This window comes from Mycobacterium sp. NGS40, from assembly GCF_059812735.1.
Genome location: NZ_JCALDG010000004.1, coordinates 1 through 111,327, shown reverse-complemented (window position 1 = coordinate 111,327; position 111,327 = coordinate 1). Strand labels below are relative to the sequence as shown.

Sequence of the window (111,327 nt, the reverse complement as noted above, 5' to 3'; positions counted from 1 at the left end):
GGACGTGGTTGCCACCGACGGTGCCGAGTTCTTCCGGGCCGTCGAGTTACGCCCGGATGCGGTGCCCGAGTTCGTCGGCGGGGTTTTCGATCTCGCCCAGCGCCGGCCCGAACACATCCGGATGATCACCTGGGCACAAATGGAAGGTTTCATGCTCGACAATCCTGAGGTGGACGGCGTACATCCGCCCGAGAAGGCCATCGCCGCCCTGCGGCAAGCGCAGGCCGACGGACACGTCGACCCGGTGTGGGAACCCGAACAGCTCATCGTCCTGTTGTTCGCTATTGGCTTGAGCTGGGCGCACTTTCCGGATCCCGCAGCCGCTACGACGGATCCGGACGTCATCGCCGGGCGCCGCGCCGCCGCCGTCGAAGCGGCCGCCCGCGTCGTCGAACCCAGATAGCGAGTAGATTTCCCTCCCGATGGGATGCTGCGATTTTCCCGCTGTGGCCGACGGCTGCGATTCGGCCTTCACCGTCGACTCTTCCCGCATCACGTTCGGACGCGGCTGTCTCGCGGAGTTGGGCGAGCGGGCCGGGGCGCTGGGCATGCGGCGGGTGGCGCTCTTCTCCGATGCGAGCGTGGCCGGCCTGCCCATCTTCGCCACGGCGCGCGACTCGCTGGTCGCGGCCGGCGTGGACGTGATCACCTACACCGACGTACACGTGGAACCGACGGACGCATCCTTCGCCGAGGCGACCTGTTTCGCCCAGGAGGCCAGGCCCGACGGTTATGTCTCGCTCGGTGGTGGTTCGGTCATCGACACGTGCAAGGCCGCCAACCTCTACGCCACCTACCCCGCGGACTTCCTGGCTTACGTCAACGCCCCGATAGGCGAAGCAACGCCGGTACCCGGACCGCTCAAGCCGCACATCGCCTGCCCCACCACCGCCGGCACCGGCAGCGAGGTCACCGGCATCGCGATCTTCGATCTGCTGTCGCTCACGGTCAAGACCGGAATCGCCTCCCCCGCGTTGCGGCCCACCGAGGCGCTCGTCGACCCCGATTGCACGGCCAGCCTGCCCGCCGGAGTCGTCGCCGCGGCGGGCCTCGACGTGCTGTCGCACGCCTTGGAGTCCTACACCGCGCGTCCCTACGTGCACCGGCCCGCCCCCCCGCGGCCCAGCCTGCGGCCGATGAGTCAGGGCGCCAATCCTTGGAGCGACCTGGGCTGCAGCGAGGCGTTACGAGTGCTGGGCGCCAATTTGGAGCCGGCGGTTCGAGACGCCTCGGACAGCGCGGCGCGTGAGCAGATGATGTGGGCCGCGACGCTGGCAGGGATCGCCTTCGGCAACGCGGGCGTGCACGCGCCGCACGGCATGGCCTACGCGGTTGCCGGGCTGGTGCGTGACTTCCACCCCCCGGGCTACCCGGACGACGCGCCGCTGGTGCCGCACGGCATGTCCGTGATCGTCAACGCGCCCGCGGTATTTCGGTTCACCGCACCGGCCAGCCCGCGACGGCACATCGAGGCGGCCCGGCTGCTGGGCGCCGACACCCGAGACGCCGGAGCCGACGACGCGGGTGAGGTGCTCGCGACCGAACTCATCCGCATCATGCGCGCGGTCGGCATGCCCAACGGGCTTGGTGGGGTGGGCTACACGCCCGCCGACATCACCGCCCTCACTGAAGGCGCCTTCCCGCAGCAGCGCCTGCTGCAGAACGCGCCGCGCGAGATGAGCAAGCCGGTTCTGGCCGATTTATTCGGCTCCGCGATGCGCTACTGGTAGCCGCTCTTACGCGCTGACGAGCTCCGGATGGAACTTGATTGCCATGCGCCGCATGCCGTCACGCCAGTCGACCGTCGCGGCGCCGACGAGCTCGCGCATCCGGCTGGCGTCGGTGGGGTTGCCGCGCAGCGCCTGCTCGCTCTCCTCGAACACCGGCTCCTTGCCGACCAGTGACCCGAGGTAGGCGCACCACTCCTGCAGGCTGACGTTCTGTTCACCGCACCAGTTGAGGGTGGTGGCCGGCACCGATGCCACCTCGAACAGCTTCGGGATGGTGGCGATTATGTCGTCCTCGTGGATCGGGGTGTAACGGGCCGGATCGCCGGCCGGGACCGGAATCGGGATGCCGGCCAGCATCATCTCCATGTGATAGAACGGCCACCCGCCGTTGTCGCCATAGGGGACGTTGAGGCGGGCGATCGTCGTGGGGACATTCAGGGCGCGCGCCATCGTCCGGGCGACGACCTCGCCCGCGATTTTCGAGATGGAATAGGTGGGGAATAACGGCTTGTGGTTGTCACCCAACGCGGCGTCCTCGGTCCGGACTTCGTCGTCCGGTGGGTCGTACACAGCCCCAGATGAGCAGTGCACGAAAGCTTTTGCGCTACGGCAATGCGCCATCAGAAGCCCGACGGATTCGGCGTTGGCGGCCAGATCCGTGTCCCAGTGGCCACTCTTGGCCACCGCGAGATTCAGGACGTAGTCGAAGTCATCTGGCAGACCGGCGAAGTCGCCGGCGGCCAGATTGACCGTCTGGCACCGCACGCCCGCCTTCTCGAGATCCTCGCGGACCGCGGGATTGGTGAACCGGGCGATGCCCCATACTTCGTTGTCGGCTGCCAGCGCCTTGGCGACGGGGGTGGCAACTTGTCCGGTCGGACCGGTGATCAGGATCTTTGAGCCGCGCATGCGCTGATGGTAAGCGACGCTCGCCGGGCCGCGACCATCGGCGTAACGTCGCGCTCGTCATGGCAGATTCGGTGCGGTTCGTCGACGCGAATGGGCTCAGATTCGCCTGTCTCGAGGAGGGCTCAGGCCCCCTCGTGCTGATGCTGCACGGTTTCCCCGACACCGCGCATTCGTGGGACCAGCTGCGCCCGGCGATCGCGGCGAAGGGCTATCGCGCGGTGAGTCCGTTCATGCGTGGCTATGACCCCAGCGGGATCCCGGACCGCGACCCCGATCAAGAGACCCTGGCCCGCGATCCGCTGGCATTGATCGAAGCGCTCGGGGCGCGCGACGCCGTCGTGATCGGCCACGATTGGGGAGCCTGCGCTGCCTACGGTGCGGCCGCGCTCGGCCCGGATCGCGTGAAAAAGCTTTTCGCGATCGGCATTCCACATCCGGGCGCGCTCAAACCGACGCTTCGGAAAGCCTGGGGCGTCCGCCATTTCGTGGCCTATAAGCTGCCGGGGGCACCGAACCGCTTCGCGCGCAACGACTTCGCCGCGCTACCCGCCATTTACCGGCGATGGTCTCCCACCTGGAGCCCGGATCCGAGCGAATTCGAGGCCGTGCGCGCCGGCTTCGCGAATCCGGCGAGTCTCAATGCCGCGTTCGGCTACTACCGAAAGCTCTCCCCCATTCCGAGCCCGTCGCTGAAGGCGCGGATCAAGGTGCCGACGGTTGTCTTTGCCGGACTGGATGATCCGGTCGCCGAGCCCTCGGATTATCGGGGGTGCCGCCCGGATGTTCGAGGCCGCTACGTCGTCGAGGAGGTTCCCGGCGGGCATTTCATGCACCGAGAACATCCCGAGGAATTCACCGAGCGGTTGTTGACACACCTTTGACCGGATCGCCCTTCGTTGTGTCGGCGAGAATTTGTGCCTTTGGCGGCCGTTCGCCTCGGTAGAATCAATGCAATCCGCCACGGTGCCGGGCGCACACACACCTAGGAGCACGACGCACATGACATCCATGTCGCACGATCCGGCCGTTGCCATCATCGGCGGGCAGTTGACGGCGATGGGCGCCAGCGCCTTGGCTTCCGGAGCCGCCACGGCACCGATGGTGACCGCACTGGTGCCCGCGGGCGCCGAGGAAGTCTCGATGCAGGCCGCGATGGCGTTTGCCGCCGAGGCCAGCAAGACGTTGGCCGCTCACGCCGCCGCCCACCAAGAGATTTCACGGACCGGCGCGGCGCTGGTGAACATCACCCGGATGTATGCCCAGACCGACGCGACCGCCGCGGGTGCCCTACAGACCAACGCGGCGCGCACCACCGCCGTCGAATTCCAAAGCGCCGGCGCGCCCATGTCGAGGTCGTTGGCCAGTCCGGCTCCGGCCACCCGGCTGCTGCGCGCCGAAACTGTGCCCGGCGCGGCCGGGACGCCGGCCCGCACACCGGCATTGGCGAACCTGGTCGAAGGCGCGGCGGTCGCGCCGACCCCCGCGGCCGGCGCGGCCTCGATGCCTACCACGATGAGTGCGGCATCAACACTGCTCAGCGCCGGCAGCGCGCCGCTGAGCACCCTCAGTTCGCTCGGCTCGTCGCTGGGGTCGGTCGGCCAGGGCGGCCTGGGCGGCGCTACCGCCGGCGGTGCATCGACCGGCGGAGCGGCCGCGAGTGCGGCCGGGGCGAGTGGCGCCGCCGCGGGTGGGACCGGGCCGGCACTGGCGTCGTCGTTGACGAACGACGACGGCACCCCGGAGTCCAAAGACGCCGACGGCAAGCAGACGGGTGAGCAGCTGCTCTGAGGCGCCGCCCCTCAGAGCCCCGGCTGATCCTCGATGATGCCCAGCCAGATCTGGGCGGCGTCGATGGCCACCTTCTCGCTGATAAAGGCGTGTTGAGTGCCGGTATAGATGTCGCGGAACGCGCGCTCGAGGCGAGTGCCCTCGCGGATCGAGCTGGTCCCCGCGACGAGGTGGGCCCATTCGGCACACGCTCGGGCCGTATCGGTGGCGTAGACGGCGGCCACCCGCATATCGGCGCGCAACGCCGGGGTGAGGTCGTCGCCCGCGGCCACCGCGGCCTCGGCGGCGGTGAAGGCGTCGAGCACCAGAAGGCGCGCCGCGCGCCAGGCAGCGCGATGGTGCGCCAGGCCCTTCTGGAAGGTGGGGCGGCTGGCCAGAGACGCCATGTCGCTCATCCGGAATTTGGTGGCGGCAAGTTCCTGCACGTCGTCGAGCATGCTCTTGGCCACGCCCAGCGCCCACGATGCGTGGCCGGCGGCGGTGACCGGCATCAGGCCCATCCGGGTGGCCGGCGACGTCCCGCGGTGCGGCCGCCGGGCGAAGAGCTCGAAGGTGCGGCCGGCCGGCACGAACACGTCGGTAACGCTGTAGTCGTAGGACCCTGTTCCCTTGAGCCCCTGGACATGCCACCCGTCGTTGAAGCTGACCTGGTTTCGTGGCAGCACGGCGACGTGCATCTCGGGCAGGCCTTCGCTGATCCAACGCATCTCGCCGTTGTCCAGCGGCATAAATCCGGCCGCCACGTACTCGGAATGGCCGATGCCGGAACCGAAGCTCCACGAGCCGCTGAGCTGATAGCCGCCGTCGACGACGATCCCCTGCCCGTTGGGAAAGAACTGGCCGCCCATCGTCACGCGGTTGTCGTGGGCGGTGAACACCTCGGCGAAGCCCTCGTCGGGCAGATAGGCCGCCGCGGCGAACGACGACGGCAGGTTGGCGATGCCAATCCACCCGAATGAGCCGTCCTGCCAAGCCATTTCGATCCAGGTATCGATCATCTCGGTAAACGACGGCTCGAGGCCCCCGGCCACCTCGGGGTTAAACGACGACATCAGCCCGCTGGCCCACATCTGGTCCACGATCGGAGTCGAAAGAGTGCGGATTCGCTCGGACTCGGCGGCTTGCTCGGCCACCAGGTCGCGCATGCCGCGAGCCAGCGAAACCACGCGGTCGCTCGTATCGGCTAACGACGTCATCGGCGCTCTCCTGTCGATCCCGGGAACTGATACCGGTGACCGTACCAATTACTCAAAGTGTCTAGCCATCGAAATCGCGTGTTACTGGCGCCGTTAGCGTTTCAGCTAAGCCCGGGGCCCGGGACGGGGTCGACATTGCGCGCGGTCAGGGGGTTGCCGCACACGTCGCAGGCGAGGCTGACGTGCGCCTCGCCCGGGCAGTCGCGATGGCGGAAGTGCACGGGCGGGCCGTCCGGGGCCATGTACCGATCGCCCCAGTCGCGCAGCGCCATCAACACCGGATAGACATCGTGGCCTTTCGGGGTGAGCCGGTACTCCTCGTAATTGCCGTCGCCGGACTTCGTCTTGGCCAAGATCTCGTGCTCGACGAGACGGTCGAGCCGGTCCTGCAGCCTGCTCCGCGAAATACCCAGAGCCGCCTGGAAAGCGTTGAAGCGACGGACCCCGTTGAAGGCTGTCTTGAGGACCAGCAATGTCCACCGATCTCCCAAAACCACCAGCGGCCTGGTGATCGAGCAGGGGAAATCGGCGAGTTCCTCGTAGCGCATGGCACTGATGTTACCCGCGGTGGTTTCAAAAAGAGACCACTCCTGCTAGCGTTTGGTCTCGAATTGAGACTGATCCTCGGGAGGGCGTGTGACCACCGCACTGGAAGATTGGCGGCACGGCGGGCAGACGGTGGTGATGACGCTGCGCGGTGCGCCGCGAAGGGTTTTCGTCCGTCGGGTCGGCCAGGGCACGCCGTTGGTTCTGCTGCATGGGTTTCCCGCGTCGTCGTTCGAATGGTCGGCCATCGAGCCGGCGTTGGCACGACACCACGAGGTGATCAGTTTCGACTTTCTCGGCTACGGCGCGAGCGACAAGCCGCTCGGGCACCGCTACAGCGTGTTCGAACAGGCCGACCTGGCCGAGGCGGTCATCGCCGCATACGCCCCGTCCGCGCCGACGGTGGTCGCCTACGACTACGGCGCGATCGTGGCAACCGAGCTGCTCGCCCGCCGGGACGAAGGGGGCGCCGACATCAAGCGCTGCATCCTTCTCAACGCCGGCCTGTTCGCCGATCGATACCGGCCACGAATCGCGCAGCGCGCCAGCTTGATTCCCGTGGTGGGCGCACTGCTGGCACGTTTGTTCACCGAGTCGCTGTTTGTTCGCACCTGGGGTGAGGTGTTCTCCCCCGCACATCCGCTTGACCGCGAGCGCGCCGTGCTGCACTATCGCGCGTTCCGGGAAAACGATCCCGGACGCGATATTCAGCGAAAGCTGTTGCGTTACATACCAGAACGTGCCGCCAATAAGGTTCGCTTCGAAAGCGCACTCACCCGCACCACCATTCCACTGTCGTTCCTTTGGGGCATGTGTGATCCGGTGTCCGGCGCCGCGATCGCCGAGGAGCTTCGCAGCCGCATGCCGGCGGCCGATCTGATCGAGTACGACGACGCCGGACACTGCCCTCACATCGAGATCCCCGAGACAGTCGCCGCCGACATCCTGGTGCGGAGCACAGATTAGCGACCGCCCTACTGTGGGCTGGTGCGCTGGATCGTCGACGGTATGAACGTCATCGGCGCTCGCCCCGACGGTTGGTGGCGGGATCGTGACGGTGCGATGGCCGCTTTGGTAGACAGATTGGACAGCTGGGCCCGCGCACGAGGAGACACGGTGACGGTGGTGTTTGAGCGGCCGCCTTCGACGGCCATCACATCGACGGCGATCGAGATCGCGCATGCGCCCAAAGCGGCCGCGAACTCGGCCGACGACGAGATCGTCCGACTGGTTCACGCCGACTCCAGACCGGACGAGATCCGGGTCGTCACGTCCGATCGGGCGCTGACCGACCGGGTGCGAAGCCTCGGCGCGTCCGTCTTCGGCGCGCAACGCTTCCGCGAGCTCGTCGATCCGCGGGACCGATGACCGCCGGCCGGGCCGAGCCCGCGACCAACCGAGTCTGCGAACTCGCACGAATCGACATCCCGATCATCCAGGCGCCGATGACCTACATCGCCGGCGCCCAGCTCGCCGCCGCGGTATCCAACGCGGGCGGGCTGGGAATCATCGAGACCACCTCCGATCAGGGGCGGGCCGACATTGCGCGGGTGCACACCCTCACCCGCGGCTCGGTGGGCGCAAACATCGCACTGCTGTTCAACCGTGACCTGACGGTTGTCGACCTGCTCGTCGCCAACGGCATTCGGTTCGTCACCACCTCGGCCGGGAGTCCCAAGCTGTTCACCGAGCGGCTGCACGACGCGGGCATCACCGTGTTCCACGTGGTGGGCACGCTGGAAGCGGCCAAGAAAGCCGTCGACGCCGGCGTGGACGGCCTCGTTGTCGAGGGAGTCGAGGGCGGCGGGTTCAAGAACCGGTTCGGGGCGTCGACGATGGTGCTGCTGCCCTTGGTGGCCGCGCACGTCGATGTCCCGATCGTGGCCGCCGGCGGAATCTGCGACGCCCGATCGATGGCCGCGGCGTTCGTGCTCGGCGCCGAAGCCGTCCAGATGGGCACGCGGTTGCTGGCCTCGGCGGATTCGCCGGTACACGGCAATCTCAAACAAGCCGTCGTGGCGGCCGACGAGACCGGCACCGTGCTGCTGCCGCTCGACGGCAAACGAATGATGCGTGTGATCCGCACTCCGGCCGCCGAAAAGCTGGATGCCTCAGCTTCTTTGGAAGAAGGCGGCGCGGCGTTGCAACGCGTGCAGCGACTGTATTTCGAGGGCGACATGGACGCCAGTGTCGCCAACACCGGTCAGGTCGCCGGCCGGATCGACGACCTGCCACCGGCCGCTGAGATCATCACGCAAATGTGGACCGGATGCCGCGAGGTGCTGACCGCCACCGCCGATCGGCTGCGGCCCTAGCTCGGGTGGGTGTTGACAGCGAAGTCGACCTGCTCGCCGTTGACCTTGGTGATCTTCATGTCGGCGGTGTACTCCTTGCCCTCCGGGCCGGTGAAGTGACAGTCGAACTGGACGCCGACTTTGGCCTCTACACCGTCCGGGCAGTGCACGTCGGCGGGATGAAAGCCGGTCTGCTTGGAGACGACGTCGACCACCGATTGCGCTGCGCCATCGGGTTTGACGGTCGACTTGCTGCTACACCCGGCCAGCGGCACCGCAATCGCGCTGACGAGCACGGCCGCGGACGCGGCTTGGACGAAACGCATCATTGCGCGGTTACTCCTCTGGGTGCCGAGTTTGTGTGCCGAGCCCGAGGCTAACGCGACGGGAATCGACAGGCTAACACGCATCGGTGTCGACACCACTGCTCAGAAGCGGCGAAAGTTCGTCACCGCAACGAATATCCGCAGTACCGGGCAACCCGGAATGCGACCCGAGGCTAGGCGCCCAGCGCTGCCAGCGCGGCGTCGTAGTCCGGCTCCTCGGCGATCTCCGGCACCAGCTGCGCGTAGGCGACATTGCCGTCAGCGCCGATCACCACGACGGCCCGGCCCAACAGGCCGGCCATCGGACCGTCGGCGATCGTGATGCCGTAGTCCTCGCCGAAGCTGTCGCGGAATGCCGAGGCCGTGGTGACGTTCTCGATGCCCTCTGCGCCGCAGAACCGCTTCTGCGCGAACGGCAGGTCCTTGGACACGTTCACCACGGTCGCACCGCCGCCCGCGGCACGCTCGTTGAACTTCCGCACGCTGGTCGCGCACACCGGGGTGTCCACCGACGGAAAGATGTTCAGCAGCACGGACTTACCGCTGAACTGGTCGCTGCTCACGGCGCTCAGGTCGGCGCCGGTCAAGTTGAAGGCCGGGGCTTTGGATCCGACGGCGGGAAGCTCGCCGACAGTGTTGATCGCGTTTCCTCGCAGGGTTATCTGTGCCATGGTCACAGTCTGCCAAGGCCGCTCGGGCGGGGTTGGGTCAGGTCCGATGTCCTAATTCGTGGGGTACTAGGCCTAGACGACATACCTCGGTTCGGCCAACACTGAAGCCATGGTTCGCAAGGTCGTTATCGTCGGCTTTCCGGGTGTGCAGGCACTCGACGTCGTCGGACCCTACGACGTGTTCACCGGCGCGGCGCTGCTGACCGACGGCGGATACGACGTCGTCTTGGCCTCGGTGCGCGGCCGGCCGATCACCACCGGAACCGGCCTCGCGTTCGTCGGTGCCCCGCTGCCCGACCCGGACGACCAGATCGACACGGTCGTGCTGCCCGGCGGCGGTGGCGTCGATGCCGCTCGGCAAGACGCGGACCTGGTGGCCTGGATCAGAGCCGCCGCGGGCAGCGCCCGCCGCGTCGTCACCGTCTGCACAGGCGCCTTCCTCGCCGCCGAGGCCGGGCTGCTGGACGGCTGCCGCGCCACCACCCACTGGGCCTTCGCCGACCGGCTGGCCAGTGAGTTCCCCGCCGTCGTGGTCGACCCCGACCCGATCTTCGTCCGGAGCTCCGAGGTGGTGTGGACGGCCGCGGGTGTAGCCGCGGGTATCGACCTCGCGCTGTCCCTGGTCGAGGATGACCACGGAACCGAGACCGCGCAGACCGTTGCCCGCTGGATGGTGCTGTATCTGCGCCGCCCCGGCGGGCAGACCCAATTCGCGGCGCCGGTATGGGTGCCGCGGGCCAAACGCGTCTGCATCCGCGAGGTGCAGGAGGCCATCGAGGCGCAGCCGGGAGCCGCGCACAGCATCGGCGATCTGGCTCGCCGGGCGACGATGAGCCCGCGGCACTTCACCCGGGTGTTCACCGATGAGGTCGGCGAGGCGCCGGGCCACTACGTCGAACGGGTCCGCACCGAAGCCGCGCGCCGACAGTTGGAAGAAACCGACGACACCGTCGTGGCGATTGCGGCCCGGTGCGGCTTCGGCACCGCAGAAACCATGCGGCGCAACTTTATTCGTCGTATCGGTGTTTCGCCGGACCAGTACCGCAAGACATTCGCGTAATCAGAAAGGACCGCATCGATGACTCAGATCGCCTTCGTGGCTTACCCCGGATTCACCGCGCTGGACATGATCGGCCCGTATGAGGTGCTGCGCAATCTGCCGGGCGCCCAGGTGCGCTTCGTCTGGCACGAATCCGGGCCGATCACCGCGGACTCCGGCGTACTGGTCATCGGTGCCACGCATTCGCTGGCCGAAACGCCCTGGCCCGACGTCATTGTCGTGCCCGGTGGCCCGTCGACTCCGGTGCACGCCCGCGACGAAGTGCTGCTGGACTGGCTGCGCGCGGCACATCAAACCGCGAGCTGGACGGCGTCGGTGTGCTCGGGCTCGGTGATCCTGGCCGCGGCCGGCCTGCTCGAGGGCCGGCGAGCGACATCGCATTGGCTGGCGATCCCGATGCTGAAGGGATTCGGCGCGATCCCGGTCGGCGACGAGCGGGTGGTGCGCCAGGACAACGTCATCACCAGTGCCGGCGTGTCCGCGGGACTCGACCTCGCGTTCTGGCTGGCCGGCGAGATCGGGGGCGAGGGCCGCGCCAGGGCGATCCAGCTCGCGATCGAATACGACCCGCAGCCACCGTTCGACTCCGGTCACCTGTCGAAGGCGTCGCCAACCACGAAAGCCGCTGCCACCGCGCTGCTTTCGAAGGACAGCGCCAAGCCGGCCAACCTCAAGGCGACGACGATGATCGCCTGGGATCAGGCGCTGTCGGCGGTCCGGTCACGCCGGCGCAAGCGACAGCGCGACCTCGCCGCGATTTCCCCGAAGGCCTAGTGCGCGTTGGGTTGCAAGAACTCGGTTGACGCGAACTGCCCGCCCGCTTCCATCCAGGCCGCGACGACACCCGGCGCATCGCGGTTGGGGTTGTAGATGTCTTCCTCGCTGGAGAACAGGCCGTTGCCGGCGTAGACCAGTCGCGTCCAGTTCGGGAACCAGAACGGTTCCCCGTCCGGGTCGGTCGGGTGGTCGAGCAGATTCTTGATCATAATGACGACGGCGTCATTGTCCTCGTCGTAAGCGATCCAGTCGCTGGGAAAGCGCATGTGCGGGAACGGCGCCATCACGGCGACAATCCATTCCCTGACCGCCTCGCGGCCGTGAAAGACGCCGTAGTGGTGTTCGATGTAGACAACGTCCTCAGTGAACAAATCCGCAAAAGGCGCCCAGTCGCCGGACGCGCTGCACCCTTCCGCCACGGTTGTGTAGTGCTCGACGGCTTGCTCGATTTCGGCCCTGCTGAAGTTGCCCATAGCGGACACACTAGAACGGGTTCTGGTTTTACGTGGCTCGTCTGAATAGGGATATCGAATGAGCGTGTTGGAGTTGTTTGATTTGCGCGGCAGGACGGCTCTGGTGACCGGGGCGTCCACCGGTATCGGCAAAAAGGTGGCCGAGGCCTACCTGCAGGCCGGTGCGCAAGTCGCCATTGCGGCACGGCATACCGACGTCTTGGAGACGGTCGCCGGCGAGCTCGCTGCGGCCGGCGACACGGTCGTGCCGATCACCTGTGACGTGACCCGGCCCGATCAGGTGAACCGAATGGTCGACCAGGTGGTCGCGGAGTTGGGCGGCATCGACATCGCCGTCTGCAATGCCGGGATCATCAATCTGAAAGCGATGCTGGACATGTCGCCGGAGGAGTTCCAGGCCATCCAGGATACGAATGTGAACGGTGTATTCCTCACCGCGCAGGCGGCGGCGCGCGCGATGGTCAGCCAGGGCCGTGGCGGCGCCATCATCAACACCGCCTCGATGTCGGGCCACATCATCAACATCCCGCAGCAAGCGGGCCACTACTGCACCTCCAAGGCCGCGGTCATCCACCTGACCAAAGCGATGGCCGTCGAGCTCGCGCCGCACAACATCCGGGTGAACAGCGTCAGCCCGGGCTACATCCTCACCGAGCTCGTCGAACCGATGGCGGAGTATCACCGGCTGTGGGAGCCCAAGATTCCGCTCGGCCGCATCGGCCGGCCGGAGGAACTAGTCGGCCTCTACGTCTACCTGGCCAGCGACGCGTCCAGCTACATGACCGGTTCGGACGTCGTGATCGATGGCGGCTACACGATCCCCTGAGACCTCGTCACCGAACGACGCAGGGACGGCCGAAGCGGGTTCGTACACCTGATGAGTACAGGCCGCGCAATCGGTCGCCGGCGCGCGGCACCGCACTGGCGTCGACCAGTTCGTCGCTGCACTCCAGGATTTGCGCCGCGCGCAGCGGCCACGGTCCGTGCTCGTTGGGCACCCACCAGGTCCGGCCGGCGCGGCGGGTGTGTGCGCCCCAACGGGCGGTGAGCCAGACCTCCAGCGGCGTGGGCTCCACCTCGTCACCGACGGCGACGGTCAGTCGGCTGCGCAGGCCGCGGCGCGGCCACCGCCGCACGCTGTCATAGGTGAGGTGGTTGCCGGCGCGGGTCAACCGCATCCTGGCCCAGGTGTAAGGGACGCCGAGGCCGATCCGGGTGACGGGAACGACGGCCAGTCGAGCGGTTTCCAGCGACCGGAACAGGACGCCGTGGCGACCGGCGTCGTCGATCGAATAGAGCCGGACGTTGGTCTCGGCGAAGCTGCCAAAGTACGGAAGCGGCAGGGCGACACCGACTTTGGTACTCGTCATCATGAACGGGACCAACGCCACATAGGTCAACCCGTCGGCGAATACGTCGGGACGCGTCCCCGGTGGATACAGGCGTGCGACGCTGTCGGGTTTGACCGGCCAGTGCACGAACGTCAGATCGCTCCACTGCTGGTCGAACATGACCGGGCCGGGCAGCGGCGGTGGGTTGACCGGGTAACCGGCCAGCGCGTCGTCGGGCTGCCCGGTTGCGGTCACTTCATCATCGTGACACGCCCGCGGGTCAACGCATCAGGATCCGATCCATTGGCGCGCTTCGTCCGGCTGTCCCGCGGGAAAATGCCGGATCTCGGCTGACACAAAATGCGAGGCCAGACGCTCGGCGACATCCCCCAGGTGCGAATCGGTCACCACCGCAACTTTTTTGACGTGCCGATGATGATCCCGAACGAAGCGGAAGTGGGTGACCATCGACCCAAAACTGTCCCAACCCGGGAACGACGCCGCGTTGACAATCAGGCCGGCCAGGTCGCCATGGGCCTCGATCAGGGGGTCAACGGCTTGCGCCAGGTCGACGAAATCTTGCTTGTCGAGCGCGGCCTTCGGTCGCACCTCCAAGATGGAATTCTCTTTGTCCAGATCGTATTCGATCATGCCCGGCTCCTCGATGATCGTGATGTTGGTCGCCGACGATGGCGATGCCGTCATGATGCCGGCCACCGACAGTTGCCGATAAGGGCCCAAAGGCATCACGCTGCCCCTAGAAAGGCCCTATCTCTCAATCTCACCGGAGATTCCGCGCTCGATGCTGGCCTGTGTGGTGGCGGGCAACACGATCAGCCCGTCGAGTTCTTTGCGGGCCGACTCGTAGGCGCTTTGCCGCTCCTGCGGCGCGGCGGCAGCGTCTGAGGCCATCCGCAGCAGGCGCTGGGCGCGTGTGATGCGTTGTTGTTCGTCGCGGGAGAAGTCGTTGCGGCGTCTGCGTATTGCCTCGGCCTCGGCGACGTTGAACGCGGTCACGTAATCCTCGACGGCGACTTGATAGCGCGCGGCGGATTCGCGGTCATCGAGCAGATCCTCGGCCTTGACGGGCCGCAACAGGTCCGCACGCAGCTTGGCCTTGTGAAAAGCGACGGTCAGCGGATCGCGCAGATCCGTCATCAGCGGGAAGTCGAGCAGCTTGGCGACGTCGAGTTCGTACTCCAGCCATCGGGTGTCGGTGCGGTGGTGCTCGTCGAGGATGCGTCGCAGCGATCGCCACTGCGCGGCTTGACTGTTGGCGGTGGGTTCGGGCGGCGGCGCCGTCGGCTCAAGCGCTTCGGGGGCTCGCCGCTTGTTCGCGCCGAAGGCGCGTACCGCGCCCACGGCCAGGCCTACCAGCGGCAGCAGCAGAATGAGGAACTCCGCCAGCCGGATGATCAGACCCATACGGCCAGGATGCCACCACCGGACCGGCGCGGCGGGGACTCCGGCGTCGGCTCTCGGCGTGGCCAGCTACAGAATCCCGAAGCCGTGCAGGGCTTTGATCCCGAACCAGACTCCGAACACCAACCCGACCACGATCATGATGGGCCGGTCGTTGTGTTGAAGCCAGGCCAGCGTCCGGTCCAACACGGGGCGTGACCGTCCCGGGAAGATCGCCGCCAGGCCGACGATGAGCAGGTTGCCGATCGCGGCAAGCGCGACGAACAGGATGTACGAAACGACGTGAGCCGCCCGGCTCAATTCGGCATTGCCGATGACGCTGATCGCGGCCAGGGTGAAGACCCACGCTTTTATCGAGACTGTCACGATCGCTGCCCCGATGAGGAACGCTTGTGTGGGCGATGCCGATGTCAGCATGGTCATCCATTTCGGTGAAGGCGCGTCGGGATCGTCGGCACCAAAGATCGCTCGCGCCATAGTGACCAGGAAAAGCACCGCCACCACCAAAAGGACGGTCGAGACAATCCAGTGGTGGGCGTGATTCGATCCCGCGTCGCGCTTCCCCCAATGCAGGATCGTGCCGAAGATCAGCCCTTGCAGCAGCCGGGTACTGACATGCCCTCCTACCCAGGCTCCGGCAGCCCGGGCGCGGGAAGGGGTGCCCAGCAGCATGATTGTGATGATGAGTTCGATCGGCTCGAAAGCGCTTCCGGCAATCAGCGGAAGAAGACTGCTCCACATGTCGGTCACCGGCGCAGGATAACGAGCGGTCTTAGCGGTACGGCTACTGTGCGCCCAGCGCGGCACGCATTTCCGCCTCCGCGATCGCCTCGGCCAGGTCGGCGGGGTGCGGGCGCACGGTTACGTCGACCCGGTGGATACCGCCGGTGAACTGGAAGCCGTGCCCGTACGGCGCGACCGGTGAGCCGGTGTCGGTGCCCACATCCAGCGTCTCGCCACTCATCGAGAAACGAAACGGCACGGTTTGCTCGACCCGGCCGCCGGCCACCGTGGTCTCGTTGACGAGCAGCGACACCGATGCTCCTCTGCCGAACCCGCCGCCGTCGTAGTCGAAGGAAAGTCCCAGCGTGACTGGACCTTCCGGCAACGGAGCCTGCGCGGCGACCGTCGTCAGCGCATGACCCAGATAGTTGTAGGCGAACTGCGGAATGCCGTCCCGCAGGTACAGCGTCCACCCGCCCATCGCCCCGCCGAGACTGATCACCACCCCGCGCGCGCCGCCCGGCGGGATCTGCAACTGCGCGCGCAGTTCGAACGACGTGCTGGTGTAGCTCAGCGTCGCTGTTTCGGGAATACGCACCTGACCGGCGTAGTACGTGACGGACGTACGATCCGCGAGCAGGCTGGGCCGGTTGGCGGGCAGCGCGCGGGTCAGTGTCGCGTCGTTCAGCGGGTAGACGTCGTATTTGCGCGCTTCGGAGTCGAACACGGCTTTGAGTTCGCTGAGCTTCTCCGGGTATTGCGCGGCCAGGTCGACACCTTGGCTGAAGTCTTCGGTGAGGTCGTAGAGCTCCCAGCGTTCGCCGTCACCAAACTCTCGCTGGCGCTGGGTACGAATCCAAGGAAGCCGCCCATGGAAGCACGACGCGATCCAACCGTGGTGGTACACAGCACGATTGCCGAAGATCTCGAAATACTGCGTAGTGCGCCGGCTTGCCGCGGCGGCGTCGTCGAACGAGTACCGCATGCTGACACCCTCTATCGGCTTCTGCTCGACGCCGTTGACGCGCGTGGGCATGTCGATGCCGGCGGCGTCCAGGATGGTGGGGACGATGTCGATCACGTGATGGAACTGGCTGCGCTGCTCCCCCGCCGCGCTGATCCCTCGTGGCCAGGAGATGGCGAGCCCGTTGCGGGTCCCGCCGAAGTGTGATGCCACTTGCTTCATCCACTGAAACGGCGCGTCGAGCGCCCAGGCCCAGCCGACGTTGTAGTGGTTTTCGCAACGGGGCGTGCCGAAGTCGGCCAGGTGCTGCAGCAGCCATTCGGGGTCTTCGGGCAGGCCGTTCTGGAATGCCGGCGAGCTCCACGCGCCGTGCAACGTCCCCTCCGCCGACGCGCCATTGTCGCCGCACACGTAGATGAATAACGTGTTCTCCCACTGGCCTAACTCGTCGATAGCGTCGACCAGCCGGCCGACTTGGGCATCGGTGTGCGCCAGGAAGCCGGCATAGACCTCCATCAGGCGCCGGGCCACCGGCTTGTACCGGTCGTCATAGTCCGCCCAGGCCGGTATCTGCTCGGGCCGCGGTGTCAGTTTCGCGGTCGCCGGAACGATGCCCATCTCGACCTGGCGGGCAAAAATGCTTTCCCGCAGCGCATCCCAGCCGTCGTCGAATTGGCCCGCGAATCTTTGCGACCATTCCGGCCATACCTGGTGAGGGCTGTGCGTGGCACCAGGCGCGAAGTAGACGAAGAACGGCTTAGACGGGGCGGAGCTGCTCTGTAGCCGGATCCAGTCGATCGCCTTCGCCGCAAGGTCCTCGGTCAGGTGGTAATCGGCACGGCCGAGGTAGGGCTCGACGGGCGTGGTCTGGTCGTAGAGGGCCGGCTCATATTGAGACGTATCACCGCCGAGAAAGCCGTAGAAGCGTTCAAATCCGAGTCCGGTGGGCCAGCGGTCGAACGGACCGGCTGGGCCGGTCTCCCATGTCGGCGTGAAATGCGCCTTACCGAACAGTGCGGTGCCGTAGCCGTTCATCCGCAGAATTTGCGCGATTGTGGCCGTGCTCAGCGGGATTACGCTGTCGTAGCCGGGAAACCCGTAGGCGATCTCGCAGATGGTGCCCATGTGCGCGCTGTGATGGTTTCGACCGGTCAACAGCGCTGCGCGGGTCGGTGAGCATAGGGCGGTGGTGTGAAATTGGTTGTACCGCAACCCGGTATTGGCGACACGATCAAGCGATGGCGTCGGAATCGGGCCGCCGAATGTGGATGCGGCGCCAAATCCGACGTCGTCGAGCAGCACCACGACGACGTTCGGAGCGCCGGGCGGTGGATAGGCGATCGATGGCCGGACGGCGGTGGATTCCGCTATCGATGGATTGACGATTCCGGCGAATTCGTCTTCCACCCGCGGTAGGTCGACCATCGTGCCTCCCTGACTCGCGCCTCGCCGGCGATCATCGAAGTGAGTGAGTTATCGGTCGGGCGAATTGACCGTAATGGGATGCGGGGGCGACCACAATTCCGATGGCAGAATTCACCGGAATTCGGCCCAGTCGTTAACGCCAGCCCCCACCGAGGTATTGAGCGCGGCAGGCCAGGCGTGCCAGCTTCCCACTGGTTGTGCGGGGAATGGCACCGGCCGGCAACAAGCGCACGTCGGAAACGGTCAGGCCATGGCGGTGCGATACCGCGGCCTTGATCGCCTCGATCGCCGGCTGCGGATCGTCGCGGCTGGTGCCCGCCGCGCGCTCGGCGATGATCACCACGCCACCGTCGTCCGGCAGCGCGAAAGCCGTCACGTAGCCGCGTCGCACCATCGGCGACGCCTCGGCGGTGGTGGCCTCGATGTCCTGCGGGTAGTGATTGCGGCCGCCGACGACAACCAGGTCCGCGATGCGGCCGGCGACGTAGAGCTCGCCGTCCAAATACACGGCCAAGTCGCCGGTCCGCAGCCACGAGCGCTCGGCCGCCGACCCTTCGGCGCGGCTGCCCTCGGCCAGCCGCGACCGCAGGTGCGCGTGGAAAGTCCGCTCGGTTTCTTCGGGGCGCCGCCAATAGCCCCGGCCGATATTGTCGCCCTGCAACCAGACTTCGCCGACCATGCCGTCGGGCAATTCGTCGGCGGTGTCGGGGTCGACGATCACCGCCCGCAGGCTACGAGCGGGCCGACCGCACGAAACGTGCGCCACCGCACCCGGCGCGTCCGCGCCGACCTGCACCGCGCGACCCGCGCCCAGCTGTTCACGGTCGAGGTAGACCACCTTCGCCTCGGCGCTCGGCTCGATCGTGGAGATCAACAGCGTCGCCTCCGCGATGCCATACGACGGCTTGAATGCGGTGCGCGGCAACCCGTACGGCGCGAACGTCTTGTTGAACGTCGCGATCGCCTCGATGCTGACCGGTTCGGAGCCGATGATCAACACGACATTGCTCAGATCGATGTCGTCGCCGGCCGCCGGCAGGCCGCGCTGTGCCGTCCACTCGTAGGCGAAGTTGGGTGCGGCGGTGACCACGTTGCCCTCCCTCGACCCCGCGGACAACGCCTGGATCCACCGCTGCGGCCGGCGCACGAACGCGGTCGGCGACATCAGCGTGGAATGCCCGCCGTACACCGCGGGAAAGCCGATCATCGACAGCCCCATGTCGTGGTACAGCGGCAGCCAGCTCACCCCGTGGGTGTTCCGGTTCAGCAGATCGATCGACAGAATCATTTGGGTCAGATTGGTGCCCACGGCCCGGTGGGTGATCTCGACGCCGACCGGCGGCCGGGTCGAACCCGAGGTGTACTGCAAGTGGGAAACCCGGTCGATGTCCAGCTCGACGGGCACGAACGACTCCCGCGCCGAGTCGGGGATCTGATCGATGACGACGACCTGCGGCTGGCGCAGCTGGGCGCATTCGGCCAGGAAGTCTTCGACTGCGTTTTTCGCCGCGGAGGTCGTCAACACCGCGGTCGGCTCGGAATCGCGCAGTGCCGTCTCCAGGCGCTCGGCGTGGCCCGGCAGCTCGGGCGCGAACAACGGCACCGTGATGGTGCCCGCCTTGACCGCGGCGTAGAAGCCGGCGACGTAGTCGAGGCCCTGCGGCGCCAGAATCGCCACCCGGTCGCCGTCGCCCGCGAACTGCTGGATGCTTCCGGCGATGGCCTCCAATCGGACACCCAGTTGGGCCCAGGTCACTTCGAGGGTGTGGCCTTGCGCGCGGGCATGGTCCAGGTAGCGGTACGCGATGGAATCGCCGACATTTCGGACGTTGCGCTCGATCAGAGAAATCAACGTGGTTCCCGGCGGCAACGAGATCTCGCCGTTGGCGTCCAGGCAATCCTCTATTCGTAGCAGGCCTTTTGGAGCCACGGAGTCCTGTCGGGAACCGTCATCCATACCCGCAGTCTAGGTGGGCCGCGATACCGCGCTTCGGATCCGGCCGTCGGCTAGAGTCCGAGTCGACACCGCCGCGGGGGCCTTGAGGAGCAACCGTGGACTCTCCCGATCAGCACCCCGAAACGCGCGACGACGCACTGGCCCGAGTGCTGGCTTATCGCGCTCGGTGGCGGGCCAAGGCGATGCCGGTTCGGGTGAGCCTTGCCGTGCTGGGCGGCGTGCTGCTCGTCGCGTCCATTCCGCTGATCGTGTTACTCCCCGAAGTCGGGATCCCCGGGCTGCTGGTCGCGTTCCGCTTGCTCGCGGTCGAAGCGCTGTGGGCCGCGCGTGCCTATGCGTGGACGGATTGGCGCTTTTCCCAACTGCAGCACTGGTTCCATCGCCAGTCCCGCGGTGTCCGCGCCGTCATCGTCGTGAGCTTGATTCTGCTGGCGGTGGCAATCGTCGTTGTCTTTGTCTACGAGTTCATTTAAGGCCACGCGGCGGCAACCAATCTAAGCGTTTCCACTATTCAACAAGCGCACGACGCGGGCGCAGCAGCGCGGTTAAGGGCGGGCCGATGACGACCACGAAAGAACAACATGTCGGGCGTCGCGGCCTCATGCAGCGACTCACGATGCTGTGCGTCCGCTATGTCGAACGCTTGATGCCGGACCCGTATTTGTTCGCCGTCATTCTGACGCTGATCGTGGTCGGACTTGTCGCGCTGCTCGTCCGGGGTGCGACGCCCACCGGGGTGCTCAAAGCGTGGTACGGCGGAGTGTGGGGCGCGCAGAACATCTTCACCTTCGCGTTCCAAATGGTGCTGATTCTGGTCACGGGTTACACACTGGCCGAGGCGCCCGTCGTGAAACGGGCCATCATCGCACTGGCCAGTAAACCGAAGACACAGGTGCAGGGAGCCTTGCTGTGCTTCGGTGTCAGTAGCCTCTTCTCGCTGTTGAACTGGGGACTGGGCCTGGTGGCAGGTGCATTGGTCGCGCGACAGGTCGCAAAGCGGCTCCCCAACGTGCATTTCGGCTACCTGATCGCGACCGGGTTTATGGGCTACCTGGTTTGGACGCAGGGCTTGTCATCATCGATCGCGTTGGCCAACACCGATACGACCAGCCCCATCAACGTGATTCACAAGATGACCGGACTGATCGTGCCGCTGAAGTTGACGATCTTTCAGCCCTACAGCTGGGTCGCCGTCATCGCGATGGTCGCGCTGGTCGCCGTCACGATCTGGCGGATGGAACCCGATGAAAGTCTCGAACCCGACCCGGCGGTGTTCGACGAAGAGCCGGTACCGGACCCGCCGCAGGGTCCACCGACGTTCGCCGAGCGGCTGGAGAGCCTCTGGATTCTCAATGTCCTCGTATTCGCTTCTGGCATAATGTATTTCGTGTTGAGCGGTTTCGCGCTGAACATCTCGTCGATGATCATGTTGTTCACCGTCACCAGTGCGTTGCTGCATGGCACGCCGATCCGCTTTATTCGCGCATTTTCCGGCGCCGCGAAAGTGTCCGGCCCATTACTGCTGCAATACCCCCTCTACGGCGGAATCGCCGGCCTGCTGGGCTATTTGCCGGTGGGATCCGGTCGCGCGCTGCAGACGGTGCTCGCCGAGGCCCTGGTGCGCGGCGCCGATCAGTACACGCTACCGTTCTTGACATTCATTGGCTCCGTTATTATTTCGCTGTTCGTCCCGTCGGGCGGCGGGCACTGGGCGGTGCAGGGGCCGATCGCGGTGGGCTCGGCGCTGGCCATCGGCCAGCACTCGCCGGCATACCTGGGACTGATCTCGATGTCGGTCGCCGTCGGCGAGGGTGTCGCCAACATGATTCAGCCGTTCTGGCTATTGCCGGTGCTGGCGATCGCGAAGCTCAACGTGCGTCAGGTGATGGGCTTTACGGTGATCGCGTTTCTGATCGGTTTCGCGGTGGCCGGTGCCGCGGTCCTGATCGCGCCGCACGTCTTGTGAAGCCCACGCGTCTTTCACCGACCGCGCGGGTGGCCGCCGCGTATCGAACGATCGCCGAGGCCGACCGGCCCGAGGTCTGGATCACGCTGCGCGATCAGGCCGACGTGCACAACGATGCCGTGGCCGTCGAACACCGCCTCGCCGCGGGCGAGCCGTTGCCCCTGGCGGGGCTGATGGTCGCCGTCAAGGACAACATCGACGTGGCGGGTCTACCGACCACCGCGGGATGCCGCGAGTTCTCCTACCTGCCGGCGACCACCGCGGTCGCCATCGAACGACTCCACGAAGCCGGGGCCGTCGTGCTCGGTAAGACGAATCTCGACCAATTCGGTTGCGGGTTGGCGGGTACCCGCAGTCCCTATGGCGCCGTGCGTAATTCGGGTCATCCCGACCTGGTCTCGGGCGGGTCGAGTTCCGGTTCTGCCGTCGCCGTGGCGTTAGGCATCGCCGATATCGGCATCGGCACCGACACGGCCGGGTCGGTTCGAGTCCCCGCCGCGCTCAACGGCCTGGTCGGCATCAAACCCACCCTCGGGATCATCCCCACCCATGGGGTTGTCCCGGCTTGCGTGAGCTACGACGCCGTCTGCGTGCTGGCGGCCGACCTCGCCCTGGCCGGGACAGCGGTGGCCGTAATGGCCGGACCCGACCCGCGAGACCCGCGCAGCCGCCCGTGGCCCGCCGACGTTCGCCTCGGGGCGCCGGATGCCCCGCGCCTGGCGATCCCGGAAGCCGCGAACCTGACCGCGCTGCGCCCCGGCTACCGCGAGGCGTTCGCGCAGTCGGTGCGTCGTGCGATCGACGCCGGATGCAGCGTCGCGCCCGTCGACATCTCCCTCCTGCTGGATGCCGCGTTGCTGCTCTATGACGGCGCGATCGTCGCCGAACGCTACGCGGCGGTCGGCGAATTCCTCGACACCGCACCAGCGAGCGCGGATCCCGTTGTCGTGTCAATCATTACCTCGGCGCGCGAAGTCACCGGCCCCGCGTTCGCCGCCGACCTGGACGCGTTGGTGCGTGCGCGGGCCGATGCCGCTTGCCTGCTCGACGGCTTCGACGCACTGCTGCTGCCCACCACCACCGAACATCCCACGCTGATCGAGGTGAGCGCTGATCCCGTCGGGATCAGCCGTCGCATGGGCACCTATACCAATTTCTGCAATCTGCTCGACATGGCCGCGGTCACCGTGCCCGTCGCGCCGACTCCTGCGGGCACTCCGTTCGGCGTGACGATCGTGGTCCCCTCCTTCAATGACCAGATCGCTGCCGACATCGGCGCCCGATTGACCGGCACCCTGTCGGAACTGTTGGTGCGCAGCGGCGTCGAGCTGGCGGTATTCGGAGCGCCACTGTACCGCCGGCTCCGGCGACTCGGCGCCCGGTTCGTCGAACACCTCCGGACACCTGAGGGCCGGACTGGTGAATTGTTCCGGATCTCCGAGGCCGGCCTGGGTAGGTTGGCTGCGGCCCTGCCCGCGTCGATGGCCTTGACCAATCTCGAGCTCGAGGACGGCCGCACGGTCACCGGTGTGACCGCTGAGGCTGGCGAAAGACGTTGGTAGCGAGCTACATCCAGAGTTTCGCCAACGAGTCGGTCAGGGCTTCCGGGATCTGGTCGTCGGTGTTGCAGCTGACGGCGATGGCTGTCTGCCGGTCCTTGCTGACGCGGAATGCGGTGACGAAGCCGGGCGACGCGCCGTCGTGGTCGAGCGTGCCGTCGGCCTTGATGTAGATCCCGGCGCCGTAGTGCACGGGGATGCCGGGCCCGATCTCCACCGCCCCCGCCAGCTGCGCCTGCAGCAGCTTGGGCCCACCCACGCGACCGGTGCGGTAATTGTCGCCCCACTGCACCAGCTGGCTGGGTGAGGCTTCGACCGCCCCGTCGCCGATCTGCTCCCACGCCGAAGTGGTCATCCGGTATCCGTCGCTGCCGCCGGCGTAGGAGACGGCCTTGTGCGGAACTTTCCCGACGGGATCCATCACCATCCCCAGGCCGAGCGGACGGAAGATTTCCGTGCTGAGGAACTGCGGCAGCGGCTGCCCCGACACCCGGTGGACGATCTCGCCGAGCAACAAATAGTTGGAGTCGGAGTACCGGAATTGGCTGCCCGGCTGGTAATTCAGCTTCGGCACCCTCGCCACCGCCTGCAGCGCTTGTTCCTGCGTGGTCCGGTCACCGACCGCGAACCCCTGCTTTGCCAGCAGCCCTTCGTATTCGGGGATGCCGCTGGTTTGGTGGATCAATTGGGTGATCGTGACGGTGCTGGCCCAGCTCGGGAATTCCGGCAGGTGCTGGGCGAGTGTGTCGTCGAGGGCCAGCTTTCCCGCATCGGCGAGTAACAGGGCGGCGGTGGCGGTGAACTGCTTGGACACCGAGCCGACGTCGAACACGGTGTCGGGTGTGATCTTGTCGCCGGTCGCGGTGTCGGCGAGGCCGCGCACTCCGGTCCACACGACGGTGCCACTGGAACCCACGGCGGCCGAGCAGCCGGGCGCTGTGGCGTTGACCGCGTCGTCGAGCACCCGCTGACTGTTGGCCTTGATCAGCGGGTTGTCCTTCGAGTTGACGGTGGCGCTGCTGGTAGACGTGGGCGCTTTCGACGCGGGGGTGACCGTCTCCTTGTCGCAGCTGCACAGCGATAACACGACCGCGCACAACACCAGCGTCACTCGGGTGTGCCGACGGGGTTGCCGCGCTACACCGCGACCACCCGGAACCCGCACACGGTGAGTATGCACGTGAGGCGGCCGGTGTGTGCCGGATTGCGCCGGCCTTGACACCCGCGTCGCCCCAGGTCCGCACCGCGGGGCCGGGTCTACCGCGGTGGCGGTAGGGTACGCGGCTATGTCAGGTCGCAAATTTTCGTTCGAGGTCAATCGGACCTGTAGTGCGCCTGCCGCAACCGTGTTCCGGCTGCTGGCGGACGGGGCCGATTGGTCGAGCTGGGCCAAGCCGGTCGTGCTGCGCTCGAGTTGGGCGCGCCAAGGTGATCCGGCGCCGGGTGGGGTCGGCGCGATTCGTCAGGTCGGGGTGCCTCCGATCCTGGCGCGTGAGGAGATTGTCGAGTACGAGCAGGATCGCCGGCAGGTCTACAAGCTGGTGGGGCCGTCGCCGGCAAAGGATTACCGGGGCGAGGTGGTGCTGACGCCCAACGCGGACGGCGGAACCGACATCCGCTGGTCGGGATCGTTCGTCGAGAGGATTCGCGGAACCGGGCCGGCGACGCGCGCGGCCCTGGGCGGCGCGGTCAAGCTTCTTGCGGATCGCCTTGTGAAGGCGGCCGAGCGCTGACCTGACGGTGCAGGCTAGGGGTTGTTGGCCTGTTGCTCGGTCAGCTGCGCCTGCTGCATGTCTTGCTCGAACTGCTGTTGGGCCGCTTCGTTTTGTTGCTCGGCTTGCTGCTCGGACAACAACAACTGCTGCTGGGCCAGTTGCTGCTGTAGTTGCGCCTGGTCGTCGTTGTCGTCGGCGGTGACGCGCACGTGGCCGAATGTGCCGTAGCCGGCCGGCACGTGCGCCGCGTCGACGAATGCCAGCATCGCGATGCCCGCGACCCCGGCGAAGACGACTCGCGTGATCTGGTGGTGCCCAGGGGTGCTCATGCTCCAGGTATGTGCCGCGTTGTTAGCTCTGCGCTGGGAAGCGGCTGGTGCCGCATTATGAAATCCCGCGCTGTCAGCTGCGCCGACGTTTGTCGGCCCGTTCCGCAACTATTAAGCTGGCCTAAGTGATTGACGTCGTCATCGCCGGTGGCGGTCCCAACGGGTTGATGCTGGCCGGCGAACTGGCATTGAACGGGATCCGTCCGGTGGTGCTGGACCCGATGCCCGGCCCCAACCCCATGCGGCGCGCCAACGGCGTTATCGGGCAAGGGGTTCGGATCCTCGACCATCGCGGCCTCTACGGCGCCCTCGCGGGAACCTCGGACCCGCCCCGGCTCAACCCTCGCCCGATGTTCGCGGCCTTCCCGTTGGATCTCACGTCGATGACCGACTCGCAGGTCTTCCTGCTGCCTGTCCAGCAACCCAAGTTGGTTCAGGCGCTTGCCGATCGGGCCCACCAGCACGACGTCGACCTTCGGTGGGGTCACGCGCTGACCGGTTTCGACCAGGACGCCGCCGATGTCACGGTGGACGTCGCCGGGCCCGGCGGCACCTATCAGCTGCGCACCAAGTACCTGGTCGGCGCCGACGGCGGCACCAGCATGACGCGCAAGCTGGCCGGCATCGATTTCCCCGGGATGTCGTCGTATGACCTCGTCGCCCGGATGGGATTCGACGTACTGCCGCCCGCGGACTGGATCGACCCGGTCAGCGGCGGGCTGGACATCCCCGGGTTCGGGCGGGTCCCGCCGCTGCAGTTCCATCGAGCCGATCACGGTGTGTTCGCCTACGGCGCGCTCGGTGGCCGCGCGGCGATGATCGTCTTCGAGCTGGACAGAGCGGCCCGCGAGGAACCCGTGGACGACGCCGACAACCAACCGCCGATGAGCCTGGCCGAACTGGAGGCCAGCGCCAAGCGGGTGCTGGGTGCCGACGTGCCGCTGCGGGCCGTGTCGCCTGAGACGGCGCCGGATCTGCGCAGGTTCTGTGGGATCAACTCCAGAATCGCGTCACGGTATCGGGCGGGACGGGTGATCCTGGTCGGCGACGCCGCGCACGTCCACTCCCCGATGGGCGGCCCGGGGCTCAACCTGGGCCTGCAGGATGCGGTGAATCTCGGCTGGAAGCTCGCGGCGGTCCTGCGTGGGCGCGTCGAGCCCGAATTGCTGACGACCTACGAAGCCGAGCGCCGGCCCGCGGCCGAGCGCGTCATCATGCACAGCCGCGCGCAGCTGGCACTCGTGCGGCCCGGGCCCGAGGTCACCGCCCTGCGGCAACTGTTTTCCGAACTGCTCACCGATTCCGACATCGCCCGCCGCCTGAGCAACCTGATATCCGGGGCCGAAAACCGTTACAGCACAGACCCGGACGCGCATCCGCTGACCGGACACTGGGTGCCCGAGTTCGGTGTGACGGACGGCGGCGAGACGAGACGCGTGGCGGAGCTGGCCCGCACCGGACTCCCCCTGCTGATCGATCTCACCGAGGCCGGCTGCGTGGCCACCGCGGTCACCGACGCCGCCGACCAGCTCACCGTCGCCGTCGGACGGCCCGATGGCGAGGTGCCGGCCACCGCACTACTGGTGCGCCCCGACGGCTACGTGGCGTGGGCATCGTCGGCGGCGTCGCCCGATGTCTCCGAGCTTCGCCGGGCGCTCGCGCGCTGGTTCGGGCTGGGCGCGACTACGCCTTCGAGTTGAGCTCGTCCTGGTACTTCTTGGTCATGTGCTCGACGGCCTGGTTCTGCGACTCCGCCAGCCCTTCGCGCGCTTCGCTGGCCCGCGCGGCCGCATCCAGCGTCGGCTGTGCCTGACCCTGGAAGTGCGGCATCACCTCGGCGGCGAACAATTCGGCCGACCGTTTGGTGGCCGCCGGGTTGGCCCACTCGTGGCCCATCTGCAACATGCAGCCGAAGCCGCCGGACTGGTCCCACATCCGCTGCACCTGCGCCCGAGCCCGCTCCGGGGTGCCGATCACGCCCGCCCCGTTCTCGTTGATGACGTCGATCATCTCGTCGATCTGCTCGCCTGGCATGGTCATCTGCGGGAACGCGGCCACTTTCTGGAAGTACCGGAACCACGGCTCGAGGCCGAACTTCACGTCCTCGCGCGCCTGCTTGTCGGTTTCGGCAACATGGAACGGCCCGACCAGGCTCCAGTTCCGGCGATCGACCTCGGTGCCGAACACCGCGGCGCGTTCTTCGACGATGTCCCAGTGATATTGCAGCGCGTTGAAGCCCTCGATGGTCAGCGTCGCACCGATGGACAGCAGGCCGATGCCGTGCCGGCCGGCCAGCCGTGCGCCGGTCGGGGAAGCGACCGCGGCCACCGCCAGTGGCACCCCACCGTCGGAGTACGGGGCAAGCTGCAGCTTGGCGTTGTGGAGTTCATGCGTGGGGGTCTTGGCGCTCACCGTCTCCCCCCGCAGCAGCCGGACCACGATGTCGAGGTTGGTGTCCAACAACTCCCGGGTGTCGGTCGGGGTCAGCCCGATCATCGACGAATCGCTGGGCAGCGAGCCGGGGCCCACCCCGCCGATCACTCGGCCATGGGTGAGGTGGTCCAGCATCATCAGCCGGTCGGCGACCCACAGCGGGTTGTGATACGAGAGCGAGATGACCCCGGTACACAGCTTGATCCGCTTGGTTCGTTCCGCGGCGGCGGCGATGAAGATCTCCGGCGACGCGATGATTTCGCTGCCGGCCGAGTGATGTTCGCCGATCCACGCTTCATCGAAGCCCAGGGCGTCGAGGTGCTGGACGAACGCGAGGTCGCGCTGGATGGCCAATGTCGGGTTGGTGCCCGCGCGGTGGAACGGCGCGATGAAGTATCCGAACCTGAGCTTCGCCATCGAAGGTCTCCTTGCTGACGCGTTGCGGAGAACCATAACTCAGGCCGGCGAGCCTCAAAATAGCTCAGCGGCGCGACGGCGTGGATTGTCTCAACCGCCGCGTGTTCGGGTTGCTCAGCCGAGGGGGCCAGATCGACACGGCCCCCTCGGCTACCCCGAGCAAGTCCTAGTGAGGCAGGGCGCGATCAGGTGCCGCCGCAGATGTTGCCGACGCAACCGCCGCCACCACCGGGTCCGCCGCCGCCGCCACCGACGCCGGGGATGCTGCCGCTACCGCCGCCGGGCCCGCCACCACCGGTGGGACCGCCGGGAATGCTGCCGCCTCCCCCGCCCGGTCCGCCACCGCCGGTCGGGCCACCGGGCACGGTGCCACCGCCGCCGCCCGGCCCGCCGGTGCCGCTCGGGCTGCCGGTATCCGGGGCGGTCGACGGCGCGACGCTGGACGTCGTCGTGGTCGTCGTCGTTGTGGTGCTATTAGGCGCTTTGTTGCCGCCTCCGCCGCAGCCAACCGTCAAAACGAGCATGGCCGCGCCGCCGAACAGCGCGACCGCGGTCCGAGCTTCCGTTCTCATCAGACTCCTCCCGACATTCAGGCAAACTCACTCCTTCGTACCCGTTGGTGCCGGTCGCAAACCGCGCGACGAGGAGCAGACATGCCGATGGCCCATCTCGTAGTCGAGATGGGCCGCCGGTTGCTTGATGCGGGTTGGCGCCTATCCGCAGTTGAGGCCCGAGATGCAGGCGACGAGAACGGCCTTATGCACTTTGCCGGGGGCGGCGGCGGCGACCTGCTGGCTCGCCGGCGCGGCGCTGGACGAAGCGTGGGTCACCGGGGCGGGCGCGGCTGCGGCCAGGCTGGGCCCGACGCCGCCGACTCCGACGACGAGAGCGAGTGCGCTCGCCGCACCGAAGGTGGTGATCGTCATCTTGGTTGAAGACTTCATCGAAGTGTCCTTTCGCCGTTCTAGGTCTGCTGCACGTCTGTTCAATAGATAATGTACACCTATGCAACTATTGCAGGAAGCGAAAGTAGCCATTGTGATCGCTTTCACGTTTGGGGCGGGTAGCGGCGTTACGCGTGCGTTGTGCGACAGCACAATGACGGCCTCGTCCGCCAGGACACGAACCATCGCGCGGTGTAACCGCGGCATCACGAAATGCCAAGCCCACCAAGCAATTTCGCGAACAGGTTGGCGGTGACGACTAGTCTTCCTTGGTGATCAACTTGCGCAGCGCCACCCGATCCTGCTTGAGCAGCTCGGCGATGCGCGGCTTGTTCACCTCGGCGACGATGATCTCGCCGACCTCGGGGTAGACCTGGCTGAAGATCCCGTGGGACTTCATCTTCTCGGTCTGGTACAGGTTGTCTTCGGTCGGCGTCACGTAGTAGACCGCATCGGCCTTGAAGCGATGCACCAACCAAAGGTGGATCAGCGTCATCAGCCGCTTCTGGCGCAGCTTCTCGCTGAAGGTGTTCTGGTCGCGCACCTGAAGGATGCTGCGGCCGTGCCGGTCCTTGATCGGGTCGACGACGACGTTGGCCAGCTGCTCTTGCGGGTCAGAGCCCTCGCCGACGATCCCGAGCTCCAGCACATCCGAGCCGGCGCGGCGCGGCCGCAGCGTGACCCGAAGTTTCTCGCCCAGCTGGTAGTGCTCGCTCCACAGCGCCAGCCACTCCTCCAGCAGCTTCTTGGGCACCTCGGTCTGCACCAGATGCTGATGCTGGGTCGATCCCTTGCCCATCGCCTTGGTGGTCGCGGTGCGCCCCGATGATGCGGCCAGCGCGGCGTCGCTACGCGGACCGCCGACCAGTGTCTGCGGCGTCCGGTAGGGCGACTCGACCAGACGCATCTTGCGCTGCAGCCGGGCCAGGGCCAGCATGCCGTCCTGGCGCAGGTTGGTGGCGAACTCCTCGGCGGCGACGCCATCGATCTGATGCCCGCCGTAGGTGATGAAGTTGAAGACGAAGCCCATCTTGCCCAGCTCCACCGGGAACTGCTTCATCTCTTCGTCGGTCATGCCGGTGGTGTCCCAGTTGAACGACGGCGAGAGGTTGTAAGCCAGCATCTGGTCGGGGAACTCGGCGTGAATCGCGTCGGCGAATTGCTTGGCGTCGGCCAGGTCCGCGGTCTTGGTCTCCATCCAGAGGATGTCGGCGAACGGCGCCGCCGCGAGCGATTTGGCGATCGCGTACGGAATGCCGCCGCGCACTTGGTAGTAACCCTCGGGCGTCCTGGCCAGCTCGGGGCTCCAGTCCGGCGCGGCACCCAGCTCTCGGGCCTTTTCGCGAGCCGCGTAATGCGACGCCCGAGCGGCGAACTTGCGCCACTCGTCGGAGCTCATGGTCGCCGGTTCGTCGTGCTCGCGTTCGCCGAATGCCAGCACTTCCGCCACGGCATCGGCGTAGGTCATCAGCCCGGCGTCGTCCTCCCACGCCGCGACGAACCGCGACTCGACCTGGTCGAAGAGGTCGTCGATCGAGTGTTGACCGTCCTGCCGCCACTGCGTGACCGCATCGGAGACCAGGCCCAGGATGCCCTGACGCTCGAGCCACGCGTTGGCGATGCCGTACTCGCCGTCGGCGAGCGCGTAGAGAAGATGACCGTTGAGCTCCTTGACGCCCAGCTCGTAGAAGCGCCGCATCAGCGCCAGGAAACAGGCCTTGTACGACGGAATGTCCAAGTTGGTCGCGCCGAGCAGGAACGCTTGGTCGCGCTCATCGGAGTTGCTGTCGATAAGGTTGGCCGCCTCGGCGTCGGTCCGCGCGACGATGATGCCCGGCACCCGCATGATGTCGAGCTGGAAGCGGGCGGCGTTGAGGCGCTTGATCTGTTCGTCGGACGGCACCAAAACCTTGCCGCCCTGGTGACCGCACTTCTTGGTGCCCGGACGCTGGTCCTCGATGTGGTAGCCGGGCACGCCGGCTTCCACGAAGCGGCGGATCAGGTTGCGCACATGCGGGTCACCGCCGTGACCGGTGTCGGCGTCGGCGATGATGAACGGCCGGTAGTCGTACTCCTTGGCCGCCGCGCGCTGCTGATCGCTCATGTGCAGCCGCTGGTACTGCTGGTTTCGGTCCGCGGTCAGCAACGCGCGCACCAGCACCGCCGCATCCTCGGGCACCTGGCTCAGCGGGTAGCTCGCCAGGTCCGGACCCGGGTCTTCGGTGGTGGACCCCTTGGCGGAGGTAGCCCAGCCGCCGAGGTAGATCCCCTCGATGCCCATTCGCTTCATGCTCACGGCCTGCCCGGGTGAGTACGGGCCGAAGGTGGTGATGCTCTTCTTGGCCGCGAAAAGCTCGCGCAGGCGGGGATAGAAGGCCGCCGCGGCTTCCCGCGCGACGGTGTAGTCGGTCGGTATCGTGCCGCGTTGCTCTACTACTTGGCGGGCCGTATAGAGGCGTATCTTCCCGGCGAACCGTGGATCGTCGAAGTATCGCTGCACGGCGGCGACGTCTTCGTCGAACGGGGCGGGGACCTCAGTGTCCGCGTCGATGATGGCCATGGTTTTACGCTCCCCTTCCAGCACGAGTCCGCTGAACGTGAGTCTATCCCTGGTCCTGGGATTTCCATCATGGGTAATTCGCCGATTGCCGAGCCGGGCCAAAACTGTTGTCACACGGCGTACTCCGGATGGCTGCGCAGCGTGTCGCTGGTGCTGTGGTAACTCTAAAGGATTGTGGCGCAATGCTTTTGGGTAGGGACCGCGCCGTGGCGGTTCCTCGGACCCCTGTTCGGCCACCCCACTCAGCAAACTGCACAGACGGATAGACGAAACGACGACCCGCCGCGCCAGCAAACTACGAGTAAGGTCGGTTCGGTGCAGACGGAATTGCGGTACGAGCGTTGGTATGTGCTGTTATCCACGCCGCTGGGACTCGGGCCCAGCACGAGTGAGGTGCGCGTCGTTGACGGGACTCTCCACGTCAAGATGGGGTGGGCGTTCGAGGCCCACATCCCGATCGCGTCGATCACCCACGCCGAAGCCTCCGATGAGCGGACGTTCACCGCGGGCGTGCACTACTCGAATGGCCGCTGGCTGGTCAACGGCTCGGGCAAAGGATTGGTGGCATTGACGATAGAGCCGCCGGTACAGGCGAAAGTGCCGCTCAGGTCGGCCGCGCTGCGTTCGCTGGTGCTCAGCGTGACCGATCCGGACGCACTCATCGCCGCATGTACGGTAGCGACCGCCTAACCCGAACATTGCTGCAGCCAAGCTCGTTGGCGGCGGATGAACTCCGCGTCGACTACCTTTCCGTGGCCGGGGACGTAGATGGTTTCTCGCCCACCGATCGCCCGCAGTCGATCGAGCGTTGCGGGCCAGGCCGCCAGATCGGAGTCGGCATCGATGAACGGGTCGGCAGACTCTTCGACGAGGTCACCGGTGAACATCACGACGCGGTGATCGTGCTCGTCCAACCCGGGGACCACCACGATCAGGTCCGATGTGGTATGGCCACGCCCCGGGTGGGTGATTCTCACATCGCGGTCGCCGAGGTCGATAACGGCGTCGTAGAGGCCGTGCTGGGGCACCCGCAGCGCCGCGAGTGCCCGGTCGATCTCGGCGGCGTCCGCACCGTAACTGAGGGCGTGAGCGCGAATCTGGTCATGGGCTGACGCGAGGTAATCGACAACGTCGGGCGCGCAGTAGATCTCGGCGTCGCTGAAATACGAGGAACCCAGTACATGGTCGAAATGCTTGTGCGTCAACACAATATGGGTCACCGGGCCTCCGGTCAGCTGCCGGACGTCCTCTTCGATCGCGGCGGCCTCGGTCATCGTGGTTCCGCTGTCGATCAGTAATGCGCCAGCGCGCCCGCGCACTAAGCCCACGGTGACGTCGCAGAACGGAAGCCGACAGCGGTGCACGCTGGTGGTCAGTCGTTCCCAGGTGAATCGCATAACAGCAATTTAACGGGCGAACGGGCGGTTGACGTGTCGGGAATTTCGAACATATGGTGCCGGGCGTGGGAACTCCGGACCGCGTTTTTCTCGCTCTGGCGAATCCGGTGCGACGCGAGCTTCTGGAAATTTTGACGCGGCAGCAACTTTGCGTGGGGGAACTGTGCCGCGCGACGCGGGCCTGGTCGCCGACGAGCCGCGGGTGCCCTGAGTCGACGCGTTTGGGCAGCCGCGGCGCCGGGTTATCTTCCGAGGATGGCTGTCTCCGATTCGCGCGAACTCGTCATCGAGGCGACTCCCGACGAGATCATGGACGTGCTCTTCGACATCGAATCCTTGCCCGAGTGGTCGTCGGCTCATCAGAAAGTCGACGTTCTGGAGCGCGATGACCAGGGTCATCCGCTCCGGTCCCGGCAGGTCGTCAAGATCGTGGGAATCACCGAAGAACAGGAGCTCGCCTACACCGTGCACGACGACGGGGTGAGCTGGACGCTGGTCAGTGCCAAACAGCAACGGGCGCAGGATGCCCGCTATACGCTCACCCCCGACGGCGATTCCACCAGGGTCCGGTTCGACTTGACCGTGGATCTCACCGTACCGGTGCCCGGATTCCTGATCAGGAAGGGAACCAAGGGTCTGATGGACACCGCGACCAAGGGGCTCCGCGAGCGAGTGATCGAAGTCAAAAAGGGCGGGTAGCCAGACGACTATCTTCTGGGGCCGCAGTTGGCGACACTGTTCGGTATGGGTCGCACTGCTGCTCGGCGCGTTGGCTTCGCCATCGGCGCACTGGCATTGACGCTCGCGGCGGCCGGCAATGCCGGCACCGGCGTCGTGACGGCGGCGCCGGACGCGCCATTGACGATCAGCAGTCCGGCCTTCGCCAATGGCGCGCCGATACCGGCGCAATACACCTGCAAAGGGGCCGACGTCGCGCCGCCGTTGACGTGGTCGGCGCCGCTGGGGGCGGCACTGGTGGTCGATGATCCGGATGCGGTCAACGGGGTGTACATCCACTGGGTCGTGACCGGGATACCGTTCGGATCCGCCAGCACCTCGGCCGGTCAGACTCCCGGCGGCGGGAGCACACTGCCGAATACGGCCGGCCAGTCCGCCTATAAGGGACCCTGTCCGCCCGCCGGCACCGGAACCCATCACTACCGCTTCACGCTCTACCAGCTTCCGAACGACTACCAGCTCCCCGGTGGACTGGCCGGTGCGCGCGCCGCGCAGACCATCGCCGGGGCCGCCACCGCGCAGGCGCAGCTGATCGGAACGTTCGGGGGCTGATCGGCTACCGGTCGTCCAGAATCTGATAAGCCGCGTTGTAGCCGGGCGTGAACGTAATGCCTGGGCCGCCATGGCATCCCGCGCCGCCCAGGTACAGGCCATCGATCGGGATCGGCATGTCTAGAAAGCCCTTCGGGCCGGGCCGGTTGGGTCCCATCAAATCCGGGTGCAACAGGCCGTGACAGAAGTCGCCGGCGGGGGCACCGAACATCGTGTTCATGTGATACGGCGCGAACGTGATATGACGGATCAGGATGTCGGAGAAGTTCGGCGCGAATTTCGTGATTTTGTCGATAACGCGCTGTGCCATTTCGTTTTTCAGGTGGCCGTGCTGGTCGCGGTCGACTTCGACCGGGAACGCGTAGGCGTATGCGCTGGCCGCGTGTTTGCCCGGTGGCGCCATCGCGGGATCGTGCACCGACGGGATTTGCATGCCCATCGACGGGTTGTCTGGAACGAGGCCGCGCCGGCACATCTCCCACTGCTCCTGTTGGGTTTCCGGTGAGCCGAAGATCCCCACCGACTGCTGCATGCCCTCCTCGTTGAGGAACTCATACGGTGGTGCGAACTCGGGCAGCCCGTCAAGTGCGAAATGAAGCTGCACGAATGAGGCGCGGTGGTCGCGTCCGGACACACGTGAGACCAACTCCGCCGGAACATGTTCGGGTGCAATCAGTTCGGTGAGCGTCACGTCGGGCGACAGATTGGACACCACGATCGGCGCCGAAATCGTCGAGCCGTCGCGCAGTCGGACACCGGTTGTCTTGCCGTTCTCGACGAGGATCTCTTCGACCCTGGTGCGGAAGCGGATCTCTCCGCCATGGGAGACGAAAAGCTCGCGCAGGTGTTCGGTGAGCGCGCCGATACCACCCTTGAGTTTGGTCATCATCGCGGTGCTGTCGTCGGGGACCGCCAGCGCGAATGCCAGGCACGCGGCGCTGCCCGGTGTGTAAGGGCCGCGGTAGGTGGAGTTAACCGCCAGAAACGCCAGCATTCCGCGCATCACCGCGTGCTTGTCCTTGTCCGGCAGGTAACGGTCGATCACGTCCATCGCCGAGCCGAACAGCATCTCGTGAATCGCCCGGCGTTCGGCGACATTGGTTGCGCAGTCGTACATTTCGTCGATCGTCTTGGGCTGCTGGCACACATCGAAGCGGCCGAGCGCCCGTGCGGGCGCCTGACTCCAGCCGATCAGCTCGGCCATACCCATGACGGCTTCCATGCCGTGCTTCTCGTTCAAGTGACCCATCAGCTGCATCGGGTCGCGGTAGAAGACCATCGGCTCTTCGCCGTTTTCGCCGATGTTGATCGACATCACTTCGGGTTCTATCGCGGGCAGCGTGTCGAGCCCGAGGTCCTTGGTGAGCTGGCTCGCCGTCGGGAACTGCACCGAGCCCGCGATCTCGTAGCGGAAGCCGTCGATCAATTCAACCGTCGCCGCCATGCCGCCGGCGTAGGTATTGGCTTCCAGGCACACGGTTCGCAGGCCGGCGCGCTGCAGGATCGCCGCGGCGGTCAGCCCGTTGTGCCCGGCGCCGACCACGATCGCGTCGTATTTCGTCGTGCTCATGGTCTCGGCCCTGCCTTCCGTCGGTGGTGTGCGCGTGACAAGAATATGTCAGTACTGACATAATTGGAAGATGTCAGTTCTGACACAAATGGTGCGATACGATCGGCCCGACATGACCGCTCCGATGAATCGCCACGAGCAGCGCCGCCGCTCGACACACGAGGCGCTGCGCCAAGCCGCGCTAAAGAGCTTCGCCCGCAAAGGCTTTGCGAACGTGACGGTCACGGAGTTGGCGGCCGAGGCCGGCGTTACCGAACGCACCTTTTTCCGGCACTTCCCGACCAAGGAGTCGGTGCTGTTCCAGGACTACGAGTCGCAGCTGGAATGGCTGGCCGAGGCGCTTGCGCAACGGCCGGCCTCCGAGTCGCTGTTCGACGCGGTGCTGGCCAGTGTCGCGGCCTTCCCGCACGACCTCGAAGTGGTCCGGCAGGCCGCGACGGCGCGCGCCGAGTTGATCTCCGCCGAACGGATCGCCGGCCACTTGCGGGTCGTGCAGTCCTCGTTCGCCGCCGTGCTGACGGATTTCGTCAGCAAGCGGAATGCGGACGCGCCCGACATCGAACTGGCTGCCGAGGTCGCGGGTTCGGCCCTGGCGGCGGCTCTCGTTGTGGCAGTGGAGTATTGGGGTCGCAACGGCTGTACCGGCGACCTCGGCGAGCTGGTGGCGGCCAGTATCGATGTGGTCCGCTCCGGTCTGGCGTCGCTCGACTGATCCGCCGTTGGCGTTCGCGACGAGAGCCGCAGCGCGATCCGGGAGCGACTCGCCGAGTTCAGGTAGCGCAAGCAGCGGCACTGGCCACCGCGGCCTCCACGAAGCGACGTAGCTCGGCATTGCGGGCACGCGGCAGGAAAGCCAGGGCGACCGGGCTCTGCGGTGCCCCCCGCAGCGGGATGAACCGGACGCCGGGATGAATGTTGCGCCGGACGGCGACGTCCGGGATCACTCCGATGCCTCGATCGGCGGCAACAGATTCGATCCACTCGTCGAAATTCGATGTCTGGACCACAGTCTGCGGGCCCTGGCCCGCCGGCCACGACCAGGGTCCGGTGGTGCCGCTGGCGACGTTGACGACCAGCGGCCATTGCGGGACGTCGGCCCAGTCCAGCGCCGGCTGCTGTGCCAGGCGGGAACGCACCGAACACACCGCCACCCGTGCCTCGTCGAACAGGTGCACGACCCGCACGGCGGTCGAGGTCACCTGGCCGCGCACCACCGCGACGTTCACTTTCCCCTGCTGGACGGCGGCCAGCGCATCGTCGGTGCGGATCAAACTGACCGTCGTTACGTTGGCCCGCTCAAATCGGGCAACGGTGTCTTGGGCCCACGGGTCGGGCAACAGCCAACTGAATCCGAGACGAATACTGGCCTGCCGCCGCACGGCATCCACGCCGCGTTCGAGTTCGGACAGCACCCGTTCGACGTGCTCGAAGAACGTCCTTCCGGCGTCAGTCATCTCGACGTGGCGGGAGCTGCGATCGAGCAGGGTGACGCCGAGCGCGTCTTCCAATTGTTGAATAGTGCGGCTCAGCGCGGGTTGGGTGATCGTGAGCGCCTCGGATGCCTGCGTGAAGGACTGCAATCGCGCCACCGCGTCGAACGCGCGCAGGTGTCGCAACTCCACTCGGCCGCTGTCCAGCACGCCCATGCCTGACAAGCATAGATGTCGTGCGACAGGCATTTCACTCCTGTTTGCGGTGGCCCTAACGTCGTACTCGAGACGAATGGATCAGAGGAGAGATAATGCCGTTGTTGTACATCGACCTGATCGAAGGGCGCACCCCCTCGGAGGTCCAGGCGTTGCTGGACGCCGCGCATGATGCCGTCATCGGAGCGTTTGCGGTCCCGCCCGGTGACCGCTACCAGGTGGTGCGCACCCATCCCGCGCACGAGATCGTGGCCTGGGACACCGGTCTGGGCATCGACCGCTCGGCGCGGCTGGTGATCGTGCACGTGGTCAGTCGCCAGCGCACCCGCGCCATGAAGGAACGGTTCTACGAGTTGCTGGCGGCCAACCTCGCCGAGCGGTGTGGCGTCGATCCGGCCGATCTGATCGTATCGATCACCGAAAATAGCGACGAGGACTGGTCTTTCGGCCACGGTCGGGCGCAGTTCCTCACCGGGGAACTTCAATGAACACTCGGCTGACTGAGCTGTTCGGCATCGAACACCCGATCATCTCGGCGCCGATGGCCATGGCGTCCGGCGGCCGGCTCGCCGCGGCGGTGACGGCGGCCGGCGGGCTCGGCCTGATCGGCGGTGGGTACGGCAACACCGACTGGCTCCGGCGCGAGTTCGACGAGGCCGGCGCCGCGTTGGTCGGGTGTGGGTTCATCACCTGGAGCCTGGCGCGGGCGCCCGAGCTGCTCGACGAAGCCCTGGAACGGCAACCCGCCGCAATCATGTTGTCATTCGGCGACTTTGGGCCGTTCGCCGAGCGCATCCGCGAGGCGGGCGTTCCGTTGATGGCCCAGGTGCAGAACCTCGAACACGCCCGGCAGGCTCTGGACAGTGGCGCCGATGTCGTCGTCGCGCAGGGCGGTGAGGCCGGCGGCCACGGCATGACCGTCCGGTCCACCTTCACGTTGGTGCCCGATGTCGTCGACCTCGTCGGCGCGCGCTCTCCCGCAACACTGGTCGTGGCCGCCGGTGGTATCGCCGACGGCCGTGGGCTGGCTGCGGCATTGGCGCTGGGCGCCGACGGCGCGCTGGTCGGCACCCGATTGTGGGCCAGCGCCGAGGCGTTGGTGTCACCTCGGGCTCACCAGCGGGTGGTGGCGGCCAGTGGCGACGATACCTTTCGGACGCGGGTGTACGACGTTGTGCGACAGCTTGATTGGCCCGCCGACTACAATGCGCGAGCGCTGGGCAACCGATTCCTGGACACCTGGCACGGAAACGAGGACCAGCTGGCGGTTGCCCTTCCCGAAGCAGTGGAGGCCTTCGAGAAGGCCTCGGCCACAGAGGATTTCGATGCCGCCGCCATACTCGTCGGCGAGGCGATCGGACTCGTCCGCGATATTCGGCCAGCCGGCGACATCGTAGCCGACATGGCGCGTGACGCCGCCCGGATTCTGGGCCGGGAGGCCTAGTACAACGGCGACCAGTCCGACGTCCGCAGCAACCGGCTCTCCCACTGATCGCGATACTTGAGCGCTTCGAACATGTAGCTGCCGGGCCCGCGGTACTCGGGTGGTACCTCTTTGGTCAGCAGATGCACGAGCGCCGCGTAGTTGTTGGAGTCGTCGATCTTCTGCCACAGCACGGCTTCTCGTCGCTGATAGCTTCCGTGCGCGACTTGGAAACAGGCCTGGATGTCCAGGATGCGCATGCGTGCCGGAGCCTGCGACAGCGGCCGGTAGTAGATGTCATTCCAGGAACGGATGTAGTCGTCGAGCGGCGCGTACGGCCAGCCGGTGTCTTCCATGAAGAGGCTGAGCGGGTGAGTTCCAGCATCGGTGGGCACGGCCGAAAGATCGACCGACTGCAACGGCGACCACTCCACCGGCAACAGCAGCTTGCCCGTCACCTCGTGGCGCAGGTTGTCCAGTTCGCGCATCCACGGCTGCAGATCGCCGTGCTGGACGCGCCGCGCCAGCCTCTCCCAGGCGGCACCGTCGGCGATGCCCGTGATCGTGACGACGGTGTAGGAAGGCCCGGTGCCGTGTGCGTGGTTGGTGTACCAGAGCAGGCGGGCATTGTCGTCGTTGGCCAGCGTGGGCATCCAGCCCTCGCGATAAGCAGCCTCGAATTCGTCTTCCCGGGTGCCCACCACTTTGTGGGTCTCATGCAGAAACAGCACCTGGACTCCTAGGTGTCATCGGCGATCAGCGTGGCGAGCTGATCGCGGTTGACCTTGCCGGTTGCGCTGTACGGGATGTTCTCCACGATCGCCAATCGCTCGGGGAACTTGAAGTGTGCGATCAATCCGCGACAGTGTGCGCGCAACTCGTCGAGGGTCACCGGGGCGCACACCACGACGGCCGCACCGACACGTTGCCCCAACTCGTCGTCGGCAATCCCGGCGACCGCGGCGTCTTCGACTGCCGGGTGTGAGCGCAATGCTTCCTCGACCTCGACCGGTCCGAATTTCTCTCCCCCGCGATTGATCGTGTCCTTCAGTCGACCGCTAGGGAAGATGTAACCGTCGGCGTCTTGGCTGGCGAGGTCGCCGGTGCGCAGCCAGCCCTCGGTGACGTTCTGAGCGCAGTTCACCCACAACTCGCCGACCGCGCCGGCCTCGACGTCGTTACCCGTATCGGGGTCTACTACGCGCACTTCGACTCCGGGTAAGGCGCGGCCGACCGACCCGGCGCGCGCCGGGTCGCGGTGATCGTCGGGCAGCAAAGTCGTGTAAGCGCCCAGAGTTTCGGTCTGGCCGAATACGTTGGCCAGCGCCACGTGCGGCAGCGCCGCCATCGCCCGGCGCACCAGACTCAGCGGCGCGGCGGCGGCTCCGTAGGCAAGGGCGATCAGCGACGACAGATCCGTGTTCGGAAAGTCGGGATGGTCGATGATCCGCTGCAGCATCGTCGGCACCATGAACGTTGTGCTGACGCGGTGCTCGGCCACCAGGCGTAGCCATTCGCCGGCGTCGAAACGCGTTTGCACGACCGCGGTGTTGCCCGAATACAGGCTGCCGAGCAGGCCCAGCGCGCCGCCGACGTGGAATAGCGGGACGCTCAGCATGCTCACCAAGGGTTTCGCGCCAGCCCGGAAGGGGCGCGACATCCCAGTGATGCGGCGGGCGAGTTGCTGGCCGCTGATGCTGACGGTTTTCGGGAGTCCCGTTGTGCCGCTGGTGAATAGGATCAACGCGTCACGGTCGTCGGCATCGCCGGCGACCGCATCGTCGGCGGGTTCGGGCCGGCCCAGCAGATCGGTCAGTGTCAATGCCGTGGGGACACCGGCTTCCCGGACCCGCTCGACGTAGTCCTTCCCCGCGACAGCCACGTCGGCGCAGGCGGCATCCTTGTGCAATCCCCGCAATTCCGGCGGCGTCAGTGCGGGATTCATCAGCGCGGGTGCGGCGCCGATGCGTGCCGCGCCGAGCAATGCGGCGATCGACAGCAGGCTGGCCCCGTCGACGACGGCGACGCGCTGTCCGGGCGTGACGCCGTGGGCGGCCAGACTCGACGCGCACTGCCTTACTGCCGTTGCAAGCTCGCCGTAACTGACGGTGTGCCCGCCGACGATCAGGGCGGCCCGGGCGTGATCCCCGCTGGCGGCGGCGTCGTGGATCGTCCCGAAGTTCATACGCGGCTTAGTACAGGGGTGACCACTCGGAGGTGCGCAGCAACCGGCTGGTCCACTGGTCGCGCAGGTCCAGGGCGTCGTACATCCAGGTGCCCGGCGCGCGGTACTCGGCGGGGATGTGGCTGCGGAGCAGGTCAAGCAGCGCGTCGGGACGGCTGATGCGCTGCATCAGGATGACCTCGCGTCGAACATGGCTGCCGAGGGCGGGCTGGAATGCCGCATGCATCGTCAGCATGGAGGACGGCTCCTGGAGGCTCCTGGCGTACACCTCGCCGCAGCGGACGATGTACTCCTCGAACTTGTCCTCGTAGGGCCACATGGTGTCTTCCATGTAGAGAGTCATCTCGTGCTCTCGCCCGTCGACCGGCACCTCGTTGAATTCGATGTCCAGCAGCGGTGACCAGGGCAGCGGCATCAGCAACTTTGCGACGACCTCGTGGCGGAGCTCGTCGAGCCCGCGCATCCAGTCCTGAAGGTCGCCCTTCTGCACTCGCAGCGTCAGCTTCTCCCACGCCGCGCCGTCGCGGACGGCGGTCACCGTTACGACCGTGTACGCGGGGCCGCTGCCGTGCGCCTGGTTGGCGTACCAAAGCAACCGGGCATCGTCGCCGCGCCCGAGCATCGGCATCCAGCCGTCACGGAAGGCGGCTTCGAACTCGTCCTCTTTACGGCCGCGGACCGTGTGCAGCTCGTGCATGAACAGCACGCACAAACCTCCCATTCGCGGCGGTCGGCTCAACGCCGCTCAACGGACGGTAACTCCGGCAGATTGCCACGTCCAGGCCGGGTTAGTCGTATGCACAATTGCGCCCAGTCGCCCGACCTAGACAGCCGAGTTGAGAATCTGGTTTGCTCAACTCGGTACCGTCCTTACCGGGCAGGAGTTCTCCTATGGCAAGGCTCGACGTACCGGAGGGCCCGGGTGGCGAAGCCGCCATGATCTGGACGCTGCGGCCACAGCTCGGCGGCATGGTCGAACGGATGATCCGCGGCGCCTATCAGCAGAGCATCCTGCCGGCCGACGAGCGCGAGTTGGCGAGAATGCGGATCGCGCAGATCAACGATTGCGTGGCGTGCTCGGGTTTTCGCGCGCAGTCGGTGCTCGACGCCGGTGTGGCACCCGAGTTGTACGACAACGTCGCCGCATACGCCGGCTACCCCGGCTATACGCCACGCCAACGCCTCGCCATCGAGTTCGCGGAGCGGTTCGCCAACGACCATGCGTCGATGGATGACGCGTTCTTCCAACGACTTCGGGAATCGTTCTCCGACGAGGAGATCCTGGATCTCACGCTGTGCGTCGCGGTATTTCTGGGCCTGGGTCGTTCCCTGACAGTGCTGGGCGTCGACCAGTCGTGCGCCATCGACCTCTGACAAAACCGGAAGGAACCAATGGACATCGCCACCGTCGACGAATTGCTGAGCACCACGCGGTCGGTTCGTAAGCGTCTCGACCTGACCCGGCCGGTCGGTCGCGAGGTGATTCTGGAGTGCATCCGGCTGGCGATGCAGGCGCCGACGGCCAGCAACACACAGGACTGGCGCTGGCTGGTGGTGACCGACGCGGACAAGCGCGCGGCGATCGCCGAGATCTACCGCAGCATCGGGTCGCAGTATCTGGCGTACGCGGTCGACAACGCGACCGACCCGCAGACCCAGCGGGTGTATCAGAGCGCGATGAGTCTGACCGACACGCTGGGACATGTTCCGGTGCACGTCATCCCCTGTCTGAACCAGCGCATCGACACGGCGGAGCCGGGCATCGCCGCGGCGGCCTGGGCTTCGATCATCCCGGCCGGCTGGAGCTTTCTGCTGGCGCTTCGCTCGCGCGGGCTGGGCTCGGTGTGGACGACGATGCATCTGTTCAAGGAGAAAGAAGTGGCCGAGCTGCTCGGCATTCCGCCGACCGTCACGCAGGCCGCGCTGTTCCCTGTCGCCTACACGATCGGCACCGACTTCCGCCCGGCCACGCGGCCGCCGGCGGAGACCATCACGTTCTGGGACGCCTGGGGAGATAGCTGATGCAGTCCTACACCGTGCGATTCCACGTCGACGCGCCGCCGAAAAAGGTGTGGCGGGTGCTGCATCCCCCGGTGCCACCGAACGCGCCGCGCCCGCGAGTGCTCAAGTGGCCGACCGGCAGCATGGAAATCCTGAACGAGGGCAACGAGGCCGGTGAGGGCCTGGTCCGCACCTGTGTCTTCCCGGTCCCCCGGTACCTGCTGTCGGGCGGCAGGGCGCGGTCGTGGGAGACGGTGACCGAAGCCGAGCTGAACAAGCTGTCGCGCTACATCGCCGTCGGCGCGCCGCTGTGGTCGCGCGCCGAGGGATATCACCAGCTCGAGGAGCAGCCCGACGGCACTACCGTGCTGACGTTTCACGAGACATATCACGCCTACAACCCGGTGCTGCGCTTCTTTCTCGAGCGCCCGGTGCACGCCAGGATTTCGCGGGACAACCTCGACACCTACCAGCACGCGCTCGGCTACGCCGGCAAGGTCCGACGGCTGCCCTAACCGTTCGACGCGCTCCGCCGATCTCACAGAGATGTGAATTAGGTTCTTGACCCCGGTACCCTCGATCTCTATGGGTGGAGTACCTACCGCAGCACGGTTGGCTGCGGCGAGTCTGATGGTCGCGGGCTGGGCCGCCGCGTCCACCGTGGCGGCCAGCGCCGACCCGGACGACACACGTGGTCCGGCGCCGGGGCCGGCACCGGGGCAATCAGCGTCGCCATCACCGGCATCACCCGCGGCGTCGCCGTCGGCGTCACCCTCGCCCGCACCGCCCGGGGGCGCACCGAAGACGGTCATGGACAAAGACGGCCTGTACGCGGTGGGTACCGACATCGTGCCGGGCATCTACAGCAGCGGTGGCCCGGTCGGCAACGGCACTTGCTACTGGAAGCGGACCGCCAACCCGGACGGCGCCCTGATCGATAACTCGCTCACCAAGAAGCCGCAGGTGGTCAAGATCGAGCCGACGGACAAGGCGTTCAAGACGGATGGCTGTCAGCCCTGGCAGTTGACGCCGGACGCTCCCGCGCCCGCCGACGTCCCCGGGCCGGTTGCGGGGGCCCAACTGCAGGGCACCCTGGGCACGCTCAATGGGCTGCTGGGGCCGAACGGAATGCGCGTTCCCGGCACCTGACCGTGGCCAGTCCCGAATAGATTGTCGTCGTTGGTGCGGGAGTCAGCGGACTGACGTCGGCCCTGTGCCTGGCCGAAGCCGGGTGGCCGGTGCGGGTGTGGAGCGCCGCACCGCCCGAGCGGACAACATCGGTAGTGGCCGGTGCGGTCTGGGCCCCGCCCCGACCGGCCGAACGCGCCGCCGAGACAATCGCGTGGATCCGGCATTCGCTGGAAGTTTTTCGCGAACTGGCCGCCGATCCCGACTCCGGGGTGCAGCTTTCGCCGGCGCTGGCTGTCGGCGAATTGACCGCGACCGAATCGATGTCGTCGGCGGCGCAGTTGATTCCCGCGTTGCGGCCGGCCCATCCAACCGATCTGCCCGAGGGGTTCCGGGTCGGGTTTCGCGCGACCCTGCCGATGATCGACATGCCGCACTACCTCGGCTACCTCACGCACCGCCTTGCCGCGGCCGGCTGCGAGATCGAGGAACACCCGGTGCGGTCACTGGCCGAGGCCGCCGATGCAGCGCCGATCGTGATCAACTGCTCCGGTCTCGGCGCCCGTGCACTGGTGGGCGACGACACGGTCCGGCCACTGTTCGGCCAGCATGTCATCCTCGCCAATCCTGGTCTGCGACAACTATTTCTAGAGATCAACAACGGCCCGGAATGGGTGTGCTACTTCCCGCACCCACAACGCGTGGTGTGTGGCGGGATCAGCATCCCGGACCGTTGGGACACCACCGCCGAACCCGACATCACCGAACGCATCCTGGCGCGCTGTCGCCGGATCGAGCCGAGGCTGGGCGAGGCCGAGGTGCTGGAGACGATTACCGGGCTACGGCCCGATCGTCCCTCGGTGCGGCTCGAAGCCGAGCCACTCGGAAAGGCGCGCTGCATCCACAACTACGGACACGGTGGCAATGGCGTGACGTTGTCCTGGGGTTGCGCGCGCGATGTAGTGCGGCTGGTCAGTCCTGATCGCTGACCGGCACCAGCGCTGTCTCCACCGACGCGTACGTCGGCAGCAACGGGTGCAGTCCGCAGGCGGCGATGGTTCGGGCCACGATGGGCTGGCTGGTAACGAGTCGCAATGCGACGCCGCGACTGCGGCACTCGGCTGCCTCGTGTGCCAGCGCGGCATAACCGCATGAGCCCATGAAATCGAGGTCGCACACGTCGATGACGAACGGACCGGGCGCGACGGTTTCGGCGGCCCCGCGGCTCAGCACGTTCTGCCACGCGGTCTCGTTGCTGGCATCGATGTCGCCGCCGACATGGACGACTACTGACGAACCGGTGCGCCTGGTAACCGTGCGCAAGCCGCTTGGCGCGTAGCCACGGTACGACCCGTTGTGGGGCCGCGCTATGCCGATCGAGGCAGTGTCCATCTCTGCGACATCCCGTCGTCGTGGGCAGTATCGGGCGACGCCGTCCGTCTCCCGAAAAGGCCGGCAGGGCTGGCGTCAAACCGACCCCCGCCGGTTTTCGCGTCGTTGCTGAGCATATGTGCAATTGAGATTTGCCGAGTGCATTTGCGCAAATCGACCGGGTTTACTCGCCGGGCTACGGCCGAAGGTCACTGAAAGCCTTACCATTTCAGAAACGGTAGCCAACGACGAACCGAAACGGTGGAAAACCCGTGAGCATCGATTACGCGCTTCACGCTCACATCGCCACCATTACGATCAACCGCCCCGACACGCGCAACTCGCTGGATATGGAACATTTCCGCGATTTGGCTCAGGCGTGGGCCGACTTCCGTGACGACGACGGCGCCTGGGTTGCTGTGGTCACCGGCGTAGGGCCGGATTTCTGCACCGGAGCAGATCTGAAGAAATTCATTCCCGAACTGACCGGCGACCTTCCCAAGCCTGACTGCTGGGACGCACTCGACGCCATCCACGCCGTGTTGCATCGTTTCCCGGTGTATAAGCCGATCATCGCGGCGGTGAACGGAACGTGTGTCGCGGGTGGCTTTGAAATGTTGGGCTGCACCGACATCCGCGTCGCGGTGCCCGAAGCGCGGTTCGCCTTGATGGAACCCAAGCGCGGCCTTTTCGCTGGCGGCGGCAGCACGGTGCGGCTGCCGCGCCAGATCCCCTACGCCCTGGCGATGGAGCTGCTGCTGACCGCCGACATGGTGGACGCGCCGCGCGCCCTGGCCATGGGGCTGCTGAACCAGGTCGTGCCGGGCGAGCGGCTGATGGACACCGCCTATGACTACGCGCAGCGCATCGCCGCCAACGCGCCGCTCGCGGTCTATGCGACCAAACGGTCTGCGGTTGAAGGGCTGACGCTCGATCTCGAAGCGGCCTACGACAACGAGACTCGGCACAGCGACCGGGTTTTCGCGACCGAGGACGCCAAGGAAGGGCCGCGTGCCTTCACCGAGAAGCGACCGCCGCGGTGGCAGGCGCGCTGAGAGATCAGCCGCGGGTGCGTCGGTCGACGTCGCCGACCACCAGCGACAGCAACCAGCTCACGATCGACAACAGGATCGCGGCCCAGATCGCCGTCCACCAGAAGTGGTCGATCGCCAGTCCCCAGTGCGTGGTGTGTTCGGTGATCCACGCCGTGAGCCAGAGCATCAACGCGTTGACGACGATGTGGAACAGTCCCAGGGTCACGATGTACAGCGGGATGGACAGGAACGTAACGATCGGCTTGATGAACGCGTTGACCAGCCCGAAGACCACGGCCACGACGAAGATGATGCCGATGCGTTCCAGCGGCGTCTTGCCGCCGACGAAGCTCAGCCCGTGAACGAAGTGGGTGACGATCCACATGGCAAAACCCGTCAAGGCGGCGCGAAGCAGAAAGGAGCCCATGCCGCAAGATCCTGCCATCCGAATTGAATGCCCGGCAGGGCCATTCGGCCCATGCCGCTACGCGGTCAGATTCAGTTGAGCGCGTAAAAGCGTTGCGCGTTGCGGCTGGCGATCTTCTCGCGCGCCTGCTCGCTGATGTCCGCGCGGGTGCGCAGGTGCTTGGTGCTCTCCGGCCACTCGCCGTCCCAGTGCGGGTAGTCGCTGGCGAACATGATGAAGTCGGCGCCCAGCACGTCGATCACGCCGGGCAGGATCGGTTCCTCCGGCTCACACGTCACGAAGATGTTGCCCGCAGCCAGATATTCGTGCGGGTCGCGCCGCCAGCCGCGTTCGACCCAGTCGCCTCGCTTCGCGTAGTGCTCGTGCAGGCGGTCCATGAAGAACGGAACCCAGCCGGCGCCCGCTTCCAGGAAGGCAACCCGCAAGGCGGGGTGGCGCTCGAAGACGCCGCCGGAAACCATCGCCGTCATCGCCGTCATCTGGTCGAACGGAAAGCTGATGCAGTGCACCTGGATGTAATTGGTGAAGCGGTCCACGCCAATCTTCGGCAGATGAATTCCGGGGGCGCCGTGAATGCCCAGCGGCATCTCGAGTTCCACCGCGGCGGCGTAGAACGCGTCGAGATCGGGATGATCCAGGTTGCGGGTCTTCAGCGCCGGCGGGACCAGAGTCGCCACCAGGCCGAGTTCCTTGGCCTCGTTCATGACGTCGACGGCCGGCTGTCCGTGCTCGATCGGGGTCACGGCCACGCCGCGCAACCGGCCGCCCGACGAGGCGCAGTAATCCGCGATCCACTGGTTGTAGAGCCGCGCGAATCCCGCAGCGAATTCCGGGTCTTCGAGGCTGGGCGCGCAGAGTCCCAGGCTCGGGTACAGGACCATCGTGTCGATGTGGTCGCGGTCGGCGTCGCCCAGCACGCCGTCGGGTGACGAGCAGTTGATGTTGGGCGACTTGCTGATTCCGTGTTCGGGCGGACAGCCGGCACCCGGGCCGCGATCCTCCGGATAGTTTCGGCCTTCGATCATCAGCCGGAGGCGTCGGTCGGTGCTGGGCTTGACGTGATCGGGCCACCGCTTGATCGCTTCGATCGCCAGCGAGGAATTCTCGGCGACATGTCCATCGGCATCGATGATTCGCATATTCCCGGAACTTACTCCGGCGCCGTGGATGGTCAAACGGCTCGCGGTGCGCCACGATGCTTCACGTGACAACTCAACGGATCAACGCCGATCAGCGAAATTCGTTCATTGCCGCGATGCTGGGCTGGACGATGGACGCCTTCGATTACTTCATCGTCGTGTTCGTCTATGCCGACATCGCAAAGACTTTCCACCACAGCAAGGCCGAGGTCGCCTTCATCACGACGGCGACTCTGGCCATGCGCCCGGTGGGTGCCTTGTTGTTCGGGCTGTGGGCCGACCGGGTCGGCCGGCGCACGCCGCTGATGGTGGACGTGATCTTCTACTCCGTCGTCGGTTTCCTTTGCGCATTCGCGCCCAACTTCACCGTCCTGGTCATCCTGCGGCTGTTGTACGGCCTTGGCATGGGCGGTGAATGGGGGCTGGGCGCGGCCCTGGCCATGGAGAAGGTTCCCGTCGAGAGGCGCGGCTTTTTCTCCGGCCTGCTGCAGGAGGGTTACGCCTTCGGCTACCTACTGGCCAGCATCGGATCGCTGGTGGTGATGGACTGGTTGGGGCTGTCGTGGCGTTGGCTGTTCGGTCTGTCGATCATCCCGGCGTTGATCAGCCTGATCATCCGCTACCGGGTGCAAGAGTCCGAGGTGTGGGAAGCCGCCCAGGATCAGATGAAACTGACCAACACCAAAGTCACCGACGTGCTGCGCGACGGAAAGATCGTCCGCCGGTTCTTCTATCTGGTGGCGCTGATGACGGCCTTCAACTGGATGAGCCACGGCACGCAGGACGTCTACCCGACGTTCTTGGGTTCGACGGCCAACCACGGCGCCGGCCTGGACAGCGTGACGGTGAAATGGATCGTGGTGGTGTACAACATCGGTGCCATCCTCGGCGGTCTGTTCTTCGGCTCGATGTCACAACGGTTCAGCCGCCGCTACACCGTGATCTTCTGCGCGATCCTGGGGTTGCCGATCGTGCCGCTGTTCGCGTTCTCCCGCACCGCGGCGATGCTGTGTCTCGGTTCGTTTTTGATGCAGGTCTGCGTGCAAGGCGCGTGGGGTGTGATCCCGGCACACCTGACCGAGTTGTCGCCGGATGCCATCCGCGGCCTCTACCCCGGGGTGACGTACCAGCTGGGCAATCTGCTGGCCGCGTTCAACCTGCCGATCCAGGAACGACTGGCCGAGACGCACGGCTATCCGTTCGCGCTGGCCGCCACGATTGTGCCGGTGCTATGTGTCGTGGCGTTCCTGACGTTTATCGGTAAGGACGCGACCGGACTTCGCTTCGGTACCGCCGAAACCGCTTTTCTGCCAACGGAAGCCAAATGATCTAAAGGGGCGCTTGCTCGCTGAGCGCGCGTCGCAGCATGTGCATCGCAACCGTAGCCGAGCGTTCGCGGACATCGGAACGGTTGCCGGGCAGTCGCAGTGTCCGGGTGACAATCTGGTCCGCGGCGCCGGGGGCGCCAAGTCGAACGGTGAAACAGACCGTGCCCACCGGCTTCTCCGGTGTGCCCCCGCCGGGGCCGGCGATGCCGGTGATCGCGACGGCGGTATCGGCGCCGAAACGGCGTAACGCGCCGGCGGCCATCGCCTCGGCCACCGGCTCCGACACCGCGCCGTGTGCGTCGATCAGTGCCGCATCCACGCCGAGTAGCTGCACCTTCGCGTCGTTGGAGTAGCTCACCACGCCGCCCATCACGTAGTCCGACGATCCGGGCCGGTCGGTCAGCCGAGCGGCCACCAGCCCCGCGGTGCAGGATTCCGCGGTGGCTATCCGGCGCCCGGCCAGAAGCCGCGCGACCACATCGTCGACGTGTGATCCGTCTTCGGAGTACAGCTGCTGACCGTGCCGGGCACGCAGCAACTTTGTCAGTTGGGCGTAGACCTGCGCCGCGTCGGGCTCGTACCGGGTGACCATTTCGATCTCGCCCCGCCGCAGACAGGTGGTGATCTCCAGCGCGTCGAATCCGGCGACGGAATTCTGCGCATCACGCAGTGTTTCGGCCAGCCCCGACTCGGGCAGCCCGAACATCCGGATGGTGTCCTGGCGGTAGATCGTGCGGCCGGCGATCGCGTCGCGCGCCGCCGGGGTCTCGATGGCCGTGTGCCACATCGGCTGAAGCTCACGCGGAGGGCCGGGAAGCACGATCACCGTGGGCTTTCCGGGCACCACGACGCCCGGGGCGGTGCCCACCGGGTCGAGCACCTGAGCACCGGCGGGAACCATGGCCTGTTTGCGGTTGGCCGCGCGCACCGCGTCGAAGCTTTCCGAATCAAAGTGCGCCATAAGCTTTTTGAGAATGTTGGCGATCTTGTCTTCGACAACTTGATCGAGCAGCAGCTCGCGTTCACAGAACCGTGCCACCACCTCGACCGTCATGTCGTCAGCCGTCGGGCCCAGTCCCCCGCTGGTGACTATCAGGTCCACGCCCTGTTCGGCCATGAAGCGCAGTTGTGCCTCGATATCGGAGGGACGATCGCCGCAGATGGTGATGTGGGCCAGCTCCACGCCCAATTCGAGCAGCCGGTCGGCGATCCACGGGCCGTTTCGGTCCTGGACGCGTCCGGTGAGGACTTCGGTTCCAGTGACGACGATGCCTGCGCGTGCGCTCACCGGCATGAGCCTACTGGCGCGGGAACGCGGTAATGGCGCCGAGTGTGCATCGCGTCAGCCCTCGGCGAGGTAGCGCTCGACCGTCGCGACTTTCCGGGTCATCGCGTCCGCGACGCCGGCGCGCATGTCCACCTTGATCACCGTGCTGACCCTGGGGGCGCGAGCGGCCACGGCCTCGACGGCGCGCTGCACGACCGCCATCACTTCCTCCCAGGTATCGCCCTCGATCACGGTGAACATCGAATCGGTCTTGTTGGGCAACCCGGAGTCGCGCACCACCCGCACCGCTTCGGCGACGATCTCGCCCACGCCCTCGCCGACGCCGAGCGGGGTGACCGAGAACGCGACAAGGACAGACACCCGTCGAGCCTACCCATCGCGCCTGGCAGCATCGAACCATGCGGGTTCTGGTGCAACGGGTCTCGTCGGCAGCGGTGGCCGTCGACGGCCGGGTGGTCGGTGCCATCCGGCCCGAAGGTCAGGGCCTGCTGGCATTCGTCGGCGTCACACACACCGACGATGCCGACAAGGCGCGCCGTCTTGCCGAGAAGCTGTGGAACCTCCGCATTCTCGCCGACGAACGTTCGGCGGCCGACATCGATGCCCCGATCCTGGTGGTCAGCCAATTCACGCTTTATGCCGACACCGCGAAGGGCCGCCGGCCGTCCTGGAACGCGGCGGCTCCCGGGGCGATCGCCGAGCCACTGGTCGCGGTGTTCGCGGAGGAGTTGCGCGGCTTGGGCGCCCGCGTCGAAACCGGCGTGTTCGGAGCGAATATGCACGTCGAATTGGTCAACGAGGGGCCAGTAACGGTGTTTCTTGAACTCTGAAGACGCCCTCGCAGGTACCGTGGATCTCGGTTGATCCACATAGGAGGGGCGATCGTGAGCACTGCGCCTGAATCTGGGCCCGCATTCGGCTCGCTCCGTTCCGATGACGACCAATGGGACATCGTCAGCAGCGTGGGCTACACCGCTCTCCTGGTGGCGGGATGGCGCGCTGTGCACACCCTGAGCGCACAACCGCTGGTCCGCGACGAATACGCGAAGCTATTCGTCGAGGCCTCGCAGGACCCGTATTTGGCCGGTGCGCTTGCCAATCCGGGAAGTACCGACGACGAGACCGCGTTTCCGCGTCTCTACGGTGTGCAAACGCGGTTTTTCGATGACTTCTTCAGCTCCGCGGCCGACGCGGGCATCCGGCAAGCGGTGATCGTCGCCGCCGGATTGGACTCCCGCGCGTATCGCCTCCAATGGCCTTCCGGAACAAGCATTTTCGAAGTCGACCTGCCAAAAGTCCTGGAATTCAAGGCTCGTGTGCTGAGCGAGCACGGCGCGGTGCCCAAGGCGTCGCGGGTTGAAGTCGCAGCCGACTTGCGCACCGACTGGTCCAGGCCACTGGAAGCGGCCGGCTTCGACACCGAAAGGCCGAGCGCGTGGTCGGTCGAGGGGATATTGCCCTACCTGACCGACGAAGCCCAGAACACCCTGTTCACCCGGATCAGCGGACTCAGCGCACCCGGCAGCCGAATCGCCATCGGCGCACTGGGATCGCGACTGGACCACGATCAGCTCGAAGCGCTGGAAACCAACCACCCCGGGGTCAACCTGTCCGGCGATGTGGACTTCTCCGCCCTGACGTATGAGCCCCAGGGCGAACCGGCCGAATGGCTGGCCGCACACGGCTGGAGCGTCGAGCCCGTCCGCAACACCCTGGACCTACAGGCCGGCTACGGGATGACGCCCCCCGCCGTCGACGTGAAGATCGACAGTTTCATGCATTCGCAGTACATAACGGCTACCAGGTGACGGATGGAGTCGACGTGGTGACTATGACGATGCTCTCGCCCGCCGACGCCATTGCCGAGATCGCGGCCAGTGCACCAGGACCGCGAGTCGGCGCCTTCTTCGATCTCGACGGCACCCTGGTGGACGGCTTCACGGCCGCGGTTCATGTCGGCGACCGGATCCGGCGCCGGCAGGTCGGGCTCGGCGAGCTGGTCGGCGTATTCGATGCCGCCCTGCGCTATCGATTCGGCCGCCTGGAATTCGAGCGCCTCATCGTCCGGGCCGCGGGATATCTGCGAGGCGAATCACTGCTCGAGCTCGATGAGCTGGGCGAGCGGTTGTTCGTCGAACGTGTTGCCTCACGCCTGTATTCGCACATGCACGACATCGTGCACGCGCATCAGCAGCGCGGGCATACCGTGGTGCTGAGTTCCTCGGCGCTGTCGATCCAGGCGCTGCCGGTCGCGCGTTTTCTCGGCATCTCCAACGTGCAGTGCAACCGTTTCGAGCTGGACGCGCTCGGACGCCTCACCGGCGGAATCGTCAGACCGATCGTCTGGGGAACGACGAAAGCGGCCGCGGTGCAACAGTTCTGCACCGAAAACGATGTCGCGGTGCAACACAGCTACTTCTATGCCGACGGCGACGAGGACGCCGCGTCGATGTCGGTGGTCGGCTATCCGCGACCGGTGAATCCTCGCTCGGGCCTGGCCGCCGCGGCGGCAGCGCACGGCTGGCCGGTGATGTGCCTCGCCTCGGTGCGGCGCCGGCCGATGCGGACGCTGCGGTACCTGACGAACCACGTCCGCCGCGAATCCTAGGGTTTCAGCAGAATCTTCACGTCGTCACCGGATCGCGACTCCGCGGTCGCGTAGCCCTTGGCGGCTTCGTCCAAAGGCATCGATGTGGTGAAGATGCCGTCGACGTCGAGTCGGCCCGATTGCAGCAGCGGTATCAACTCCGGCCAGGTGCGCTGGACCGGCGCCGTGGTGAATCGGAGGCTGGTGCTGCGAATCAGGCAGCCCAAGGCGTTGAGCGGGAACGGATTCATATCGTGCACACCGACAACCGAGACGGTGCCCCCGGGCCGGACGAGGTTGATCGCGTCTGTCAGAGAGGAATCCGTGGCGACGGCGTCGATCACCGCGTCGGCGCCCCGTCCGCCGGTGGCCGTCATGATCGCCTCGAGCGCCGGCGCTTTGAGCGGCGTCGCACCCCACCCCGCCGCGCGGTTCAAGCGGCCATCGACCATATCGATTGCGAAAACCGTTGCAGCACCCTGAAAAAACGCACTGCGCAGCGCGCACAAACCAACAGCGCCCAATCCGACGACCGCGACGGCGCCGCCGAACGGAATGTCGGCACGCTGCGCCGCCGCCCAGCCGGTGGCCAGGTTGTCGGTGAGCAGCAGAGCCTGTTCGGTGCTGATGCCGTCGGGCATCTTCAGCAACTGGAAATCGGCGGCCGGCACGGCCAGCAGATCGGCTTGCGCACCACCGAGCAGGCCCCCGCCGAAGATCTGAAAACCGGAGTAGCACAAGACCGGATCGCGGGTCGCGCACCCCGGGCACTTTCCGCAGCCGGTGACCGACGACACCATGACTTGATCTCCGGCTCGGACAGTGCGCACCTCGGGCCCGACTTCCACCACGGTGCCGACCGCCTCGTGGCCCAGCGCGACCGGGTCGGGCATCGGAAAGTCGGCCTCGTAGAAATGCAGGTCGGATCCGCAGATGCCGGCGGCGGTGACCTCGACAACCGCTCCGTCGGGGCCCGGAAGGACAGGATCGGGACGGGTGTCGACCCGGATGTTGCGGGGGCCGTCGACGACTACCGTGCGCATAGTGCTGTGCTCACTTTCCTGGTCGGATTAGGAACTGCGTTGTCGCACAACAAATTGAGACCAGTCGGGCTCGCGTACCGCGGTCCAGTATTCGTTGAGGCGCCACGGGCTGACCGTGTGGATTTCGCCGTCGGCGTTCTTGAAGTAGGAGTGTTTGACCGCGGGATGGGACCACACCATTTTCTTGATCTGGGTCTGCGTCCGTCGGTGCCAGTCGGTCGCGGCTTCGGCCCTGGGTTCCATCGAGTGCACGTCGACGTCGGCCAGTCGCGCGAGACACTGGTCGATGTAGCGCATCTGCAGTTCGGACTGGAAGATCAGGCTGCCGCCGTGGGCGAGGTGGGTGCCGGGTCCGTAGATGATGAAGAAGTTGGGGAAATCGGGAACTGTGATGCCCAGGTAGGCGTACGGGCGGCTCCCCCACATCTGGTGTAAGTCAATTCCGTTGCGGCCGGTCACTTTCAGCGGCCACAACACGTCGGTGTGCCGGAACCCGGTGGCGTAGACGATGATGTCGACTTCGTGCTCGACACCATCTTCGGTGACGACGCCGCGGGGTGTGATCTTCTGGATCGCGGTGCGCACCAGTTCGACGTTGTCGCGCTGCAAGGTCTGCAGCCAGCTGCCGTTGTCTTGTAGCGTGCGTTTGCCGCAGGCGGGATAGTCGGGCATCACCTTGGCCAACAGTTCTTGGGAGTCTGGGCCGTCGCCGACCTGGCTGGTGATCCACTGCGAGAACATCATCGCCGCGGCGGCGTTGATGTCGCTGACGGCATCCTCGCCCGCGTAGTTCGGGTCGCCTTCGGCGGCGTCGAGGCCCTTGTCCGAGCCGGGCCACAGGACGAGGAAGCGGTACCACCGTCCGTAGAACGGCAGGTTCGTCATCGCCCAGCGCACGCCGTCGCCGACTTCGTCGTGGTACATCGCGTTCGGGAACATCCACTGCGCGGTCCGCTGGAACACGGTGAGGTGCCCGACGTCCCCGGCGACCGCAGGTGCGATCTGAAAGCCGCTGGCGCCGGCCCCGATCAAGGCAACCCGCTTGCCGCGGAGATCGACTGAGTGATCCCAGGCCGCGGAGTGAAAAGACGGTCCCGCAAAGCTTTCGGCCCCGTCGAACTCGGGGATCTGCGGCCGGTTCAGCTGGCCGACCGCGGTGATGAGGGCCCGGGCGCGCAGGGTCTCGGTTTCGCCGTCGACACCGCGCAGCGACACTGTCCACGCGCCGGCGTCGTCGTTCCACTCGGCCGCGACGACCTCGGTGTTCCACCGGACATGCTCATTCAGGTCGTGCTTGGCCATGACCTTGGTGAAGTAGTGCTGCAGCTCGTGCTGCTCGGCGAAGAAGTGCGTCCAGTCGTTGTTGGGTTCGAAGCTGTAGCAATAGAAGTGATTCGCCACGTCCACGCGAGCTCCGGGATAGCTGTTCTCCCACCATGTTCCGCCGGGGCCGGCGTTCTTCTCCACGATGGTGAAGGCAATGTTGGCTTGTTGAAGACGCACGCCGGCCAAGATGCCGGATTCGCCGCACCCGATGACCAGGACCGGGAGGTCGGCGCCTCGCCCGGCCGGTAGTGGCGCCGGGCGGCGAGGGTCGGTGCCGTCAAGGTCGAGTTCCTCGGCGACCAGGGATTGGTAGTCGTCGGGAACATGTTCGCAGGCGGCCCAGTCCATCATCTCCCGGATGAGTTCCGGGCTCAGTGGCTCCGGCTCGGGGCACCCGCGGTCGCGGTATTCGCTGATGACGGTCAGCGCCTCGGCGCGGGCACGGGCTTTGTCCTCCTCCGACATGAACCCCTGCACCTCGTTGAGGAAGATGCCCATCTGCTTGTAGTCGCGGATGAAGCGGGGGTCGCCGGTGATGTGGACGAGCGACAACAGCAGCGTGGGAACGCTGACGTCCTCCAAAGCCGCCGCGATTTCCGGCGTTGACGTGGTGAAAGGGCGGCCGGAGTAGGGGCTTCGCATCGAGCCGTTCCTTTCGGTGGAGCCGGGGATCCTATTACGCTACTCTGCGTTTCGTAATTGGCAGCACTACGGTACCCGCTGGCGGCGGAGCGGATCAAGGGTCGGCACCGCGTCGTCCGCGGATGGCAAATTTTGGTGGGTGTGACCCTTGTTAATATTTGCTTCGTGACTGCCAGAGATGGCTGGCCAGTGCGCCGCGGACAGCGCGGCGGCGCTCCCGTTTCGTCGCGACAGGTAGGAACGGATTTGAAGCGCAACCGATTTGGCGCCGCGCTCAGTGTCGCGGTCACCAGTGCACTGCTGTTATCCGGATGCGGCGCCGACAACAATGCCGCGGGGAACTCCACGACGCCGACCTCGCCGGTGAAGGTGAATTGCGGCGGCAAGGCGAAGCTGAAAGCCAGTGGATCGACGGCACAGGCCAACGCGATGACGCGGTTCATCAAGGCGTTCGAACAGGCGTGCCCCGGCCAGACCCTGGACTACACCGCGAACGGCTCGGGTGCCGGGATCAGTGAATTCACGGGCAACCAAACCGATTTCGGTGGCTCGGACTCACCGCTGGCAGGCAATGAGTACGCGGCGGCCCAGGACCGTTGCGGTTCGCCGGCCTGGGACCTGCCGGTGGTATTCGGGCCGATCGCGATCACCTTCAACGTCAAGGGCACCGCATCGCTGAACCTCGATGCCCAGACGGCCGCGAAGATCTTCAAGGGAGCGATCACCACGTGGAACGATCCCGCGATCCAGGCGCTCAATAAGGGCGTGACGCTGCCCGCCGAACCGATTCGGGTCGTGTTCCGCAGCGATATGTCCGGGACCACGGACAACTTCCAGAAGTACCTCGACGCGGCGTCGGGGGGCGTGTGGGGCAAAGGCGCCGGCAAGGCGTTCAACGGCGGTGTCGGGGAGGGCGCCAAAGGCAACGACGGCACCTCGTCGGCGGTCAAGGCCACCGAAGGGGCGATCACCTATAACGAGTGGTCGTTCGCCGAGGCGAAGAACCTGAACATGGCGAAGATCGTCACTGCGGCCGGTCCGGACCCGGTATCGATCAGCGCCGACTCGGTGAGCAAGACGATCGCGGGTGCGGCCGTCATCGGCCGGGACAACGACATGGTGCTCGACACCGTGTCGTTCTATAACCCCACCCAGTCCGGCGCCTATCCGATCGTGATGGCGACCTATGAGATCGTCTGCTCGAAGTATGCGGATCCGCAGGTCGGTACCGCCGTGCGCGCATTCTTGGAGAGCGCTCTCGGGGCCGGCCAGGAAGGCCTGGCGGACAACGGATACATACCGATTCCCACCGAATGGAAGTCCTGGTTGTTGGCTTCGGTCAACGCGGTCGCCTGACGTAGTAGTGAAACCTGTTCCAATCGGCGGATGGCCGCTATATTCGGGCGAACCGGAGGTGGATGAGTGTGGCTGCATTGCTCACCGCCTGCAGCGGCTTCCTCTTCGCCGTGTTGTGGATGGACCTGATGTTCGATGTCCAGGTTCTGGTGCATCGGTCGGCCGGCGAGGAATTGCCCGAGCCGGTGCTCGCGTCCATCGCGACGTATTACCACCGCGCGACCACCGCGTCGCGCCCGATGAGCCGGCTGATCGCGCTGGTGATGCTGATTTTGTTGGGCGCGTTCGGGTTTCAGGCAACGCTGGGTCGCGATCCCGCCTGGCTACTGGTGCTGTCGGCCGGGCTGGCCGGCATCCCGACGATGCTGGCACTGACGCAGACGGTTCCTGACGCGATTCGGCTCGGGCAGCGCACCGACAGCGTGGCCGAGCAGAGCCGGCTGGCCCGGTCGGTCTGCCGCGATCACCTGGTCTGCGCGGGGTGCATGCTCGCGTTCCTGCTCCTGTGGGTGGCCCGCGCCCTGGTCATCTGACCGCTTTCGGCGACACGTCGTAGTCGTGGCGCGCTAGTAAGGGGCCCCTGGCCACGTCATGGACGCGGGTATTAAACTAGAACACGTTCCAATTCGGCCAGCATCCCAGGAGTTGTAATGCACACCCCTATTTGCGACGAGCTCGGTATCGAGTTCCCGATCTTCGCCTTCACGCACTGTCGCGATGTCGTGGTGGCGGTCAGCAAGGCCGGGGGCTTCGGCGTGCTCGGCGCGGTGGGCTTCACGCCCGAGCAGCTGGAGATCGAGCTCAACTGGATTGACGAGAACATCGGCGACCACCCGTACGGCGTCGACATCGTGATCCCGAACAAGTACGAGGGCATGGACTCGAACCTGTCCGCCGAAGAACTGACCAAACAGCTTCAGGCGATGGTTCCGCAGGAGCACCTGGACTTCGGTAAGAAGATCCTCGCCGACCACGGCGTGCCGGTCGAGGACAGCGACGGCGACACCTTGCAGCTGCTCGGGTGGACCGAGGCAACGGCCACGCCGCAGGTCGAGGTGGCACTCAAGCACCCGAAGGTGAAGATGATCGCCAATGCGCTGGGCACCCCGCCGGCCGACATGATCAAGCACATCCACGAGGCCGGGCTCAAGGTGGCCGCGCTGTGTGGCTCCCCCTCGCAGGCGCGCAAGCACGCCGATGCCGGCGTCGACATCATCATCGCCCAGGGCGGCGAGGCCGGCGGACACTGCGGCGAGGTCGGCTCGATCGTGCTGTGGCCGCAGGTCGTCAAGGAGGTGGCCCCGGTCCCCGTTCTCGGCGCCGGCGGCATCGGCAGCGGCCAGCAGATCGCCGCGGCCCTGGCGCTGGGCTGCCAGGGCGCGTGGACCGGCTCGCAATGGCTGATGGTCGAGGAATCCTCGAACACGCCGGTGCAGCAGGCGGCCTACGTCAGGGCCGGCAGCCGCGACACCGTGCGCAGCCGCTCGTTCACCGGCAAGCCGGCCCGGATGCTGCGCAACGACTGGACCGAGGCGTGGGAGAAGCCGGACAACCCCAAGCCGCTCGGAATGCCGCTGCAGTACATGGTTTCCGGCATGGCCGTGCGCGCCACGAACCGCTACCCCAACGAATCCGTCGACGTGGCCTTCAACCCCGTCGGTCAGGTGGTCGGGCAGTTCAGCAAGGTGGAGAAGACGTCGACCGTCATCGAGCGCTGGGTGCAGGAATACCTGGAGGCGACCAACAAGCTCGACGAGCTCAATGAGGCCGCCAGCGTCTGATCGAGGCCAGTCTTCGGCTAATCCTCGCCTACGTCGTACTTGCCGCCGGTGAAGACTTCCTTGGTTCGCTCGACCGCGTGAGTCGCGATGTCGATCGAATTCTCGACGATGCCGCTGACCCCGCCCTTGAGGTCGCCGCGGATAATGTCGCCGGCGTTTTCGACGATGTCCGAAGCCTTTTCGACGGCATTGGTCGCGATGTCCTTGACCGCGTCCACGGCGTCTCTGGGGTTGACCGCCACCGGAGTCTCCTATCGTTGCGGGACTTGAAAGGAACTTTGGTACGACTCTAGAGGGTCGGTAATTGACCAGCGAGCGCACGAAGCGCAGCCACCGGGGAATTGGGCTCCGCGTCGGCCGACGTTTCGGCCGTGTCGGTTATCCCGAAGGCGGGAAGAACCCGGCCCCGGTGAACCAACCCTCCTGCCAGCCTTGAGCGCCCAGGCACAACATCGGCAGTCCGCGATCGGACTGTGCCGCGCTCTGCGGGCCGGGGCACTTCGCGCCGGCCTGCTGGACTCCGTACAGCGGATAGGAAATCACCCAGTAGCCGGTGGTCGCGGCGGGGAACTGGTTGGGCGGCGGGAAGTGGCACGCTTCGGCCTGGCCACTGGGCCCGCGTCCGAAAATGAAGCGCTCGTAGTTGTCGCACGGCGCGCCCAGCGAGGCCTGATAGTTCATGTTCGGGACGTCGCCTTCGTAACCGGCCGCCGCGCAGGGCGCGACGCTGATGGCCCCACCCGTGATCGCAGCGACGGCGAGTACCTCGCGAATCATGCGCCTCCCACCCTTCCGTTCCCGTCACCCGGCCCTCGGTGCGCCGGTGACCTGGACAAAAGCATATCGATTGTGTCGCGGGCCACAAGGGTTGGCTGACCGACCGTCCATCGGCCAACCCGCCACCGGTGTCCCGGCTGGGCCGGGCAGAGGTTGGCCGACGTCGTCACCCCTCATCGCCGCTGAACATGTTGCAATTTGGCCGGTCGATGTTGCGTCAATCCTTCCCAACGGTGGTGTTGCAGTGGTTTATTTGGCACAAGACATACGACTAGAAGACTTCGTATCGAGGAGTGGGCCTTGTCAACTAACGAGACGACCACCAAGCCGATCCCGAATTTGCCTCCGGGCTTCGATTTCACCGATCCGGACATCCACGCCGAGCGATTGCCGGTGGAGGAATTGGCCGAGCTGCGACGCACCGTGCCGATCTGGTGGAACGAACAGCCCAGCGGTTGCGGCGGGTTCGACGACGGCGGCTTCTGGGTGGTCTCCAAGCACAAGGACGTCAAAGAGATTTCGTTGCGCAGCGATGTGTTCTCCAGCCTGGAGAACACCGCCCTGCCCCGCTACCGCGAGGGCACGGTCCGCGAGCAGCGCGAGACGGGCAAGTACGTGTTGCTCAACATGGACGCCCCGCAGCACACCCACCTTCGCAAAATCATCTCCCGCGGCTTTACGCCCCGCGCCGTCGAACGGCTGCGGGAGGACCTGAACGCGCGCGCCCGGCAGATCGTTGCGAACGCGGCCGCCGAAGGCTCCGGCGATTTCGTCGAGCAGGTGTCGTGCGAGCTTCCGCTGCAGGCCATCGCCGGGCTGATGGGCGTGCCCCAGGAGGAACGCATGAAGCTGTTCCACTGGTCCAACCAGATGGTCGGCGACCAGGACCCCGAATTCGCCCGCAACGATGCGATGGGCGCCTCGGTCGAACTGATCACCTACGCGATGCAGATGGCCGCGGACCGGGCGCAAAACCCCGGCGACGACATCGTCACCAAGCTGGTCCAGGCCGACGTCGACGGCCACAAGCTCTCCGACGACGAGTTCGGCTTCTTCGTCATCCTGCTGGCGGTAGCCGGCAACGAGACGACCAGAAACTCCATCACCCAGGGCATGATGGCCTTCACCGATTTCCCCGACCAATGGGAGTTGTACAAGCGGGAACGCCCCGCCACCACGGCCGACGAGATCGTCCGATGGGCCACCCCGGTCACGTCATTCCAGCGCACCGCCCTCGAGGACTACGAGCTGTCCGGAGTGCAGATCAAGAAGGGCCAACGGGTGGTAATGGTCTACCGCTCGGCCAACTTCGACGAGGACGTCTTCGAGGACCCGTTCACCTTCAACATCCTGCGCAACCCGAACCCGCACGTGGGATTCGGCGGGACCGGCGCCCACTACTGCATCGGCGCGAACCTGGCGCGCATGACCATCGACCTGATGTTCAACGCGATCGCCGACGCCATGCCCGACATCAAGTCCGCCGGCAAGCCGCAGCGGTTGCGATCGGGCTGGCTCAACGGCATCAAGCACTGGCAGGTGGACTACGGGTCCGGGGAATGTCCTGTCGCCCATTGAGGCACCAATTCGACCGGGGGTAACGCATGCCGACACATCACGCCGTCCAGATGCAGTCCCCTGGCGGGTCTTTGGAGCTGACCGAAGTTGAGACGAAACCGCCCGGCCGTGACGAAGTACGGCTGACCGTCACGGCCTGCGGTGTGTGCGGGACCGACCGCGCATTCGCCAACGGCGGCTTTCCGAACATGACGTGGCCGCTGACGTTGGGGCATGAAATCGCCGGAACCATAGCCGAACTCGGCGATGAGGTCGAGGGCTTCGCGGTTGGTGATCGCGTCGCCGTCGGCTGGTTCGGCGGAAACTGCAACCGCTGCGATCCCTGTCGCAGGGGCATTTTCATCCACTGCGCCAACATGAAGGTTCCGAGCTGGCAGTATCCCGGCGGCTATGCGCAGTCCGTGACGGTACCGGCCAATGCGCTGGCCCGCGTCCCGGCCGAGCTGTCGCATGTGGAAGCGGCACCGATGGGCTGTGCCGGCGTGACGACCTACAACGCGTTGCGCCACACCAAGGCGCTGCCGGGTGACCGGGTCGCGATTCTCGGTGTCGGTGGGCTCGGCCATCTCGGCGTGCAGTTCTCCCGGGCGATGGGCTTCGAGACCATCGCGATCGCGCGCGGCGCCGGCAAGGAAGCCGATGCCCGGAAACTGGGTGCCCACCATTACATCGATTCCACCAGTGGTGACGTCGCCCGCGCGCTGCAGGACTTGGGTGGCGCGACGGTCGTGCTGGGCACGGCGGGAAACTCCGCCGCCATGGCCGACACGGTTGGCGGGCTGGCGCCCCGGGGCGAATTGATCACCATCGGCGTGACCACCGACCCGCTGCCGATCAGCCCGGTACAGCTGATCACGCCGGGTGTGAGCATCGTCGGCCACCCGTCGGGCACCGCGAAAGATGTCGAAGACACAATGCATTTCGCCGTGCTGTCAGGCGTGCGGGCCTGGATCGAGGAGTTGCCGCTGGCCCAGGCCGCCGAGGGCTACGCGGCGATGGAGCAAGGACGGGCGCACTACCGCACCGTTTTGACCATGTGAATACAGTCGGTTTGTGACCGACTTATGGACGCTTGACGCCGCTGACGGCGAACTGCAGCTTCGTACCGGGGTCAAGGGCCGGGCCGCGCGGATGGGCCATCGCCTCACGATCGAGATGACGCGCTGGCGGGCGACGGTGCGATGGACCGGGGCCGATCCGGTTGCGGCCGAGCTTGTGGTCGAGACGGACTCGTTCGAGGTGATCGGCAGCCGCGGTGGCGTCAAGGGCCTCTCGGGTCCCGAGAAGGCGCTGGTGCGGTCGAACGCGTTGAGCTCGCTGGGTGCCGATCGCTTCCCCGAAATCCGCTTCGGTGCCGACGTCATCGAACAAAGCGAGCGTGGCTACCTCCTCACCGGCACGCTTGAGATTCGCGGGAACCGGCACGAGCACGTAATCGATTTGCACACTGAGGATCTCGGCGAATCCTGGAGAATCTCCGCCGAGTCCACGGTGCGTCAGTCCGACTTCGGCATCAAGCCGTACTCGCTGCTGATGGGCTCGGTACAGGTTGCCGACGAGGTGACGCTGACTTTCACCGCGGTTCACGCCAAGGACGATTGAGCTCCACTGGCGGTACCCATCGGCGCGTGTATCCTCGATGAGGATTAGTTACCGCCGCTAAGTATCTATTACCTTGTCTCGCTGAAAGGGATCAAAATGCCTCGTACAGAAAACGATTCGTGGGACCTCGCGACCAGCGTCGGGGCGACAGCCACCATGGTGGCCGCCGGCCGGGCCGTCGCCACCAGGGCCGGCAAGCCGCTGATGAACGACCCTTTCGCCGAGCCCCTGGTGCGGGCCGTGGGAATCGAATTCCTCGCGCGCTGGGCCAACGGGGAGATCGACGCGGCCGACATCGACGTCGCCGACGAGGCGTGGGGTTTGCAGCGGATGGCCGACCTGATGGGTGTCCGGACCCCGTACTTCGACGCGTTTTTCCGGGACGCGATGGACGCGGGCATCCGCCAGGCCGTCATCCTCGCGTCGGGACTGGATGCGCGGGCCTACCGACTGTCTTGGCCGGCCGGGGCCACGGTGTTCGAGATCGATCAGCCCGAGGTGATGCAGTTCAAAGACTCCACGCTGGCGGGTTTGGACGTGCGGCCGACGGTCGAACTGCGAGTGGTACCGATCGATCTGCGGCACGATTGGCCAACGGCGTTGCGCGATAAGGGCTTTGACGCTGACCAGCCCAGTGCTTGGATCGCCGAGGGGCTGCTTGCGTTCCTGCCGCCGGATGCGCAGGATCGCTTGCTGGACAACATCACCGATCTCAGCACACCCGGAAGCCGGCTTGCTGCCGAGATTTTCGGTAACCGGCCGGACGAAAACGGTGAGCCGGCGCCGGACATGGTCGCCATCGCCGGCGAGCGTTGGCGTGCGCACGGATTCGATGTGGAACTCGCCGACTTGCGCTACGACGTTGAGCGCAACGACGTCGCCGCATACCTGAATCGCCACGGCTGGCAGACGGAATCCAAGACGCTCAATGAACTGTTCGCGGCCAACGGCCTAGCCGAAATACCGGCGACCGCTGGAAGTTTGGCCGACGGGACTTACTATTGCACCGCGATTCGGCAGCGCTAGGGCCTTACGGCTGCGACGGCGCGGACGGCATCGCCGGATCGCCGGTGTCGCCGGGGATGTGTTCGAGCACCCTGGTCAGGTACGGCTGCGGGCCATTCGGGTCGGGCTGTTGCTCGGCCGGGGCGCCCTCGTCCAGTGGGCCGGGGTTTGAAACCGGTTCGCCGGCGGCAGCCGGGCGCGGCGCGGGGGGTTCCGCGGCCGGCGGCGCCACCGCGGGGGGCGTGACGGCTTCGGCAACCGGTGGCGTCTGCCCGTGCACGACATGCTTGCCCGCCGCGCGGGTGGCGTCGGGAGCAAGCTGAATGCCCACGGCCACCGCCAGGGATGAGACGAAAGTGACGGCGCCGGCGGCCAGCGCGGTCACCGCGCCGGCATAGGACAAGTGCCCGGGCCGGCGCGGTGGCGCGGCCGGCGTGGGTTCGCTGATCTGTGGGATCAGTTGCTCGTCGGTGAACTCGGTGCTTCGAGCCGCGGCCAGCGCCGCGCCGCGTGCGACTGTCACCTGCGCCATGGTCTGCGCGAACACCGGTACCGGCAAAGCCTTTTCGAGCTGCCAGGAGAATCCGTCGATGTCGCTGTCCGCGCCGACGACGACTACGGCGCCCGGGCGCCAGCCGCTGCGGTCGAACATCCCGGTCAGCCAGGAGCGCAGCCCGTCGAAGCCGCCGGTGATGTGCTTGACGACGGTTTGGGTGTCGCCGTCATGGGTGTCGACCATGACGACCGTCGCCCATTCGTGTTCGAGCACGCAGACCGCGGTCTGCTCGTAGCCGATGACGGGCGCGATCGCCCGGGCCAGGGTCTCGACCGCCTCGAGCAGCCGAACCGGCACCACGTTGTCGAATCCGGCGTCGGTCAACGCCTCCAGCAGCAGTGCGGCCTGGGCGGCCGCCTCATCGGTCCAGGTCACCCCGACGACGCGCAGATGGTGATCGCTCGAGCTGGCCTGCGCGTCGACCCGCAAGACCTCTTGTGCCACCTGCTCCGCGGTACCCACGGCGGCGACGCCGTCCTCGGCCTGACACACCGATTCCTGGTGGTCCAGGATGGTGCCGTCTGCGCCGTGCCCCTCAGCGAGCACCCACCCGAAGGTGGTCGGCGTCAGTGATAGCCCTAGTACCGTGTCCAAAATTTGCACCTCAATCGTCCCGGACTCCGCGGCCCCTGCCGAACCGTCACGCGCCATCACGTCCGCGGTGCGGTGATTCGTAGGGCCGGAACGGACCGGCTTAGCGTTCGGTCTCCATCGGCTTGCTCCGAGAGAGCCTACGCGGTCGGAAAGGGTTCGGCTGCACCGATCTCAGATCCCGGGAAAACTCGCGCGGATCCGACATCGACGACGGAATCGACCTAATTGCCGACCGCGTCAAGTGGCCCGGCGCCGGCTCACCGCGGCGGTCCCCCGTCGTACCACGTGTCATTGCGACTAACCGGCCGGCCGATTGGCGGGAGCCGCGGGGCGTGTCGAAAACGATGGACCGCCACCAATTGACAGCGTTTGTAGCCCGTGTTGTCGCACTCCGCTCCCCTGGCGCCTCGCCGTTGCCACGGGCCCGCTACCTGGCGGTTTGTCGGGCCAGGGCGCCGAATGAGGGCGTAAAACCGGGTGAAAGCTATCGCGATCAGTTATCGCACCGGGACTATTTTTCGCGGCAGCCGAAACAAAACCGGGATGACAACGCGTCCCAATCGACATTTCAGCTATTTACACGGTAAATTCTGCCGAGGGCACCACGCGACGACATACGACCGACAAGGGGCACAGGTATGACAGACGTGAGCGAGAAGATCCGGGCCTGGGGGCGCCGGCTTTTGGTCGGTGTGGCAGCGGCAGTGACGCTGCCGGGTCTGATCGGTCTTGCCGGAGGCGGAGCCACCGCGAGTGCATTCTCGCGACCTGGTCTGCCCGTCGAATACCTGCAGGTGCCGTCGGCAGGAATGGGCCGCAGCATCAAGGTCCAATTCCAGAGTGGCGGCGACGGGTCGCCCGCGGTGTACCTGCTTGACGGGTTGCGCGCCCAGGACGACTACAACGGCTGGGACATCAACACCCCCGCGTTCGAGTGGTACTACAAGTCGGGCCTGTCCGTCGTGATGCCGGTCGGTGGCCAGTCCAGCTTCTACACCGACTGGTACCGCCCCGCGTGCGGGAAGGCCGGCTGCTCGACCTACAAGTGGGAGACGTTCCTGACCAGCGAGCTGCCCGGATACCTGTCGTCGCAGAAGGGCGTCAAGGCGAATGGCAGCGCCGCGGTGGGCATCTCGATGGCCGGGGCTTCGGCCATGAACCTGGCGATCTACCACCCCGCTCAGTTCGTCTACGCCGGTTCGCTGTCCGGCTACCTCAGCCCCTCGACCGGGCAGAGCTGGATCGGCCTGGCGATGGGTGACGCCGGCGGTTACAAGAAGGAAGACATGTGGGGCCCGGATAACGACCCGGCATGGCAACGCAACGACCCGTTGGTCAACGTCGGCCAACTCGTCGCCAACAACACCCGCCTCTGGGTGTACTGCGGCAACGGAACTCCGAACGAACTGGGCGGCGCCAACCTCCCGGCCACGTTCCTCGAGAGCAACTTCATGATCGGCGTCAACAAGAAGTTCCAAGACGCCTACAACGCCGCGGGCGGCCACAACGCCGTGTTCAACTTCCCCAACTACGGAACCCACAGCTGGGAATACTGGGGCGCGCAGCTGAACGCGATGAAGGGTGACCTGCAGACCACCTTGGGCGCCACCCCCGGCGGCGGCGGATAAACCCTATCGTCGGATGTCACTACTGCGCTTGACGGCAATCGTCAGGCGCAGTAGTGCGTTAAAGGCTCTGCTGGCCGCGCTGCCGGCCGCGACGCTGCTGGCTACCCAGGCGCGAGCCGACACCAGCGCGCTGACTGAGCTGGTCGATGCGGCCGCGCAGCGTTTGCAGGTCGCCGAGGCCGTGGCTGCCTACAAATGGAATGCGCACGTTGCCGTCGAAGATCCGGACCGCGTCCAGCAGCAACTCGCCAAACTCAGCGCCGATGCCGCCGGTGAACACATTGATCCGAGCTACGTCAGCCGGGTGTTCGGGGACCAGATCAACGCCACCGAGGCGATCGAGCACACCCGCTTCGCGGAGTGGAAGCTCAACCCGGCAAATGCGCCCGCCGGTGCGCCCGACCTGTCCGTGTCACGGTCGACGATCGACGGCCTCAACCAGACGATGCTGAACCAGATGGTGATCCACTGGGACCTGCTCCACTCGCCGTCCTGCGTCCCGCAACTCGACGCCGCGCGGGCCGCCGTGACCCGCGCGCGGCTGTTAGACAGGCTCTACCAGCAGGCCCTGGCTCTGGCGACTCAGTCTTATTGCACTTAGCCATTCGACCTGCGACAAGCCGCCGTCGGCGGGTGACGTATCGATTTCATTGCCATAGAAATGCCATAAAATTCTTATCTCGTGAATCAATCAAAACGGTAACGCTTTCTACACACGTGCCGAATTGCTTGACATGAGAAACTTGGGGAAGCCTCTCGTGAAGTACGCCGTTGTCGGCGGATTCATCGCGGCGACGCTAGGTCCGGCGACCGCCGAGGCCGGCGCGGCGCCCACGCCCAACTGGGACGCGATCGCGCAGTGCGAGTCCGGCGGCAACTGGCACGCCAACACCGGAAACGGTGCCTACGGCGGGCTGCAATTCAAGCCTGCCACCTGGGCCAGTTATGGCGGCGTCGGCAATCCTGCCGCGGCCTCTCGTGAGCAGCAAATCGCAGTTGCCAACCGGCTTTTCGCCGACCAGGGCGTGGAGCCCTGGCCGAAGTGCGGTGCCAACTCGGGCTTGCCGATCGGGTGGTACTCGCACCCCGCGCAGGGCATCAAGGAAATCATCAACGGTCTCATCCAGGCGGCCGTCCCGCACTGATGATCAATTCGGGCGCGGCCTAGGTTCACGCCCAGCCATGTGTTTGGATCGGGCCATGGAAGGTTCGGCGACAGTACATATGGCGGCACCGGCGGACAAGATCTGGAACTTGATTTCCGATGTCCGTAACACCGGGAAGTTCTCGCCGGAGGTCTTTGAAGCCGAGTGGCTGGGTGATGCCACCGGCCCGGCCCTCGGCGCCGAATTCCGCGGCCATGTCAAAAGAAATGAAATCGGCCCGGTTTATTGGACTGTCTGCAAAGTAACCGCGTGCGAGCCTGGCCGTGAATTCGGCTTCGCGGTCTATCTCGGCGACAAGCCGGTCAACAACTGGCACTACCGCCTGGCGCCATCGGGCAACGGCACCGACGTGACCGAATCGTTCCGGCTCAGCCCCGCGCCGTGGCTGGGGATCTACTGGTTGTTCGGCGGCTTTCTGCGTAAACGCCGCAATGTCCGCGATATGACCAAGACGCTGAACCGCATCAAAGATGTGGTCGAGGCGGGCTAAGTGAAATCCGTCTTCATCACCGGCGCGGGCAGTGGGATGGGCCGTGAAGGAGTCAGGCTCTTCCACGCCAACGGATGGCGGGTCGGTGCGGTCGACCGCAACGCCGACGGCCTGACCGGGCTCCTCGGCGAGCTCGGCGACGAGCGTTTGTGGAGTCGCACCGTCGACGTCACGGTCAAGGCCGATCTGGACAGCGCCTTGGCCGACTTCTGCGCCGGCAATGCCGGCGGCGGGCTGGACATGATGTGGAACAACGCCGGAATCGGTGAGTCCGGCTGGTTCGAAGACGTGCCCTACGAGGCCACGATGCGCGTCGTCGAGGTGAACTACAAGGCCGTGCTGACCGGCGCCTACGGGGCACTGCCCTATCTGAAGAAGATTCCCGGCAGCCTGATGTTCTCGACGTCTTCGTCGTCGGCCACCTACGGGATGCCGCGCATCGCGGTCTATTCGTCGACCAAGCACGCGGTCAAGGGACTGACCGAAGCGCTGAGCGTGGAATGGCAGCGCCACGGGGTGCGTGTCGCCGACGTGCTGCCCGGTTTGATCGACACCGCCATCCTGACCACGACGCCCAACCATTCCGCCGACGGCGGTGCCCCGATGACCGGTGAGCAGTTGCGCGCCACCGCGCCGAAGAAGGGCTTGATGCGGTTGATGCCGGCGACCAGCGTGGCCGAAGCTGCGTGGGAGGCTTACCACAACCCCAAGCGGCTGCATTGGTATGTGCCGAGGAGCATTCGGATGATCGACCTGCTCAAGGGCCTGAGCCCCGAGTTCGTCCGACGCCGCATCGCCAAATCGTTGCCCGGGCTGATGCCGAAGCCGCAGTAGAGGAGCTGGAATGGCGCAATACAGGTGGATCGTGGCCGCAGTTGTGCTGGCCGCCGGCCTCGCGGGCTGCGCGGAGCCCCAGACCACACCGCGTGCCGCCGCGCATCTGAGCATCAACGGGGCCGCCCACGGGGCGCGTCCGCCGGCGTGCACGCAGCTGCAGTCCTACCGAACCATCACCATTCCCGACCGCGACGGCCAGGTCGAAGCCGTGGTGCTGCTCAGTGCCGATCGGGCCATCCCGCAATGGGTGAAGATCCGCAACGTCGATGGATTTACCGGCAGCTTCTGGCAGGGCGGCGTGGGTGATGCGCACGTCGACGTGACGAACAGGGCGTACACCATCACCGGCAGCGCCTACGGCATCAGCACCAGCAACCCCGACAAGGTCATCACCACGGACTTCAAGATCACCGCGGAGTGCTGAGAAATCGGGCCTACGCTTTTGCACACACCACCTGTCTGCCCCGGGGAGGCGCCGTGAAGGAGTGGTTGCACTGGCTGGCGATGCACGGGTTCATTCGCGGCGTCGCGTCCCTCGGGCTTCGTCGCGGTGACATGCAGGCCAGGCTGATCGCGGACCCGACCGTTGCCGCCGACCCGGTGCCGTTCTGCGACGAACTGCATGCGATGGGCCCGCTGGTCCGCAGCCGCGTGGGCTATCTGGCCGTCGACCACGAGGTCATCCACGGTCTGCTGCGATCCGACGACTTCCGGGTCCTGGTGCTGGGATCGAATCTGCCGGCACCGGTGCGGTGGCTGGAGCGCCGTGCCCGCGACGATCTGCTGCATCCGCTGCGCGCCCCGTCGCTGCTGGCCACCGAGCCGCCGGAGCACACCCGCTATCGCAAGACCGTGTCCGCGGTGTTCACGTCGCGGGCGGTTGCCGCGCTGCGCGACCGGGTGGAGGCAACGGCCGCCAGCCTATTGGACGAGCTGGCCAACGAGTCCGGCGTGGTCGACGTTGTGGGGCGGTACTGCTCGCGACTTCCGGTCGCCATCATCAGCGACATCCTGGGTGTGCCCGAACAAGATCGGCCGCGCGTCCTGCAGTTCGGCGAACTGGCCGCTCCGAGTCTGGACGTCGGATTGCCGTGGCGCCAATACCGCACGGTGCAGCAAGGGATCGCCGGATTCAACGCGTGGCTCGTCGACCATCTGCAGCAGCTGCGGCGCTCGCCCGGCGACGACTTGATGAGCCAGCTGATTCAGACCGCCGAAAGTGGCGCGCCCGAAACACGGCTGGACGAAACCGAACTCACCGCGATTGCCGCGCTGGTGTTGGCCGCGGGCTTCGAAACCACGGTTAACCTGCTGGGCAACGGGATTCGGATGCTGCTCGACACACCCGAGCATCTGGAGACGTTGCGTGAGCGTCCCGAGTTATGGCCCAACGCCGTCGAAGAGATACTGCGCCTGGACTCACCGGTGCAACTCACCGTGCGCAGGGCCGTCAACGATGTCGAGCTGGTGGGCAGGCCGGTCAACCGCGGCGACGTGGTGTTGCTTTATCTGGCTGCCGCGAACCGGGATCCCGCCGTGTTCCCCGATCCGCATCGGTTCGACATCGAACGCTCCAATGCGGGTAGGCATCTCGCGTTCTCCGGAGGCCGGCACTTCTGCCTGGGTGCCGCTCTCGCCCGTGCCGAGGGCGAGGTGGGACTTCGGGCCTTTTTCGATCGCTTCCCCGAGGTGCGTGCGGCTGGTGCCGGGACCCGCCGGGACACCCGGGTGCTGCGGGGTTGGTCGAATCTGCCGGTGGCGCTCGGGCGGGCGCGGTCGATGGCTCCCGTCGACGCCTAGGGAGCCAGGTAGCGGTTCAGCCAGTCCAGCAGGCGCTGCCAGGCGTCCGCCGCGGCAGTGGCGTTGTAGCGGGGACCGGCGTCGTTGAAGAACGCATGGTCGGCGCCGGCTTCCACCACCAGCTCGTTGACCAGCCCGAACCGGTCGAGCGCGGCCTTGGCCGCCGCTTGCGAGCCGGTGACCCGGGTGTCCAGGGCACCGTAAATCCCCAGCACTGCCGCCTTGGCTCCGGTGAAGTCGGGTTGGGGCGGCAACGGCCCGTAGAACGGCACGGCGGCAGAGACGCCCAACGCGCCGGCGGACAGCAGTTGCCACACCAGTCCCCCACCGAAGCAGAAACCCACCACCCCGACCTTGCGCCCGGGTGCCCGAAGTTTCACTTCGGCGACACCTGAGTTCATGTCGTGAATGAACTGCTCCGGCGCGATCACACTGAGCGCCGCGGTCGCCTCGGCCGGATCCCGGAACGCGTCGGTCCCACTTTTCTCGGAGAGCAGGTCGATGGCCAGCGCCGAATACCCCGCCCCGGCCAGCCGGCCGGCAACCGATCGCACCCAGTCGTTGAGTCCCTTGTTCTCGTGGATGACCAGCACGGCGCCCCTGGCATCGGCGGCCTGCGCCCAAGCGCCCTGCAACCGACCTGTTGACCCGGCCCACGAAATCGGCGATGTGGGCAATGCCTTCGCCATGCCGGGCGGTTGTGCTGGGCCAGTTGAGCTTTCGGGTGCCGGCGCGGGCTTCGGAGTCTCGGCCTGTTCCGCGGCCACGGAGCAGGCGACCAGCAGTGCAGCCGCCGCCGCGGTCCCCAACCCGAGCAGCGACAGCCGCCGGATGGCCTCGCGTCTGGTCAGCAGCCCGTCGAGGTGGTCGGTGGCGATCTCGTCGGCGATATAGCGCTGCAGCGGGTTCACCTTCGCGAGTATTCGCCTGCGGCATCGTGGTTGACACCCACGCGGCGAGCGAGTTTATTTGCCGCTATGACAGAAGTTTCTATGATCGCGGTCGAGGATGTAGTACTGGGGCTGTGGCGGGCGCTTTCGCGGCGCGACTGGGATGCGGTCAAGACGTTCTTGGCGGACGACTGCCTCTACGTCGACATGCCCGTTCCCGCGGTGTCGGCACGCGGGCCCGAAGACACCGTGAAACGCCTCAAAATCGGACTCGAGCACTTGGCGGGTTACGAGAACCACGACGGCGTGCTGCTCTCCAACGGCACCGACGTCATGTATGAACACTCCGAAACCTGGACGTTCGGTTCGGGGGAACAAGGCGTGCTGAGATTCGTCACGGTACATAAGGTCGTCGACGGCAAGATCACGGTCTGGAAAGACTATTGGGACATGAACAGCCTGGTCAGCTTCGCGCCTCCGAACCACTTCGAGGCGCTGGCGAATGCCGATACGTCCTGGGTTTTCGATGCTACGGGTTTGATCTGATCCATTTTTCATACGTCCGTGGATGAATAACGGGGCTAGTGGTTACCCGTGAGTATCGTCTAGCGTGACGTAGCAGATCTCGGTTATGATCTGCACCGGCCGAATCGGTCTGAATGCGGTGGTGGGCGCCTTCAAGCCAGCTATTTGTTTTCGGAGTCGGGAGCGGCCATTTTCTGTGCCTCCTGACGCCGCGACCCGGCTTGGCCAAAGCCGGTTGATACCTGGATGAATGGAGTGCAATGTCGCGCATAACCAGCAGAGTCGGTGTCGCCATGATCCTGGGCTTCACGGCCGTAACGGCTTCCGGATGTTCGCCGGTCCTATCGCTTTTCTCCTTCTGATGCCCTGACACGCGAGGAATCTTCGGCGCTCGGGACCTGATAAGAACGTCGATTCGCTCGCACAATGGCCGGTGCTCGGCGGTGATCAGCCGCCGCCGCCGCGGGGTGCGGTGAAGCCGCTATTTGGCGACTCCACATGTTTGCTGAAGACGGTGTCTCAGCGTGTTCGCTGAGACGCATCTGTTCCGTTCAGCGAAAGCCGCCGTTACTCGCGGATACCTGGCTTTGCCACCCAACCTCGGCTACCGTGGACACCGGTCCGGTCTGAATGTGGCGGTGGGCGCCTTCATGCCAGCTATTAATTATGGCGACGTCGGGAATCGGCTTGCTTGCGCCTCCTGACACCATCCAAACCCGGCTCCCTTTGAGGCGGGTGAGATCTCGACGAACGGAGTACCTCATGTCTCGCTTAGCTAGCAAAGTCAGTGTCGCTTTAATCCTCGGCCTTACCGCCGTTACGGCGTCCGGATGCACTCCAACCTTTTCGCTGTTCTCTTTTTGAGTTCTGGAAGACTTCTGGGTCTCGACTGAGCTTTCGGTGGGTTTGATCTGAGCTGAAGCTGCTTCATTTGCCGACTGTAACTGCATAAAACTGCACTGCAAGGCGTTTTTTGTCGAGGCCCGGCATCCGGGCATCGTTCGGCCTCGCCGACGCGAGGACATTAATTGTTGGTAAAGCTGGCATGTCTGGTCGATCTCGGGTTAGTATCGGCACCGACCGAGTCGGGTCTGAATGCGATGGTGGGCGCCTTCATGCCAGCTAATTGTTGTTCGGAGTCGGGAGCGGTCGTTTTTTGCGACTCCTGACGCCATACGGCCGGCTCTCAATAGAGCCGGGCGCTAACCGGGACGAATCGAGTGCGTTATGTCGCGTGTGACCAGCAAAATCAGTGTTGCCGTAATCCTTGGCTTTACCGCTGTTGCGGCGAGCGGCTGCACGCCGGTCTTGTCGCTCATCAACATCTCGATGTAAGGCCGCGTAGGTTGTCGCGCTACGCGCCTCTCACGCGTCGGTGAGCACTCCCTCAAGCCGTTTGCTACGGTTCAGCGCCAGGCCCGGCATGACGCCCTCGGGTAGGCATCATGTGTGTCCGCACGGTGTGGGTGTTCGTTAACGAATCCGCTTAATGCAGTCGCTGCGCGCCACGTGCAGGGCTGATCGCCTGTGAGCGTCTGTCCGGGCCGGGGATGATCCGCGGCCCGGACAGACGGTGCGCTGTGCGCCCGCGGGCTGCCCTCAGATGGAAGACGAGGGGTTTCCATCTACCCCGTTTCCGAATGCACTTCTTCGGGATGGGCACCGGGCTGAACCGGGATCCAAACAGTGTCCATGGGTACACACCGCATGGTGATCTGGAACGCTTCAATTACTTCGCGACGGGGAGGAGGACCAGATGCCGCGTTTTGAAACTGAAATGGAAACCTGCCCTCATTGCCGGCGGGCAGCCGAGGCGACGGTTGAGTACATCCGGGACAGCGACGGCAAGGTCATCCGCAGACGGGTGCGCGACATTAACTGCCGATACGGCGACTGTCCGGGCAGTGAAGTGCCGCCGCACTGGGGCTAGCCGTCCTTGCTCGCCGTGAAACGGTCCAGCGACCGTGCGCGGTCGCGTCGCGGCGGCCCGGAGTAGCCCGCCCCAGCCGGGAATTGGGCCCTTGCGGTCGCGGACACGCGGTGCAGCCGGCCCGACATCTTGTCGCGCCCTGACCGCATCCCTTTGTGCCAGTCCATTTCCCGGTGATCTTGATTTGAAAAGCATTGTGCCGCAATGAATTTCGAAGCGACATACCGTATCCCTGGGACCCGGCTCAGAATCGTACCGATTGAATGCAAGAGGCGAAAAAACTTTGCGGCGATTTCGGGAAAATACTCGTGATCAAGCTCTTTCGCGTCGTATTGTACGTGTGTCTCGGGCAACAGAACGGCTCTCTGGAAACAGATTGTCCTTAGACGAACGGGGGTAACACCATGTCACGTCTCAGCAGTAAATTTGTCGTCGCCTTGATCCTCGGCTTTACCGCGCTTACGGCATCAGGGTGCACGATCCCGCTCACCATTGACCCAGGCGGCTCTGGCCTGGTCTTCACGCCGTAGTAAGGCGCTTATTAGTCGCGGGGTGACTCCGCGATAATCCCTGTGCCAGCAGGGATTATCGCGGAACCCTCGCTTTGGCCAGCTGCGCCCAGCCAACGTGTGCTGTGTGGGGCGGCTTTTTGGCGGGATGAATTCAGCGCAGAAGATATTCCGGATACATACTCGCCCAACGCGATTAAGCGTCTGAGCCGGTGTGCGGGACAAGTGTGTTCGTTGGCGCGTGGATGCGAATTCGTCCCCGCCCACGACGTGAATAGACGCCGAGAGCTCAGTAGCACGGTGGTGCAAACACTTTCGGCTTAAGGTTTATCGGCGACCGAATCGATCGCTCGTTAGCCTGGAATGCAGGTGAATTCGTGGTTCGGACAAACATCGCGCAAGATCGTGCCGGCGCCGCTAAGGGTGTGTTTTCCAGCAAGCCAACGAGTTTCGCGCCGACGGTGCCCTTCGTCCACTGGGCGAAACGTATAACAGACCCGCGAAAAGCCGTTGCTATGACGCTAATTCGTGCAGCACGCAGAGCCGGACCGGGTCGCGCTTGCCTTTGACCTTCACCCAGCCATGCCGGCTGACCCGGGCAGCCGTACCGAGCACTGCCGAGGTGCTTGGGCCGACCACCACCTGACCCGGCTCGGCCAGGTTCTGCAGCCGCGCAGCCAGATTCATCGTGTCCCCGATCGCGGTGAAGCTGCGCATCTGCTCCGCGCCGATGTTGCCCACCAGTGCCGGCCCGGTGTTGATGCCAACCCGAAAACGCGGCCAGTCGGCATGCCCGCCCGCAGCCTCCTCGACGACGGAATGCAGTGCGAGTGCAGCACCCGCGGCGCGTACCGCGTGATCCGCCTGCCTGGCCGGAGCGCCCCAGATTGCCATCACCGCGTCGCCGACGAACTGCAGGACGGTGCCACCCGCCTCGAGAATCACCGGAACGACCGCGCCGTAGTAGGTATTCAGCATGGTCACCACCTGATCCGGAGAGGTGGCTTCCGCGAACGGGGTGAAGCCATGCAGATCGGCCATCATCACCGTCACCTCGGTGATAGCGCCGCCCAGCCCAGCTTGCTCCGGGTCGGCGAGCAGCGCGGTCGCGACCGCCGGTGACATATAGCTGCGGAACAGGCCGTCCAGGTGGTGGTAGAGCCGGGCGTTCTCCAGTGCGATGGAGGATTGAGTGGCGAACGAGCGCAGCAGCGCGACATCGGCGTCATCGAAGGAGCCGTCGGGTCGATACGCCTCGATCACGCCGGCGATCTGGCCCTTGACCATCAGCGGGAGCTGCAGCGGGTCGTCGGAGGTCGCGTCGTCACCGAAGTCGATCTCGCCGTCGCGAACGATGCCCAGACGAAACCGGTCACCGGGGAAGGCGTCCGCGATAGCCGCCATCACCCGGCCGAGCAGCGCGTCCTCGTCCTGGATGACGCTGGACTCCCGACCCAGTGCGATCAGGGTGCCCAGCTTGCGGACGCGCTCGCGCTCGGTGCCGAGCGCCTGCGCGCCCCGCTCGAGGACGGCGACCTGTTGCTCGGACAGCTCGAACCGGTCCGCGAGCCGTGCTGCGGCGGCGCCCGGTGCCACCTGGTCGCCACGCTCGCGGCGCTGCAGCACGTCGACCATCTCCTCCAGCGCCACGGCGTAATCGCGCCGCAGATCGGCGATGGTCTGCTGGGTGGCCAGCGCATCGAACAGCCCCCGGACCGAGCCTTCGCGGCGGAATTGCACCCGGGCGCTGTAGGCGATGAAGCAGAAGGCCAGAGTCATGAGCACGTGCCACAGCCACCATGAGGCGTGCCAGCTCATCCCGAGTGCCAACGCCACCGACGCCTCGGCCAGCAGCACGAAGGCACTGAGCACCGACATGACGACGACGGCGGGGCGTCGCCGATAGATCGGGAAGTAGGCCAACGCCGCGGCCGCGAACAGCACGCCCCCGGCCAGTGCCCCGGCCTGCTCGATGCCTTCCAGCTGCGGTTGATCCGGCAGCCGGTCCAGCGTGCCGCCCACGATCAGCACCGCGCAGGCCGCCATCAGCAACCAGACCAGTGCCGTCAAACGCCGGCGCCATGACCAGAGGCGGGCATTACGGGCCGGCGTGAAATTCACCGACGAGGCCAGCGCGATCACGCCGGCCAAGACGAGACCCATCCGGGTCGGCAACATGAACTCCGCGTCGGACGTGTCCATCAGCACCCCGGGCGTGAACAGCGCATGCACCCCGAAAAAGCCGGCGGTCGTCGTAAACACCAATGACACCAGCCAGAGACGGGCGTCATCCCGGGTGCGCGCCTCCCGGCCGATCAGGACACCCAACGCGACGCATACCAGCGCTGTCGACAGGACGAGCACGAAGTGCGCCATCCGGTTGTCCCATTCCAGGTCGACGCTGGGTATGCCGAGCAGTAACCACAACGCCAGCATCGGAAGAGACATGTGGATCAGCCAATTCGCGGTGCGGACCCGGGATCCGGGGCGTGCGCTACCGCTTGTCGTCCTCGGCCGGCCGTGCCAGCCAATCCGCCGGCTCCTGGCCCGCATCGAAAAGCCACCCCCCCTCGCTGGATTGCCTCGAGACCAGCCGCCTGGTTCGATTCCAGCAAACGGGGCGTTGTGCCCGGAAATTCCCACTGATCGGCGATCGCGATGACAACGCGCGCTGTCGACCTCAGACGAATCGACTAGGACTCAGCGAGTTGCTTGAGGCACCTGAGTGTGTCGGACAGCGTGCGCCCCACCTGACGCACCGCGATTCGGTCGGCGATGTAGCCCAGGATTCCACCCGGGGCTTGATACGACAGCCGGAAAGTCACTTTCGTTTGGCCGGCGGCCCCGTCTCGCAGCCGGATGCGCCCCCGCAGCGTGACGCCGGTGATACCAACCCATGCCAGGTCGCGCCGCTCGTCGAATTCGACCACCTCGATCAGGCCGCCAACCGGCACCGACCCGATCTTCCAGTGGACGGTATACCGGGCACCCACGCCGGCCGCCCGCTCGTTCGCCGCTTCCCACCGTTCGAGGTTCGTCATGAACGTCGGGTAGCAGCCCGGGTCACTGACGATTTTCCACACGGACTGGCGGTCCGCCTGGATAACGCATCGGCGTTCGACGCGCATCAGCCGATCACCGGCAGACGACGTTTGGCGGCCAGCCGGTCGACGGCGCCCTGCAGGCTGGCGATGACCTTGTCATGCACCGCTTCGTCGGCGCCGTCGACGTCGATCGGTTCCTGCACCTCGATCGCGATCTTGGTGGGCAGCGGTATGTGGCCCGCCAGGTCGCCGATGTTCAACCCCCAGGGCAACGCCAGTGATATCGGAATGCTCTTGAGCCGCAGCAACTTATCCGCCATCAGAGCTTTGGCCAGCCACTGCCCGCGGTTGAGGAACAGCGCGCTCTCCTGTCCCCCGACGGCGGCGACGGGGACGATCGGCACGCCTGCCTCCCGGGCCAGCCTGACGTATCCCATTCGGCCACCGAAGTCGACCTTGTGGCGCTCCCACGACGGCCGGAACACTTCATAGTCTCCGCCGGGGTACACCAGTAGCGCCGCGCCGGAATCCAGTGCCAGACGGGCATTTTCGGGATTGGCGGCGACGGTGCCGAACTTACGCAACCAGCCCAGCGGCGGTGCTGAGACGACGAGATTGTGAGCCAGCTGGTAGAACGGCCGCTCGACGCCGAAGTACGAACAGAACGCGAGCGTGAAGACGAAGGTGTCGGGGGGCACGTTGCCGCCGCTGTGGTTACCGACCATCAACACCGGACCTTCGCTGGGGATCCGATCCAACCCCTGGACGTCTGCCCGGAAGTACAGCGATGCGAGCAGCCAGGTGCCCGGCAACTGGTCGCGGATGTAGTCGGGATCCCGCTGGTCGAGGTCGGCTTTGGGGACTCTGGACACGACCTGTCGACGGGTCCAGTCAACCGCCTCTCCTACGATCCCCATGTGCGCGTCCTGTCCTCGGCGTGCCTCGGGGTCGACTACCCGGATTGCCGGTCTTTCACACCACCATCCGTATTGCGGACGAAAACCGTTGCACCCCAACGTTGCATCCGGCGGCTAGGCGGCGTTGAGCAGCAGCATCAGCCCGTAGTCCATGTGGATCTGTTGATGGCAATGCAGCAGCGACAGGCCGGGCTGATCGGCGACGAAATCGATCTCCAGGCTTTGGTAGCCGCCGAGCATCGCGACATCCTTGTGCACGCCGGCCGTCGCTGTGCCGGCGAACTGGGTGATTTCGAACGTGTGGCGGTGCAAATGCATCGGATGCAAATCGTCGGTGGCATTGCGAAAGCGCAGCCGGTAGCGCCCGTTGCGCTGCACATCCAGTACGGGTGTGTTGCTGTCCATGGAGAATGAGGCACCGTTCACGGTCCAGATGTTGAAGCCGTTGTCCGCCGCGTTGCGTTTCTCGATCAGCATTTCGATGGTGTGGTCGGGTGGCGGGACCCCGGTGGGAGTACCCGCCGCGAAAAGCCGGTAGTCCCATTGGAACGGAGGGGGCGGTGTCCACAGTGGCTCCCCACCTCGACCGGCATATTCGACCACCACGCCCATGCCGTGGCCACGGTCATCGTCGGAGAGATCGCCGAGTACCCACACTCCCGGCGCGGTCATCTCGACCACCGCCGAGATCCGCTCGGCGGCGCCGAGCCAGAGCACCGGGACTCGCGCCCGATTCGGCACGGGGTTGCCGTCGAGTGCGATCACCGTGAAGGTGTGGCCGGGCAGGGCCAGGCTGCGGCTTTCGGTCGCGCTGCCGTTGAGGACATGGAGCAGCACCCGCTGCCCCGCCTGGACGCGGAGTGGATCGCCGCTGCCCAGCTTGTGCCCGTTGACGGAGAACGCTGAGTAGCTGACCTCATACCCGTGTGGCTCGCCGCGGGCGAGTGCGGTCCTCATCGCCGCTTCGCCTTTCTCTTTCAGCCCTGGGTCTGCGGTGCCGGCCAGGAAGTCGCTGGCCATGTCGCCCCCGCGGCTGAAGCTGGGCTCAAACTCTTTGAGTGTCAGGAAGATCTCTTGGTCGTATGCGCCGGGATTCTGCTTGGGTTCGACGTAGACCGGACCCACCAGGCCGCCGTACTGGCCCCGGGACAGGTCGGCTCGCGGGACCACGTGGGTGTGATAGAAGCGGAAGCCCGCCGGGCCGGGCACGAACGTGATCCGACGCATCCCGTGTGCGGGGATATACGGCGTGCCCTCTTCGGCGGCGCCGTCGACGTCCACACCGAGCTGTTGGCCGTGCCAGTGCAATTGCTCGGGGGTGTCGGTGTCGTTGTAGATATCGACCCAGGTTCGTTGGCCTTCTTTCAAGCGCACCAGCGGACCGGGGAACTGACCGTTGTAGACGGTGGTGGAGACAATCAGGTCTGGGGCCAATTCGACGGTGCCGGTGCCGATTCGCAGCGTGTAGTCGGCCTTGCCGTTGGGCGGCGAGGGTGCAGCCGGACGCGAGCAGGCCTGGACGGGCCCGGCGGCTGCCGCCGCGAGCCCAGCCCATTTGAGGAAATCACGTCTGTCCACGAAACGCCTTGTCTGGGGGAACCGCCGCCGCGCCATCTCCCCCTGCGCACGATAGCCGAAATTCCGGCTTCAGTGACCGGGCGCGTCCAGCCGATAGACACGGGCGGCGTTCTGGTGGGAAATAAGATCGACAACGCGCATTGCATCGCGTTCGCACCATTCGCCGTCGTCGACAAATCCACTCAGTACGCGGTGAATACCCTTGCGCCACAACGCCGCACCCAGATAGTGCAATTCGGCCGGCCCGAAGCCGTCCGACGAGTACAGGATCTTGTGAAACGGTGCCATCTCCAGCAGCCGGGCGATCAACGCCGGCGCCCGGGCGCCCAGGTAGTTGATGCTCAACCCGCCGTCGAGATAGACGTTGTTGAAAGCCTGGGCGAGGTAGCCCGCCTCACGCTCGTAGGGATAGCAGTGCAGCAACATGACCGGGGTGCCGCCGGATTGGCGCAGAAAGTCGAGGAGGTACAGCGGATTGGCTTTGTGCAGGTCGCAGTCGCGGTCGCCGAACCCGACATGGAATTGCAGCGGCTTACCGAGGCGCAACGCCTGGTGCAGCCCGAAACGCAGCAGAACTCGATCCTGTAGCCGGGTTCCGCCGAGGTCCCGCCACCGCTGCGCGGCCTGGGCGACTTCGGCCGGGCGCGGTTCGGTCAGGTCGCCGTCGAAACCGCCGCGGTAGGCCAGGATCGACTTGGTGCCGACGGCACTGGCGGCGCGCGCGTGCAGGATTTCGGCGAATGCCGACGCATAGTCACCGGGCGCCCGTGCGGCCTGCTCGGCCACCTGCTCGAGACGGACGATCTCGTGGACCCGGTTTCCTGACAATGCGCTCAACTCCGGGATGTCTGTGGTGCCGGCGCCTATCCCGGTGTCCACCAGCCAGTCGCTCACTCCGGCCGCCCGCAGAAACAGGCGTGCCAGCTCGCATTCGGTGAATGTGCTGCGGCGCTCCCAATAGCGTTGTGGATCAGTATGTTTCGGTAATTCGAGGATCGGGCCGCAGTGGGCACGCACCGCGAAGCCCAGCTGTGAGTCGAAACCCGAGTCGGTCAGGGGGTCGGTATTGGCCTCGTTGAGGGCGTTCTCGAACCGTCGCAGATCGCCCGGCTCCGACCAGCATCCGTGGACGTGGTGGTCGATCAATGCCACTTCGCCGATGTGGTCGGCCAGAGCCGACGAGTCAGCCACCGCTAGAGACTCCAGGCCATCCGGAACTTGTCGGCCAGTTGCTCGGGGCCGAGGTCGCCGTAGCGTTCGTGTTCCAGGCGCCGGACCGCCGCGATCATGTCGACCGCGGCGTTACCCAGAATAGAGCGTAGCAGCTCCGAATTATCCAGTGCGGCAACAATATCTGGTTGGCTCCGGGTAAGGGATACGATGCCGCGACGTTGGTGCTCCGCATCGGATAGCTGCGCCGGGTCGACGGCGGTTTCCGGTGCCAATGCCGCATTGCGCTGGATGCCGTCGAGTGCGAGTCCCAGGACCGCGGCAGACGCGAAATAGGGGTTCGCCGATGGATCGACGATTTTCACCTCGAAATTCGCCTTACCCTCCCGGCCTTGGATGAATCGCACTGCTGCTTCCCGATTCTCGAGACCCCAGCAGGCGTAGGCTCCCGCCCAGTTGCCCGGTTGCATGCGCAGGCCGGACACGATCGATCCGCACAGCACACCCTGTGCCTGCGGCAATCCGTCCAGCACTCCGGCTATCGCGCTCTCCCCCGCCGGCGTCATGCCCGCGACGCCCGCGCCGCCGGAAAACAGCGGACCCTCGAGCCGTGTCAGCGAGAAGTGCTGGTGTGCACCGGATCCGACTTCGCCGGCGAAGGGTACCGGCGACAGGCTGACGCGCAGCCCATGGCGGCGGGCGGCGCGCCCGACAATGATCCGGGTCAGTACCAATTGGTCGGCGGCGGCCACCGGCGGAAGAGGCGCCAGCGAGATCTCGAACTGATTGGCCCCGTACTCCGGATGCAGCTGCTCGATCCCGACGCCGCTGCTCGCCGCCGCGGCAATGACATCGCGGACGAATGCCTCGCGCTCGAGTACGCCGACCAGACCGTATTGCGCCCAGAGCGTGGACGGCAGCCGCCCACCGTCCGAATCGACCAGAACGAACTCGATCTCGTGGCCGACCGCCGCCTGAATACCCGCTGTCTCGAGTGCGGCTTGGACGCGGCGCAACGTTGTCCGGCTGCACGCCGAAGCCGGTGTCCCGTCCTGTTCGAAGAACGAGCCGGGCGCCCAGGCCAACCCGTCGCCGATGCCGCGCAGCGCCGACAAGTCGATGCGCACGCGCTGATCCCCGATCACACCAACGTCTTCGGTGAACGCGATACCGGTCTGGTCGATGGCGAACCCATGCCACGAAGGGCTGGCGCCCAGGCCGGGTTCGACGAAAGTGTTGGTGCGCCGGATCGGCACGGCCTTGGCGTGGGTGAGCCCGGCGGGATTCACCACGGTGCCGATCACGGTGTCGACACCCTCGGCCTCCAGTTGGGCGACCGAAGCCGCGGCAAGGGGTGTGGTTGTCATCGCCGCCTCATCGGCGGATGCGGTTGGCGTCTAGGCCCGGCTCGGCAGGGTCAGCATGCAGGTCTGGCCGATGTCGAGGGTCCGCAGCATCCGTCCCATGCCGACCCAAAGGGCGCAGGACATGGCGAGGTCGGCGAGTAGCTCCTCGGAGAAGTGTTCGCCGGCCCGGGTCCAGAAGTCTTCGTCATCGCGCAACTTGGTGTGTTCCGTGCCGAACCGGTGCGCGAATTCGGCGGCCAGTCGCTCCTGCTCGCTGAATCCGGGCCACGTGCGCCATTCCAGTGCGTGCTCGTACAGCTCTTCGTCGACGCCCGCGGCCGGCCCGTCGGCGTCGCGGGTGTTCATGCACACGGTGCATTCGTTGTCATGGGCGATCACGGCGCGCGCGATTTCGCGGGTACGCATCGGCAGGCGGTTCTTGGTGTATACGGCCTGGCTGAAGTTGGCGATCGCGCCGCCGAGGTCCGGAGACTTCGTGGCCCAGCTGTAGATATCGTCGTCGGCGAACGTTCCGATTCGGCTCATGGCGTGATGGTACGCCCGCCCCCGCGATTTTTGGAACACGTTCTATTATCTGCTGCCGGTACCCGCCGCCAGCCGGCCCGTGCTGGGCGCGTCGTCGTGCCAATCGCGTTGAGCCAGAACGCGGTGGGCGATGTGCTGCAGCGCGGTTTCCACTTCGCGGCGGTCCGGCCGGCCCTGATAACTGGGTGAACGCGAGAGCTTGTCGACGATCCAGCCCAACAACAACGAATAGACGTAGTCGACTTGCTGGGCCCCGGCCGGGGTCAGCCACATCTGATCGCCGTTGCGTTGGGCGTAGCCGGTGGCGACCAGGCGAGCGAAGGTGGGCTCGATGACCTCGAACGGGATCCGCATCGAGTCGCCGATATCGCTGAGGCGGGCCGTCCCGTACATCTGCCCGAAGCGATAGATGCGCATCACGCCCCACAGGCCGGCCACGTCGAGGCGACAGTCCGGCCGCATCGCGATGCTGCGCAACCGCACGCCGGGGTCGCCACGCAGCATGCGCGCAATCGCGTTCTCCAACAGCCGTTCTGGAGTGTCGGTGGTCGGCATCCCGAATCCGTCGCCGAGATCCACTGCGCTGTTGTGGATGTCGCGCAGCGGGATCTCCCGCAGGAACAACGCGAGGACGAAGCCGACCAGAGCCACCGGCGCGGCCCAGAAAAACACCTCGCTCAGTGACTCCGAATAGGCCTGCACGATCGGCGCGGCCACATTGTGTGGCTGACGATGCAGGGCGCCCGGCGAACTCACCGCGTCGGGCGGCGCGCCGCTGGCCGCCAGGGCCGCGGGCATCCGGCCTTCGAGGAAGTTGGAAAACAGCGAACCGAAGATCGCGGCGCCGAACGAACTGCCGATGGTGCGGAAGAACGTCACACCCGACGTGGCCACACCCAGATCCTCGAAATTCGAGGTGTTCTGCACGATGAGGACCAGCACCTGCATCGACAATCCGATGCCGGCGCCCAGCACGACCAGGTAGAGGGACTGAACCAGCGCCGAGGTGGACGGGGTCATCCGCGACATCAGCAGAAACGCCAGAGCCATCAGCGCGGTACCGGCGACCGGAAAGACCTTGTACCGGCCGGTCTTGCCGACCAGGGTGCCGCTGCCGGTCGAGGTGATCAGCATCCCGACCACCATCGGCAGGGTGCGCAGCCCCGACGTCGTGGCCGAGACGCCGTTGACGTACTGCATGTAGGTCGGCAGGAATGTCATCGCGCCCAACATCGCGAAGCCGACTACGAACGACAACACACAGCAGACCGTGAACACCGGGCTGGCGAACAGCCGGGTCGGCAGGATCGGCTGCGGGACACGGCTTTCGACCCAGACGAACGCGGCCAGTGCCACCGCGGCGCCGACGAACAAGCCGATGATCGCCGGCGATCCCCACGGGTAGAGGGTGCCGCCCCAGCTGGTCGCCAGGGTCAGGGCGGCGGCGCCCACTCCGACCAGCACGATTCCGCCGTAGTCGATCACGGGCTTGGTGGACGACGCCAGAGCCGGAATGGCCGCTGCGGCAACGAAGATGACCAGCACCGAGATCGGAACGTTCACCCAGAACGCCCACCGCCAGGTCAGGTAGTCGGTGAAGTAGCCACCAAGCAACGGGCCGACGACCGTCGTGACGCCGAAGACCGCGCCCAGAATGCCTTGGTAGCGGCCACGTTCACGCAGCGGGACAACCTCACCGATCAGCGCGCTGGCCGTGACGGTGATCCCCCCGCCCCCGATGCCCTGCAGCGCCCGCGAGCCCACCAGCATGGCCATCGACTGGGACAGCCCGCACGTCACCGATCCGACGATAAAGAACACGATGGCGGCCTGGAACACGCGTTTTCGGCCGAACAGGTCACCGAGCTTGCCGACCAGCGCGGTAACGATCGTCGACGCCAACAGGTAGCTGGTGACCACCCAGGATTGATGGCCGGCGTCGCCCAGGTCGGCGACGATGGTCGGCAGGGCAGTCGCGACGATGGTCTGGTCCAAGGCCGCGAGCAGCATCCCGAGCACGATCGCGACGAAGATCAGGTTCCGGCGTTGCGGGGTGATCAGCGCACCGCTGGCCGATGGATCGACGACGACCGGGTTGGCTTGAGTTGCCGCGCTGGATACTGCTCTCGGGCTCGTCATGCCTGCCTTCCCGTCGGCGTTCGATGCTAACGGGTGCCCAGGGTTAACCCGCGGCAATCGCGCCGCGGGTCAGTGAAGCCAAATCGGAATCAGGCGATCGAGCCCGGCGGCCGGGACACGCATTGTGCCAAGTACAGCTGCTCGCCCAGCTTCTCCATCAGCTGAAGCTGCGTCTCCAGATAGTCGACGTGGTTTTCCTCGTCGGCGATGATCTTTTCCAGCAAGAAGGCGCTGGTGCTGTCTTCTTTTGCGCGGCACATGATCACGCCGGGCTTGAGACGGGCCAAGACCTCGTATTCGATTGCCAGATCCGCCTCGAATTGCTCGCGCAACGTCTGACCGATGCGCAACGAGAACAGGCGCTGGTAGTTCGGCAGGCCGTCCAGCAGCAGGATGCGGTCGGTGATCGCCTCGGCGTGGCGCATCTCGTCGAAGGACTCCGCGCGGGTGTGCTCGGCGATCTCGGTGAAGCCCCAGTTCTCTTGCATTTTCGAGTGCAGGAAGTACTGGTTGATCGCGGTCAGCTCACTGGTCAACTGCTCATTGAGCAGACGCAGGACGTCTGGATCCCCTTGCATGATCACTCCTCCGGTGGTCGGGGCCGTCGTGGCCGGGCGCGCGAGTGGCTGTGCTGCAGCTCACCCGTGCGGCCAAGCAGCACTTTGCCACGCACATTGGAATTGTTCCAGCAAGGTATGGCTGCGCTCAGTAGCCGAAATGCCCTTCCGCGCCATACTTAGGTTCGTCTAACCTACTTAGGTTAGACTCGGTTAATCCGAAGCGTGTTCGGGCGGGCGTGGGTGATGGGAAGGAGTGCTGATGTACGTGTGCTTGTGCGTCGGCGTCACCAATCACACCGTGGCCGAATGCGTGGCCCGCGGCGCCTCCACCTCGAAGGAGGTCGCCGCGCTGTGTGGTGCCGGTGGTGACTGCGGGCGGTGCCGGCGCACGCTGCGGGCGATCATCGAGTCGTCAAAGCAAGTCGATGCCGAACTCGAAGCCGCGGGGTCGCTCTAACTGTTCTTTCGCTCCGCGAAATCGGCCAAGGCCGCGGCGTTGGCAGCTGCGCCCATCAGCGCGGCGAAGTGCGCATTCTCGCGCGCGGTTGCGGCCGCGATCTCGGGCCGAATCGGTTCTGTGATCGTGTGTTTCACCGCCATCAGGCTCGAAACCGGCCGGGAGGCAAGAACTTCGGCATAGCGACGGGTTTCGGGCAGCAGCCCCTCCGGATCGCAGACCCGCCAGACCAGGCCCATCCGCAGGGCCTCCTGCGCATCCACCCATTCCGAAGACATCAACAACCACGCGGCGTTCTGCCGGCCGACCAGCTGCGGCAGCAGATACGACGACGCCGCCTCGGGGGCCACGCCCAGGCTGGTGAACGGGCACTTCAGCCGCGCCGTCGACGACATGAACGCCAGGTCGGCGTAGCCGAGGATGGTGGCGCCGATTCCCACTCCGATACCGTTCACGGCGCAGATGAGGGGCTTGGGAAATGCGCTCAGCGCGTCGATCATGCCCGGGAATCCGTGTTTGCCGGGCGTGAAGCCTGGGTCGGTGATGCGTGCCTGCATCTCGGCGAGATCGGTGCCGGCCGAAAAGCCGCGCCCGGTCCCGGTCAACACCACGACCGCGATCTCGGGATCGTCGGCGGCGGCCAACAGCGCCTCCGCGGTGGCGTCGTAGAGCGCTTCGTTGAAGGCGTTGAGCGCCTCGGGCCGGTTCAGCGTCAGGGTGCGGACCCGGTTGGTGTCATCGATCAGCAACGTCACCGCTGCAGCCTAACCGCGCCGCGTCACCGGCCTGAGCTCACCCGTTGCTGTAGACGCGGGTGGGCGCGATCAGCACCGCGGCGCGACGCTCCATGGCCATCACGCGGTCGTACTCGTCCCAGTCGTCGTGGGTTCCGCCGGCCGCGGTGAAGACCTCGCGTAGCAACAGCCGCAACCGGTCGGTGTCGGCAAGCCACGGCTGCGGGTCGTCGGGGCCGGCCAGCTCGGCGCGGCCTTCGACGGTCGCCCACTGCCAGCCGTTGCGGAACGTGACGGCCAGCTGCGGTCGATCCCGCAGATTGGCGAGTTTGACTTTGCCGTAGGTGGTGAAGCCGAGAACCGATTCACCGGTATCCGGGTGCGGCAACAGTCCGACGTTGACCAGCGATGCCTGCACGGTGCCGTCGGCGCGAACCGTCGAGACCACCGCCAGCCCGCTTTCCGCCGCCGCCAGCACCACAGCGTCCTCGAGTGTTGTCATTTGTGGTCCTCACGCTCCAAAGGCTGCCTTGAACACATAGCGGCTGGTCGGCACCGTATCGATGTTCTCGTTGGCGCCGAATGCGGTCGTGCTGGCGACCATTCGGCCCAGCCGGTCCTGCAGGTCGTCGTCGTCTGCGGCCCCGAAGAATGCTTTGAGATCGGTCACCGCTTCAATGGGGAACAACTCCTCGACGATGCCCGCGATTCCCGGTGCGTCCGGTGTCAGCGCCCGCACGACCCAGTTCTGGGTATATCCGAAGGTCGACTGCGTCTCGATGGCCACCGAGGTGTGGTTGAGCTGCCAGCGGTTAAGCCAGGTTGCCTGGTCCAGCTCCGCGGGTCGGCGCAGCAACGCGACATTGGCGAAACCCGTTGTGCGAGAACCTGGTTCGCCTCCGGGAAAAGGCAGCGGGACCGACTCGGTGACCAGGTAGGCGGCGACGCGGTCACATTCGGCCTCGAGGAGCGCCAGCGCCTTGGTCAGCTGCTCGCCGTAGCACTGCTGCGTCCACATGCTCACGACGGCAACGGCCGGCGGCTCCATGGTCGTCAGCGTCATCAGCGAATGCCGCACCGCGGCGTCCTTCACGTTGACAGCCAGCCCGGGCAGTCCCAGGTCCAACAGCGCGTCCGCGACCGAACCCCGCTGGCGGGCACACCAATCGTCGTCCGCATCGGCGCGCCTGAGCACCGCGATCACCTTTTCCATAGGCAGAACCTACAGTCGGCCCCGCCGAAACCTCGGTGCGGTAGTCCAGGCGCCTCGCAGCTGCTGCCGAATGACGCTATGGGGCCCGTCGTACTTGCTGTTCACCGCCGACCGACTCCCCGATGATCGCGGCGAGTCGCCGATACGATTCGTCGCGGCCACTCGACGAGCGGAACACCAGGCCGATGCGCCGGCCCGGGCGCGGCGACGCGAACTGCGCAAGCCCGAGCTGGCTGCGAGCGGCCTCCACGGGTGCCGCGCTGCGCGGGATCAGGGTGACCCCCAGCCCGCCGGCCACGCACTGCACCGCGGTGGCCAGCGAGGCGGCCCGGGTGTCGGCGAGTTCGGCTCGCACGCCGGCCTTTTGACAGACGTCGAGGGCTTGATCGCGCAGACAGTGCCCTTCGTCCAGCAGCAGCAGCGGCAAGTCTGCCAACGCCGACGCGGGTACCCGGCGCTTGCCGGACAGCGGGTGTCCGGGCGGCACCGCGAGCAGGAAATCCTCCTCGTAGATGCCGACCTCCGTGAGTCCCGCGGCGTCGGCGGGCAGTGCGATCAGGGCGGCGTCCAGGGATCCGCCGCGCAGCGCGGTCAGCAGTCGCTCGGTCTGGTCTTCGATCACCCGCAGGCTCAGCGCGGGAAGGCGGTCGGCGAGGCCGGCCAGCACGGTGGGCAACAGGTATGGCGCCACCGTCGGGATCATGCCCAGCCGCAGGGTGCCCTGCAACGGATCCGACGTGCCGGCCGCCGCGGCGGTAAACGCCTCGGCCGCTTCAACGACCGCCTGGGCCAGCGGGAGTAGCTGTGCCCCTTCGGGCGTCAAGCGGACACGCCGAGTGGAGCGCTCGACGAGATGGGTGCCCAAGCCAGTCTCCAGGGCCGCCAGCGATTGCGACAGCGTCGACTGGCTGACGCCGAGAGACGTTGCGGCACTACCGAAATGGTGTCGCTCGGCGACCGCGGCGAAGGCGCGCAACCCGGCCAGGGTCGGCTGAAAACTCTTATCGGTCATGGCTATAAGTATAGTGTGATATATCACCTTTACTTCAAGCAGCGCTCCCGGCACCATGGTCACTGGACACTTAAATCTTGACTAATTCCAAATAAGGAGACGCGGACATGGCACTGCTTACGATCGGCGATCAGTTCCCCGCCTACGAGCTCACCGGTCTGATCGGCGGCGATCTGTCGAAGGTCGACGCCCAGCAGCCCGAGGACTACTTCAAGACATTCTCCAGCAACGACTACGAAGGCAAGTGGCGGATCGTGTTCTTCTGGCCGAAGGACTTCACCTTTGTGTGCCCGACCGAGATCGCCGCGTTCGGCAAGCTGAACGACGAGTTCGAGGATCGCGACGCGCAGGTGCTCGGCGTCTCGGTGGACAGCGAGTTCGTGCACTTCCAGTGGCGGGCACAGCACGAGGACCTCAAGAAGCTGCCGTTCCCGATGCTGTCCGACATCAAGCGGGAACTCGCGCTGGCCACCGGTGTGCTCAATGCCGACGGCGTCGCCGACCGCGTCACCTTCATCGTCGACCCCAACAACGAGGTCCAATTCGTCTCGGCGACCGCGGGATCCGTGGGGCGTAACGTGGACGAGGTGCTTCGAGTCCTGGACGCTCTGCAATCCGACGAGCTGTGCGCCTGCAACTGGCGCAAGGGCGACCCGACCTTGAACGCCGGCGAGCTGCTCAAGGCCTCGGCCTGACTCTGGAGGCTGTGATGAGCATCGAGAATCTGAAGGAAGCGCTGCCGGATTACGCCAAGGACCTCAAGCTCAACCTTGGCTCGATTGCCCGCACCACCGTGCTGAACGACGAACAATTGTGGGGCACGTTGCTGGCCAGTGCGGCAGCAACGCGAAACTCCCAGGTGCTGGCCGAGATTGGGGTCGAAGCGGCCGACAACCTGTCTGCCGAGGCGTACCAGGCGGCTCTGGGCGCCGCGTCGATCATGGGAATGAACAATGTGTTCTACCGTGGCCGCGGTTTCCTGGAGGGTAAGTACGACGACCTTAGGGCCGGATTGCGGATGAACATCATCGGCAACCCGGGCGTGGATAAGGCGAATTTCGAGCTGTGGTCGTTCGCGGTGTCGTCGATCAACGGGTGTTCGCACTGCGTTGTCGCCCACGAGCACACGCTGCGCGAGGCTGGTGTCGATCGTGAAGTGGTCCTGGAAGCCCTGAAGGCCGCAGCGATCGTTTCTGGTGTGGCACAAGCGATCACGGCCGCGCAGACACTGGCCGGCGTCGGCTGATCATCGCCGGTGACCGCATCCTGGGTGACGCACGCGATCTGGTGGCAGATCTATCCCCTGGGCTTTGTGGGAGCGTTTCCCACGCCCGAGGGATCGGCGCCGGCGGGTCCGGGCGAACACCGGTTGCGGCGGCTTTCCGAGTGGTTCGATCACGCCATCGAGCTGGGGGCATCCGGAGTTGCGCTGGGGCCGATTTTCGCCTCGCGCACACACGGTTACGACACGACCGACCATTACCGGATCGACCCCCGGCTCGGTGACGACCGCGATTTCGACTATCTGATCGCCGAGGCCCGCTCCCGCGGCCTGCGGGTGTTGCTCGACGGTGTCTTCAACCATGTCGGGTTGGACTTCGGCCGCTACCGGGACGCGGCGCACGACGACGCGGCGGCGCACTGGTTTCGGGGCCGTCCCGGGCGGTTTCACACCTTCGAGGGGCATTCCGAACTCATTACCCTCAATCACGACAACCCGGAAGTCGTCGACTACGTCGCCGACGTGATGTCGCACTGGTTGCAGCGGGGCGCGGACGGCTGGCGCCTGGACGCGGCTTATGCGGTACCACCACAGTTTTGGGCGACCGTGCTACCGCGGGTGCGCGAGCGGCATCCGGACGCATGGTTCGTCGGCGAACTTATCCACGGCGACTATGCCGCGGTCGTCGAGGAGGCCACGTTCGATTCCGCCACCCAGTACGAACTGTGGAAGGCGATCTGGAGCAGCCTCAACGACGGCAACTTCTTCGAGCTGGATTGGGCGCTGCAGCGCCACAACACGTTTCTGGCCAGCTTCGCGCCGCTGACGTTCATCGGCAATCACGACGTCACTCGCATCGCCAGCCGACTGGAGGACTCCCGTCATCTGCAGCACGCGCTGGCGCTGCTGCTGACGATCGGCGGGGTGCCCAGCGTGTACGCCGGCGACGAGTTCGGGTTCCGTGCCGTCAAAGAGGAGCGCTACGGCGGCGACGACGCGGTGCGCCCGGCGTTCGGTTCGCCTCCTTTGCCATTGGACGACTTTGGTGCCGAGGTGTGGCGGCTGCACCAGTTCCTGGTCGGACTGCGCCGTCGCCATTCCTGGCTCCATTCCGCCACCACCACGTCGCTACGGCTGGCCAACCGGCACTACGTCTACGAGACGCGCAGCGGCGACGACGCCCTGGTGGTGGCGTTCAATATCGGCGGCGAGCCGTTGCGGCTGGTGCTGTCGGAGCTGGGACCGGCGCGCGCAGAGGTGGTCGCCGGATCGGCGGCCCCGCCCAGCGACGTCGTCGGCGAGGTGACCGTCGAGCCGCACGGCTGGCGCATCCTGCGGCCCGCTTAGTCGTGTAGCCGGGCCAGCGTCAGGTCGTCCTGCTCACCGCGGTAGTAATTGTCGAGCAGCGTGCGGAAGTCCTGGGGGTCGTCGGTGGCCAGCGCGAACAACGTCATCGACGAACGCAGCTTGAGATCGTCGGGTGAACCGAAGATCTCCCTGATCGAGCGGCCTCGCACCTGGTTGACCAGCTGGGTGCACTCATGCAGCCGCGGCCCCAGCACCTCGTGTCCAAGGTAGGCCCGAGCCTCCTGCAGCGACGAGATGCCGTAGTGCGCCGCCGTCGGACTGCTGCCCAGCCCGCGCAGCTGCGGGAAGACGAACCACATCCAGTGACCACGCTTTCGCCCGTTCCGCAGCTCTTCCACGACGCTGCCGTAGACCGGCTCCTGTGCGACAACGAAACGTGTCAGATCGAAGGGGTCGTCTGCCGAGTCCATATGACTACGGTGACATACATGGCCGTCAAACGACGCATGCCCAAAGCCCGCGACCTGGGCCCGCTCATGCAGTTCAAGCGGCCTCAGCTCAACGCGACCACGCGGCGGCTCAGCGCCGCATTCACGATCGAGGATCTGCGCCGCATCGCCAAGCGGCGTACCCCCAAGGCGGCTTTTGACTACACCGACGGCGCGGCCGAGGAGGAGTTGTCGCTGCAGCGTGCCCGACAAGCCTTCCGCGACATCGAATTTCACCCGACGATCCTGCGTGACGTCAGCAATGTGACCGCCGGGTGGGACGTGCTGGGTCAGCCGGTGGCCTTGCCGTTCGGCATCGCGCCGACCGGATTCACCCGACTGATGCAGACCGAAGGCGAGATCGCCGGAGCGGCGGCGGCGGCCCGGGCCGGCATCCCGTTTTCGCTTTCCACGCTCGGCACCTGCGCGATCGAAGACCTGGTGGCCGCGGTCCCGCAGGGCCGCAAATGGTTTCAGCTATATATGTGGAAGGACCGGGACCGGTCGATGGCGCTGGTCAAGCGGGCCGCCGACGCCGGTTTCGACACCCTGCTGGCCACCGTGGACGTACCGGTCTCCGGGGCGCGGTTCCGGGACAACCGCAACGGGATGACGGTCCCGCCGTCGCTGACGCTGCGCACCGTGCTCGACGCGGTGCCGCACCCGAAGTGGTGGTTCGACCTGCTGACCACCGAGCCGTTGGCGTTCGCGTCGCTGGATCGCTGGCCGGGCACCGTCGCGGAGTATCTGAGCACGATGTTCGATCCCAGCCTGACCTTTGACGATCTGGCCTGGATCAAGGACCAGTGGCCCGGCAAGCTCGTGGTCAAGGGCATCCAGACGCTCGACGATGCGAAGGCCGCCGTGCAGCACGGCGTCGACGGTATCGTGTTGTCCAATCACGGTGGACGCCAACTGGATCGGGCCCCGGTGCCCTTCCATCTGTTGCCGGTGGTGGCGCGCGAGCTGGGCAAGGACACCGAGATTCTGGTGGACACCGGAATCATGTCGGGCGCCGACATCGTGGCCGCGATCGCGCTGGGCGCACGGTTCACGCTGGTCGGGCGGGCCTATCTCTACGGGCTGATGGCCGGCGGCGAGGCCGGGGTCAACCGCGCGATTGACATCCTGGAGAGCGGGGTGCTGCGCACGATGCGGCTGCTGGGCGTGCGGAGTCTCGAGGAGCTCTCCCCCGCCCACGTCACGCAGCTGCGCCGGCTCGGGCCGATCGAGTAGGTCGGTCGATCTGTTGCGGGGCTGACCGAAACCTGTCAAGGTGGTTACGTGCAATTCGGGTTCGTATGCGGCCGGGCCTGCCTCAACTTCGCGGGCACGCTGAAACACCGCAACACCTCGCGCGAAGAACGGTTGATCGAGCCCGCGGTGTTGTCGGAATGGGCAGTGCAGGCCGGATTGGTGGATGCCGCCATCGAGGTCACCGACGACGATCTTGCCGCCGCGATCGCCGTGCGCGAAGCGATCTACCGGACTGTCACCGCGCGGCTGGACGCCCGCGAGCCCGAGCCGGCCGATGTCGAGCTGTTGAATGAGCAGGCATCGCGCCCCGCGCTGACGCCGCGGCTGCTCCCCAACGGGGACACGTCCCGCGAGGGGACCGCGGCACAACTGATCGCCACCCTGGCCGCGGATTTGCTGGACCTGCTCGCGGGCCCCGACATCGACAACGTCAAGCGCTGCGACCACCCGGACTGCTCGCTGCTCTATGTCGACTCCTCGCGGGCGAAGAACCGGCACTGGTGCGGCATGGCCACCTGCGGCAACAAAGTCAAGGTCCAGGCATTCCGGGCGCGGCAGCGCGCTGCGGCTAATTGAAGCCAATTGAACGCCGGTTGACCCACGCAACACCGCACGCCCGGGAGTCATCGGGAACAAAACCCATTCGCCAAAGGTTGAGCGCAACAGACTAAACCTTTGGAGTATTGATGTCTGAACCCAAATCAGTGCCGGTGCTGTTCGTCACCGACACCATCGTGTTGCCCGGAATGGTTGTGCCGGTCGAGCTGGACGATGCCGCGCGGGCGGCCATCGACGCGGCGCGGGCCAGTGAGTCCGGTGAACTGCTGATCGCCCCCCGCCTCGAGGACCGCTATCCGTCCCACGGGGTGATCGCGAAGATCCTTGAGGTCGGACGTATCGCCGGCGGTGGTGGCGCCGCGGCCGTCGTGCGCGGTGAGCGCAGGGCGCAGATCGGCGCGGGAGCCTCCGGCCCCGGCCCGGCGTTGTGGGTCGAGGTGACCGAGGTGGCCGACGCCGACGTCACCGACGAGGTCACGGCGCTGGCGGCGGAGTACAAGAAGCTGCTGCTGGCCATGCTGCAGCGGCGCGAGGCGTGGCAGATCATCGACTACGTCAACAGCCTGACCGATCCGTCGGCGCTGGCCGATACGTCGGGGTACGCGTCGTATCTGACCGATTTGCAGAAGCGGCAGCTGCTGGAGACGGTGGACGTCGCCGCGCGGCTGCGGGTCCTGATCGACTGGATGGCTGATCATCTGGCCGAAGTCGAGGTCAACGACAAGATCGCCGAGGACGTCCGCGAGGGCATGGAGAAGACGCAGAAGGAGTTTCTGCTGCGCCAGCAGCTCGCCGCGATTCGCAAGGAATTGGGCGAGGAGGGAACTGACGGTTCTGACGACTACCGGGCCCGGGTCGAGGCCGCCGAGCTGCCCGACAACGTCCGCGAGGCCGCGCTGCGCGAGGTCGGCAAGCTGGAACGCGCCAGCGACCAGAGCCCGGAAAGCGGCTGGATTCGCACCTGGCTGGACACCGTGCTGGACCTGCCGTGGAACGTCCGCACCGAGGACTCGACGGATCTGGCGGCGGCGCGGGCCATTCTGGACGCCGACCATCACGGACTGGACGACGTCAAGGACCGCATCGTCGAATATCTGGCGGTGCGTTCGCGGCGCGCCCAGCGTGGGCTGCAGGTCGTCGGCGGCCGCGGCTCGGGCGCGGTGATGGTGCTGGCGGGTCCGCCCGGGGTCGGCAAGACGTCGCTGGGCGAGAGCGTGGCCCGGGCGCTGGGCCGCAAGTTCGTGCGCGTCGCGTTGGGCGGCGTGCGCGACGAGGCCGAGATCCGTGGGCACCGGCGCACCTATGTGGGCGCGTTGCCGGGCCGGATCGTGCGCGCGATCGGCGAGGCGGGTTCGATGAATCCCGTTGTGCTGCTTGACGAAATCGACAAGGTTGGATCCGATTATCGTGGCGACCCGAGCGCGGCACTGCTCGAGGTGCTGGACCCGGCGCAGAACCACACGTTCCGCGACCACTACCTGGATCTGGACCTCGACCTGTCTGACGTCGTGTTCTTGGCTACTGCCAACGTGATTGAAAATATCCCATCGGCGCTGCTGGACCGCATGGAGCTGGTGGCGATCGACGGTTACACCGAGGACGACAAGGTCGCCATCGCCCGCGAGTACCTGCTGCCGCGGCAGCGCGAGCGCGCGGCGTTGACCAGCGACGAGGTCACCGTCACCGACGCGGCGCTGCGCAAGATCGCCGCCGATTACACCCGCGAGCCGGGGGTTCGTCAGTTCGAGCGGCTGCTGGCCAAGGCACTGCGCAAGGTGACGACCAAGATCGCGGACGAATCGGTGATCATCGACGAGCCGGATCTAGTGGATTACCTTGGCCGGCCGCGGTTTACGCCGGAGTCGGCCGAACGCACCGCGGTGCCGGGCGTTGCCACGGGACTGGCTGTCACCGGCCTGGGTGGCGATGTGCTCTACATCGAAGCCGGGGCCACCGACGGTGAGCCCGGGTTGCAGCTGACCGGTCAACTGGGCGACGTGATGAAGGAGTCGGCGCAGATCGCGCTGTCCTACGTCCGCTCCCACGCGGCCGAACTGGGTGTTGACCCGGCGACGCTGGACCGGCGCATCCACGTGCACGTGCCGGCGGGTGCGGTGCCCAAGGATGGCCCGTCGGCCGGGGTCACGATGGTCACCGCGCTGGTGTCGATGGCTACCGGTCGCCGGGTTCGCTCCGACGTCGGCATGACCGGTGAGGTTACGCTGAACGGCCGGGTGCTGCCGATCGGTGGCGTGAAGCAGAAGCTGCTGGCCGCCCAACGTGCCGGTCTGTCAACGGTTTTCATCCCGCAGCGAAACGAGCCGGACCTGGATGACGTTCCGGCCGAAGTGCTCGAGGCGCTGAGCGTCAAACCGATGACCGACGTCGCGGAGATCGTCGCGCAGGCGCTGGAACCGGTCGCGCAATCCACCATGGTGGCCGCCTGACCCCGGACAAGCCCGGGTATTGCAGAATGGGCGGTATGAGCGGCCTCGGCGATCTCAAACGGCAAGTAGTGCACCGTGTTCAGCGACTGGTGGTCAATCCGGTCGGTCGACAATTGCCGGTGACAATGCTCGAAACGACCGGCCGCAAGAGCGGGCAGCCTCGCCACACCCCGGTGGGCGGACGTGTGGTAGACAACCAGTTCTGGATGGTTTCCGAACACGGCGAGCATTCGGACTACGTCCGCAACATCAAGGCCAACCCCGGTGTCCGGGTCCGCCTCGGCGGTGTATGGCGCAACGGCACCGCTCACCTGTTGCCCGACGACGACGCGGTGCGCCGGCTGGGCAATCTGCCGCGGCTCAACAGCGCGGTGGTGCGCATCATGGGCAGCGAGCTGCTCACCATTCGGGTTGACCTGGACTGACCCGGCCACGCGTGTCGGTGCGCACGATTAGCGTCGACGCATGGCATACGACCACGACCTGGCCAACCGGATCCGCGAATTACTGGCACCGCAGGCCGGTGTCGACGAGAAGCCGATGTTCGGCGGGCTGGCCTTCCTCGTCGGCGGGAATATGGCGGTCGCGGCCAGCGGGAAGGGCGGATTGATGGTGCGGGTGCCGCCCGAGGACACCGCCACGCTGCTGGGTCGCCCGCACGTCAGCCCGATGGTGATGGCCGGCCGCGAAACCCGGGGCTGGTTGCGGGTCGCCGCCGAGGGTGTGAAAACCAAACGCCAGCTTGCGAGTTGGGTTGACCGCGGCATCGGGTACGCGCGCAGCCTGCCACCGAAGTAACGTTTGCCGCTGCGCGTGGCGGGTACGCGCGCAGCTATGAGCAAGTCGGACGGGTCCAGGCAGCTGGTGCGACGCGTGCTCAAAGCCGGCGGCAGCACGTACGCCCACGAGGCGGGAATCCGGATCAGCGACAAACCGATGCCGCTGTTTCAGCTGCTGGTGTTGTGCATGCTGGCCAGCAAGCCCATCGATGCCGCTATCGCGATGCGTGCGGCGCGCGAGCTGTTCAAGGCGGGCCTGCGCACGCCCAAGGCGATCCTGGCGGCCGACCGGCAAGAGATGATCGACGCGTTCGGCCGCGCGCACTACGTTCGCTACGACGAAAGTTCGGCGACCCGCCTCACCGAGATGGCGCAGCGGGTGAGCGACGAGTATTTCGGCGATCTGCGCGAAATCGCCGAGCGCAGTCATCACGACCCCGCTCGGGTGAAGCGAATGCTGAAAGAATTCAAGGGAATTGGCGATACCGGCGCCGACATCTACCTGCGCGAGGTGCAGGACGTTTGGCCGTGGGTCCGTCCGTACTTCGACGACCGTGCCACCGCGACAGCGAAGAAGCTGGGGCTGCCCACCGAACCGGCCGAGCTGGGAGCACTGGCGCCGCGGGCCAACGCGCGGTTGGCCGCCGCGCTCGTCCGGGCGTCGCTGGACAAGGACCTGCGTAGCCGGATGGCCGGTTGACCGTCCGGATCGGCACTTCGGGGTGGTCGTACGACCACTGGGTTGACGTGCTCTACCCGCGTGGAACGGCATCCGCGCGCCGGCTGGCCCGGTACGCGGAGGTTTTCGACACCGTCGAGCTCAACGCCAGCTTTTACCGCTGGCCCAAGGATTCGACGTTCACGGGTTGGCGCGACCAATTGCCGCCCGGCTTCACGATGTCGGTCAAGGCCCACCGCGGATTGACCCACTACCGCCGGCTGGGCTCGCCCGAGCCCTGGATCGAGCGATTCGAACGGTGTTGGCGCCTGCTGGGCGACCGTCACGGTGTGCTGTTGGTCCAGGTGCATCCAGAATTGCAGCGCGACAACGCATCTCAAGAGCGACTGGATTCGTTCCTGGATCGCGTTCCGGCATCTATCCGGGTGGCCGTCGAGTTGCGTCACCCGTCCTGGGACGACCCCGCCGTCTACCAGTTGCTGGAGCGCCACCGCGCCGCGTACGTGGTGATGAGCGGTGCGGGTTTGGCGTGCATACCGCGGGCCACCACCGATCTGGTCTACATCCGCATGCACGGCCCGGACCCGGAGTCGCGCTACGCCGATTCCTACCCGGACGACGAGTTGCGGTCCTGGGCAGACCGGGTCGTCGCATGGGACCGCGAGGGCAGGGACGTGTGGATGTACTTCAACAACGACCTGGGCGGCCACGCCGTCCGCAACGCGCTCTCGCTGCGGGATCTGGTGAGTTAGTCCGGCGCGCTGATCTCCTGGGCTGACGGTGGTTCGACCGGCGCCCAGTCGCGGTCGATGACGTCGGGCGGGTGCTGGGCTTGCAAGCGTTCCCGCTCGGCGCGGCGGCGTTTGATCCGCAGCCGGGCATCGGCCGGCATGGTGACCAGTTCATCGCAGGTCAGGTAGTACACGTCATCGACGACGTCGATCAGGTCGGCCTTGACTCGTCGAGATCCCAGCTCGCGCAACGTCACTCGAAGCTCGTGTGTGAATCGCAGGGTGGTGTCGTGGGCGAGCTCGCGTGAGACGCGGGCGTTGGTGGCGATGCGCCGGACCAGCGTCGGGGGCGGATCTGGTTCGGTGGGCTCGCCGGCCGCCTCGGCGGCCGCGGTCAACAGCAGCGTCGGGTCGTCGCCGAAGACTCGGCTGGCCAGCTCGCCCGCCCCGGGCCCGCGGTGCCCGATCCGCGCGATCGCGGCATCCACCAACGCGGCGGTCGGGGACGAAAGCGCACGGATGCTGGCGAGATTGCCTTCGGCGGCCATCGCCCGCAGTGGCGGGTCAGCACGCAGCGCGGCGGCTAGTTCGGCGATCACGTCGGTGACCCGGTTGCTTTCCATGATCGCGTTCACTCCAGGCACGCGGGAGCCCGCCGCGGTGTGTTCGAGTGCCGCCGCGGTGACGCCGGAGTCGATCAACCACAGCGCCGTGAGAATCCAGCCCTGGTGAATGCGGTCTCGCAGCAGCCGAACGCGCACGCCCAGGCCCGCGTCGGGCAACAGACCCAGTTGCGTGGCATCGGCATGTTCGGCGGTCGCGGCGGCGCTGTAGGCCCGCGTGTTGGCCTTGAGATGGCGCATCAGGGCCAGGGATCGCGTCGTCGCGACCGCCTTGGCGACCGACCCGAGCGCTCCGGCCGCCAGCCGGGGTTGACCGAACGGCAGTACGTCTGCGACCTGCGGCTGACCGACCAACGCGCGCGTGACAAGGGCCTGGTCATCCCAGCCGAGCAGCTGGTTTGCGGCGACGACGTTGGCCGAGACCCCGACGTAGGGGCGGTGACCGAACACCGCGATGGCCCTGCTGCCCCATTCGTCGTCGACCACACCGCCCAGCGTCAGTGCCTGGCCCATCACCCGGCTGGCGGTGCGCAGTCCGCTCATCTGCACGTCCAGGGTGATCGGGGTCAGCGGCCCGGGCAGCGCCTCGGTGAGGCCGTCGGTGGCGAATACCGGGAATCGCGGGTCGATGCGGTCGTCGAACTCGCCTTCGACGCCCTCGGGCGCGGCACTGTGCAGTTGGTCGGATGGTGCGGGACGCGGGATGACCTCGACCGGAAGCGCCATCTGCACGCCGTGGCTGGTCGCGCCTGCGGCGCCGAGCTTGCGGCCGACGAGTCCGCGCGCGGTGTCGGCGACCGCGTCGAATGCCGGCCAGCCGAACTCGAACTGCCAATCCTCCTGGGCGGCAACGATATCCACCGACGGAACCAGCTGCGGCCAGCCGCGAATCCGATGGCTTCGCGACCGGGGGTCTACGGCGCGCAACACCCGCCACGCGGTCACCACGTTGGTGGTATCCGGGGTAGCCAGATCCACGAAGCCGGTGCGGTCGGTGTTGAGCGCCAACACCAGAAACCGCACCAGGTCGTCGAGGTGCAGCACCCGTATCGGCTGCGCGGACACCTTCGTGCGCAGCAAGGTGGCCACGGTGCGGCACACCATCCAGTCGAGTTGTCGGCCCACCGGCGGCGCCATCCGGATGACCAGGCTTGGCCCCAGGCTGGTGGACACCAGGTCCTCCGCCGGCTCGTAGACCTCAGCGGCGCCGGCGGCCTGGGACACGAACACCAGGCGCGCACCGGCCCGTCCGGCCGCATGCGTCACATGCGCCACGCCGTTGATGCCCGCGCTGCCGGGCGCGTCGGGTTCGACCGGCGCCAGATGGATCACCGCGTCGGCTTCGTCGGCCAGTTCTTGCAGGATGGGGTCGTTCAGCGGTGCGCAGACGAACTCGACCGCGGGGTCCAGACGGGCGTCGGGATACTCAGAAATGCCGGAAACCGAATGCCCGGCAGCAATCAGCTGCCGTGCAACCAGCCGCCCGACTGTGCCGGTGGCGTCGGTAACCAGGATGTGCACCTGGGCTCACCTCCCCCAACGTCTGACTCGACAATATGCGCGCCTCTATCGCCGCGCGACTGTTACCGGGTGAACGGCACTGTGGCCTGGCCTTTTAACTCCCCCGCCGGGCTACTGCAGCGTGGCGCTGCCGTCCGCGGTGACGGCCACCTTGGTGCCACCGATATCTTCACGAATAGTCGCCTGCGCCGAGTCGGGATCGGCGATGACCGCCAGCGCCCGGGACCCCTCCGGCGTGCGCACAGCAACGAAAGCCTTCTCCGGCTGCCCGTCGCGATCGAACGGCGTCGTCCACGCTTCGACCGTGCCGACGCCCTCCCATTCCACCAATCCCTCTCGGTTCGGTTCCCGTTCCACCGCGGATTGCGCATTCTCCCAACGGAATTCGGCTGGCGGCTCGGTGCCGTAGACCCCGAAGCTGTGCTTGGTCAGGTAACCGCCGTTGGCGGTGATCAGGGCGCGCCGTCCGGGATTGGCCACCAGCAGTTCGGCCACCGTGGCAATCGAGTGCATCACGTAGTTGCTCCACGGGCCGCCGGCGAAGGTCAGGCCACCGGTGACGGTCAGCGGCCGGGCGGGGTCGTCGGTACTCAATCCGAGCTCGGCTGCCGCCACCTGAACGGCGGACGGAAAGCAGGAGTACAGGTCCACGTAGTCGACGTCGTCGATGCCCAGGCCGGCGAGCCGCAGCGCCCGCGCACCGGCGATTCGGATGGCCGCCGACTGGTGCAGTTCGTGGCGCTCCGCGATCGACGGCGTGTCGTAGGCGTCCGTGCCGGCGTGCGGGTAAATCCAGCGCTCCTGCGGGATGCGCAGGCGTTTGGCCTGCTCGACCGACGTCAGGATCAGCGCCGCGCCCTGATCGACCATGTTGTTGGAGTTCATCAGCTTCGTATAGGGCCAGCTGATCATCCGATTCTGCGGGCCGGGCTGCGCGATCTCGGCCGCGGTCGCGGGTTTGCGGATCCAGGCGTGCGGATTGCCGACCGCGACGGCGTTGAAGCGCGCCCACAACTCCCCGATGCGGTGGCGATGGTCCTCGACCAACTCACCGTTCGCGATGCGAAGGGACTGTTCGAACAGCGGGTAGACGTAGGCCGGCCGGTCTAGTCCGATCCGGAGCTCGGCATCGCCGGCCATCGGCACGTCCTCGCCGCTGACCTGGGCCATCGGCACGGATTCGTCCTGAGCCGTCCACTGCAGCCGGCCGCCCCTGGCCTTCAGCCCCCGCCGGGTGCGCCAGGTTTCGGCGCCGCTCAGCAGCACCACCCCGGCGCGGCCCTGCTGGATGTCCAGGCAAGCCTGGTTGAGCAGTGTTTGCGGGACGTTGCCGCCCACCGGGCTGTACAGCGTCGTGAACTTCGGTGCGCCGATCCGCTCGCCGACCAGCAGCCCGGCGTCACGGTAGGTCGCCGAAAGGACATTGACCACCCGGACGGAGTCCACGGCCCGCAGAACCTCGGCGCCGGCGGCCTGCTGAGCTGCGGCGACCATCAGGTCGACGGGTTCAACCGAACGTGTTTCCGGGTCGATCTCGTCCCGGTGATTGACCTGGCCATAGCCGATCAGCACCGGTGTTTTGGGGTCGACAGGCATGGGACGAACCTATCGTGGCGACGGAACCGCCGCGAACAGCACCTGATCGGTGATCAGGCGATCGATCTCCTCGGCGCTCATGCCGAGCAGAGTCCGGCAGAGCTCCCGGGTGTCCTGACCGGGCAGGGGTGCGGGCCGCTGTGGGGCCGCCGGGATGTGGCGGAACGGTGCCGGCCCCGTCTCGGCCGGCAGCGGGCGCTCGACCAGCGGATGCACCATGTCGCTGAGCAGCTTGCGCTCGACCAGTTGCGGGTCGGCGAGGACGTCCGGTGGACGGTTCATCGGTCCGGCCGCAATCCCGGCCGCCTGCAACGCTTCGGCGGCTTGTGCCGGGGTTCGGGTATGAGTCCAGGCGGCGACCAGCCGCACCAACTCCGCGCGATGGGCCGTGCGCGCCTGGCCGGTCGCGAAGCGCGGATCGTCAGCCAGCTGAGGCTGATCAAAAAAGGCAGTGAGACAACGCCATTCGGTGTCCGAGCAGATCGAGATGACGCACCATTCGTCATCGCCGGCGCACGGGTATACCGCGTGCACGCTGGTGTCGTCGCAGACGGCGGCGCCGGCTCCCAGCGCGGCCTGGGCGACGTAAAGGGTGTCCAGCTGATTGACGACGACCTCGGCCTGTGAGATGTGGACATGGGCCGGGTCGCCGGTCCGATCGCGGCGGATCAGCGCCGCCAGTGCCGCGATCGCGGTGACCCGTCCCACGATGTGGTCGGGAAAGATCGTCGTCGCGTCGTAGAACGCGTGCCGTGCCCCGGCGGTACGCGCTTCGGCGGAAGCTTCCTCGGATGTCCACAGACTGGTCACCCCGGTGGTGGCGCGGACCAACGGACCGTAACCCATGCGCCTGCTCCACGGCCCCCGGTTTCCGAACGCGCTGCTGCCCGCGAGCACGATGCGGGGGTTGATCTCGCGCAGGGCTTCGAATGAAAACCCAAGCGAGGTAAGGGTTCCCGGCTTGAAGTTGGCGAACACCGCGTCGGCCTCGGCGACCAGCCGGCGGAAGATCTCCTTGCCCTGCTCGCTACGCAGGTCCAGGCCCAGCGCCAGGTGATTGCGGTGGGTCCAGGCGAACGATTCGCTCATCACCGCGCCGACGCGCGACTGCCGCAGCCCGTCGGGATAGTCGGCGCTTTCGATCTTGATGACCTGCGCGCCCATGTCCCCGTAGAGCCGGCTCAACTCGCCGCCGGCGACGATCACGCCCAGGTCGAGAATCCTGAGGTCCGTGAACGGATACTCGCCGGCCGCGCCCGACGGGGCCGCGGTCACCGGGCCGGCCAGCCAGCGCGGTTCGTCGGCTCCGGCCACCGGAGCTGGGGTCCGGAAGCCGCAGCGTTCGTCGTCGACCACGAAGTATCCGGTGGGCACGTCGATGCGCACCCCGGGCACCAGCTCGGCACTGGTGATCGCGCCGACGGCCTGGAAGTGCTCGGAGGCCAGGATCCGCGACGGCGTCAGCACCGCCGAGATCGGCACTCCGTGCGCCTGGCCCTGCGCAACCAGCTCCTTCATGGTCTTGTCGGCGAACAACGCGTCGACCAGCACGCTGATCCGCGGCCACGCGGCGAACCGGGCGCCCAGCGTGTCGTAGCTGGGGTCCTGGAATTCCTCCGGCTCCCCCAACCACCGGCGCAGGCCACGCCACTGCCTGGGCGCCATCACGCAGAGCCGGACGTAGCCGTCCCGGCACGGGCAGATCGGGTACGGGTCCTGGTTTTTCGGCCGGCCCCGCCACGCGCTGGTGCGTTGTCCCGCGGTGGCCTGCCCATGCGCGCCGAATGCCGGGTCCAGCGCCATCACGACCGCGTCGAAACGTGAGAAGTCAATGTAATCGCCTGTGCCACAACGTAATCTGTTGTAATATGCGACGAGCGCCGCCCAGGTCGCCTGCACGGCGGCGGTGGCCGAGGCGATGCCGTCGGGCGGCAATACCGGGGTGCCGACGGTCGGTCCGGAGCGCGACAGCGCGCCCGACATCGCGAAGAGCACCGGGTCGGTCGCACGCCACGACGAGCGCGGCCCGGTGGCGCCGAAGTCGGTGATCGAAAGCACGACCAGGTGCGGGTGGCGATCGGCCAGCTCGACTGCCGACGTGCCGAACGTGGCGGCCTGATCCGCCGCGTCGACGACGATGTCGGCTCCCCCGACCAGCTCGAAGAAACTGCGGCGGTCGTCGTCGACGCGCGGATCCAGCACCACGCTGCGCTTGTTGGCGTTGTGCACGGCGAACGGGATGCTGGCACCGGCCAGCGTGGGCCGGTCGTGACGAGCGGGGCTGCCGCCCGGCGGTTCCACCTTGACGACGTCGGCTCCCAGGTCGGCGAGCAGGCGGGTCACCGTGTCGCTACTGCCGCTGGACAAGTCGACGATGCGCACCCCGGCGAGCAACTTGTCGGCCATCCGCCCACCGTACCGGCCCCGAGCGGCCAAATGCACAGCCGCTCAACCTGGTTCGGACGGGCTTCGGATCGGCCCAGCCGACCGGCTACGCTGCGTAGTTTGTCGTCCGCCGAGGAATGGAGGAGTCGGTCCGTGAGTGCGCACTTGAGTTACGTCGAAGCGCTTCTGGTCGGCGCCGCGCAGGGTGTGACCGAGCTGTTCCCGGTGTCCAGCCTCGGCCACTCTATTTTGGTGCCGGCCCTGGTCGGCGGCCAGTGGTCGCGCGACTTGGACGTGTCCGCACCGCAGTCGCCGTACCTGGCGTTCATCGTCGGCCTGCACGTCGCCACCGCCGCCGCGCTGCTGGTGTTCTTCTGGCGCGATTGGCTGCGCGTACTGGCCGGCCTCGGCTCCTCGGCGCGGCACCGCCGGATCCAGACGTCCAACGAGCGGTTGGCGTGGCTCCTGGTCGGCGGCACCATTCCGGTGGGTCTGGCGGGCCTCTTTCTAGAAAAGCTCTTTCGCACCACGCTGGGCAAGCCGATCCCGGCGGCAATCTTCCTGCTGCTCAATGGAATCGCCCTGTACGCCGGCGAGGTGCTGCGCCGCCGCGCCGCGGCCGCGGTCCCCGAACCGGTCGGCGCCCCCGTCGGGCACTCCGGCGAGGCCGTCGACAGCCGGCTCGCCCAGCTACCCATCGGGCGGGGCGTGCTGATCGGTGCCGCTCAGATCCTGGCGCTGCTGCCCGGGATCAGCCGTTCCGGCATCACAATCGTCGCCGGCCTGTGGCGCGGCTTGTCGCACGAGGACGCCGCCCGCTTCTCCTTCTTGCTGGCGACGCCGATCATCCTGGCCGCCGGCGTGTACAAGATCCCGGAGCTGTTCGGGCCGCTGGGCAGTGGCATCGGTGGCCAGGTGCTGGCGGGCAGCATCGCGTCTTTCATCTGCGCCTACCTCGCGGTGCGCTTCCTCACCCGGTACTTCGAAACCCGCACGCTGACACCGTTCGCCGTCTACTGCGCGGTGTTCGGGGCCGGTAGCCTGGCCTGGCTCTGCTTGCGTTGAGCAGGAGGTGTCTTGAGGTGAGCGATCAGGAATCAGTGTGGGACTACCCGCGGCCTCCGCGCGTCGAGCCGTTCACCGGCTCGATCACCGTTGAGCTGGGCGGCCACGTCATTGCCTCGACCAGCCACGCCTGGCGAGTCCTGGAGACCAGTCATCCGCCGACCTATTACCTGCCGCGTGACGCGTTCGCCGACGGCGCGGTGCGTTCTGCATCCGGTAGCTCGTGGTGTGAATGGAAAGGCCGCGCAAGCTATTACGACCTGGTCGGCGGCGGCGACGTCGTCGCCCGCAAGGCGGCGTGGAGTTATCTGAATCCAACCCCCGGCTTCGAGTCGATCGCCGGTGCGCTGGCCGTGATGGCCGCCGCCGTCGACCGGTGCACCGTCAACGGCGAGGTCGTCACCGCGCAGCCCGGTGGCTTTTACGGAGGCTGGATCACCAGCTGGGTCATCGGGCCGTTCAAGGGTGTCCCCGGTTCGGCGGGCTGGTGAAAGGTCATTGCGCGGCACGACATCGAGTGCTGTGCTAACCGGATGGCAGACAACGCGGCGCACGCTCTCAAGATTCGCGACAAGGTCATCGTGATCACCGGCGGCGCGCGGGGAATCGGGCTGGCCACCGCGACCGCGTTGCACAACCTGGGCGCCAAGGTCGCGATCGGCGACATCGACGAGGTCCGGGTCAAGGAGTCGGGTGCCGCTCTCGGCCTCGACGTGTACGGCAAGCTCGATGTCACCGATCCGCACTCGTTCGCGGAATTCCTCGACGAGGTGGAGCGCCAGCTCGGCCCCATCGACGTGCTGATCAACAACGCCGGCATCATGCCGCTCGGCCGCATCATCGAGGAGCCCGACGCGGTCACCCGGCGCATTCTGGACATCAACGTCTACGGCGTGATTCTCGGCACCAAGCTGGCCGTCCAGCGCATGGTGCCCCGCCACACCGGACACGTCATCAACGTCGCCTCGCTGGCCGGGGAGGCGAACATCCCCGGGGCGGCCACCTATTGCGCCAGCAAGCACGCGGTGATTGGCTTCACCGACACGGTCAGGCTCGAATACCGCGGCACCGGCGTGCAGTTCTCGCTGGTCAATCCGACGTTCGTCAACACCGAACTGATCGCCGGAACCCAGGGCGCGAAGGGCCTCAGAAACGCTGAACCGTCCGACATCGCCGACGCGATCATCGAGTTGATCGCCCGGCCCAAGCCGCGGGTCCGGATCACGAAGGTGATGGGGGCGCTGGCCGTTTCCGCGAAGTTCATGCCCCGATCGGTATCCGAGGGCCTCAACCGTCTCCTCGGCGGCGACCACGTCTTCACCGACGCCGTCGACACCGAGAAGCGCAAGGCCTACGAGGACCGCGCCCGCGGCGAGCAGTGATCGGCTCGCATGGCGGTGTTCATCGGGGGCGCGGACAATCGGGCACGTGAGCCTGCAAACCCCGACAACCGCGCCCGAAGCACTCTCCGACGACGAACTCACGCTGATCGACAAGTATTGGCGGGCCGCCAACTATCTGTCGGTCGGGCAGATCTATCTGCTCGACAATCCCCTGCTCAAACAGCCGCTGGCGGCTGAACACGTCAAACCCCGGCTGCTGGGGCATTGGGGCACCACGCCCGGGCTCAACCTCATCTACGCGCACCTGAACCGGATCATCCGCAACCGGGATGCCAATGTCATCTATGTCACCGGACCGGGCCATGGCGGCCCGGGCCTGGTCGCCAACGCCTACCTCGAAGGCACCTACACCGAGATCTACAGCGCCATCGGCGAGGGCACCGAGGGGCTGCGCAAGCTGTTTCGCCAGTTCTCGTTCCCCGGCGGCATCCCCAGCCACGTCGCGGCCCAGACCCCGGGCTCCATCCACGAGGGCGGTGAACTCGGCTACGCGCTGGTGCATGCGTTCGGTGCGGCGTTCGACAACCCCGACCTGGTGGTTGCCTGCGTGATCGGCGACGGCGAAGCCGAGACGGGTCCGCTGGCGGCCGGCTGGCACTCGAACAAATTCCTCAACCCGGCCGTCGACGGGGCGGTGCTGCCGATCCTGCACCTCAACGGTTACAAGATCGCCAATCCGACCGTGCTGGCCCGCATCCCGCACACCGAACTCGAATCACTGTTGCGCGGCTACGGTTACCGGCCGATCACGGTCGCCGGTGACGACCCGGCCACCGTGCACCGCGCGCTGGCCGCCGCGCTGGACGACGCGTTCGACGAAATCGCCGGCATCCAGCACGCGTCGCGCAACGGCACGACCGCCGAGCGCCCGGTGTGGCCGATGATCGTGCTGCGCACCCCGAAAGGCTGGACCGGCCCCAAGGAGGTCGACGGCAAGCACGTCGAGGGCACCTGGCGGTCCCACCAGGTGCCGTTGTCCGAGACGCACGACAACCCCGCGCACCGCGCGCAGCTCGAAGAGTGGATGCGCAGCTATCGGCCCGACGAGTTGTTCGACTCCCACGGCGTGCTGCGTCCCGAGCTGCGCCAGCTCGCCCCGAAGGGGCAGCGGCGGATGAGCGCCAACCCGCACGCGAACGGCGGCCTGTTGCTGCGCGAGCTGGACCTGCCGGACTTCCGCGACTACGCGGTGCCGGTCGAAAAGCCGGCCGCGTCCACCCACGAGGCGACCCGGGTGCTGGGGACCTTCCTGCGCGACGTCATCACCCACAACCCCGACCGCTTCCGGCTGATGGGACCCGACGAAACCGCGTCCAACCGGCTGTCGGCCGTGTTCGAGTCGACCGACAAGGTGTGGATGTCCGAGGTCGAGCCCGACGACGAGGGCCTGGCGCCCGACGGCCGCGTGATGGAGGTGCTCTCCGAGCACCTGTGCCAGGGATGGCTGGAGGGCTATTTACTCACCGGACGGCACGGGCTGTTCAACTGCTACGAGGCGTTCGTGCACATCGTCGACTCGATGCTCAACCAGCACGCGAAATGGCTGGCTACCAGCCGCGAACTGCCGTGGCGGCAGCCGATCGCGTCGCTGAACTACCTGTTGAGCTCGCATGTGTGGCGTCAGGACCACAACGGCGCATCACACCAGGACCCGGGGTTCATCGACCTGGTCGCCAACAAGCGCGCCGAGATCGTGCGCGTCTATCTGCCGCCGGACGGCAACACACTGCTGTCGGTGGCCGATCACTGCCTGCGCAGCCGCGACTACATCAATGTCATCGTCGCCGGCAAGCAACCCGCCCTGGCCTACCTCGGCATCGACGAGGCGATCGCCCACTGCACCCGCGGCCTGGGGATCTGGGATTGGGCGAGCACCGCGACCGGGGAACCCGACGTGGTGCTGGCCTGCGCCGGCGACATCCCCACCCAGGAGGCGCTCGCCGCGGCCGACATCCTGCGCCGCGAGCTGCCCGACCTGGCCGTGCGGCTGGTCAACGTCGTCGACCTGATGCGCCTGCAGCCGGACTCCGAGCATCCACATGGATTGCCGGATAAGGAGTTCGACGCGTTGTTCACCCGCGACAAGCCGGTCATCTTCGCGTATCACGGCTATCCGTGGCTGATCCATCGGCTGTGCTATCGCCGCACCAATCACCCGCACATCCATGTCCGCGGGTTCAAGGAGCGCGGCACCACCACGACGCCGTTCGACATGGTGATGCTCAACGACCTCGACCGTTTCCACCTGGTCATCGACGTCATCGACCGGGTTGACGGGTTGGCGGGCCGGGCCGCGCTGCTGCGGCAGCGGATGGTCGACGCGCGGCTGAACGCCCGCCGCTACACCCGCGAGCACGGCGAGGACGACCCGCAGATCGCGAACTGGAAGTGGGAATCTCAGCCGTCGTCGTGACCTGGGCGGCAGGGGCGCGCAGGTAAACTCGGCCGGGATGTCTGAGCACGCCACGGCCCTCGATGCCGTCGACCTGCACCCGGTGGTGTCGCAATTGTCGGCGCTGCACCGGCTGCGGCTGTACTTCGACATTGCCGTGGTGGTCGTGGTGCTGGTGCTGACCAACCTGGTCGCACACTTCACCACGCCGTGGGCGAGTGTCGCGACGGTGCCGGTGGCAGCCGTCGGGCTGGTCGTGTTGATGCGTGCCACCGGTTTGGACTGGGTCGACCTGGGCCTCGGCCGGGAGCACTGGAAATCCGGGCTGGGCTACGCGCTGGCCGCGGTGGCTGTCGTGGCGTCGGTGATCGCGGTCGGCGTACTGCTGCCCATGACGCGGCCGATGTTCCTGAACAACCACTACGCAACGGTCTCCGGCGCGCTGATCGCCTCGATGGTCATCATCCCGCTGCAGACCGTGATTCCCGAGGAGCTGGCCTTCCGGGGTGTGCTGCACGGCACGCTGCATCGGGCCTGGGGATTCCGCGGGGTCGCACTCGCCGGCTCATTGCTGTTCGGCCTGTGGCACGTCGCCACGTCGCTGGGACTGACCAGCAACAACGTCGGCTTAACCCGGCTGTTCGGCGGCGGGTTCGTCGGCATGGCCGCCGGCGTGACATTGGCCGTGGTAGCGACCGGCAGCGCGGGCTTCGTGTTCAGCTGGTTGCGCCGGCGCAGCGGCAGCCTGATCGCGCCGATCGCGCTGCACTGGTCATTGAACGGGCTGGGCGCC

General features: G+C 66.3%; 115 protein-coding genes and 1 pseudogene (1 of these 116 only partly in view). 64 read left to right on the top strand and 52 right to left on the bottom strand.

What is annotated here, in order from left to right; genetic code table 11:
- Both AC5Y5O_RS08165 and AC5Y5O_RS08160 read left to right on the top strand, forming a co-directional pair.
- On the top strand, positions 1–403 hold the 3' portion of the coding sequence (locus AC5Y5O_RS08165) for a TetR/AcrR family transcriptional regulator (RefSeq protein WP_500024584.1). It extends 164 nt beyond the left edge of the window; only the last 403 of its 567 coding nucleotides appear in the window; its start codon lies off the left edge, out of view; the stop codon is at positions 401–403.
- Between the two features lie 43 nt (positions 404–446).
- Positions 447–1,730, top strand: coding sequence for a hydroxyacid-oxoacid transhydrogenase (locus tag AC5Y5O_RS08160; RefSeq protein ID WP_500024582.1), 1,284 nt, complete (start codon positions 447–449; stop codon positions 1,728–1,730).
- Between the two features lie 6 nt (positions 1,731–1,736).
- Here the strand turns inward: AC5Y5O_RS08160 and AC5Y5O_RS08155 are convergent, their stop codons facing one another.
- A complete protein-coding gene (locus AC5Y5O_RS08155) occupies positions 1,737–2,639 on the bottom strand; it encodes an NAD-dependent epimerase/dehydratase family protein (RefSeq protein WP_500024580.1) in 903 nt (300 codons plus the stop codon).
- A gap of 59 nt (positions 2,640–2,698) precedes the next feature.
- Here AC5Y5O_RS08155 and AC5Y5O_RS08150 point away from each other — a divergent pair, with 59 nt between their 5' ends.
- Both AC5Y5O_RS08150 and AC5Y5O_RS08145 read left to right on the top strand, forming a co-directional pair.
- A complete protein-coding gene (locus AC5Y5O_RS08150) occupies positions 2,699–3,520 on the top strand; it encodes an alpha/beta fold hydrolase (protein WP_500024578.1) in 822 nt (273 codons plus the stop codon).
- 118 nt (positions 3,521–3,638) lie between these two features.
- Positions 3,639–4,427, top strand: coding sequence for a PE domain-containing protein (locus AC5Y5O_RS08145; RefSeq protein WP_096288000.1), 789 nt, complete (start codon positions 3,639–3,641; stop codon positions 4,425–4,427).
- Positions 4,428–4,438: 11 nt separating this feature from the next.
- Here the strand turns inward: AC5Y5O_RS08145 and AC5Y5O_RS08140 are convergent, their stop codons facing one another.
- Both AC5Y5O_RS08140 and AC5Y5O_RS08135 read right to left on the bottom strand, forming a co-directional pair.
- A complete protein-coding gene (locus tag AC5Y5O_RS08140; RefSeq protein WP_500024576.1) occupies positions 4,439–5,623 on the bottom strand; it encodes an acyl-CoA dehydrogenase family protein in 1,185 nt (394 codons plus the stop codon).
- Between the two features lie 101 nt (positions 5,624–5,724).
- On the bottom strand, positions 5,725–6,171 hold the full coding sequence (locus AC5Y5O_RS08135; RefSeq protein WP_500024573.1) for a winged helix-turn-helix transcriptional regulator: 447 nt from the start codon (positions 6,169–6,171) through the stop codon (positions 5,725–5,727).
- An 88-nt stretch (positions 6,172–6,259) separates the two neighbouring features.
- On the opposite strand from AC5Y5O_RS08135, the gene AC5Y5O_RS08130 reads away from it, so the two are divergent.
- The 3 genes from AC5Y5O_RS08130 to AC5Y5O_RS08120 all read left to right on the top strand — a co-directional run bounded on the left by AC5Y5O_RS08130 (position 6,260) and on the right by AC5Y5O_RS08120 (position 8,484).
- Positions 6,260–7,135: an alpha/beta fold hydrolase gene (locus tag AC5Y5O_RS08130; protein WP_096287994.1), complete on the top strand. Its 876-nt coding sequence runs from the start codon at positions 6,260–6,262 to the stop codon at positions 7,133–7,135.
- Positions 7,136–7,156: 21 nt separating this feature from the next.
- Positions 7,157–7,537, top strand: a complete 381-nt coding sequence (locus tag AC5Y5O_RS08125) for an NYN domain-containing protein (protein ID WP_096287992.1) — start codon at positions 7,157–7,159, stop codon at positions 7,535–7,537.
- 77 nt (positions 7,538–7,614) lie between these two features.
- Complete coding sequence (locus AC5Y5O_RS08120; RefSeq protein ID WP_243394138.1) at positions 7,615–8,484, top strand: NAD(P)H-dependent flavin oxidoreductase; 870 nt, start codon at positions 7,615–7,617, stop codon at positions 8,482–8,484.
- Here AC5Y5O_RS08120 and AC5Y5O_RS08115 read toward each other — a convergent pair.
- Together AC5Y5O_RS08115 and tpx are read right to left on the bottom strand one after the other, a co-directional pair.
- The gene (locus AC5Y5O_RS08115; protein WP_243394041.1) at positions 8,481–8,792 is read right to left on the bottom strand and encodes a DUF4333 domain-containing protein; all 312 of its coding nucleotides are present in this window, start codon (positions 8,790–8,792) and stop codon (positions 8,481–8,483) included. The two genes, AC5Y5O_RS08120 and AC5Y5O_RS08115, sit on opposite strands and share 4 nt — an antisense overlap.
- 170 nt (positions 8,793–8,962) lie before the next feature.
- Positions 8,963–9,460: a thiol peroxidase gene (tpx, locus tag AC5Y5O_RS08110; protein ID WP_096287988.1), complete on the bottom strand. Its 498-nt coding sequence runs from the start codon at positions 9,458–9,460 to the stop codon at positions 8,963–8,965.
- A gap of 109 nt (positions 9,461–9,569) precedes the next feature.
- On the opposite strand from tpx, the gene AC5Y5O_RS08105 reads away from it, so the two are divergent.
- Positions 9,570–10,520: a GlxA family transcriptional regulator gene (locus AC5Y5O_RS08105; RefSeq protein WP_096287986.1), complete on the top strand. Its 951-nt coding sequence runs from the start codon at positions 9,570–9,572 to the stop codon at positions 10,518–10,520.
- A gap of 18 nt (positions 10,521–10,538) precedes the next feature.
- Positions 10,539–11,294, top strand: coding sequence for a DJ-1/PfpI family protein (locus AC5Y5O_RS08100; RefSeq protein WP_096287985.1), 756 nt, complete (start codon positions 10,539–10,541; stop codon positions 11,292–11,294).
- On the opposite strand, the gene AC5Y5O_RS08095 is transcribed toward AC5Y5O_RS08100, so the two are convergent.
- On the bottom strand, positions 11,291–11,770 hold the full coding sequence (locus tag AC5Y5O_RS08095; protein ID WP_096287983.1) for a nuclear transport factor 2 family protein: 480 nt from the start codon (positions 11,768–11,770) through the stop codon (positions 11,291–11,293). The two genes, AC5Y5O_RS08100 and AC5Y5O_RS08095, sit on opposite strands and share 4 nt — an antisense overlap.
- Before the next feature lie 58 nt (positions 11,771–11,828).
- Here AC5Y5O_RS08095 and AC5Y5O_RS08090 point away from each other — a divergent pair, with 58 nt between their 5' ends.
- Complete coding sequence (locus AC5Y5O_RS08090) at positions 11,829–12,596, top strand: SDR family oxidoreductase (RefSeq protein ID WP_096287981.1); 768 nt, start codon at positions 11,829–11,831, stop codon at positions 12,594–12,596.
- Positions 12,597–12,603: 7 nt separating this feature from the next.
- Here AC5Y5O_RS08090 and AC5Y5O_RS08085 read toward each other — a convergent pair whose 3' ends face one another.
- The 6 genes from AC5Y5O_RS08085 to AC5Y5O_RS08060 form a co-directional block, all read right to left on the bottom strand.
- Complete coding sequence (locus AC5Y5O_RS08085; RefSeq protein WP_423790917.1) at positions 12,604–13,281, bottom strand: YqjF family protein; 678 nt, start codon at positions 13,279–13,281, stop codon at positions 12,604–12,606.
- Positions 13,282–13,389: 108 nt separating this feature from the next.
- Positions 13,390–13,752, bottom strand: a complete 363-nt coding sequence (locus tag AC5Y5O_RS08080; RefSeq protein ID WP_096291160.1) for a SpoIIAA family protein — start codon at positions 13,750–13,752, stop codon at positions 13,390–13,392.
- 117 nt (positions 13,753–13,869) lie between these two features.
- A complete protein-coding gene (locus AC5Y5O_RS08075; RefSeq protein ID WP_096287977.1) occupies positions 13,870–14,526 on the bottom strand; it encodes a hypothetical protein in 657 nt (218 codons plus the stop codon).
- 66 nt (positions 14,527–14,592) lie between these two features.
- A complete protein-coding gene (locus AC5Y5O_RS08070; protein WP_096291159.1) occupies positions 14,593–15,264 on the bottom strand; it encodes a GAP family protein in 672 nt (223 codons plus the stop codon).
- Positions 15,265–15,307: 43 nt separating this feature from the next.
- Entirely contained in the window at positions 15,308–17,635 is a 2,328-nt protein-coding gene (locus AC5Y5O_RS08065; RefSeq protein WP_096287975.1) for an arylsulfatase, read from the bottom strand.
- A 133-nt stretch (positions 17,636–17,768) separates the two neighbouring features.
- On the bottom strand, positions 17,769–19,592 hold the full coding sequence (locus AC5Y5O_RS08060; protein WP_500024567.1) for a fatty acyl-AMP ligase: 1,824 nt from the start codon (positions 19,590–19,592) through the stop codon (positions 17,769–17,771).
- 95 nt (positions 19,593–19,687) lie between these two features.
- Between AC5Y5O_RS08060 and AC5Y5O_RS08055 the strand changes: the two genes are divergently transcribed.
- The 3 genes from AC5Y5O_RS08055 to AC5Y5O_RS08045 all read left to right on the top strand — a co-directional run bounded on the left by AC5Y5O_RS08055 (position 19,688) and on the right by AC5Y5O_RS08045 (position 23,120).
- Complete coding sequence (locus tag AC5Y5O_RS08055; protein ID WP_096287971.1) at positions 19,688–20,065, top strand: hypothetical protein; 378 nt, start codon at positions 19,688–19,690, stop codon at positions 20,063–20,065.
- An 86-nt stretch (positions 20,066–20,151) separates the two neighbouring features.
- On the top strand, positions 20,152–21,558 hold the full coding sequence (locus AC5Y5O_RS08050; protein WP_096287969.1) for a TIGR00366 family protein: 1,407 nt from the start codon (positions 20,152–20,154) through the stop codon (positions 21,556–21,558).
- Entirely contained in the window at positions 21,555–23,120 is a 1,566-nt protein-coding gene (locus tag AC5Y5O_RS08045; protein WP_500024564.1) for an allophanate hydrolase, read from the top strand. The genes AC5Y5O_RS08050 and AC5Y5O_RS08045 overlap by 4 nt, the downstream gene beginning before the upstream one ends.
- Before the next feature lie 4 nt (positions 23,121–23,124).
- On the opposite strand, the gene AC5Y5O_RS08040 is transcribed toward AC5Y5O_RS08045, so the two are convergent.
- A complete protein-coding gene (locus AC5Y5O_RS08040; protein WP_500024563.1) occupies positions 23,125–24,282 on the bottom strand; it encodes a serine hydrolase domain-containing protein in 1,158 nt (385 codons plus the stop codon).
- 121 nt (positions 24,283–24,403) lie between these two features.
- On the opposite strand from AC5Y5O_RS08040, the gene AC5Y5O_RS08035 reads away from it, so the two are divergent.
- The gene (locus AC5Y5O_RS08035; protein WP_096287964.1) at positions 24,404–24,850 is read left to right on the top strand and encodes an SRPBCC family protein; all 447 of its coding nucleotides are present in this window, start codon (positions 24,404–24,406) and stop codon (positions 24,848–24,850) included.
- Between the two features lie 14 nt (positions 24,851–24,864).
- Here AC5Y5O_RS08035 and AC5Y5O_RS08030 read toward each other — a convergent pair whose 3' ends face one another.
- A complete protein-coding gene (locus tag AC5Y5O_RS08030) occupies positions 24,865–25,161 on the bottom strand; it encodes a hypothetical protein (protein WP_500024560.1) in 297 nt (98 codons plus the stop codon).
- A gap of 125 nt (positions 25,162–25,286) precedes the next feature.
- On the opposite strand from AC5Y5O_RS08030, the gene AC5Y5O_RS08025 reads away from it, so the two are divergent.
- Positions 25,287–26,861: an FAD-dependent monooxygenase gene (locus AC5Y5O_RS08025; protein ID WP_500024558.1), complete on the top strand. Its 1,575-nt coding sequence runs from the start codon at positions 25,287–25,289 to the stop codon at positions 26,859–26,861.
- On the opposite strand, the gene AC5Y5O_RS08020 is transcribed toward AC5Y5O_RS08025, so the two are convergent.
- From AC5Y5O_RS08020 to aceA, 4 genes are all read right to left on the bottom strand, one after another.
- On the bottom strand, positions 26,845–28,011 hold the full coding sequence (locus tag AC5Y5O_RS08020) for an LLM class flavin-dependent oxidoreductase (RefSeq protein ID WP_096287958.1): 1,167 nt from the start codon (positions 28,009–28,011) through the stop codon (positions 26,845–26,847). The genes AC5Y5O_RS08025 and AC5Y5O_RS08020 overlap by 17 nt on opposite strands.
- A gap of 185 nt (positions 28,012–28,196) precedes the next feature.
- Positions 28,197–28,583: a hypothetical protein gene (locus AC5Y5O_RS08015; RefSeq protein ID WP_500024555.1), complete on the bottom strand. Its 387-nt coding sequence runs from the start codon at positions 28,581–28,583 to the stop codon at positions 28,197–28,199.
- Positions 28,584–28,724: 141 nt separating this feature from the next.
- On the bottom strand, positions 28,725–28,955 hold the full coding sequence (locus AC5Y5O_RS08010) for a hypothetical protein (protein ID WP_133160860.1): 231 nt from the start codon (positions 28,953–28,955) through the stop codon (positions 28,725–28,727).
- 259 nt (positions 28,956–29,214) lie between these two features.
- Positions 29,215–31,515: an isocitrate lyase ICL2 gene (gene aceA / locus AC5Y5O_RS08005; protein WP_096287954.1), complete on the bottom strand. Its 2,301-nt coding sequence runs from the start codon at positions 31,513–31,515 to the stop codon at positions 29,215–29,217.
- 315 nt (positions 31,516–31,830) lie between these two features.
- Here aceA and AC5Y5O_RS08000 point away from each other — a divergent pair, with 315 nt between their 5' ends.
- On the top strand, positions 31,831–32,205 hold the full coding sequence (locus AC5Y5O_RS08000) for a hypothetical protein (RefSeq protein ID WP_096287952.1): 375 nt from the start codon (positions 31,831–31,833) through the stop codon (positions 32,203–32,205).
- Here AC5Y5O_RS08000 and AC5Y5O_RS07995 read toward each other — a convergent pair.
- Complete coding sequence (locus tag AC5Y5O_RS07995; RefSeq protein WP_096287950.1) at positions 32,202–32,912, bottom strand: MBL fold metallo-hydrolase; 711 nt, start codon at positions 32,910–32,912, stop codon at positions 32,202–32,204. The two genes, AC5Y5O_RS08000 and AC5Y5O_RS07995, sit on opposite strands and share 4 nt — an antisense overlap.
- Positions 32,913–32,965: 53 nt before the next feature.
- On the opposite strand from AC5Y5O_RS07995, the pseudogene AC5Y5O_RS07990 reads away from it, so the two are divergent.
- The 3 genes and pseudogenes from AC5Y5O_RS07990 to AC5Y5O_RS07980 all read left to right on the top strand — a co-directional run.
- Positions 32,966–33,076 (top strand): annotated as a pseudogene (locus AC5Y5O_RS07990) (transcriptional regulator); the annotation flags it as partial.
- Between the two features lie 91 nt (positions 33,077–33,167).
- Positions 33,168–33,611, top strand: coding sequence for an SRPBCC family protein (locus AC5Y5O_RS07985; protein WP_096287948.1), 444 nt, complete (start codon positions 33,168–33,170; stop codon positions 33,609–33,611).
- Positions 33,612–33,656: 45 nt separating this feature from the next.
- Positions 33,657–34,202, top strand: a complete 546-nt coding sequence (locus AC5Y5O_RS07980; RefSeq protein ID WP_500024550.1) for a YbhB/YbcL family Raf kinase inhibitor-like protein — start codon at positions 33,657–33,659, stop codon at positions 34,200–34,202.
- 4 nt (positions 34,203–34,206) lie between these two features.
- Here AC5Y5O_RS07980 and AC5Y5O_RS07975 read toward each other — a convergent pair whose 3' ends face one another.
- Entirely contained in the window at positions 34,207–35,772 is a 1,566-nt protein-coding gene (locus AC5Y5O_RS07975; protein ID WP_096287944.1) for a phytoene desaturase family protein, read from the bottom strand.
- A 112-nt stretch (positions 35,773–35,884) separates the two neighbouring features.
- On the opposite strand from AC5Y5O_RS07975, the gene AC5Y5O_RS07970 reads away from it, so the two are divergent.
- A complete protein-coding gene (locus tag AC5Y5O_RS07970; protein ID WP_500024791.1) occupies positions 35,885–36,484 on the top strand; it encodes a TetR/AcrR family transcriptional regulator in 600 nt (199 codons plus the stop codon).
- A gap of 58 nt (positions 36,485–36,542) precedes the next feature.
- Here the strand turns inward: AC5Y5O_RS07970 and AC5Y5O_RS07965 are convergent, their stop codons facing one another.
- A complete protein-coding gene (locus tag AC5Y5O_RS07965) occupies positions 36,543–37,418 on the bottom strand; it encodes a LysR family transcriptional regulator (protein ID WP_500024548.1) in 876 nt (291 codons plus the stop codon).
- A gap of 95 nt (positions 37,419–37,513) precedes the next feature.
- Here AC5Y5O_RS07965 and AC5Y5O_RS07960 point away from each other — a divergent pair, with 95 nt between their 5' ends.
- Together AC5Y5O_RS07960 and AC5Y5O_RS07955 are read left to right on the top strand one after the other, a co-directional pair.
- Positions 37,514–37,906: a tautomerase family protein gene (locus AC5Y5O_RS07960; RefSeq protein WP_096287940.1), complete on the top strand. Its 393-nt coding sequence runs from the start codon at positions 37,514–37,516 to the stop codon at positions 37,904–37,906.
- Positions 37,903–38,862 (top strand): NAD(P)H-dependent flavin oxidoreductase, encoded by a 960-nt coding sequence (locus AC5Y5O_RS07955; RefSeq protein WP_500024546.1) that lies wholly within the window; start codon positions 37,903–37,905, stop codon positions 38,860–38,862. Before AC5Y5O_RS07960 ends, AC5Y5O_RS07955 begins: the two co-directional genes overlap by 4 nt.
- Here the strand turns inward: AC5Y5O_RS07955 and AC5Y5O_RS07950 are convergent.
- Genes AC5Y5O_RS07950 through AC5Y5O_RS07940 form a run of 3 tightly spaced genes read right to left on the bottom strand, consistent with a single transcriptional unit; the run spans position 38,859 to position 41,723 of the window.
- Entirely contained in the window at positions 38,859–39,572 is a 714-nt protein-coding gene (locus AC5Y5O_RS07950; protein ID WP_500024544.1) for a hypothetical protein, read from the bottom strand. The two genes, AC5Y5O_RS07955 and AC5Y5O_RS07950, sit on opposite strands and share 4 nt — an antisense overlap.
- Before the next feature lie 8 nt (positions 39,573–39,580).
- Complete coding sequence (locus tag AC5Y5O_RS07945) at positions 39,581–41,026, bottom strand: class I adenylate-forming enzyme family protein (protein WP_096287934.1); 1,446 nt, start codon at positions 41,024–41,026, stop codon at positions 39,581–39,583.
- Between the two features lie 7 nt (positions 41,027–41,033).
- Positions 41,034–41,723 (bottom strand): hypothetical protein, encoded by a 690-nt coding sequence (locus AC5Y5O_RS07940; protein ID WP_243394137.1) that lies wholly within the window; start codon positions 41,721–41,723, stop codon positions 41,034–41,036.
- Positions 41,724–41,917: 194 nt separating this feature from the next.
- On the opposite strand from AC5Y5O_RS07940, the gene AC5Y5O_RS07935 reads away from it, so the two are divergent.
- The 5 genes from AC5Y5O_RS07935 to AC5Y5O_RS07915 all read left to right on the top strand — a co-directional run bounded on the left by AC5Y5O_RS07935 (position 41,918) and on the right by AC5Y5O_RS07915 (position 45,144).
- Positions 41,918–42,400, top strand: a complete 483-nt coding sequence (locus AC5Y5O_RS07935) for a carboxymuconolactone decarboxylase family protein (RefSeq protein ID WP_370497499.1) — start codon at positions 41,918–41,920, stop codon at positions 42,398–42,400.
- 18 nt (positions 42,401–42,418) lie between these two features.
- Positions 42,419–43,048 (top strand): nitroreductase family protein, encoded by a 630-nt coding sequence (locus tag AC5Y5O_RS07930; RefSeq protein ID WP_096287930.1) that lies wholly within the window; start codon positions 42,419–42,421, stop codon positions 43,046–43,048.
- Positions 43,048–43,542: an SRPBCC family protein gene (locus tag AC5Y5O_RS07925; RefSeq protein WP_096287928.1), complete on the top strand. Its 495-nt coding sequence runs from the start codon at positions 43,048–43,050 to the stop codon at positions 43,540–43,542. Before AC5Y5O_RS07930 ends, AC5Y5O_RS07925 begins: the two co-directional genes overlap by 1 nt.
- A gap of 70 nt (positions 43,543–43,612) precedes the next feature.
- Positions 43,613–44,176, top strand: a complete 564-nt coding sequence (locus AC5Y5O_RS07920) for an Rv1352/Rv1906c domain-containing protein (protein ID WP_096287926.1) — start codon at positions 43,613–43,615, stop codon at positions 44,174–44,176.
- 20 nt (positions 44,177–44,196) lie between these two features.
- Complete coding sequence (locus tag AC5Y5O_RS07915; protein WP_500024789.1) at positions 44,197–45,144, top strand: FAD-dependent oxidoreductase; 948 nt, start codon at positions 44,197–44,199, stop codon at positions 45,142–45,144.
- On the opposite strand, the gene AC5Y5O_RS07910 is transcribed toward AC5Y5O_RS07915, so the two are convergent.
- Positions 45,128–45,547: an anti-sigma factor antagonist gene (locus AC5Y5O_RS07910; RefSeq protein WP_500024540.1), complete on the bottom strand. Its 420-nt coding sequence runs from the start codon at positions 45,545–45,547 to the stop codon at positions 45,128–45,130. The genes AC5Y5O_RS07915 and AC5Y5O_RS07910 overlap by 17 nt on opposite strands.
- A gap of 251 nt (positions 45,548–45,798) precedes the next feature.
- Between AC5Y5O_RS07910 and AC5Y5O_RS07905 the strand changes: the two genes are divergently transcribed.
- The gene (locus AC5Y5O_RS07905; protein WP_096287920.1) at positions 45,799–46,581 is read left to right on the top strand and encodes an enoyl-CoA hydratase/isomerase family protein; all 783 of its coding nucleotides are present in this window, start codon (positions 45,799–45,801) and stop codon (positions 46,579–46,581) included.
- Positions 46,582–46,585: 4 nt separating this feature from the next.
- Here AC5Y5O_RS07905 and AC5Y5O_RS07900 read toward each other — a convergent pair whose 3' ends face one another.
- Both AC5Y5O_RS07900 and AC5Y5O_RS07895 read right to left on the bottom strand, forming a co-directional pair.
- Positions 46,586–46,987: a phage holin family protein gene (locus AC5Y5O_RS07900; protein ID WP_096287918.1), complete on the bottom strand. Its 402-nt coding sequence runs from the start codon at positions 46,985–46,987 to the stop codon at positions 46,586–46,588.
- Positions 46,988–47,058: 71 nt separating this feature from the next.
- Positions 47,059–48,126, bottom strand: a complete 1,068-nt coding sequence (locus AC5Y5O_RS07895; protein WP_500024539.1) for an amidohydrolase family protein — start codon at positions 48,124–48,126, stop codon at positions 47,059–47,061.
- A gap of 56 nt (positions 48,127–48,182) precedes the next feature.
- Between AC5Y5O_RS07895 and AC5Y5O_RS07890 the strand changes: the two genes are divergently transcribed.
- On the top strand, positions 48,183–49,454 hold the full coding sequence (locus AC5Y5O_RS07890) for an MFS transporter (protein ID WP_500024535.1): 1,272 nt from the start codon (positions 48,183–48,185) through the stop codon (positions 49,452–49,454).
- Position 49,455: 1 nt separating this feature from the next.
- Here the strand turns inward: AC5Y5O_RS07890 and AC5Y5O_RS07885 are convergent, their stop codons facing one another.
- Together AC5Y5O_RS07885 and AC5Y5O_RS07880 are read right to left on the bottom strand one after the other, a co-directional pair.
- Positions 49,456–50,742 carry a competence/damage-inducible protein A gene (locus tag AC5Y5O_RS07885; protein ID WP_500024533.1) on the bottom strand — a complete coding sequence of 429 codons (1,287 nt, stop codon included), beginning with the start codon at positions 50,740–50,742 and terminating at the stop codon, positions 49,456–49,458.
- A 54-nt stretch (positions 50,743–50,796) separates the two neighbouring features.
- A complete protein-coding gene (locus tag AC5Y5O_RS07880; RefSeq protein WP_096287912.1) occupies positions 50,797–51,102 on the bottom strand; it encodes an MTH1187 family thiamine-binding protein in 306 nt (101 codons plus the stop codon).
- A gap of 38 nt (positions 51,103–51,140) precedes the next feature.
- Between AC5Y5O_RS07880 and dtd the strand changes: the two genes are divergently transcribed.
- Genes dtd through AC5Y5O_RS07865 form a run of 3 tightly spaced genes read left to right on the top strand, consistent with a single transcriptional unit; the run spans position 51,141 to position 53,350 of the window.
- A complete protein-coding gene (gene dtd, locus AC5Y5O_RS07875; RefSeq protein WP_500024531.1) occupies positions 51,141–51,572 on the top strand; it encodes a D-aminoacyl-tRNA deacylase in 432 nt (143 codons plus the stop codon).
- A 54-nt stretch (positions 51,573–51,626) separates the two neighbouring features.
- A complete protein-coding gene (locus tag AC5Y5O_RS07870) occupies positions 51,627–52,550 on the top strand; it encodes a class I SAM-dependent methyltransferase (protein ID WP_500024529.1) in 924 nt (307 codons plus the stop codon).
- 23 nt (positions 52,551–52,573) lie between these two features.
- Entirely contained in the window at positions 52,574–53,350 is a 777-nt protein-coding gene (locus AC5Y5O_RS07865; protein WP_096287907.1) for an HAD-IB family hydrolase, read from the top strand.
- Here AC5Y5O_RS07865 and AC5Y5O_RS07860 read toward each other — a convergent pair.
- Complete coding sequence (locus AC5Y5O_RS07860) at positions 53,347–54,372, bottom strand: alcohol dehydrogenase catalytic domain-containing protein (RefSeq protein ID WP_096287905.1); 1,026 nt, start codon at positions 54,370–54,372, stop codon at positions 53,347–53,349. The two genes, AC5Y5O_RS07865 and AC5Y5O_RS07860, sit on opposite strands and share 4 nt — an antisense overlap.
- Positions 54,373–54,399: 27 nt before the next feature.
- Positions 54,400–56,340 carry a flavin-containing monooxygenase gene (locus AC5Y5O_RS07855; protein ID WP_096287903.1) on the bottom strand — a complete coding sequence of 647 codons (1,941 nt, stop codon included), beginning with the start codon at positions 56,338–56,340 and terminating at the stop codon, positions 54,400–54,402.
- Positions 56,341–56,586: 246 nt separating this feature from the next.
- Here AC5Y5O_RS07855 and pstS point away from each other — a divergent pair, with 246 nt between their 5' ends.
- From pstS to AC5Y5O_RS07840, 3 genes are all read left to right on the top strand, one after another.
- The gene (pstS, locus tag AC5Y5O_RS07850; RefSeq protein ID WP_096287901.1) at positions 56,587–57,696 is read left to right on the top strand and encodes a phosphate ABC transporter substrate-binding protein PstS; all 1,110 of its coding nucleotides are present in this window, start codon (positions 56,587–56,589) and stop codon (positions 57,694–57,696) included.
- Between the two features lie 68 nt (positions 57,697–57,764).
- Positions 57,765–58,229, top strand: coding sequence for a hypothetical protein (locus tag AC5Y5O_RS07845; RefSeq protein ID WP_096291155.1), 465 nt, complete (start codon positions 57,765–57,767; stop codon positions 58,227–58,229).
- Positions 58,230–58,346: 117 nt separating this feature from the next.
- Positions 58,347–59,477: a nitronate monooxygenase gene (locus AC5Y5O_RS07840; protein ID WP_096287899.1), complete on the top strand. Its 1,131-nt coding sequence runs from the start codon at positions 58,347–58,349 to the stop codon at positions 59,475–59,477.
- A gap of 17 nt (positions 59,478–59,494) precedes the next feature.
- On the opposite strand, the gene AC5Y5O_RS07835 is transcribed toward AC5Y5O_RS07840, so the two are convergent.
- Positions 59,495–59,719, bottom strand: coding sequence for an Rv1893 family protein (locus tag AC5Y5O_RS07835; protein WP_096287897.1), 225 nt, complete (start codon positions 59,717–59,719; stop codon positions 59,495–59,497).
- Positions 59,720–59,855: 136 nt separating this feature from the next.
- Positions 59,856–60,254, bottom strand: a complete 399-nt coding sequence (locus tag AC5Y5O_RS07830; RefSeq protein ID WP_096287895.1) for a hypothetical protein — start codon at positions 60,252–60,254, stop codon at positions 59,856–59,858.
- A 300-nt stretch (positions 60,255–60,554) separates the two neighbouring features.
- Between AC5Y5O_RS07830 and AC5Y5O_RS07825 the strand changes: the two genes are divergently transcribed.
- The 4 genes from AC5Y5O_RS07825 to AC5Y5O_RS07810 all read left to right on the top strand — a co-directional run bounded on the left by AC5Y5O_RS07825 (position 60,555) and on the right by AC5Y5O_RS07810 (position 64,460).
- Complete coding sequence (locus AC5Y5O_RS07825; RefSeq protein WP_096287893.1) at positions 60,555–61,832, top strand: cytochrome P450; 1,278 nt, start codon at positions 60,555–60,557, stop codon at positions 61,830–61,832.
- Between the two features lie 26 nt (positions 61,833–61,858).
- Entirely contained in the window at positions 61,859–62,872 is a 1,014-nt protein-coding gene (locus AC5Y5O_RS07820) for an alcohol dehydrogenase catalytic domain-containing protein (RefSeq protein WP_096287891.1), read from the top strand.
- A 13-nt stretch (positions 62,873–62,885) separates the two neighbouring features.
- Complete coding sequence (locus tag AC5Y5O_RS07815; protein WP_096287889.1) at positions 62,886–63,434, top strand: YceI family protein; 549 nt, start codon at positions 62,886–62,888, stop codon at positions 63,432–63,434.
- A 96-nt stretch (positions 63,435–63,530) separates the two neighbouring features.
- Complete coding sequence (locus AC5Y5O_RS07810) at positions 63,531–64,460, top strand: class I SAM-dependent methyltransferase (RefSeq protein ID WP_096287887.1); 930 nt, start codon at positions 63,531–63,533, stop codon at positions 64,458–64,460.
- A gap of 4 nt (positions 64,461–64,464) precedes the next feature.
- Here AC5Y5O_RS07810 and AC5Y5O_RS07805 read toward each other — a convergent pair whose 3' ends face one another.
- On the bottom strand, positions 64,465–65,589 hold the full coding sequence (locus AC5Y5O_RS07805; RefSeq protein ID WP_096291154.1) for a DUF7159 family protein: 1,125 nt from the start codon (positions 65,587–65,589) through the stop codon (positions 64,465–64,467).
- A gap of 638 nt (positions 65,590–66,227) precedes the next feature.
- Between AC5Y5O_RS07805 and AC5Y5O_RS07800 the strand changes: the two genes are divergently transcribed.
- From AC5Y5O_RS07800 to AC5Y5O_RS07770, 7 genes are all read left to right on the top strand, one after another.
- Complete coding sequence (locus tag AC5Y5O_RS07800) at positions 66,228–67,217, top strand: esterase family protein (protein WP_096287885.1); 990 nt, start codon at positions 66,228–66,230, stop codon at positions 67,215–67,217.
- 13 nt (positions 67,218–67,230) lie between these two features.
- On the top strand, positions 67,231–67,818 hold the full coding sequence (locus tag AC5Y5O_RS07795) for a chorismate mutase (RefSeq protein WP_096287883.1): 588 nt from the start codon (positions 67,231–67,233) through the stop codon (positions 67,816–67,818).
- Positions 67,819–67,951: 133 nt separating this feature from the next.
- On the top strand, positions 67,952–68,362 hold the full coding sequence (gene rpfC, locus AC5Y5O_RS07790) for a resuscitation-promoting factor RpfC (protein WP_165796405.1): 411 nt from the start codon (positions 67,952–67,954) through the stop codon (positions 68,360–68,362).
- 37 nt (positions 68,363–68,399) lie between these two features.
- Positions 68,400–68,873, top strand: coding sequence for an SRPBCC family protein (locus AC5Y5O_RS07785; RefSeq protein ID WP_165796404.1), 474 nt, complete (start codon positions 68,400–68,402; stop codon positions 68,871–68,873).
- Positions 68,874–69,707, top strand: coding sequence for an SDR family oxidoreductase (locus AC5Y5O_RS07780; protein WP_096287881.1), 834 nt, complete (start codon positions 68,874–68,876; stop codon positions 69,705–69,707).
- A gap of 10 nt (positions 69,708–69,717) precedes the next feature.
- Positions 69,718–70,134 (top strand): lipoprotein LpqH, encoded by a 417-nt coding sequence (locus tag AC5Y5O_RS07775; protein WP_500024520.1) that lies wholly within the window; start codon positions 69,718–69,720, stop codon positions 70,132–70,134.
- 53 nt (positions 70,135–70,187) lie between these two features.
- The gene (locus tag AC5Y5O_RS07770) at positions 70,188–71,510 is read left to right on the top strand and encodes a cytochrome P450 (protein ID WP_096287877.1); all 1,323 of its coding nucleotides are present in this window, start codon (positions 70,188–70,190) and stop codon (positions 71,508–71,510) included.
- Here AC5Y5O_RS07770 and AC5Y5O_RS07765 read toward each other — a convergent pair.
- The gene (locus AC5Y5O_RS07765; protein WP_500024518.1) at positions 71,507–72,421 is read right to left on the bottom strand and encodes a dienelactone hydrolase family protein; all 915 of its coding nucleotides are present in this window, start codon (positions 72,419–72,421) and stop codon (positions 71,507–71,509) included. The genes AC5Y5O_RS07770 and AC5Y5O_RS07765 overlap by 4 nt on opposite strands.
- Positions 72,422–72,502: 81 nt before the next feature.
- Between AC5Y5O_RS07765 and AC5Y5O_RS07760 the strand changes: the two genes are divergently transcribed.
- A complete protein-coding gene (locus AC5Y5O_RS07760; protein ID WP_096287873.1) occupies positions 72,503–72,946 on the top strand; it encodes a limonene-1,2-epoxide hydrolase family protein in 444 nt (147 codons plus the stop codon).
- 1,735 nt (positions 72,947–74,681) lie between these two features.
- Positions 74,682–74,855, top strand: coding sequence for a 5'-phosphate oxidase (locus tag AC5Y5O_RS07755; protein WP_096287871.1), 174 nt, complete (start codon positions 74,682–74,684; stop codon positions 74,853–74,855).
- A 1,022-nt stretch (positions 74,856–75,877) separates the two neighbouring features.
- Here AC5Y5O_RS07755 and AC5Y5O_RS07750 read toward each other — a convergent pair.
- The 9 genes from AC5Y5O_RS07750 to bfr form a co-directional block, all read right to left on the bottom strand.
- Positions 75,878–77,812 (bottom strand): adenylate/guanylate cyclase domain-containing protein, encoded by a 1,935-nt coding sequence (locus AC5Y5O_RS07750; protein WP_207768535.1) that lies wholly within the window; start codon positions 77,810–77,812, stop codon positions 75,878–75,880.
- Positions 77,813–78,057: 245 nt separating this feature from the next.
- Entirely contained in the window at positions 78,058–78,492 is a 435-nt protein-coding gene (locus AC5Y5O_RS07745) for an SRPBCC family protein (protein WP_500024515.1), read from the bottom strand.
- Positions 78,492–79,325 (bottom strand): lysophospholipid acyltransferase family protein, encoded by an 834-nt coding sequence (locus AC5Y5O_RS07740; protein WP_096287867.1) that lies wholly within the window; start codon positions 79,323–79,325, stop codon positions 78,492–78,494. The genes AC5Y5O_RS07745 and AC5Y5O_RS07740 overlap by 1 nt, the downstream gene beginning before the upstream one ends.
- A gap of 114 nt (positions 79,326–79,439) precedes the next feature.
- Positions 79,440–80,939 (bottom strand): multicopper oxidase family protein, encoded by a 1,500-nt coding sequence (locus AC5Y5O_RS07735; RefSeq protein WP_500024512.1) that lies wholly within the window; start codon positions 80,937–80,939, stop codon positions 79,440–79,442.
- A 33-nt stretch (positions 80,940–80,972) separates the two neighbouring features.
- Positions 80,973–82,094, bottom strand: a complete 1,122-nt coding sequence (locus AC5Y5O_RS07730) for an amidohydrolase family protein (RefSeq protein WP_096287863.1) — start codon at positions 82,092–82,094, stop codon at positions 80,973–80,975.
- A gap of 2 nt (positions 82,095–82,096) precedes the next feature.
- The gene (locus tag AC5Y5O_RS07725; RefSeq protein WP_500024510.1) at positions 82,097–83,440 is read right to left on the bottom strand and encodes a type I glutamate--ammonia ligase; all 1,344 of its coding nucleotides are present in this window, start codon (positions 83,438–83,440) and stop codon (positions 82,097–82,099) included.
- A gap of 30 nt (positions 83,441–83,470) precedes the next feature.
- Positions 83,471–83,965 carry a carboxymuconolactone decarboxylase family protein gene (locus AC5Y5O_RS07720; protein ID WP_096287859.1) on the bottom strand — a complete coding sequence of 165 codons (495 nt, stop codon included), beginning with the start codon at positions 83,963–83,965 and terminating at the stop codon, positions 83,471–83,473.
- Between the two features lie 45 nt (positions 83,966–84,010).
- Entirely contained in the window at positions 84,011–86,104 is a 2,094-nt protein-coding gene (locus AC5Y5O_RS07715; protein WP_096287857.1) for an MDR family MFS transporter, read from the bottom strand.
- Between the two features lie 89 nt (positions 86,105–86,193).
- A complete protein-coding gene (gene bfr / locus AC5Y5O_RS07710; RefSeq protein ID WP_096291151.1) occupies positions 86,194–86,682 on the bottom strand; it encodes a bacterioferritin in 489 nt (162 codons plus the stop codon).
- Between the two features lie 241 nt (positions 86,683–86,923).
- On the opposite strand from bfr, the gene AC5Y5O_RS07705 reads away from it, so the two are divergent.
- Entirely contained in the window at positions 86,924–87,121 is a 198-nt protein-coding gene (locus tag AC5Y5O_RS07705) for a (2Fe-2S)-binding protein (protein WP_096291150.1), read from the top strand.
- Here AC5Y5O_RS07705 and AC5Y5O_RS07700 read toward each other — a convergent pair.
- The 4 genes from AC5Y5O_RS07700 to AC5Y5O_RS07685 all read right to left on the bottom strand — a co-directional run bounded on the left by AC5Y5O_RS07700 (position 87,118) and on the right by AC5Y5O_RS07685 (position 90,080).
- The gene (locus AC5Y5O_RS07700; protein WP_500024507.1) at positions 87,118–87,876 is read right to left on the bottom strand and encodes an enoyl-CoA hydratase/isomerase family protein; all 759 of its coding nucleotides are present in this window, start codon (positions 87,874–87,876) and stop codon (positions 87,118–87,120) included. The genes AC5Y5O_RS07705 and AC5Y5O_RS07700 overlap by 4 nt on opposite strands.
- 37 nt (positions 87,877–87,913) lie before the next feature.
- Positions 87,914–88,357 (bottom strand): TIGR03618 family F420-dependent PPOX class oxidoreductase, encoded by a 444-nt coding sequence (locus AC5Y5O_RS07695; protein ID WP_096287853.1) that lies wholly within the window; start codon positions 88,355–88,357, stop codon positions 87,914–87,916.
- A gap of 9 nt (positions 88,358–88,366) precedes the next feature.
- On the bottom strand, positions 88,367–89,068 hold the full coding sequence (locus AC5Y5O_RS07690; protein WP_096287851.1) for a hypothetical protein: 702 nt from the start codon (positions 89,066–89,068) through the stop codon (positions 88,367–88,369).
- A 76-nt stretch (positions 89,069–89,144) separates the two neighbouring features.
- Positions 89,145–90,080, bottom strand: a complete 936-nt coding sequence (locus tag AC5Y5O_RS07685; RefSeq protein ID WP_500024504.1) for a hydrogen peroxide-inducible genes activator — start codon at positions 90,078–90,080, stop codon at positions 89,145–89,147.
- Between the two features lie 107 nt (positions 90,081–90,187).
- Between AC5Y5O_RS07685 and AC5Y5O_RS07680 the strand changes: the two genes are divergently transcribed.
- From AC5Y5O_RS07680 to AC5Y5O_RS07670, 3 genes are read left to right on the top strand one after another with little or no spacing between them, the layout of a single operon-like run.
- Positions 90,188–90,775, top strand: coding sequence for a peroxiredoxin (locus AC5Y5O_RS07680; RefSeq protein ID WP_096287847.1), 588 nt, complete (start codon positions 90,188–90,190; stop codon positions 90,773–90,775).
- A 14-nt stretch (positions 90,776–90,789) separates the two neighbouring features.
- A complete protein-coding gene (locus AC5Y5O_RS07675) occupies positions 90,790–91,326 on the top strand; it encodes an alkyl hydroperoxide reductase (protein ID WP_096287845.1) in 537 nt (178 codons plus the stop codon).
- 9 nt (positions 91,327–91,335) lie between these two features.
- The gene (locus AC5Y5O_RS07670; RefSeq protein WP_500024502.1) at positions 91,336–92,649 is read left to right on the top strand and encodes an alpha-amylase family glycosyl hydrolase; all 1,314 of its coding nucleotides are present in this window, start codon (positions 91,336–91,338) and stop codon (positions 92,647–92,649) included.
- On the opposite strand, the gene AC5Y5O_RS07665 is transcribed toward AC5Y5O_RS07670, so the two are convergent.
- The gene (locus tag AC5Y5O_RS07665; RefSeq protein WP_500024501.1) at positions 92,646–93,080 is read right to left on the bottom strand and encodes a DUF1810 domain-containing protein; all 435 of its coding nucleotides are present in this window, start codon (positions 93,078–93,080) and stop codon (positions 92,646–92,648) included. The genes AC5Y5O_RS07670 and AC5Y5O_RS07665 overlap by 4 nt on opposite strands.
- A gap of 18 nt (positions 93,081–93,098) precedes the next feature.
- Between AC5Y5O_RS07665 and AC5Y5O_RS07660 the strand changes: the two genes are divergently transcribed.
- The 7 genes from AC5Y5O_RS07660 (at position 93,099) to AC5Y5O_RS07630 (ending at position 99,570) form a co-directional block, all read left to right on the top strand.
- Positions 93,099–94,334 carry an alpha-hydroxy acid oxidase gene (locus AC5Y5O_RS07660; RefSeq protein ID WP_500024500.1) on the top strand — a complete coding sequence of 412 codons (1,236 nt, stop codon included), beginning with the start codon at positions 93,099–93,101 and terminating at the stop codon, positions 94,332–94,334.
- Positions 94,335–94,382: 48 nt separating this feature from the next.
- On the top strand, positions 94,383–94,931 hold the full coding sequence (locus AC5Y5O_RS07655) for a CGNR zinc finger domain-containing protein (RefSeq protein WP_500024499.1): 549 nt from the start codon (positions 94,383–94,385) through the stop codon (positions 94,929–94,931).
- A 110-nt stretch (positions 94,932–95,041) separates the two neighbouring features.
- Complete coding sequence (lon, locus tag AC5Y5O_RS07650; RefSeq protein WP_500024497.1) at positions 95,042–97,360, top strand: endopeptidase La; 2,319 nt, start codon at positions 95,042–95,044, stop codon at positions 97,358–97,360.
- 35 nt (positions 97,361–97,395) lie between these two features.
- Positions 97,396–97,785, top strand: coding sequence for a nitroreductase family deazaflavin-dependent oxidoreductase (locus tag AC5Y5O_RS07645; RefSeq protein ID WP_096287835.1), 390 nt, complete (start codon positions 97,396–97,398; stop codon positions 97,783–97,785).
- 40 nt (positions 97,786–97,825) lie between these two features.
- Positions 97,826–98,158, top strand: coding sequence for a TfoX/Sxy family protein (locus tag AC5Y5O_RS07640; RefSeq protein WP_096287833.1), 333 nt, complete (start codon positions 97,826–97,828; stop codon positions 98,156–98,158).
- A 36-nt stretch (positions 98,159–98,194) separates the two neighbouring features.
- Positions 98,195–98,839 (top strand): endonuclease, encoded by a 645-nt coding sequence (locus tag AC5Y5O_RS07635; RefSeq protein WP_096287831.1) that lies wholly within the window; start codon positions 98,195–98,197, stop codon positions 98,837–98,839.
- Positions 98,836–99,570: a DUF72 domain-containing protein gene (locus AC5Y5O_RS07630; protein WP_500024496.1), complete on the top strand. Its 735-nt coding sequence runs from the start codon at positions 98,836–98,838 to the stop codon at positions 99,568–99,570. The genes AC5Y5O_RS07635 and AC5Y5O_RS07630 overlap by 4 nt, the downstream gene beginning before the upstream one ends.
- Here AC5Y5O_RS07630 and AC5Y5O_RS07625 read toward each other — a convergent pair.
- The 3 genes from AC5Y5O_RS07625 to AC5Y5O_RS07615 all read right to left on the bottom strand — a co-directional run bounded on the left by AC5Y5O_RS07625 (position 99,567) and on the right by AC5Y5O_RS07615 (position 105,695).
- Positions 99,567–101,693, bottom strand: a complete 2,127-nt coding sequence (locus AC5Y5O_RS07625) for an NAD-dependent epimerase/dehydratase family protein (RefSeq protein ID WP_096287827.1) — start codon at positions 101,691–101,693, stop codon at positions 99,567–99,569. The two genes, AC5Y5O_RS07630 and AC5Y5O_RS07625, sit on opposite strands and share 4 nt — an antisense overlap.
- A gap of 111 nt (positions 101,694–101,804) precedes the next feature.
- The gene (locus tag AC5Y5O_RS07620; protein WP_500024495.1) at positions 101,805–103,289 is read right to left on the bottom strand and encodes an acetyl-CoA acetyltransferase; all 1,485 of its coding nucleotides are present in this window, start codon (positions 103,287–103,289) and stop codon (positions 101,805–101,807) included.
- Between the two features lie 9 nt (positions 103,290–103,298).
- Positions 103,299–105,695 (bottom strand): CaiB/BaiF CoA transferase family protein, encoded by a 2,397-nt coding sequence (locus tag AC5Y5O_RS07615; RefSeq protein WP_500024493.1) that lies wholly within the window; start codon positions 105,693–105,695, stop codon positions 103,299–103,301.
- Between the two features lie 132 nt (positions 105,696–105,827).
- Here AC5Y5O_RS07615 and AC5Y5O_RS07610 point away from each other — a divergent pair, with 132 nt between their 5' ends.
- From AC5Y5O_RS07610 to AC5Y5O_RS07590, 5 genes are all read left to right on the top strand, one after another.
- Positions 105,828–106,739, top strand: a complete 912-nt coding sequence (locus AC5Y5O_RS07610; RefSeq protein ID WP_500024491.1) for an undecaprenyl-diphosphate phosphatase — start codon at positions 105,828–105,830, stop codon at positions 106,737–106,739.
- A 17-nt stretch (positions 106,740–106,756) separates the two neighbouring features.
- Entirely contained in the window at positions 106,757–107,230 is a 474-nt protein-coding gene (locus AC5Y5O_RS07605; protein WP_500024486.1) for a DUF427 domain-containing protein, read from the top strand.
- A 42-nt stretch (positions 107,231–107,272) separates the two neighbouring features.
- Positions 107,273–108,121 carry an SDR family oxidoreductase gene (locus AC5Y5O_RS07600; RefSeq protein WP_500024480.1) on the top strand — a complete coding sequence of 283 codons (849 nt, stop codon included), beginning with the start codon at positions 107,273–107,275 and terminating at the stop codon, positions 108,119–108,121.
- A 46-nt stretch (positions 108,122–108,167) separates the two neighbouring features.
- Positions 108,168–110,555, top strand: a complete 2,388-nt coding sequence (locus AC5Y5O_RS07595) for a phosphoketolase family protein (RefSeq protein WP_096287817.1) — start codon at positions 108,168–108,170, stop codon at positions 110,553–110,555.
- A gap of 37 nt (positions 110,556–110,592) precedes the next feature.
- Positions 110,593–111,327: CPBP family intramembrane glutamic endopeptidase (locus AC5Y5O_RS07590; protein ID WP_500024477.1), on the top strand; the 735-nt coding region annotated here is incomplete at its 3' end.

Coding starts and splice junctions, on each gene's coding strand:
- AC5Y5O_RS08155 (WP_500024580.1), bottom strand. CDS start 2,639: ATGCGCGGCTCAAAGATCCTGATCACCGGTCCGACCGGACAAGTTGCC.
- AC5Y5O_RS08150 (WP_500024578.1), top strand. CDS start 2,699: ATGGCAGATTCGGTGCGGTTCGTCGACGCGAATGGGCTCAGATTCGCC.
- AC5Y5O_RS08145 (WP_096288000.1), top strand. CDS start 3,639: ATGACATCCATGTCGCACGATCCGGCCGTTGCCATCATCGGCGGGCAG.
- AC5Y5O_RS08140 (WP_500024576.1), bottom strand. CDS start 5,623: ATGACGTCGTTAGCCGATACGAGCGACCGCGTGGTTTCGCTGGCTCGC.
- AC5Y5O_RS08135 (WP_500024573.1), bottom strand. CDS start 6,171: ATGCGCTACGAGGAACTCGCCGATTTCCCCTGCTCGATCACCAGGCCG.
- AC5Y5O_RS08120 (WP_243394138.1), top strand. CDS start 7,615: ATGACCTACATCGCCGGCGCCCAGCTCGCCGCCGCGGTATCCAACGCG.
- AC5Y5O_RS08115 (WP_243394041.1), bottom strand. CDS start 8,792: ATGATGCGTTTCGTCCAAGCCGCGTCCGCGGCCGTGCTCGTCAGCGCG.
- tpx (WP_096287988.1), bottom strand. CDS start 9,460: ATGGCACAGATAACCCTGCGAGGAAACGCGATCAACACTGTCGGCGAG.
- AC5Y5O_RS08105 (WP_096287986.1), top strand. CDS start 9,570: ATGGTTCGCAAGGTCGTTATCGTCGGCTTTCCGGGTGTGCAGGCACTC.
- AC5Y5O_RS08100 (WP_096287985.1), top strand. CDS start 10,539: ATGACTCAGATCGCCTTCGTGGCTTACCCCGGATTCACCGCGCTGGAC.
- AC5Y5O_RS08095 (WP_096287983.1), bottom strand. CDS start 11,770: ATGGGCAACTTCAGCAGGGCCGAAATCGAGCAAGCCGTCGAGCACTAC.
- AC5Y5O_RS08090 (WP_096287981.1), top strand. CDS start 11,829: ATGAGCGTGTTGGAGTTGTTTGATTTGCGCGGCAGGACGGCTCTGGTG.
- AC5Y5O_RS08085 (WP_423790917.1), bottom strand. CDS start 13,281: ATGTTCGACCAGCAGTGGAGCGATCTGACGTTCGTGCACTGGCCGGTC.
- AC5Y5O_RS08080 (WP_096291160.1), bottom strand. CDS start 13,752: ATGATCGAATACGATCTGGACAAAGAGAATTCCATCTTGGAGGTGCGA.
- AC5Y5O_RS08075 (WP_096287977.1), bottom strand. CDS start 14,526: ATGGGTCTGATCATCCGGCTGGCGGAGTTCCTCATTCTGCTGCTGCCG.
- AC5Y5O_RS08070 (WP_096291159.1), bottom strand. CDS start 15,264: ATGTGGAGCAGTCTTCTTCCGCTGATTGCCGGAAGCGCTTTCGAGCCG.
- AC5Y5O_RS08065 (WP_096287975.1), bottom strand. CDS start 17,635: ATGGTCGACCTACCGCGGGTGGAAGACGAATTCGCCGGAATCGTCAAT.
- AC5Y5O_RS08060 (WP_500024567.1), bottom strand. CDS start 19,592: ATGGATGACGGTTCCCGACAGGACTCCGTGGCTCCAAAAGGCCTGCTA.
- AC5Y5O_RS08050 (WP_096287969.1), top strand. CDS start 20,152: ATGACGACCACGAAAGAACAACATGTCGGGCGTCGCGGCCTCATGCAG.
- AC5Y5O_RS08035 (WP_096287964.1), top strand. CDS start 24,404: ATGTCAGGTCGCAAATTTTCGTTCGAGGTCAATCGGACCTGTAGTGCG.
- AC5Y5O_RS08030 (WP_500024560.1), bottom strand. CDS start 25,161: ATGAGCACCCCTGGGCACCACCAGATCACGCGAGTCGTCTTCGCCGGG.
- AC5Y5O_RS08020 (WP_096287958.1), bottom strand. CDS start 28,011: ATGGCGAAGCTCAGGTTCGGATACTTCATCGCGCCGTTCCACCGCGCG.
- AC5Y5O_RS08015 (WP_500024555.1), bottom strand. CDS start 28,583: ATGAGAACGGAAGCTCGGACCGCGGTCGCGCTGTTCGGCGGCGCGGCC.
- AC5Y5O_RS08010 (WP_133160860.1), bottom strand. CDS start 28,955: ATGAAGTCTTCAACCAAGATGACGATCACCACCTTCGGTGCGGCGAGC.
- aceA (WP_096287954.1), bottom strand. CDS start 31,515: ATGGCCATCATCGACGCGGACACTGAGGTCCCCGCCCCGTTCGACGAA.
- AC5Y5O_RS07995 (WP_096287950.1), bottom strand. CDS start 32,912: ATGCGATTCACCTGGGAACGACTGACCACCAGCGTGCACCGCTGTCGG.
- AC5Y5O_RS07985 (WP_096287948.1), top strand. CDS start 33,168: ATGGCTGTCTCCGATTCGCGCGAACTCGTCATCGAGGCGACTCCCGAC.
- AC5Y5O_RS07980 (WP_500024550.1), top strand. CDS start 33,657: ATGGGTCGCACTGCTGCTCGGCGCGTTGGCTTCGCCATCGGCGCACTG.
- AC5Y5O_RS07975 (WP_096287944.1), bottom strand. CDS start 35,772: ATGAGCACGACGAAATACGACGCGATCGTGGTCGGCGCCGGGCACAAC.
- AC5Y5O_RS07970 (WP_500024791.1), top strand. CDS start 35,885: ATGACCGCTCCGATGAATCGCCACGAGCAGCGCCGCCGCTCGACACAC.
- AC5Y5O_RS07965 (WP_500024548.1), bottom strand. CDS start 37,418: ATGGGCGTGCTGGACAGCGGCCGAGTGGAGTTGCGACACCTGCGCGCG.
- AC5Y5O_RS07960 (WP_096287940.1), top strand. CDS start 37,514: ATGCCGTTGTTGTACATCGACCTGATCGAAGGGCGCACCCCCTCGGAG.
- AC5Y5O_RS07955 (WP_500024546.1), top strand. CDS start 37,903: ATGAACACTCGGCTGACTGAGCTGTTCGGCATCGAACACCCGATCATC.
- AC5Y5O_RS07945 (WP_096287934.1), bottom strand. CDS start 41,026: ATGAACTTCGGGACGATCCACGACGCCGCCGCCAGCGGGGATCACGCC.
- AC5Y5O_RS07940 (WP_243394137.1), bottom strand. CDS start 41,723: ATGCACGAGCTGCACACGGTCCGCGGCCGTAAAGAGGACGAGTTCGAA.
- AC5Y5O_RS07935 (WP_370497499.1), top strand. CDS start 41,918: ATGGCAAGGCTCGACGTACCGGAGGGCCCGGGTGGCGAAGCCGCCATG.
- AC5Y5O_RS07930 (WP_096287930.1), top strand. CDS start 42,419: ATGGACATCGCCACCGTCGACGAATTGCTGAGCACCACGCGGTCGGTT.
- AC5Y5O_RS07925 (WP_096287928.1), top strand. CDS start 43,048: ATGCAGTCCTACACCGTGCGATTCCACGTCGACGCGCCGCCGAAAAAG.
- AC5Y5O_RS07920 (WP_096287926.1), top strand. CDS start 43,613: ATGGGTGGAGTACCTACCGCAGCACGGTTGGCTGCGGCGAGTCTGATG.
- AC5Y5O_RS07910 (WP_500024540.1), bottom strand. CDS start 45,547: ATGGACACTGCCTCGATCGGCATAGCGCGGCCCCACAACGGGTCGTAC.
- AC5Y5O_RS07900 (WP_096287918.1), bottom strand. CDS start 46,987: ATGGGCTCCTTTCTGCTTCGCGCCGCCTTGACGGGTTTTGCCATGTGG.
- AC5Y5O_RS07895 (WP_500024539.1), bottom strand. CDS start 48,126: ATGCGAATCATCGATGCCGATGGACATGTCGCCGAGAATTCCTCGCTG.
- AC5Y5O_RS07890 (WP_500024535.1), top strand. CDS start 48,183: ATGCTTCACGTGACAACTCAACGGATCAACGCCGATCAGCGAAATTCG.
- dtd (WP_500024531.1), top strand. CDS start 51,141: ATGCGGGTTCTGGTGCAACGGGTCTCGTCGGCAGCGGTGGCCGTCGAC.
- AC5Y5O_RS07865 (WP_096287907.1), top strand. CDS start 52,574: ATGACGATGCTCTCGCCCGCCGACGCCATTGCCGAGATCGCGGCCAGT.
- AC5Y5O_RS07860 (WP_096287905.1), bottom strand. CDS start 54,372: ATGCGCACGGTAGTCGTCGACGGCCCCCGCAACATCCGGGTCGACACC.
- AC5Y5O_RS07855 (WP_096287903.1), bottom strand. CDS start 56,340: ATGCGAAGCCCCTACTCCGGCCGCCCTTTCACCACGTCAACGCCGGAA.
- AC5Y5O_RS07840 (WP_096287899.1), top strand. CDS start 58,347: ATGCACACCCCTATTTGCGACGAGCTCGGTATCGAGTTCCCGATCTTC.
- AC5Y5O_RS07830 (WP_096287895.1), bottom strand. CDS start 60,254: ATGATTCGCGAGGTACTCGCCGTCGCTGCGATCACGGGTGGGGCCATC.
- AC5Y5O_RS07820 (WP_096287891.1), top strand. CDS start 61,859: ATGCCGACACATCACGCCGTCCAGATGCAGTCCCCTGGCGGGTCTTTG.
- AC5Y5O_RS07810 (WP_096287887.1), top strand. CDS start 63,531: ATGCCTCGTACAGAAAACGATTCGTGGGACCTCGCGACCAGCGTCGGG.
- AC5Y5O_RS07800 (WP_096287885.1), top strand. CDS start 66,228: ATGACAGACGTGAGCGAGAAGATCCGGGCCTGGGGGCGCCGGCTTTTG.
- AC5Y5O_RS07795 (WP_096287883.1), top strand. CDS start 67,231: ATGTCACTACTGCGCTTGACGGCAATCGTCAGGCGCAGTAGTGCGTTA.
- rpfC (WP_165796405.1), top strand. CDS start 67,952: ATGAGAAACTTGGGGAAGCCTCTCGTGAAGTACGCCGTTGTCGGCGGA.
- AC5Y5O_RS07785 (WP_165796404.1), top strand. CDS start 68,400: ATGTGTTTGGATCGGGCCATGGAAGGTTCGGCGACAGTACATATGGCG.
- AC5Y5O_RS07775 (WP_500024520.1), top strand. CDS start 69,718: ATGGCGCAATACAGGTGGATCGTGGCCGCAGTTGTGCTGGCCGCCGGC.
- AC5Y5O_RS07760 (WP_096287873.1), top strand. CDS start 72,503: ATGATCGCGGTCGAGGATGTAGTACTGGGGCTGTGGCGGGCGCTTTCG.
- AC5Y5O_RS07755 (WP_096287871.1), top strand. CDS start 74,682: ATGCCGCGTTTTGAAACTGAAATGGAAACCTGCCCTCATTGCCGGCGG.
- AC5Y5O_RS07750 (WP_207768535.1), bottom strand. CDS start 77,812: ATGTCTCTTCCGATGCTGGCGTTGTGGTTACTGCTCGGCATACCCAGC.
- AC5Y5O_RS07745 (WP_500024515.1), bottom strand. CDS start 78,492: ATGCGCGTCGAACGCCGATGCGTTATCCAGGCGGACCGCCAGTCCGTG.
- AC5Y5O_RS07740 (WP_096287867.1), bottom strand. CDS start 79,325: ATGGGGATCGTAGGAGAGGCGGTTGACTGGACCCGTCGACAGGTCGTG.
- AC5Y5O_RS07735 (WP_500024512.1), bottom strand. CDS start 80,939: ATGGCGCGGCGGCGGTTCCCCCAGACAAGGCGTTTCGTGGACAGACGT.
- AC5Y5O_RS07725 (WP_500024510.1), bottom strand. CDS start 83,440: ATGACAACCACACCCCTTGCCGCGGCTTCGGTCGCCCAACTGGAGGCC.
- AC5Y5O_RS07720 (WP_096287859.1), bottom strand. CDS start 83,965: ATGAGCCGAATCGGAACGTTCGCCGACGACGATATCTACAGCTGGGCC.
- AC5Y5O_RS07715 (WP_096287857.1), bottom strand. CDS start 86,104: ATGACGAGCCCGAGAGCAGTATCCAGCGCGGCAACTCAAGCCAACCCG.
- bfr (WP_096291151.1), bottom strand. CDS start 86,682: ATGCAAGGGGATCCAGACGTCCTGCGTCTGCTCAATGAGCAGTTGACC.
- AC5Y5O_RS07705 (WP_096291150.1), top strand. CDS start 86,924: ATGTACGTGTGCTTGTGCGTCGGCGTCACCAATCACACCGTGGCCGAA.
- AC5Y5O_RS07695 (WP_096287853.1), bottom strand. CDS start 88,357: ATGACAACACTCGAGGACGCTGTGGTGCTGGCGGCGGCGGAAAGCGGG.
- AC5Y5O_RS07690 (WP_096287851.1), bottom strand. CDS start 89,068: ATGGAAAAGGTGATCGCGGTGCTCAGGCGCGCCGATGCGGACGACGAT.
- AC5Y5O_RS07685 (WP_500024504.1), bottom strand. CDS start 90,080: ATGACCGATAAGAGTTTTCAGCCGACCCTGGCCGGGTTGCGCGCCTTC.
- AC5Y5O_RS07680 (WP_096287847.1), top strand. CDS start 90,188: ATGGCACTGCTTACGATCGGCGATCAGTTCCCCGCCTACGAGCTCACC.
- AC5Y5O_RS07675 (WP_096287845.1), top strand. CDS start 90,790: ATGAGCATCGAGAATCTGAAGGAAGCGCTGCCGGATTACGCCAAGGAC.
- AC5Y5O_RS07665 (WP_500024501.1), bottom strand. CDS start 93,080: ATGGACTCGGCAGACGACCCCTTCGATCTGACACGTTTCGTTGTCGCA.
- AC5Y5O_RS07660 (WP_500024500.1), top strand. CDS start 93,099: ATGGCCGTCAAACGACGCATGCCCAAAGCCCGCGACCTGGGCCCGCTC.
- lon (WP_500024497.1), top strand. CDS start 95,042: ATGTCTGAACCCAAATCAGTGCCGGTGCTGTTCGTCACCGACACCATC.
- AC5Y5O_RS07645 (WP_096287835.1), top strand. CDS start 97,396: ATGAGCGGCCTCGGCGATCTCAAACGGCAAGTAGTGCACCGTGTTCAG.
- AC5Y5O_RS07640 (WP_096287833.1), top strand. CDS start 97,826: ATGGCATACGACCACGACCTGGCCAACCGGATCCGCGAATTACTGGCA.
- AC5Y5O_RS07635 (WP_096287831.1), top strand. CDS start 98,195: ATGAGCAAGTCGGACGGGTCCAGGCAGCTGGTGCGACGCGTGCTCAAA.
- AC5Y5O_RS07620 (WP_500024495.1), bottom strand. CDS start 103,289: ATGCCTGTCGACCCCAAAACACCGGTGCTGATCGGCTATGGCCAGGTC.
- AC5Y5O_RS07615 (WP_500024493.1), bottom strand. CDS start 105,695: ATGGCCGACAAGTTGCTCGCCGGGGTGCGCATCGTCGACTTGTCCAGC.
- AC5Y5O_RS07600 (WP_500024480.1), top strand. CDS start 107,273: ATGGCAGACAACGCGGCGCACGCTCTCAAGATTCGCGACAAGGTCATC.